General features: G+C 60.3%; 91 protein-coding genes and 1 pseudogene (1 of these 92 running past the window's edge). 61 read left to right on the forward strand and 31 right to left on the reverse strand.

What is annotated here, in order from left to right:
- Positions 1 to 550: 550 nt before the first annotated feature.
- From ACURWW_RS08220 to ACURWW_RS08235, 4 genes are all read right to left on the reverse strand, one after another.
- Entirely contained in the window at positions 551 to 1,135 is a 585-nt protein-coding gene (locus ACURWW_RS08220; protein WP_445616326.1) for a hypothetical protein, read from the reverse strand.
- A 61-nt stretch (positions 1,136 to 1,196) separates the two neighbouring features.
- Positions 1,197 to 1,775: a methyltransferase family protein gene (locus ACURWW_RS08225; RefSeq protein WP_445616327.1), complete on the reverse strand. Its 579-nt coding sequence runs from the start codon at positions 1,773 to 1,775 to the stop codon at positions 1,197 to 1,199.
- Between the two features lie 70 nt (positions 1,776 to 1,845).
- Positions 1,846 to 2,331, reverse strand: a complete 486-nt coding sequence (locus tag ACURWW_RS08230) for a GNAT family N-acetyltransferase (protein ID WP_445616328.1) — start codon at positions 2,329 to 2,331, stop codon at positions 1,846 to 1,848.
- A 39-nt stretch (positions 2,332 to 2,370) separates the two neighbouring features.
- Positions 2,371 to 3,639, reverse strand: a complete 1,269-nt coding sequence (locus tag ACURWW_RS08235; protein WP_445616329.1) for a 6-phosphofructokinase — start codon at positions 3,637 to 3,639, stop codon at positions 2,371 to 2,373.
- Positions 3,640 to 4,322: 683 nt separating this feature from the next.
- Between ACURWW_RS08235 and mpl the strand changes: the two genes are divergently transcribed.
- The 16 genes from mpl (at position 4,323) to ACURWW_RS08315 (ending at position 29,389) form a co-directional block, all read left to right on the forward strand.
- The gene (gene mpl / locus ACURWW_RS08240) at positions 4,323 to 5,693 is read left to right on the forward strand and encodes a UDP-N-acetylmuramate:L-alanyl-gamma-D-glutamyl-meso-diaminopimelate ligase (protein WP_445616330.1); all 1,371 of its coding nucleotides are present in this window, start codon (positions 4,323 to 4,325) and stop codon (positions 5,691 to 5,693) included.
- Positions 5,694 to 5,713: 20 nt separating this feature from the next.
- A complete protein-coding gene (locus ACURWW_RS08245; protein WP_445616331.1) occupies positions 5,714 to 6,340 on the forward strand; it encodes a flavin prenyltransferase UbiX in 627 nt (208 codons plus the stop codon).
- Positions 6,341 to 6,474: 134 nt separating this feature from the next.
- Positions 6,475 to 9,075, forward strand: coding sequence for an efflux RND transporter permease subunit (locus ACURWW_RS08250; protein ID WP_445616332.1), 2,601 nt, complete (start codon positions 6,475 to 6,477; stop codon positions 9,073 to 9,075).
- Positions 9,076 to 9,441: 366 nt separating this feature from the next.
- Complete coding sequence (locus ACURWW_RS08255) at positions 9,442 to 9,939, forward strand: (2Fe-2S)-binding protein (protein WP_445616333.1); 498 nt, start codon at positions 9,442 to 9,444, stop codon at positions 9,937 to 9,939.
- On the forward strand, positions 9,936 to 12,134 hold the full coding sequence (locus tag ACURWW_RS08260; protein WP_445616334.1) for a molybdopterin cofactor-binding domain-containing protein: 2,199 nt from the start codon (positions 9,936 to 9,938) through the stop codon (positions 12,132 to 12,134). Before ACURWW_RS08255 ends, ACURWW_RS08260 begins: the two co-directional genes overlap by 4 nt.
- 29 nt (positions 12,135 to 12,163) lie before the next feature.
- Positions 12,164 to 13,141, forward strand: coding sequence for an XdhC family protein (locus ACURWW_RS08265; protein WP_445616335.1), 978 nt, complete (start codon positions 12,164 to 12,166; stop codon positions 13,139 to 13,141).
- 47 nt (positions 13,142 to 13,188) lie between these two features.
- A complete protein-coding gene (locus tag ACURWW_RS08270; protein WP_445616336.1) occupies positions 13,189 to 13,812 on the forward strand; it encodes a nucleotidyltransferase family protein in 624 nt (207 codons plus the stop codon).
- 163 nt (positions 13,813 to 13,975) lie between these two features.
- Positions 13,976 to 14,308, forward strand: coding sequence for a hypothetical protein (locus ACURWW_RS08275; protein WP_445616337.1), 333 nt, complete (start codon positions 13,976 to 13,978; stop codon positions 14,306 to 14,308).
- A 427-nt stretch (positions 14,309 to 14,735) separates the two neighbouring features.
- A complete protein-coding gene (locus ACURWW_RS08280; protein ID WP_445616338.1) occupies positions 14,736 to 18,293 on the forward strand; it encodes a DUF4175 family protein in 3,558 nt (1,185 codons plus the stop codon).
- A 213-nt stretch (positions 18,294 to 18,506) separates the two neighbouring features.
- On the forward strand, positions 18,507 to 20,801 hold the full coding sequence (locus ACURWW_RS08285) for a hypothetical protein (RefSeq protein WP_445616339.1): 2,295 nt from the start codon (positions 18,507 to 18,509) through the stop codon (positions 20,799 to 20,801).
- A complete protein-coding gene (locus ACURWW_RS08290) occupies positions 20,798 to 21,847 on the forward strand; it encodes a hypothetical protein (RefSeq protein ID WP_445616340.1) in 1,050 nt (349 codons plus the stop codon). Before ACURWW_RS08285 ends, ACURWW_RS08290 begins: the two co-directional genes overlap by 4 nt.
- Positions 21,831 to 24,485 carry a tetratricopeptide repeat protein gene (locus ACURWW_RS08295; protein WP_445616341.1) on the forward strand — a complete coding sequence of 885 codons (2,655 nt, stop codon included), beginning with the start codon at positions 21,831 to 21,833 and terminating at the stop codon, positions 24,483 to 24,485. Before ACURWW_RS08290 ends, ACURWW_RS08295 begins: the two co-directional genes overlap by 17 nt.
- Positions 24,482 to 25,327 carry a DUF4159 domain-containing protein gene (locus ACURWW_RS08300; RefSeq protein WP_445616342.1) on the forward strand — a complete coding sequence of 282 codons (846 nt, stop codon included), beginning with the start codon at positions 24,482 to 24,484 and terminating at the stop codon, positions 25,325 to 25,327. The genes ACURWW_RS08295 and ACURWW_RS08300 overlap by 4 nt, the downstream gene beginning before the upstream one ends.
- A 22-nt stretch (positions 25,328 to 25,349) precedes the next feature.
- Complete coding sequence (locus tag ACURWW_RS08305; protein ID WP_445616343.1) at positions 25,350 to 26,384, forward strand: AAA family ATPase; 1,035 nt, start codon at positions 25,350 to 25,352, stop codon at positions 26,382 to 26,384.
- A gap of 13 nt (positions 26,385 to 26,397) precedes the next feature.
- Complete coding sequence (locus ACURWW_RS08310) at positions 26,398 to 27,291, forward strand: DUF58 domain-containing protein (RefSeq protein WP_445616344.1); 894 nt, start codon at positions 26,398 to 26,400, stop codon at positions 27,289 to 27,291.
- 82 nt (positions 27,292 to 27,373) lie between these two features.
- Positions 27,374 to 29,389, forward strand: coding sequence for a BatA domain-containing protein (locus ACURWW_RS08315; protein WP_445616345.1), 2,016 nt, complete (start codon positions 27,374 to 27,376; stop codon positions 29,387 to 29,389).
- A gap of 20 nt (positions 29,390 to 29,409) precedes the next feature.
- Here the strand turns inward: ACURWW_RS08315 and ACURWW_RS08320 are convergent, their stop codons facing one another.
- Positions 29,410 to 29,919 (reverse strand): MarR family winged helix-turn-helix transcriptional regulator, encoded by a 510-nt coding sequence (locus ACURWW_RS08320; protein ID WP_445616346.1) that lies wholly within the window; start codon positions 29,917 to 29,919, stop codon positions 29,410 to 29,412.
- A 373-nt stretch (positions 29,920 to 30,292) separates the two neighbouring features.
- Between ACURWW_RS08320 and ectA the strand changes: the two genes are divergently transcribed.
- From ectA to ACURWW_RS08375, 11 genes and pseudogenes are all read left to right on the forward strand, one after another.
- A complete protein-coding gene (gene ectA, locus ACURWW_RS08325; RefSeq protein WP_445616347.1) occupies positions 30,293 to 30,802 on the forward strand; it encodes a diaminobutyrate acetyltransferase in 510 nt (169 codons plus the stop codon).
- 39 nt (positions 30,803 to 30,841) lie between these two features.
- Positions 30,842 to 32,128, forward strand: a complete 1,287-nt coding sequence (gene ectB, locus ACURWW_RS08330; protein WP_445616348.1) for a diaminobutyrate--2-oxoglutarate transaminase — start codon at positions 30,842 to 30,844, stop codon at positions 32,126 to 32,128.
- Positions 32,129 to 32,237: 109 nt separating this feature from the next.
- Complete coding sequence (locus ACURWW_RS08335; RefSeq protein WP_445616349.1) at positions 32,238 to 33,689, forward strand: aspartate kinase; 1,452 nt, start codon at positions 32,238 to 32,240, stop codon at positions 33,687 to 33,689.
- Between the two features lie 97 nt (positions 33,690 to 33,786).
- A complete protein-coding gene (locus ACURWW_RS08340; protein WP_445616350.1) occupies positions 33,787 to 35,421 on the forward strand; it encodes a BCCT family transporter in 1,635 nt (544 codons plus the stop codon).
- 262 nt (positions 35,422 to 35,683) lie between these two features.
- A complete protein-coding gene (gene metF / locus ACURWW_RS08345; RefSeq protein WP_445616351.1) occupies positions 35,684 to 36,571 on the forward strand; it encodes a methylenetetrahydrofolate reductase [NAD(P)H] in 888 nt (295 codons plus the stop codon).
- 40 nt (positions 36,572 to 36,611) lie between these two features.
- Positions 36,612 to 40,377: pseudogene (gene metH / locus ACURWW_RS08350) on the forward strand (methionine synthase).
- A 230-nt stretch (positions 40,378 to 40,607) separates the two neighbouring features.
- Complete coding sequence (locus ACURWW_RS08355) at positions 40,608 to 41,084, forward strand: MarR family winged helix-turn-helix transcriptional regulator (RefSeq protein ID WP_445616352.1); 477 nt, start codon at positions 40,608 to 40,610, stop codon at positions 41,082 to 41,084.
- 71 nt (positions 41,085 to 41,155) lie between these two features.
- Positions 41,156 to 41,842: a fumarylacetoacetate hydrolase family protein gene (locus tag ACURWW_RS08360; protein WP_445616353.1), complete on the forward strand. Its 687-nt coding sequence runs from the start codon at positions 41,156 to 41,158 to the stop codon at positions 41,840 to 41,842.
- A gap of 667 nt (positions 41,843 to 42,509) precedes the next feature.
- The gene (locus ACURWW_RS08365) at positions 42,510 to 45,149 is read left to right on the forward strand and encodes an ATP-binding protein (RefSeq protein ID WP_445616354.1); all 2,640 of its coding nucleotides are present in this window, start codon (positions 42,510 to 42,512) and stop codon (positions 45,147 to 45,149) included.
- Positions 45,150 to 45,271: 122 nt separating this feature from the next.
- A complete protein-coding gene (locus ACURWW_RS08370; protein ID WP_445616355.1) occupies positions 45,272 to 46,039 on the forward strand; it encodes an ATP-binding protein in 768 nt (255 codons plus the stop codon).
- Positions 46,040 to 46,415: 376 nt separating this feature from the next.
- The gene (locus tag ACURWW_RS08375) at positions 46,416 to 48,680 is read left to right on the forward strand and encodes a putative bifunctional diguanylate cyclase/phosphodiesterase (RefSeq protein ID WP_445616356.1); all 2,265 of its coding nucleotides are present in this window, start codon (positions 46,416 to 46,418) and stop codon (positions 48,678 to 48,680) included.
- A 33-nt stretch (positions 48,681 to 48,713) separates the two neighbouring features.
- Here the strand turns inward: ACURWW_RS08375 and holA are convergent, their stop codons facing one another.
- The 3 genes from holA to leuS are packed head-to-tail and all read right to left on the reverse strand — an operon-like array spanning position 48,714 to position 52,915.
- The gene (gene holA, locus ACURWW_RS08380; RefSeq protein ID WP_445616357.1) at positions 48,714 to 49,760 is read right to left on the reverse strand and encodes a DNA polymerase III subunit delta; all 1,047 of its coding nucleotides are present in this window, start codon (positions 49,758 to 49,760) and stop codon (positions 48,714 to 48,716) included.
- 12 nt (positions 49,761 to 49,772) lie between these two features.
- Positions 49,773 to 50,309, reverse strand: coding sequence for an LPS-assembly lipoprotein LptE (locus tag ACURWW_RS08385; protein ID WP_445616358.1), 537 nt, complete (start codon positions 50,307 to 50,309; stop codon positions 49,773 to 49,775).
- Entirely contained in the window at positions 50,306 to 52,915 is a 2,610-nt protein-coding gene (leuS, locus tag ACURWW_RS08390) for a leucine--tRNA ligase (protein WP_445616359.1), read from the reverse strand. The genes ACURWW_RS08385 and leuS overlap by 4 nt, the downstream gene beginning before the upstream one ends.
- A gap of 175 nt (positions 52,916 to 53,090) precedes the next feature.
- On the opposite strand from leuS, the gene ACURWW_RS08395 reads away from it, so the two are divergent.
- The 6 genes from ACURWW_RS08395 (at position 53,091) to ACURWW_RS08420 (ending at position 59,742) form a co-directional block, all read left to right on the forward strand.
- Positions 53,091 to 53,552: a zinc ribbon-containing protein gene (locus ACURWW_RS08395; RefSeq protein WP_445616360.1), complete on the forward strand. Its 462-nt coding sequence runs from the start codon at positions 53,091 to 53,093 to the stop codon at positions 53,550 to 53,552.
- A gap of 14 nt (positions 53,553 to 53,566) precedes the next feature.
- Positions 53,567 to 54,517 carry an ABC transporter ATP-binding protein gene (locus ACURWW_RS08400; protein WP_445616361.1) on the forward strand — a complete coding sequence of 317 codons (951 nt, stop codon included), beginning with the start codon at positions 53,567 to 53,569 and terminating at the stop codon, positions 54,515 to 54,517.
- Positions 54,514 to 55,410 (forward strand): ABC transporter permease subunit, encoded by an 897-nt coding sequence (locus ACURWW_RS08405; RefSeq protein ID WP_445616362.1) that lies wholly within the window; start codon positions 54,514 to 54,516, stop codon positions 55,408 to 55,410. The genes ACURWW_RS08400 and ACURWW_RS08405 overlap by 4 nt, the downstream gene beginning before the upstream one ends.
- Positions 55,410 to 56,417: a PDZ domain-containing protein gene (locus ACURWW_RS08410; protein ID WP_458618468.1), complete on the forward strand. Its 1,008-nt coding sequence runs from the start codon at positions 55,410 to 55,412 to the stop codon at positions 56,415 to 56,417. The genes ACURWW_RS08405 and ACURWW_RS08410 overlap by 1 nt, the downstream gene beginning before the upstream one ends.
- Positions 56,418 to 56,497: 80 nt before the next feature.
- Positions 56,498 to 58,069 carry an FG-GAP repeat domain-containing protein gene (locus ACURWW_RS08415; RefSeq protein ID WP_445616364.1) on the forward strand — a complete coding sequence of 524 codons (1,572 nt, stop codon included), beginning with the start codon at positions 56,498 to 56,500 and terminating at the stop codon, positions 58,067 to 58,069.
- Positions 58,066 to 59,742, forward strand: a complete 1,677-nt coding sequence (locus ACURWW_RS08420) for an FG-GAP repeat domain-containing protein (RefSeq protein ID WP_445616365.1) — start codon at positions 58,066 to 58,068, stop codon at positions 59,740 to 59,742. Before ACURWW_RS08415 ends, ACURWW_RS08420 begins: the two co-directional genes overlap by 4 nt.
- A gap of 22 nt (positions 59,743 to 59,764) precedes the next feature.
- Here the strand turns inward: ACURWW_RS08420 and ACURWW_RS08425 are convergent, their stop codons facing one another.
- From ACURWW_RS08425 to ACURWW_RS08435, 3 genes are all read right to left on the reverse strand, one after another.
- A complete protein-coding gene (locus tag ACURWW_RS08425; RefSeq protein ID WP_445616366.1) occupies positions 59,765 to 61,702 on the reverse strand; it encodes a MacB family efflux pump subunit in 1,938 nt (645 codons plus the stop codon).
- 20 nt (positions 61,703 to 61,722) lie between these two features.
- Complete coding sequence (locus tag ACURWW_RS08430; protein ID WP_445616367.1) at positions 61,723 to 62,856, reverse strand: efflux RND transporter periplasmic adaptor subunit; 1,134 nt, start codon at positions 62,854 to 62,856, stop codon at positions 61,723 to 61,725.
- 222 nt (positions 62,857 to 63,078) lie between these two features.
- Positions 63,079 to 63,531 carry a hypothetical protein gene (locus ACURWW_RS08435; protein ID WP_445616368.1) on the reverse strand — a complete coding sequence of 151 codons (453 nt, stop codon included), beginning with the start codon at positions 63,529 to 63,531 and terminating at the stop codon, positions 63,079 to 63,081.
- Between the two features lie 273 nt (positions 63,532 to 63,804).
- On the opposite strand from ACURWW_RS08435, the gene pbpG reads away from it, so the two are divergent.
- Positions 63,805 to 64,752 (forward strand): D-alanyl-D-alanine endopeptidase, encoded by a 948-nt coding sequence (pbpG, locus tag ACURWW_RS08440; RefSeq protein WP_445616369.1) that lies wholly within the window; start codon positions 63,805 to 63,807, stop codon positions 64,750 to 64,752.
- Positions 64,753 to 64,820: 68 nt separating this feature from the next.
- Here the strand turns inward: pbpG and mtgA are convergent, their stop codons facing one another.
- A complete protein-coding gene (mtgA, locus tag ACURWW_RS08445) occupies positions 64,821 to 65,513 on the reverse strand; it encodes a monofunctional biosynthetic peptidoglycan transglycosylase (protein WP_445616370.1) in 693 nt (230 codons plus the stop codon).
- Between the two features lie 173 nt (positions 65,514 to 65,686).
- Between mtgA and ACURWW_RS08450 the strand changes: the two genes are divergently transcribed.
- The 3 genes from ACURWW_RS08450 (at position 65,687) to ACURWW_RS08460 (ending at position 69,197) form a co-directional block, all read left to right on the forward strand.
- Positions 65,687 to 66,055, forward strand: coding sequence for a VOC family protein (locus ACURWW_RS08450; RefSeq protein ID WP_445616371.1), 369 nt, complete (start codon positions 65,687 to 65,689; stop codon positions 66,053 to 66,055).
- Positions 66,056 to 66,068: 13 nt separating this feature from the next.
- A complete protein-coding gene (locus ACURWW_RS08455; protein WP_445616372.1) occupies positions 66,069 to 67,307 on the forward strand; it encodes an MFS transporter in 1,239 nt (412 codons plus the stop codon).
- 90 nt (positions 67,308 to 67,397) lie between these two features.
- Positions 67,398 to 69,197: a carboxylesterase/lipase family protein gene (locus ACURWW_RS08460; protein ID WP_445616373.1), complete on the forward strand. Its 1,800-nt coding sequence runs from the start codon at positions 67,398 to 67,400 to the stop codon at positions 69,195 to 69,197.
- A 65-nt stretch (positions 69,198 to 69,262) separates the two neighbouring features.
- On the opposite strand, the gene ACURWW_RS08465 is transcribed toward ACURWW_RS08460, so the two are convergent.
- The 5 genes from ACURWW_RS08465 to pspA form a co-directional block, all read right to left on the reverse strand.
- Positions 69,263 to 69,484, reverse strand: coding sequence for a hypothetical protein (locus ACURWW_RS08465; protein WP_458618469.1), 222 nt, complete (start codon positions 69,482 to 69,484; stop codon positions 69,263 to 69,265).
- Positions 69,485 to 69,523: 39 nt separating this feature from the next.
- Positions 69,524 to 70,165, reverse strand: coding sequence for a PspC domain-containing protein (locus ACURWW_RS08470; RefSeq protein WP_445616375.1), 642 nt, complete (start codon positions 70,163 to 70,165; stop codon positions 69,524 to 69,526).
- Complete coding sequence (locus tag ACURWW_RS08475; protein ID WP_445616376.1) at positions 70,149 to 70,400, reverse strand: hypothetical protein; 252 nt, start codon at positions 70,398 to 70,400, stop codon at positions 70,149 to 70,151. The genes ACURWW_RS08470 and ACURWW_RS08475 overlap by 17 nt, the downstream gene beginning before the upstream one ends.
- A 153-nt stretch (positions 70,401 to 70,553) precedes the next feature.
- Entirely contained in the window at positions 70,554 to 70,706 is a 153-nt protein-coding gene (locus ACURWW_RS08480; protein WP_445616377.1) for a hypothetical protein, read from the reverse strand.
- A 267-nt stretch (positions 70,707 to 70,973) separates the two neighbouring features.
- Positions 70,974 to 71,663 carry a phage shock protein PspA gene (pspA, locus tag ACURWW_RS08485; protein ID WP_445616378.1) on the reverse strand — a complete coding sequence of 230 codons (690 nt, stop codon included), beginning with the start codon at positions 71,661 to 71,663 and terminating at the stop codon, positions 70,974 to 70,976.
- A gap of 255 nt (positions 71,664 to 71,918) precedes the next feature.
- Between pspA and pspF the strand changes: the two genes are divergently transcribed.
- The 7 genes from pspF to ACURWW_RS08520 all read left to right on the forward strand — a co-directional run bounded on the left by pspF (position 71,919) and on the right by ACURWW_RS08520 (position 80,015).
- Entirely contained in the window at positions 71,919 to 72,947 is a 1,029-nt protein-coding gene (gene pspF / locus ACURWW_RS08490; protein WP_445616379.1) for a phage shock protein operon transcriptional activator, read from the forward strand.
- A 121-nt stretch (positions 72,948 to 73,068) separates the two neighbouring features.
- Entirely contained in the window at positions 73,069 to 75,165 is a 2,097-nt protein-coding gene (locus ACURWW_RS08495) for a TonB-dependent receptor domain-containing protein (RefSeq protein WP_445616380.1), read from the forward strand.
- Positions 75,166 to 75,218: 53 nt separating this feature from the next.
- On the forward strand, positions 75,219 to 76,514 hold the full coding sequence (locus ACURWW_RS08500) for an ATP-binding protein (protein ID WP_445616381.1): 1,296 nt from the start codon (positions 75,219 to 75,221) through the stop codon (positions 76,512 to 76,514).
- Positions 76,501 to 77,046, forward strand: coding sequence for a response regulator transcription factor (locus tag ACURWW_RS08505; protein WP_445616382.1), 546 nt, complete (start codon positions 76,501 to 76,503; stop codon positions 77,044 to 77,046). The genes ACURWW_RS08500 and ACURWW_RS08505 overlap by 14 nt, the downstream gene beginning before the upstream one ends.
- 285 nt (positions 77,047 to 77,331) lie before the next feature.
- Positions 77,332 to 77,703, forward strand: coding sequence for a YidH family protein (locus ACURWW_RS08510; protein WP_445616383.1), 372 nt, complete (start codon positions 77,332 to 77,334; stop codon positions 77,701 to 77,703).
- Between the two features lie 281 nt (positions 77,704 to 77,984).
- On the forward strand, positions 77,985 to 78,389 hold the full coding sequence (locus ACURWW_RS08515; protein ID WP_445616384.1) for a globin: 405 nt from the start codon (positions 77,985 to 77,987) through the stop codon (positions 78,387 to 78,389).
- A gap of 183 nt (positions 78,390 to 78,572) precedes the next feature.
- On the forward strand, positions 78,573 to 80,015 hold the full coding sequence (locus ACURWW_RS08520) for a hypothetical protein (protein WP_445616385.1): 1,443 nt from the start codon (positions 78,573 to 78,575) through the stop codon (positions 80,013 to 80,015).
- Positions 80,016 to 80,097: 82 nt separating this feature from the next.
- Here ACURWW_RS08520 and ACURWW_RS08525 read toward each other — a convergent pair whose 3' ends face one another.
- Positions 80,098 to 80,523, reverse strand: coding sequence for a cupin domain-containing protein (locus tag ACURWW_RS08525; RefSeq protein ID WP_445616386.1), 426 nt, complete (start codon positions 80,521 to 80,523; stop codon positions 80,098 to 80,100).
- 142 nt (positions 80,524 to 80,665) lie between these two features.
- On the opposite strand from ACURWW_RS08525, the gene ACURWW_RS08530 reads away from it, so the two are divergent.
- The 5 genes from ACURWW_RS08530 (at position 80,666) to ACURWW_RS08550 (ending at position 84,875) form a co-directional block, all read left to right on the forward strand.
- Positions 80,666 to 81,040 carry a winged helix-turn-helix transcriptional regulator gene (locus ACURWW_RS08530; protein WP_458618471.1) on the forward strand — a complete coding sequence of 125 codons (375 nt, stop codon included), beginning with the start codon at positions 80,666 to 80,668 and terminating at the stop codon, positions 81,038 to 81,040.
- Positions 81,037 to 81,330: a hypothetical protein gene (locus tag ACURWW_RS08535; RefSeq protein WP_445616388.1), complete on the forward strand. Its 294-nt coding sequence runs from the start codon at positions 81,037 to 81,039 to the stop codon at positions 81,328 to 81,330. Before ACURWW_RS08530 ends, ACURWW_RS08535 begins: the two co-directional genes overlap by 4 nt.
- Positions 81,331 to 81,583: 253 nt before the next feature.
- Entirely contained in the window at positions 81,584 to 82,489 is a 906-nt protein-coding gene (locus ACURWW_RS08540) for an alpha/beta hydrolase (protein ID WP_445616389.1), read from the forward strand.
- Positions 82,490 to 82,737: 248 nt separating this feature from the next.
- Positions 82,738 to 83,529 (forward strand): sulfotransferase family protein, encoded by a 792-nt coding sequence (locus tag ACURWW_RS08545; protein WP_445616390.1) that lies wholly within the window; start codon positions 82,738 to 82,740, stop codon positions 83,527 to 83,529.
- A 155-nt stretch (positions 83,530 to 83,684) separates the two neighbouring features.
- On the forward strand, positions 83,685 to 84,875 hold the full coding sequence (locus ACURWW_RS08550; RefSeq protein WP_445616391.1) for an NnrS family protein: 1,191 nt from the start codon (positions 83,685 to 83,687) through the stop codon (positions 84,873 to 84,875).
- Between the two features lie 29 nt (positions 84,876 to 84,904).
- Here ACURWW_RS08550 and ACURWW_RS08555 read toward each other — a convergent pair whose 3' ends face one another.
- The 4 genes from ACURWW_RS08555 to acnA all read right to left on the reverse strand — a co-directional run bounded on the left by ACURWW_RS08555 (position 84,905) and on the right by acnA (position 91,676).
- The gene (locus ACURWW_RS08555; RefSeq protein ID WP_445616392.1) at positions 84,905 to 85,546 is read right to left on the reverse strand and encodes a TetR/AcrR family transcriptional regulator; all 642 of its coding nucleotides are present in this window, start codon (positions 85,544 to 85,546) and stop codon (positions 84,905 to 84,907) included.
- A 97-nt stretch (positions 85,547 to 85,643) separates the two neighbouring features.
- Positions 85,644 to 87,476 (reverse strand): sensor domain-containing phosphodiesterase, encoded by a 1,833-nt coding sequence (locus ACURWW_RS08560; RefSeq protein ID WP_445616393.1) that lies wholly within the window; start codon positions 87,474 to 87,476, stop codon positions 85,644 to 85,646.
- A 99-nt stretch (positions 87,477 to 87,575) separates the two neighbouring features.
- On the reverse strand, positions 87,576 to 88,961 hold the full coding sequence (gene fumC, locus ACURWW_RS08565; RefSeq protein ID WP_445616394.1) for a class II fumarate hydratase: 1,386 nt from the start codon (positions 88,959 to 88,961) through the stop codon (positions 87,576 to 87,578).
- A 42-nt stretch (positions 88,962 to 89,003) separates the two neighbouring features.
- Positions 89,004 to 91,676 (reverse strand): aconitate hydratase AcnA, encoded by a 2,673-nt coding sequence (acnA, locus tag ACURWW_RS08570; protein ID WP_445616395.1) that lies wholly within the window; start codon positions 91,674 to 91,676, stop codon positions 89,004 to 89,006.
- Positions 91,677 to 92,046: 370 nt separating this feature from the next.
- On the opposite strand from acnA, the gene ACURWW_RS08575 reads away from it, so the two are divergent.
- The 5 genes from ACURWW_RS08575 to ACURWW_RS08595 are packed head-to-tail and all read left to right on the forward strand — an operon-like array spanning position 92,047 to position 97,357.
- Positions 92,047 to 92,190 carry a hypothetical protein gene (locus ACURWW_RS08575; RefSeq protein ID WP_445616396.1) on the forward strand — a complete coding sequence of 48 codons (144 nt, stop codon included), beginning with the start codon at positions 92,047 to 92,049 and terminating at the stop codon, positions 92,188 to 92,190.
- A gap of 15 nt (positions 92,191 to 92,205) precedes the next feature.
- Positions 92,206 to 93,057 carry a c-type cytochrome gene (locus tag ACURWW_RS08580; RefSeq protein ID WP_445616397.1) on the forward strand — a complete coding sequence of 284 codons (852 nt, stop codon included), beginning with the start codon at positions 92,206 to 92,208 and terminating at the stop codon, positions 93,055 to 93,057.
- A 45-nt stretch (positions 93,058 to 93,102) separates the two neighbouring features.
- Positions 93,103 to 94,476: a cbb3-type cytochrome c oxidase subunit I gene (locus ACURWW_RS08585; RefSeq protein WP_458618472.1), complete on the forward strand. Its 1,374-nt coding sequence runs from the start codon at positions 93,103 to 93,105 to the stop codon at positions 94,474 to 94,476.
- Positions 94,473 to 95,288 carry a CbbQ/NirQ/NorQ/GpvN family protein gene (locus ACURWW_RS08590; protein ID WP_445616399.1) on the forward strand — a complete coding sequence of 272 codons (816 nt, stop codon included), beginning with the start codon at positions 94,473 to 94,475 and terminating at the stop codon, positions 95,286 to 95,288. Before ACURWW_RS08585 ends, ACURWW_RS08590 begins: the two co-directional genes overlap by 4 nt.
- 2 nt (positions 95,289 to 95,290) lie before the next feature.
- Positions 95,291 to 97,357: a nitric oxide reductase activation protein NorD gene (locus ACURWW_RS08595; RefSeq protein WP_445616400.1), complete on the forward strand. Its 2,067-nt coding sequence runs from the start codon at positions 95,291 to 95,293 to the stop codon at positions 97,355 to 97,357.
- A 97-nt stretch (positions 97,358 to 97,454) separates the two neighbouring features.
- Here ACURWW_RS08595 and gdhA read toward each other — a convergent pair whose 3' ends face one another.
- From gdhA to ACURWW_RS08620, 5 genes are all read right to left on the reverse strand, one after another.
- Positions 97,455 to 98,801: an NADP-specific glutamate dehydrogenase gene (gene gdhA / locus ACURWW_RS08600; RefSeq protein ID WP_445616401.1), complete on the reverse strand. Its 1,347-nt coding sequence runs from the start codon at positions 98,799 to 98,801 to the stop codon at positions 97,455 to 97,457.
- 147 nt (positions 98,802 to 98,948) lie between these two features.
- Positions 98,949 to 99,611 (reverse strand): TSCPD domain-containing protein, encoded by a 663-nt coding sequence (locus ACURWW_RS08605; RefSeq protein ID WP_445616402.1) that lies wholly within the window; start codon positions 99,609 to 99,611, stop codon positions 98,949 to 98,951.
- Positions 99,612 to 99,650: 39 nt separating this feature from the next.
- On the reverse strand, positions 99,651 to 101,783 hold the full coding sequence (locus ACURWW_RS08610) for an adenosylcobalamin-dependent ribonucleoside-diphosphate reductase (protein WP_445616403.1): 2,133 nt from the start codon (positions 101,781 to 101,783) through the stop codon (positions 99,651 to 99,653).
- A gap of 141 nt (positions 101,784 to 101,924) precedes the next feature.
- Positions 101,925 to 102,383, reverse strand: coding sequence for an azurin (gene azu / locus ACURWW_RS08615; RefSeq protein WP_445616404.1), 459 nt, complete (start codon positions 102,381 to 102,383; stop codon positions 101,925 to 101,927).
- A gap of 101 nt (positions 102,384 to 102,484) precedes the next feature.
- Entirely contained in the window at positions 102,485 to 104,779 is a 2,295-nt protein-coding gene (locus tag ACURWW_RS08620) for a nitric-oxide reductase large subunit (RefSeq protein ID WP_445616405.1), read from the reverse strand.
- Positions 104,780 to 105,183: 404 nt separating this feature from the next.
- On the opposite strand from ACURWW_RS08620, the gene ACURWW_RS08625 reads away from it, so the two are divergent.
- The 6 genes from ACURWW_RS08625 (at position 105,184) to ACURWW_RS08650 (ending at position 110,443) form a co-directional block, all read left to right on the forward strand.
- The gene (locus ACURWW_RS08625) at positions 105,184 to 106,089 is read left to right on the forward strand and encodes a hypothetical protein (RefSeq protein WP_445616406.1); all 906 of its coding nucleotides are present in this window, start codon (positions 105,184 to 105,186) and stop codon (positions 106,087 to 106,089) included.
- Between the two features lie 255 nt (positions 106,090 to 106,344).
- A complete protein-coding gene (locus ACURWW_RS08630) occupies positions 106,345 to 106,740 on the forward strand; it encodes a YbaN family protein (RefSeq protein ID WP_445616407.1) in 396 nt (131 codons plus the stop codon).
- Positions 106,733 to 107,947 (forward strand): NnrS family protein, encoded by a 1,215-nt coding sequence (locus tag ACURWW_RS08635; RefSeq protein ID WP_445616408.1) that lies wholly within the window; start codon positions 106,733 to 106,735, stop codon positions 107,945 to 107,947. The genes ACURWW_RS08630 and ACURWW_RS08635 overlap by 8 nt, the downstream gene beginning before the upstream one ends.
- A gap of 14 nt (positions 107,948 to 107,961) precedes the next feature.
- The gene (locus tag ACURWW_RS08640) at positions 107,962 to 108,438 is read left to right on the forward strand and encodes an RrF2 family transcriptional regulator (RefSeq protein ID WP_445616409.1); all 477 of its coding nucleotides are present in this window, start codon (positions 107,962 to 107,964) and stop codon (positions 108,436 to 108,438) included.
- A 67-nt stretch (positions 108,439 to 108,505) separates the two neighbouring features.
- Positions 108,506 to 109,876, forward strand: coding sequence for a copper-containing nitrite reductase (gene nirK, locus ACURWW_RS08645; RefSeq protein WP_445616410.1), 1,371 nt, complete (start codon positions 108,506 to 108,508; stop codon positions 109,874 to 109,876).
- A gap of 132 nt (positions 109,877 to 110,008) precedes the next feature.
- A complete protein-coding gene (locus ACURWW_RS08650) occupies positions 110,009 to 110,443 on the forward strand; it encodes a DUF488 domain-containing protein (protein WP_445616411.1) in 435 nt (144 codons plus the stop codon).
- Positions 110,444 to 110,958: 515 nt separating this feature from the next.
- Here the strand turns inward: ACURWW_RS08650 and hemN are convergent.
- A complete protein-coding gene (gene hemN / locus ACURWW_RS08655) occupies positions 110,959 to 112,350 on the reverse strand; it encodes an oxygen-independent coproporphyrinogen III oxidase (RefSeq protein ID WP_445616412.1) in 1,392 nt (463 codons plus the stop codon).
- Between the two features lie 335 nt (positions 112,351 to 112,685).
- Between hemN and ACURWW_RS08660 the strand changes: the two genes are divergently transcribed.
- Positions 112,686 to 113,048, forward strand: a complete 363-nt coding sequence (locus ACURWW_RS08660) for a DUF2750 domain-containing protein (protein ID WP_445616413.1) — start codon at positions 112,686 to 112,688, stop codon at positions 113,046 to 113,048.
- Positions 113,049 to 113,127: 79 nt separating this feature from the next.
- On the opposite strand, the gene ACURWW_RS08665 is transcribed toward ACURWW_RS08660, so the two are convergent.
- From ACURWW_RS08665 to ACURWW_RS08675, 3 genes are all read right to left on the reverse strand, one after another.
- Positions 113,128 to 113,643: a peroxiredoxin family protein gene (locus ACURWW_RS08665; protein ID WP_445616414.1), complete on the reverse strand. Its 516-nt coding sequence runs from the start codon at positions 113,641 to 113,643 to the stop codon at positions 113,128 to 113,130.
- A 143-nt stretch (positions 113,644 to 113,786) separates the two neighbouring features.
- On the reverse strand, positions 113,787 to 115,223 hold the full coding sequence (pyk, locus tag ACURWW_RS08670) for a pyruvate kinase (protein ID WP_445616415.1): 1,437 nt from the start codon (positions 115,221 to 115,223) through the stop codon (positions 113,787 to 113,789).
- Positions 115,224 to 115,332: 109 nt separating this feature from the next.
- On the reverse strand, positions 115,333 to 115,343 hold the 3' end of the coding sequence (locus tag ACURWW_RS08675) for a hydroxymethylglutaryl-CoA lyase (RefSeq protein ID WP_445616416.1). The gene runs 913 nt beyond the window's last position; only the last 11 of its 924 coding nucleotides appear in the window; its start codon lies off the right edge, out of view; it ends in the stop codon at positions 115,333 to 115,335.

A 115,343-nucleotide genomic window follows, 5' to 3' on the forward strand; every position in this document is an offset into this window, starting at 1 on the left:
GGGTTACGGCCTGCGGCCTAACCCAACCTACGGAGGTGGAGTGGACTGTAGGTTGGGTTAGCGAAGCGTAACCCAACATTGGGAGCCGGCTGCGGCGAACGGGTCGCTCGCCTTTTGAATGTATGACAGCGGGAGCTTTCGGGGGCAATCTGTTGGGTTACGGCCTACGGCCTAACCCAACCTACGGAGGTGGAGTGAACTGTAGGTTGGGTTAGCGAAGCGTAACCCAACAATGGGGGCCGGTTGCGGCGAACGCGTCGCTCGTCTTTTGAATGTATGACAGCGGGAGCTTTTTGGGGGCAATCTGTTGGGTTACGGCCTGCGGCCTAACCCAACCTACGGAGGTGGAGTGGACTGTAGGTTGGGTTAGCGAAGCGTAACCCAACATCGGGGGCCGGCTGCGGCGAACGGGTCGCTCGTCTTTTGAATGTATGACAGCGGGAGCTTTTTGGGGGCAATCTGTTGGGTTACGGCCTGCGGCCTAACCCAACCTACGGAGGTGGAGTGGACTGTAGGTTGGGTTAGCGAAGCGTAACCCAATTCGGAGTGGCTACTTTCGTTTTTCCAATTCCTTGCGTAATTCCTCGTCCAGTTCTTCCAGAAACTTTTGAATCTCCTGGTTGGCCTTTTCCGTCTGTTCCTGGAGTTCACGGCTGGCAGCCGTGAGTTCGCGGGCCATGGTCTCGCTCAGCTCGCTCCCCAGCTCTCGAAACGCCTCGGCGCTTTCTTCCAGGGCGGCTTCCAGTCCGGTGATGGCGGAGCTGTATACGCTGTCGAAGAAGGCCTGACGGGTGAGCGCGGGTTCCACTTTCCATTCCCCCTCTTCCAGGACGAGCATGGTCTCGGTGTCGAAGGTTGCCGTCTCCTCACCGTCCACCCAATGAATCGTGGTGGCGACCTGGGCGGTTTCCTCCTGGCGCTCGGTGGGGCCGAAGGTCACCCGGCTTTCCGGGCTCGGATGAATCACCGTACTCAGGCTCGGCGAGGAGGAACTGGCAATGGACTGCCGGATGGCTTCCTCGTCGTTGGCGATCACCGCCTGCCAGTACCGGTCCGCCACGCTTTCGGGCGTATTGCGGGCGCAGGCGCTGAGAAGGGCCAGCACCAGCAGCAGGGATACTCGAAGGGGGGACATTGCACTTCCTCGTTGTCGACGGCTTATCTGATTGGCGCCGGTGGTGTTGGTTCAGAGAAGCTCAGAATAAGTAGGGAATAAAGTTTTTGGTGCGCTCACTGTAGTGGCGATAGGCCTCACCGAAGAACTCGAGGTTTTCTCTCTCCTCCGCTTTGGCGGTGAGCCACAAAAACAGCGTGGCCCCGAGGCTCATGGCCAGCCCCGGCAGTTCCGGCCGTTTCAGCCAGGCGCCCCAGGTGAACAGCAACAGTGCACTGTACATCGGGTGGCGGACCCAGCGGAAGATGCCTGACTCCACCAGTGTGGCGGTATTCTCAAAAGCGAAATTCTCGGCGGCCCTGTCGTCCCGTCGTCCGCCGAGGGTGAGGAGCATGTGCACCGCGCCGACCAGCATGCCCAACGCGGTGAAGAGCACGAACCAGGAGGCCAGTTGATGGGGCGCGAACAGCTCGGCCTGCCAATAAGGGAGTGCCGGAATCAGTACCCCGCTGCAGCAGGCGAACGCGAAGAAGCGGTAGAAGCCGTGGCAGCGCGGGTTACCCAGAGCGCGCCGGGAGATCGCGGCCAGCACGAGCACGCAGGCGCACCAGAGGAGGAATTGGGAGAGCGGGGCGTTCGGGTAAAATTCTGCGGTAGGCACAGTGGGAGTCAGCCAGATGAACGTGTTCAGAACCCAAGCATAGCATTTGGGGCGTGGCGGATGTCGGGGGTTATGGGTCCTGCAGACGCAGGTGCTTCTCCATGAAGATGCTGTAAGGGTTGTCCGGGTAGTCTCCATAGGGGCCGCGGGTCCGATAACCCAGGCGTCGATAGAGCGCCACCGCCTCCGGTTGTTCGGTGCCGGTTTCCAGGCGGATGACCGGGAGTTCTTCCTGTAGCGCCAATCCTTCCAGGGCGTCCACCAAGGCCTTGCCCAGCCCTCGTCCTCGAGCCTCATCGGCCACGAACACCCGCTTGATCTCCCCGTAGTTTTCGAGGGGCCCGGACTGCCGCTTGAGGGCGCCAACGCCCATCAGAGCGCCGCCCACAAACGCGCCCAGCAGGGTTGCTTCGGGCCGGGCCAGAGCTTGTGCATCGTCCAGAAAACACAGGTCCGGCGGGTAGCGTCTGAGGAGGTAGTCATCGGCCCGCTGCAGCAGGTCCGCCACGTCCTTCCGGCGGGCATCCAGTACCTCGATGCTCAGGTCTTCAATCACTTCAAACCTTGTGCAGCAAACGTGCGCCCGCCTTCTGCTTCACACCTCGAACGTCGTTTTCAGCTTCTTGGGAGCCATCACCTTTTTCAGACGCGCATACACCGGCAAGCCGTTTTTGTAGGGCGGATAGCTCTCGCTTTCGATCAGGGGGGCCAGGTAGTTCCGGCAGGATTCGGTGATGCCGAAGCCGTCGCGGGTGATGAAGTTGCGGGGCATTTTCTTCTCCACGTTGGCGACTCGTTGCAGCGGCGCCTCTTCGATCTTCCAGCGGTACTTCTTGCCCGGGGCCGATTTGCGAATGATGGCCGGCATCACTGAATTCTTGCCCGACAGGGCCATCTGCACACCGGCCTGACCCACAGCGTAGGCCTGCTCCACGTCGGTGGCGGAGGCGATGTGCCGTGCGGCCCGCTGCAAATAGTCCGCCACAGCCCAGTGGTATTTGTAGCCCAGCTCGTCCTTCACCATCTGGGCCAGGGTTGGTGCAACACCGCCAAGCTGGGTATGGCCGAAGGCGTCCTTGGTGCCGGCGTCAGCGAGGAATTTGCCATTTTTGTCCTGGCAGCCTTCCGAGGCCACAATGGCGCAGTAGCCGAACTTCTTGACGCAGTCGTCCACTTTTTTCAGGAAGGCCTGGCGGTCGAAGGCGATCTCGGGGAAGAGAATGACATGGGGCGCGTCGCCTTTTTCCTGGGCCGCGAGGCCGCCCGCGGCGGCGATCCAGCCGGCATGGCGCCCCATGACTTCCATGACGAATACTTTGGTGGAGGTTGCGCACATGGAGGCCACGTCCAGCCCGGCCTCTTTGATGGAGACGGCGACGTATTTGGCAACGGAGCCGAAGCCGGGGCAGGTGTCGGTGATGGGCAGGTCGTTGTCCACGGTTTTGGGGATGTGGATGGCTTGCAACGGGTAGCCCATTTTTTCCGAGAGCTGGGAGATTTTGAGGCAGGTGTCGGCGGAGTCGCCGCCGCCGTTGTAGAAGAAGTAGCGGATGTTGTGGGCCTGGAAGACTTCGATGAGCCGTTCGTATTCGGCCCGGTTTTCTTCGATGCTTTTCAGTTTGTAGCGGCAGGAGCCGAAGGCGCCGGAGGGGGTGTGTTTGAGGGCGGCGATGGTTTTTGCTGTTTCCTTGCTGGTGTCGATGAGTTCTTCGCGCAGCGCGCCGATGATGCCGTTGTTGCCGGCGTAGACTTTGCCGATCTGCTGTTTGTACTGGCGGGCAGTTTCGATGACCCCGCAGGCGCTGGCGTTGATTACGGCGGTGACACCTCCGGACTGTGCGTAAAAAGCGTTCGGCTTGGCCATCATTTCTCCTGTTGGGGGTGGCTGCTCGGTGGTAAGCGGGGTCGGTGCAATATAGAAGGGGCGCTATGATAGCTAAATCGCCGAGCCAGAGTAACCGTGTGCTCGCGCGGCGCCGCCATTGAAGACTCATGCTCGGCAATTGGGTTCCCGGTTTGACCGTGGTGTGGGATGGAGTCATACACTGTCTCGACGATCCGGGGCCGGTGTTCTCAGGGGGCATTGCTGTGGCTTGGTGCCACCACCCGTGGGAGCTTTGTGTCTCCGTATGTTTGGGGCTTTGTGGCAACGCACGTTTCGGGCTTTGTGCCGTCGCATGTTGGGCTTTGTGCCACCGCACGTTTGGGGCATTGTGCCACCCCCACGTTTGGGGCAGGCCCCGGTGTTTCAAAAACGCGGTGGATACGTCCCTGTAGCTCCCTCGCGTCATCCATGACGCCAGGGTTTTGAAACACCGGGTCCTGCCCCAAACTCCCACCGTGCAATTCGGAGGCGGGGCCACTTCGATCGACCGTCACGTGCGATTATCTGAGTACGGCGGTTCGGGTGGATGTTGCCGAACGGTGGGTTGCCGCGGCTTGCCGTGGCGGTGCACGGAGCTGGTCAAACTGGCGATTGGTCCCAACCCAAGCCGGCGCCCCCGTGCTAAGCTTTGGCCCGCTTTCACGGTCCGGATTCAATCAGCTATGCATATTCACATACTCGGCATTTGCGGCACTTTCATGGGCAGTCTGGCGCAGCTTGCGAAGGCCCAGGGCCATCGGGTGACCGGTGCCGATGCGCACGTGTATCCGCCCATGAGCACGCAGCTGGAGGCGGCGGGAATTGAAATCATCGAGGGCTACGACCCGGTGCAGCTGGATCCGGCACCGGACCTGGTGATCGTGGGCAACGCCATGAGCCGCGGCAACCCGGCGGTGGAGGCGGTGCTGGACCGGGGTATTCCCTATGTGTCGGGCCCGGAGTGGCTGCACGATCACGTCCTGCCGGGTAAGTGGGTGCTGGCGGTGTCCGGTACTCATGGCAAAACCACGACCAGCAGCATGCTTGCCTGGATTCTGGAATACGCGGGCATGCAGCCGGGCTATCTCATTGGCGGTGTGCCCGGCAATTTCGAGCACTCCGCGCGGCTGGGCGAGTCGGTCTTTTTTGTGGTTGAGGCGGACGAGTACGATACGGCGTTTTTCGACAAGCGTTCCAAGTTTGTTCACTATGCGCCGCGCACTCTGGTCATCAATAACCTTGAGTTCGATCACGCGGATATTTTTCCCGATCTCGCAGCCATTCAGACCCAGTTCCACCACCTCATGCGTATTCTGCCGGGCAACGGTCTGGTGCTTTATCCCGCAGGGACGGAGAGCATCGAGCAGGTTCTGGAGCGGGGCTGCTGGTCCCAGCGGCAGGCCCTTTCCATTGACGGTGACGACAACACTCCCTGGCGGGCCACTCGGTTGAGCGCCGATGGGTCCCGGTTCGAGGTGCAATTTGAAGGTGTGAGTGTGGGTGAGGTCGATTGGCAGCAAAGCGGTGATCACAACATCATGAACGGACTCGCGGCCATTGCCGCCGCCCGGCATGTAGGGGTGAAGCCGCAGGTGGCCATTGAGGCGCTGGCCCGCTTCCGCGGAGTGAAGCGGCGCATGGAGCTGCTGGGCGAGCCCGGCGGGGTGCGGGTATTTGACGATTTCGCCCACCACCCGACGGCGATCAAGACGACGCTCGCGGGGCTGCGGGCCCGGGTGGGGAGTCAGAAAATTATTGCCCTGATCGAACCGCGCTCCAACACCATGCGCCTGGGTACTCACAAGGCCAATCTGGCCCGCGCCTGCGAAGACGCGGATCAGGTATTCTGGTACCAGCCGCCCGGCATGGACTGGTCGCTTTCCGATGTGGTGGCCCAGAGTTCGGTGCCGGCGGAGGTGGTCACGGACATTGACGAGCTGATCGCTCGGACTGTTGCGGCAGCGGACGAGGGAACCCAGGTGGTGGTGATGAGCAACGGCGCTTTCGGCGGCATTCATCCACGCCTGATCGCAGCGCTGGAAGCGACTACTTAACGATCCGGCAGGGGAGATTCATGACCGAGAGCTACACGGGTAACTTCTACCGAACCGTCACGCTGGCCATGACCGGTGCTTCCGGCGCCCAGTATGGCCTGCGTTTGCTGGAATGTCTGCTGGCCGCCGATTGCCAGGTGTACATGATGATTTCCCAGGCGGCCCAGACGGTTATTGCCACGGAAACCGAACTGGAGTTGCCGGACTCCCTCCTTGAGCAGCAACGGGTGTTGGCTCGCAGTTACAACGCGGAAGAAGGGCAGCTCCTGCTGCTTGATCGTCAGGACTGGTTTTCTCCCGTGGCTTCAGGCTCCAGTTCCCCGAGCTCCATGGTCATCTGCCCGGCCAGTGGAGGAACCCTGTCGGCCATCGCCTGCGGGGCCAGTAACAACCTGGTGGAGCGCGCTGCTGATGTGGCTCTCAAGGAGCGCCGTCAACTGATCATCGTTCCCCGGGAAATGCCTTATTCGGAAATTCATCTGGAGAACATGCTCAAGCTGACCCGCATGGGCGCAACCATCATGCCCGCCAGCCCGGGCTTCTATCACCAGCCGTCGGCCATCAATGATCTGATCGATTTTGTGGTGGGCAGAATCCTGGATCATCTGGGCATTCAGCAGACCATCATGCCCCGATGGGGTGAGTAACCGGCAATCCGGCAACGCCCCACAAAAAGCGGCTCCCTAGTGACTCGCGCCGAGCGACTGTTTACCATGGTTCGCTTCATTGGCCCTGGCTGGGTGGCCGGGCGTGGTCGAAAAATCAAGAACAGGCGGCGTGCATGTCAGATCGGCTTTCCCACCTCTACGAATCCGTAGTCATTAAACATCCAAAACTGACTGTTGCAGTCGTACTTCTCGCGTTTGCGGTATTGGCCGCGGGTCTGCCCCGAATCAAGGTGGATGCCTCCGCCGACTCCCTGACCCTGGAGCACGACACGGATCTGGATTACAACCGGGAGATCACCGAGCGCTACCAGAGCGGCGACTTTCTGGTCATTACCTATACGCCCGAGAATGAACTGTTCTCGGATGCCTCCCTGAACACACTCCGTTCCCTGCGCGATGACCTGCTGGAGATCGAGGGCATCACCGGCTCTCTCAGCATTCTCGATGTGCCGCTGCTCTACAGCCCGCCCCTGACGCTTTCGGAAATTACCTCCATGGAGGAATTCCGCACTCTCACTACGCCGGGCGTCGACCGCGAACAGGCGATGGAGGAGTATCAGGAAAGTCCGCTGTACCGGGACACTCTGGTCAGCAAGGACGGGCGCACCACCGCGATCCAGCTCAATATCGCGGTGAACAACAAATATCTGGAGCTGGTGCGCGAGCGCGATGCCTTGCGCCTGAAACAGGACCAGGAAGGACTGAGCGAGCAGGAACAGGAGCGCTTGGATGCGGTGGCGGCTGAATTCCGTGCTTACCGCACCGAACTGGCCGAACAGGACCGACAGCGGATTGAGCAGGTTCGGCAGGTAGTGGCCAAGTACCAGGACGAGGCGGAAATCTTCGTCGGCGGCGTCAGCATGATTGCCGCCGACACCATCGCTTTCGTCAAAAGCGATCTGGTGACCTTCGGCACCGCGGTGATCATTTTTATTATCGCCATGCTGGCCATCATCTTCCGCCAGCCCCGCTTCGTTATTCTGCCCTTTGCCACCTGTGTGCTGGTGGTGAGCATGATGCTTGGGTACCTGGGTTGGGTGGACTGGCGGATCACGGTGATCTCCAACAACTTCGTCTCCCTCCTGCTCATCCTCACCCTGGCCCTGAACATCTACATCGTGGTTCGCTATCGGGAACTTCACGCCCGCAACCCAGAGTGGACCCAGCAGCAACTGGTGCTCGAAGCAGCCCGGCAAATGGCCCTGCCCTGCCTGTACACCGTGCTCACCACCCTCGTGGCCTTCGTCTCGCTGGTGGTTAGCGACATCAAACCCGTCATCGATTTCGGCTGGATGATGACCATCGGCCTGAGCCTGGCCTACATCATGACCTTCAGCTTCCTGCCCGCAGCCCTGGTGTTGCTGCCGAAAGGCGAGCCTAAAGAAAAGGTGGACACCTCACGCGCATTCACCGAGCACTTCGCCCGGTTTGCCGAAAAGCGCGGTGGCGTCGTCCTGACCATTGCCGCCCTGGCGGCGGTTGCCGCGGTCGTGGGCATCAGCCGCCTCGACGTGGAAAACCGCCCCATTGACTACTTCCACGAAAGCACTGAAATCTATCAGGGCCTGAGCGTCATCGACCGCCAGTTGGGGGGAACCACCCCGCTCGACATCATCCTGGACGCGCCCCAGGCGGGGCAGGGCACCGCCACCGAAGACGACCCCTTCGCCGAACCGGATGATCCCTTCGGCACAGCCGGTGGCGGCAGCGCCGCGGAAGACCCGTTCGGTGAAGGCAGCGAAGCCGACGATCCTTTTGCCGAAGACGATCCCTTTGGCGACGACCCATTCGCCGACGAAGCTGATGGCTCTCCCGCCGCCAAGCAGAGCTACTGGTTCACCGTCGCCGGCTTGCGCCAGATCGAAGCCCTTCACGACTACCTGGAAAGCCTCCCCGAAGTAGGGCGGGTGCAGTCACTGGCCACCGCCTACAAAGTCGCGCGAGACATCAACGGTGGCCCTCTCAATGACTTCGAGCTGCAAGTGCTGCAAAACCAGCTTCCGGCGGAAATGGACGACCTGTTGGCCTCCTTCCTCTCCTTCGAGGCAAACCAGACCCGCATCAACCTGCGGGTGCAGGAAATCGACTCCGGCCTCGACCGCCAGGCGCTGCCCGAAAAAATCCGCCGCTTTGCAGTCGATGAAGTGGGACTTGCGCCGGAACAGGTTCACTTCACCGGCTTGCTGGTACTGTATAACAACGTTCTGCAGAGTCTGTACTACTCCCAGATCGTCACCCTCGGCACCGTATTTCTGGGCATCATGATCATGTTCATGATTCTGTTCCGAAGCATCCGGCTCTCGGTCGTGGCCATCGTCCCCAACCTCATCGCCGCTGGCGTCGTGCTCGGCAGCATGGGACTGTTCGGCATCTCCCTCGACCTCATGAACATCATGGTGGCCGCCATCACCGTGGGCATGGGGGTGGATAACGCCATCCACTACATCTACCGTTTCAAACAGGAATTCAAGGTCGACGGGGACTACGTGGCCGCCATGCACCGCTCCCACCAATCCATCGGCCGGGCCATGTACTACACCGCCATCACCATCATCATCGGCTTCTCGGTACTGGCCCTGTCCAAGTTCATCCCGTCCATCTACTTCGGCCTGCTCACCAGCCTGGCCATCGCAGCGGCAATCCTCGGGTCCCTGACCCTGCTGCCGAAGCTGATTCTGCTGGTCAAGCCCTTGGGCCCGGGGCGGGAGGCCTGAGGCGGTGTGAGCCGGGCACGATCCAATGCCCGCTTTGAACGGCAGTTCTGTTAACGTGTGGCCACGCCCGCGCAAGCGACCACCGAATTCTGGAGAGTCTGGGATGGAAGTTTGCCGACAGGGGGAGGGGTTTCGAAACCCTCGCGGCATGGATGCCGCGCGGGAGCTACACGGACGTATTCATGCGTTTTCGAAACCCCTCCCCCTGTCGGCAAACGCGCCGCGGCACCACAACCACATGTACGAGAACCAACGCGCCGCGGCACCACAACCACATGTACGAGAAACAACGCGCCTCGGCACCACACTAACGATGCGCGAGAGACGATCAATAATAAAGCGCGAGCGACAAAGAGGGACTAAACGATGATCGGACTGAAAGTAAACGGCGAGGCGGTGACGCTTCCCGACGATGTGGACCCGAACACCCCCCTGCTGTGGGTCCTGCGTGAACGCCTCAATCTCACCGGCTCCAAGTTCGGATGCGGTCAAGGACTCTGCGGCGCCTGCACCGTTCACGTAAACGGAACAGCAACCCGCAGCTGCATCCTTCCGATCGGCCAACTGGCCGGCAAAACCATCACCACCATCGAAGGGCTCGGCGGCGACCACCCCGTCCAGCAAGCCTGGCGCGCCATCGACGTGCCCCAGTGCGGCTACTGCCAGTCCGGGCAAATCATGTCCGCCGCCGCCCTCCTGCAACAACAGCCCCAGCCCAGCGACGACGACATCAACCGCGCCATGGCCGGCAACATCTGCCGCTGCGGAAGCTACCCCCGTATCCGCCGCGCCATCCACCAGGCCGCATCCCTCACCGGCGCTGTTCAGGAATACGACCCCGCAGCAGCAGGAGAAAGCCAATGAAAATTACCCGACGCAAACTGCTGATTGGTGGCGGCCTCCTTGGCGGCGGCCTGATTCTCGGTTTCAGCCTGGCCGGCGACAAACCCGTGCCCCAGACCGCCCCCGGCAGCTTCCAGCCCAACGCCTGGCTCCAGATCACACCCGATGGCAAGGTCATCTTCCAACTCGACAAGGCCGAAATGGGCCAGGGAGTCTACACAGGCCTCACCACCCTTATGGGCGAAGCCCTGGACTTCGACCCCTCCCGGATTCAGGTTGAAATGGCCGGCGTCCACTCCGCCTACAACAACCCCGCCATGCGCATGCAAGTCACTGGCGGCAGCACCAGCCTCACCACCGCATGGCAGCCCCTCCAGGAGGCCGGCGCCAGCGCCCGCCGCATGCTCATGCAGGCCGCGGCCCAACAAATGAACGTACCACTGGACGACCTCACCACCGACGACGGAGTGGTTGTTTACTCCGCCTCTGGCAGGCGACTGTCCTACGGCGAACTGGCCGATGCTGCCAAAACCCAGCCGCTGCCGGACAATGCGCCGCTCAAGGCTCCCGGGGACTACAAATGGATCGGCAAATCCCTGCCCCGATTCGACACTCCCGCCAAGGTGGACGGCACCGCCCGATTCGGCGTGGACGTCACACTGCCGGGCATGAAAGTGGCGGTGGTGATCCGCTGCCCCCAGTTTGGCGGAACCCTGCAGAGCTTCGATGCCAGCCGAGCCCTGGAAATGCCCGGCGTGCAGAAGGTGTTCGCCATCCACAATGGCGTCGCTGTGGTCGCGGACGGCTACTGGCAAGCCCGGCAGGCGGCTTCGCAGGTGGGCGTGGAGTGGAATCCCGGGCCTCTGGATGGCCTGAGTTCCGCCGATATCCGCCGTAACCAGGAACAGGCCCTCGACTCCGCGGAAACCATCGTCGAGGCCCTGGCCGAAGGCGACGCGGACGGGGCCTGGGAGCAGGCGGGACAGACCGCCAACACCCTGGAGGCCATCTATGCCGCACCCTACCTCCACCACAGCACCATGGAGCCCCAGAATTGCACCGCCTGGGCGAAAGGGGACCATTGCGAAATCTGGGCGCCCTCCCAGGCGCCGGGGTTTGTGCAGGCGCTGGCGGCGCAATTCGGCGGCTTTGATCCGGACAAGATCACGGTCCATACCACCCTGATGGGTGGAGGCTTCGGGCGGCGGGCCATGACCGACTTCGCTGGCGAGGCCGCGGCAATTGCGAGTCAGATGCCCGACGTGCCGGTCAAGCTCATCTGGTCCCGCGAAGACGACATGCAGCACGACTTCTACCGGCCGGCCACCGTTCACCGCTTGCGTGCGGTACTGGACGAAGAGGGAACCCCGGTGGCCTGGCGGCACCGGCTGGTATCCGCCAGCATTACCAAGGGCATGGCCGTAACTCTGGTCTCTTCCTACTTGCCCGCCTGGCTCCCCGAGGCCATGGCCCGCGGGATTGGCCGCTTTGCGGGCAACGCCACCGCCGGGCGCGATACCGCGATGGCGGAAGGGGCGGAGGTCCCCTACGCGGTGGCCAACAAGAAGGTGGACGTGGCCCTCTATGATCCGGGTATTCCGCTGGGTTACTGGCGCTCCGTGGGGCATTCTCACAACGCGTTTGTGGTGGAGAGCTTCATCGACGAGCTGGCCCACGCGGCCGGTCAGGACCCGGTGGCCTACCGCCGACGCTACCTCCAGAATCATCCCCGCCATCTGGGCGTACTCGAGGCGGTGACCCGCGCTGCGGATTGGGACACACCCGCACCCGGGCGCTGGCGAGGCGTAGCGGTGCACGAGTCCTTCAGTTCCTACGCGGCGCAGGTGGTGGAGGTCTCCCGGTCCGATTCGGGCTATCGCATCGAGCGCGTCGTCTGTGCCGTGGATTGCGGTCGGATGGTGAATCCGGGTATTGTGGAAGAGCAGGTGGAAAGCGGCATCCTCTATGGCCTGAGTGCCGCCCTGAAGCCAGCTCTGAACATAGAGAATGGCGCCGTGGTGCAGAGCAATTTCCACGATCTACCTGTGCTGCGGATGGACGAAACGCCGGAGATCGAGGTTGTTCTGGTGCCGAGCGATGAACATCCCACCGGCATTGGGGAAATTGCGGTGCCGCCCATCGCCCCGGCCCTGGCCAACGCTTTGTTCCAGGCCAGCGGCGAGCGTCAGCGAGAGTTGCCCCTGAAGCTGGCGTGAATCTGACAGGAACTGCCGGAAATTGTTTGATGTACAGTCTGGATCTGGAAGTTTTTCCACAACTGATTGAATGGCTGGAGCGTGGCATTCCAGCCTGGTTGTGTACCGTCACCAGCACCTGGGGCTCCGCCCCCCGGGACGTGGGCTCGCTCATGGCCTGCAATGCAGAGGGGCAGCAATGCGGCTCCCTCTCCGGCGGCTGCATCGAAGAAGACCTTCTGGAAAAAATCACCCGCGGCGAGGTGTCCAGCCGCGCCCCCCAGCACTTGCTCTACGGCGCGACCCGGGAAGAGGCCGAACGCCTGCAATTGCCCTGCGGCGGTACCCTGGGCGTTTTGCTCGAACCTCTCGCCGGCGCCGACGATCTGGCCTGGCTCAAGACCGTTCAACAGCACATTGAAAAACGCGAATGCATTACCCGCGCAGTGGATTATGTGGAAGGGACGAGCGAGTTGAAGCCGGGCGGATTCGGGGGGCAGTTTGCCTTCTCCCGGGAAGACGCGAAACCGCTTTCCCTGCGTCAGGTATACGGTCCGCAATACCACCTCTTCCTGGTGGGAATCAGCGAAGTGAGCCGCGCCCTGGCCACCTTTGCCCTGCTGATGGATTACCGGGTCACCGTCTGCGATCCGCGCCCGGAGCAGGTCGCCAACTGGGACGTGGACGATGCGCGGGTGATCCGGGCCATGCCCGATGATGCGGTCGGCAAGTACGCGAACGACTCGCGTTCCGCGGTTCTGGCGCTCACCCACGATCCGCGCATCGACGACATGGGGCTGATGGAAGCGTTCAACACGGAAGCCTTCTACATCGGGGCCATGGGTTCGAAGCGCACCTCCGATAAACGCAGGCAGCGATTGAAACTGCTGGACATTACCGAGGGCGATCTGCAACGATTGCATGCACCGATTGGCCTGGACATCGGCAGCAAAACCCCCGCGGAAATCGCCATTGCCATTCTGGCGGAACTGACCAGGGTCCGCGCCGCAACTCGCGATACAGAATAACCATAACAATTGCATTACAGGCAGGTAGACATTTGGGATCGTCCACCTTGGATTTCTCGGCAAATCTGGGCCTTGCGGGAATCATTCTCGCCGCAGGCCGTTCCAGCCGTTTTGGCAGCGACAAGCGACTGGCCCCCTTCGGGCAGCTTACCCTGCTGACTCACTCCATTTCCCTTTGCCATTCTTTCTGCAGCCATCTGCTGGTGGTTACGCGTCCCTCCGATCGCAATCGTAAAACGGAACTGCTCGGCTCATGGCGGCATGACGACGGCGTTGAACAGTTCTGCGCTCCTGAGGCGGAGCAGGGCATGGGGCGCAGTCTTGCGAATGGCGTGATGCGTCTGATCGAGTACGAAAACGCGAGAAAGGGTCGCTTCACGGGCGTTCTGGTCATGCTGGCGGATCTGCCTCACCTGTCACCCACCACCATTGAGAAAGTCGTGGCGGCTGGTTCCGTAGACAACATCGCGCTTCCCTGTTACCTATGGCAAGGCGAAAAACGCCTTGGCCATCCCGTTGTTTTCGGTCGTCGCTGGTTTGACGAACTGGGGACCCTGCAAGGTGATCGCGGGGGCAAAACCATTATCAGCGCGAACAGCCAGGCCGTGGTTGAAGTGGAGGTGAACGACGCCGGCATATTGCAGGACGTGGATCGGGCGGAAGATCTTTGAACTGGAGCGGAGTTCACTTGAAAGGTTCGGAACCGTCGGGAGTCCGGGGCAGGCGTTTGTGAAAACATCCGGAGGGGTTATGGGAAAAGGGTTTTCAGTTGTGTTCGAAAACGACGGGCAAGGACTGTTGTTTACCGGACGAGGCGTGCTTTCCGGAGAACAAATGATTGAAAACACTCCCACTACTTACTCGCCCGAAGTGTTGCAAAGATTACGCTACCAGATTGTCGATCTGCGCGGAGTGGAGCGCATGGATATTTCCTGCGAGCAGATGCAGCACCTTGCGCAAATGGATCGAAGTGTAGCGGAGGCCAATGCGGCGATGCGCGTGGCCATTGTAGCTGCCCACGATATCACCATTGCCCTCGGCCGCATTTACAGCGCCTACGCACAAAGCCCGAAGCTGGAGACGCGCGTGTTCACCACAATGGAGGAGGCCCGAACCTGGGTTCGTGATGCGTCTTCCGGCGATTCCCCCGAAGCGAACGCCAGGTAACAACCCTTCCTCAGACCGCTCCGATTACCGGGCGACGCCCGGGGCCGGAGAATCATATTGAACTGATCCATAGGGCCAAAGTCCCAGAACAGGGGCCGCATGAGCAGTCTCCGTTGCCGATGTAAAAATGTGTAAAACGCAACAGGGCTCCCCGAAGTGTGAAACCTTGTGTTTATAATCGGGACGGAAGATCTTTGGAGAACCAGGTTCCATTGAGCAGTCTCAAGGTTCTTCGAGTCCAAGGGTTCAAGGAGCACAGAGGTTCAAGGAGCACAGACGCCCCGCTCCCGGTTGGCGTTCAACTTGCATCGCTCCGGCCCCGCGGGATGTCTCCACCCGCTGAGAGTCGGAACGGAAGGCGGCAGAGTCTCGGCGCGTCTCCGTTATACAGCCGCAGCGGTCACGCACACAGATCGGTACCGAGGCCATGTCCCAATCTGCAACGGAATCAATTCGTGAGCGGCTGGAGTACCTGCGCCGCCGTCAGAATCTCAGCGTCGGCCTGACCCTCCTCGCTCGCTGGCTTATCACCATCGCGGCGCTGTTCGCACTGGGTGCCGCGCTGGGCTGGCTGCTGGGGCTTGGAACCACCGGCTGGCGCGCGATCTTCATCGCCTGGACCTTCGCTACCTTCTGCATCACCACCTTCTTCGTGTGGCGCGTGGGTTCGCGCTGGCAGGACAGTCGCCGCTTCGTGCACCAGGTGGAGCAGCAGCTCCCCGAACTGGAACAGCGGCTGATCACCTCCGTCGAATTCGAGACCCTGAAAACGTCCGGCGTTTCGCGCCAACTGCTCGACCGCCTCCTGGCTGACGCCCAGGCTCGTGTCGACGCTCAGCCTTTCCGGGAAGCCGTTTCCCTCCGGCCAGCCGCCCGGGCCCTCTCCGTTGCGGCAGTCGCGATCATCGGGCTCGCGTTCGCCCTGGTTCTCTCCGACGCTTTTCTGGAGGCCAGTCGTCAACTGGCGTGGCCGTGGCGTGTGGCACCCGCCGACGACGCCCGGGCGCTGCCGGTGGCGGTGACGGTGGACCCGGGCGATGTGTCCATGCAGCGCGGCGATGACCTCACCATCGTAGCCACTCTCGATAACGCCACCAGCGATCAGCTACTGCTGTACGTGCAGGACGATCGTTTGAACTGGCGCCAAATCAGCATGCCACCGGACTCACCGACGCCTGGTGACGACGCTGTCGCCGTCGGCGACGCCAGCGTGTTTGCCGCCCAGCTCGATCAGCTGACCCGGGATCTTGTTTACTACGTGGAATATCGCCAGAGCGGGGAGGTGGTGCGCTCGCCCCAGTTCCGGGTCACGCTGTTTGACCTGCCCCGGGTTGAGGGCCTGGAGCTTACCTACGATTTTCCCGAATACACTGGGCTGAAGGCCAAGGTCGAAAACCCGGGCGGCGATGTGGTCGCACCGGAAGGCACCACGATCACAGTTGCCGCTACGCTCAACAAGGCGGTGTCCCAGGCGCGCCTGGTGTTTGACGATGGCGAGAGCATTGCCCTCACTCTGGACGACAAGCGGGCGCAGGGCAGCTTTAAGGTCACCCAGGATGACAACTACCGCATTGAACTGGTCGATGCGAAAGACTACCGCAACAGGAGTCCATCCGAATACTACGTTCGCGCGATTGAGGACCGGCCGCCGGAAATCTCCCTGCGCACTCCCGGGCGAGATCAGCGCGTGATGCCGCTCGAAGAAGTGGTGTTCGAGGTCAAGGCGGAGGATGACTACGGTCTCTCCCAGTTCGAGCTGAACTACAGCGTGGTGGGCGTCGGGGAAAAGACCATCAACTTCCTCGAGCAGGCCGAGGGCGCCGGCCAGAACAAGACTGTGTCGGGCAACACTCTGGTGTACCTGGAGGATCTCAAAGTCCGGCCCGGCGACATCATCAGCTATTCAATTGCGGTGCGGGACAACAATGGTGTGCACGGACCCAGACAGGTGATCTCGGACATCTACTTTCTGGAAGTCATACCGACCGACCATGAATTCAGCCGCGCCCGTTCCGGCGGGGGCGGCGGTGGCGGCGGGGGCGGTGGCGACAGCACCGCCCTGGTCAAAACCCAGAAGGACGTGATCGCCGCCACCTGGAAGCTGCGCAACAGGGAGCACCAGACCGATGAGAAAACCTTCGCGGAAGATGGGCAGATCATTCGCGACTCCCAGGCGGAGGTGGCCCAGCGCGCGCAGATGTCCATTAATCGCCTGACTGAACGCGGCAGCTTCGCGGACGAGAACTACCAGAATGCGGTTACGGCGCTACGCCAGGCGATCAAGGAAATGGAAGCGGCCGTAACCAGTCTCGATCAGTTGGCTCTGGCCGAGGCGCTGGAATCCGAGCAACGTGCGTTGCAGGCGGTTCTGCAGGCGGAAGCCCAGGTGAACAAGACCGAAGTGGCACTGAATCGCAGTCAGGGCGGCGGTGCCGGCGGCCCCGGGCAGGAGCGTGAGGATCTGCGCGAGCTGTTCGAAATGGAAATGGGTGAGCTGGAAAACCGCTACGAACTCCCGCAGCAGCAAGCGGGCCAGCCTGAGCAGGCGCAGAACGAAACCCTCGACAAACTCAAGGAGCTGGCGCGGCGCCAGGAGCGTCTTACCCGCTCCCAACGGGACCTGGCGCGCCGTCAGGAACAGATGGACGAAGAGCAGCGCCGGCGGCAACTGGAAAAACTCCGTCGTGAGCAGGAAGAGCTGCGCCGTCAACTCGCCGACTTGTCGCGCTCCATGCAGCAGCAATCCGACCAGCAAAGCCAGGCGAATCAAAGCAGCGGGGGACAGAGCGGGCAGCAGCAATCCGGGCGGAATCAGCAACAACAGCAGGCCCAACAGCAAACGGACCTACAGCGGGCGCTCGAACAAATGCAGGAAGCCGCCGAAAGTGAATCGCCCAGCACGGCCGCGGCCAAAAGCCAGAAAGCCCTCGACCGTTTACGGCAGCAGGCCGAGCAGATGGACGCTGGTTCCAAACGCTCCCTGGCTCAGTTGCAGGAGTCGGCCAAGGAACGCAGTGAGGAAATCCTGCAGCAGCAACGGCAGCTGCGCCGAATGGTGGAGGAGCGCAGCCGCGAGGAAAGCCTCAGCAACACCCGATCCCAGACCGCCCGTTCCGGCGCCGCCGACGACCTGCTCCAGCAACAGTCGCAGATACGCCAGGGGCTCGATCAACTCGGGCGGGATCTGCGGGATATAGCAACCCGCGCGGGTGAGGACGATCCCCGCGAGGTTCAGGAAGCTCACGACCTGTCCCGCGCGCTGCGGCCAATCCGGGAGAAGATGGACACCAGTAAACAGATTCTTGATCGCGGCATGCTGAACCTGAGCCTGAAGCTCGAGACGGATATCGAAGGCCAACTGAGTGATCTGCAGCGACGGATACAGGGACTGGGAGACGGCCCGGGGGTACCGGGCAGCGATGAACAGAGCGAACAGGTGGCAAATCAGCTGCGGGAGTTGCGCGAAGAGTTGCAGAAACTTCAGCAACAGCTTGGCGGCCAATCCGGCGAGGTTGAGCAACCGGATCAGCTCGCCGAACGACAGGGCGAACGCAGTGGCGCCGGCGGGGCTGAACAAAGCGAGCGCGGCGACCAGAACGATAACGCCCCCGACGATCAAGGCCGTCAGGCAAGCCGCAGCGAAATGGAGCGCTCCCTGGAGCGCAGCCGGGATCTGGCTCGCGGCCTGGCGCAAATGGGCCTGGGCGGGCAAACCTGGGCTGGCAGCGCCCGCTCCATCCGGACCCGGTTGACCCAGCAGGGGCTGGATGAATTTCTCGGTCGGCCTGAACTCCTGCAGGCACTGCTCGAGCCGGTTATCGAACTGGAAAACCAGTTGCGCGTGCAGGCGGAGTTGAATCAGATCGACAACAAGCTGTATTCGGCGCTGGAAGAGGAGATTCCCGAGCAGTACCGAAAGCTGGTGGAAGAGTACTATCGGGTGCTTTCCGAAAGCAAAAACAGCGGCGGCGATAACGCTCCCTGATTGCCGAAGTTTCACGGGGCTGAGTTTTCGATCGCGCTGCAAATTCCATAAACCCTACAGAGCGGGTCCGCTGGGCGGGCAGTTGGAAACAGGCCGACCAGCCGAACAGGAATCGCCCGCGCCTCTTCCGGCACCTACTCGAAAGGTGCAGGGTGAGGCGCGGGACGCCCAAAAATACTAAACAGCCGAACGGTAAATGGTTTGTCACAAGCAATGTCACTGATCCAAAACCACTATCTGCAGGCGATTGCCGATGGGAACTTCTCGTTCGGCATTTCCCTCGGCGTGGCTGGACTGCTCGCTGCAGCCCTGCTGTTGTTGGCGGTTGCGTTGCTATCGTACCGGAAAACCACCCGGCCCCTGTCCCGTTCCTGGAAAACTCTGCTGGTGTCGTTGCGCTATGCCAGCTTGTTGCTGCTCGGGTTCCTGCTGCTGGAGCCGGGCGTGTTGATTTCGGAAGTCACACCCCAGGAGACCTACCTGGCGGTGCTGGTGGACGACTCCCAGAGCATGGGCATCCGCGATCGCGCCCAAACTCCGTCGCGCCATGAACAAAGCGTGGAGCTTCTCTACGGTCGGGAGAACATCGTTGAACGCCTCGGCGAGAAGTTTCAGGTGCGCACCTATCGTTTTTCCGAGATGGCTCAACGGCTGGACGGACCGGAGGCGCTCAGCCAGGCGGGCACGCGCTCGGCCCTCGCCACGGCGGTCAATCAGGTGGCCAATGAACTCGCCAGCTTCCCGCTGGCGGGCATGGTTGTGGTGAGCGACGGTGCTGACAACGGCGATGGGGATCCGCTGGAATCCGTGAAAGCCCTGGCGGAGAAAAGCATTCCCGTGTATTCGGTGGCCGTTGGTGCACCGGAAATCGAAAAAGACCTCAGCATCCACAATGTGAATGCCGCCAAATCCCTGCTGCAGGATTCCGTGTACCAGGTGCAGGTCATTCTGACTCAGCGCGGTTACCAGGGGCAGCGCGCCCGCCTGAGTATCGCCAGCGAGGGCCAGGTCGTGGCCGAGCAAACCGTGACACTCGCCGGGGACGGGGAATCACGCCGCTACACACTTGAGCTGAAGCCCCGCGAAGAGCGCATAGTGGTGTACAACATCAGCGTGGAGGAGAAGCCGGGCGAGATCATCGGTCAGAACAATCACCACCGCTTCTTTGTCGACAACCGCCGCAAGAAGCCTCTGGATGTGCTCTACGTTGAAGGGCAACCGCGCAACGAGTACAAGTTCATCCGTCGCGCCGTGAAGGACGACCGTTCGCTGCGCCTTGCCACCTACCTGCAGACCGGCCCGCGCAAGTTCCTGCGTCAGGGAATCAAATCGCCCCAGGAGTTGAGCGATGGTTTTCCACGTGCTGCCGATGATCTGTTTGCCTACGAAGCAGTGATTCTCGGGAACGTGGATCGAAGCCTTTTCAATGATGGTCAGCTACAGCTCCTCCAGGACTTTGCCGCCAGGCGGGGCGGAGGTCTCATGGTTGTGGGCGGACTCAACGAGGCCTTCGTGGATTCGCCTTTGGCAGACGCACTGCCGGTGGAGGTGATCTATGAGTCGCGACTGCCATCGTTCCTCCAGGGTGGACCACGCCGGGGCGAACATCCCACCGGCGCCGAGTACCATCCCCGCTTGACCCGGGACGGCTGGTTCTCTCCCATTCTGCGCCTGGACTCCGGCGACCGGAAGAACCGGGAACTATGGCAAAAAATGCCCGGGCTGCAGGGGCTTTATGTGTCCGGCCGGGCCAAGCCCGGTGCCACCGTGCTGATGGAACATCCCACACTCTCCTACCGGAGCGCGGCGCTGCCGGTGTTGAGCATTCAACGATACGGCGCCGGTCGCAGCATGGTGCTGGCCACGGCCAGTTCCTGGCGCTGGCAGATGATGATGCCCCATGAGGACGAATCCCACGAACGTATCTGGCGGCAGATGCTGCGTTGGCTCGCTTCAGAGTCCCAGCAGCGCCTCACCACAACGCTCGACCGGGAACACTACAACACCGGCGACCAGGTTCAGGTCAGCGCAAAGCTGCTGGGCCCGGATTTCGAGCCGGATAACAACGGCATCCTCTGGCTCCAGGTCACCGATCCACAGGGCGAGGTAGAAGAGCTGCCCATGGACTGGCAGCTGGAAAAAGAGGGTACCTACACCCAGTCCTTTACCGCGGAGCAGGCGGGTGTCTACGACTTGCAGGTCAAGGTGCCGAGCGAACTGGACAGTGAATTGCAGGCTCAATCGCCGCTGCTGGTAACTGCCTCCCGACGGGAGTTCACTGAAGCGGGAATGGACGCGGGGCTGATGCGGCGATTGGCCACCAGCACCAATGGTCGCTTCTATACCGCCGATACGGTGCATCAGCTGGTCGACGATGTGACCTTCGCGCCCAATGCCTACTCGAAGCTGGAGATGCATTCGTTGTGGGATCAGCCGATTTTCCTGGTATTGCTTGTGCTGTTGGTCTCGCTGGAATGGTTTATTCGACGATATAAGGGTTTGTCATGATTGGCTCGCGCCTGAAAGCGATTGCGGAGCAATGCATGCGCCCGGCTCGGGCGCTCGCAGTTCTGATGGTCATTGCCGCGGTCGCCGCGGTTGCGGATGAAGGGGAGCATTTTCTCAACGCGCCGGGGGCTCAGAAGTACGCCCTGATTCTGGTGGGCGCTGCCGTGGATGAGGAGCGAGCCGGTCAGTTTGGTGAGTGGGCTCTGGCTCTGCGCAAAAGTTTGAATGATGAATTCGGGTATCCGGGCGACCACCTGACCTTGCTGGTGGGAGGAGCGGAAGAGAACGATTTCAATATGGACGGGCCTGCCCGCGCGGAAAGCATCCGGCGGGCCTTTGCCCGCCTGGCCGGGCAGGTGGAGCCCGGCGACCAGCTCAACGTGTTTCTGATTGGCCACGGTACCGGCCGGGGCGATCAGGCCAAATTCAATATCGTCGGCCCTGACCTGACGGGGCCCCAGTTCGCTGAACTGCTGGACACAATCAAAACTCCGAACATCGTGGTGGTGAATACCACCAGCGCCAGCGCGGACTTCAGCAAGGCGCTTGCTGCCAATGGCCGGGTTATCGTGTCTGCCACCCGTTCCCCCGCTGAGCGGTTCGATACCGTGTTCCCGGGCTTTTTCGTGGAGGCATTGCAGGACCACGCGGCGGACCGCGACAAGAACCGGCGCGTTTCCATTCTGGAAGCGTTCAACTACGCAAAAGCACGGGTGGACGAGTACTTCAGAGAACGGGGTACTCTGCCCTCCGAACACGCGACCCTCGACGATAATGGTGACGGCGTCTTCAGCACCCGCCCGGACTCCGTGGGTGACGGCCGGCTGGCCGAGATCGCCTACCTGGATGCAGTGTCCGCGAGCACCACCACATTATCCCCGGAGGCGGCCCGGTTGCGAAGTCACATGAGCAACCTGGAGCGGGATATCTTCCTCTTGCGCGCCAGCAAGTCCGAGCTTGATGAGACGGAATACTGGACGCGCCTGGAACCGCTGCTGATTGAACTGGCAAAAACCACGAGTGAATTCGATGAACTGTCGCAGTAGACTGAAAGTTGCTACAGCCCTGGTGCTTTGTCTCGTCGGGCCGAGCCTCGCGCAGGGTGTCCTGGCGGCAACTCTTAAGGAAGCCGACGGGCTTTTCATGCAAGGGCAGTACGAGCAGGCGGCGGAGCTGTACCAGGACGTGCCGGCGGACGAGCGGGTTGAGGGAATTGTGCGGGCAAGTCGCAGTTACGCGATGGTGGGCGATTACGATCGCGCCCTTGCGGTTTGCCGCGAAGCACTGCAAAACCTGAATTCCGCCGCGCCGGTGGCAACCCAGCTGGCAGAAGTGCTGTTCGCGACCGGGCAGGGAGATGAAGCACTGGACGTGCTGGAGACGGTGGTGGACCGGCAGGATCCCCCTCTGCGCGCCCTGGTCCGCTATGGTGAATATCTGCAGTACCGGGGCCAGCGGGAGGACGCGGGCGCTTACTTTGCTGCGGCGCTGGCGGCCAACGGGACGGGTGCTGACCTCAGCTCCGAAGAGCTCGGCGTGCTGGCGCGGGCTCACTGGCTCAGGGGCAATTACAAAGACGCTAACGACCTGTTCCGTCGCGCCACCCGGATGGACCGCAACAACCTGGAGGCCCAGGTGTGGTGGGGTGAACTGTTTGCGGAAAAGTTCAACGAAGCCGAAGCCATCCAATCCTATCGTACGGTTCTGCAGGCCAACCGCAACTATGTTCCGGCCGTGGTCGGTTACGCTCGCGTCAGTCGGGACCGGCAGTTCCTGGAGCAGGCTCTCTATACCAACCCGCGCTCCGCCGAGGCGTTCGTTGTCTACGCGGAACTGGCCCTGCAGAAAAACCAGTTCAACGAGGCCAAAAGCTATCTGAACGCGGCCCTGCCCATCAACCCCGAATCCCTCGAAGTGATTACACCGCTTGCGGGAATTGCCAAGCTCCATGACCGCGACGAGGAGTTCGAGAAGTGGCGCAAGCGGGCCCAGGCGATTCGCCCCAACGACGGTGCGTTCTACACCCGCATCTCGGAGATGTACGCCCACGACTACCGTTTCCGGGAAGCGGTGGAATTCGCGCGCAAAGCGGTGGAGGTGCAACCGGACCACTGGCAGGCGTACACGGTGTTGGGCACCAACCTGGCGCGTATGGGCCGTGAGGACGAAGGACGCAAACATCTCGAGTTCGCGTTCGAGAAAGACCCCTACAATATCTGGACCTCCAACATTCTCAAGGTCTTCGATACCCTCGACGAGTTCGTGACTCTCAGCAGCGAACACTTCCAGGTCAAGATGAACCGGCAGGACGCACTGATCCTCTGGCCGTACATGGAGACTCTGCTCGAAGAGGCCTGGGACACGATGGTGGAGAAGTACGGCTTTACTCCCGAAACACCCGTATTGATCGAAGTGTTCGACAAGCGGGAAGACTTTGCGGTGCGTTCAGTGGGGCTCCCGGATTTGGGTCCGCTCGTGGGGATCTGCTTCGGGAATCTGATCACCCTCATTTCACCGGACGCGCTGACCGCCAACTGGCAGGAGATTGTCTGGCACGAGTTCGTCCACGTAATCACTTTGCAGATGACGCAGAACCGCATACCCCGCTGGCTTTCCGAGGGTATCTCCGTGTATGAAGAGTTTCAGGGCCGCCCTGAATGGGGGCGCCACCAGGACCTGGACATCGTGCGCGCTCTGAACGAGGGGAAGGTGCTTCCGGTCGAGCGCATGGACGATGCCTTTCTCGAAGCCCGTTCCGACGATGATCTCAGCCTTGCCTATCTGCAGTCCTATCTGGTGGTGGAGTACGTGGTGGCGGAGCACGGCTTTGCAGGCCTGAAGAAACTGATCAAGGGTTACGACAGCCACGCTTCCACGGAAGAGATCATCACCCGGGTATTCTCGCAGGATCTCGGCAGTTTCAACCAAGGGTTCTCCACCTGGCTGCAGAACCGGGTGGCCGAGACCGATGTTTTTGTTCACACAGAGGACAGTGCCGACGAAGGTGCCGGCCACGGCCACGGTGTGCGGAACAATCCCTCGGCAATGCTTGCCGAGCTGTACAACAACGAATCCATCAAGGCGCACATGCAGGACCGGATCAGCAAAGAGCCCCGCGACTTTCAGGCCCAACTTCAACTGGGCATCGTATTGTTCAAGGAAAAGAATTACCGGCTCGCGGAGAAGCATTTGCTGGAGGCCAAAAAGATTCTTCCTCATTACACCGGTTACCCCAGCCCGCCTCAGGTGCTCACCCAGCTTTACCAGGAGCAAGGCAAGGAGGACAAGTACTGGGAAGAAATGAAGTTCATGAGCAAGTATCACCAGCACGACGAAGAGACGCCCCTGAAACTGGCCAAGCGGGCGCGGGAACAGGGTCGCCTTGACGAAGCGGAGTACTACCTGGAGCGGGCCCTTGCCGTCGACCCCTACCAGGTCGCGGTGCACCGGGAGTATGCGCAGCTGGCAGATGCACAGCAAAATCATGAGGCGAGCATCCGCGAATACGAGATCATCAGCCAACTCGATCAGACGGACCCGGTCAGTGCCTATACCCGTCTGGCGGAAGCCTATTTGCGGGGTGGACGGATTTCGGACGCCAGGCAGAACAGCCTGTACGCGCTTGAAATCGCGCCGACCTATCGGCCGGCTCAGAAAGTCTTGCTGGAGGCCTTGCAGGAATGAAGTTCGCGCGCGGTACTCTGATTCGATTCGCTGCAGGGCTGGTGCTGGCCATGTTCCTCGGGCCCGCGCCGGCCCAGGCGCAGTTCGGCGGAGAACCCTTCATCGATCGTGAGGAGTACCCGGAGGACGATCGTCCGGGAGATCCGGAATTCACCTTCGTACGGGGCAAGTACTCCAATTACGGCGGCCAGGGCGCCGGACCCGGACGGGGCTGGTGGGAAACGGACTTCGAGGACTCCGATCGCAACTTCCTGCGCGGTGTGCGCCGCTACACCAATCTGGATGCAAACAGTCACGGCTACAAAGCGGTGGAGCTGACAGATCCGGAGCTTTTTGAGCACAGCTTTCTGTATATCAACATGAAGCGTATTCCCATTAATGTGTCGGGAAGCGGACCCAACTTTTCTCCGGAAGAAGCCGGCGCCCTGCGGGAGTTCATGTTGCGGGGCGGCTTCGTCATGGTGGACGACTTCTGGGGGGAACAGCATTGGGACGACTTTCTGGTGGAACTGGCCAAGATATTCCCGGACCGGGATCTGACGCGGCTGGACATCGACCATCCTCTCTTCCACAGCTTTTTCGATGTGAAGGAAATTCTCCAGGTGCCGGGGCGCTCCGTCACCTGGAACTACAACAGCGGTTTTTATCTGGATGATCCGGACTTTCCCCCTTCGGTACACGCGGTTCTCGACGATGATGGCCGCGTCATGATGGTGGCCAACTTCAACACCGACCTGGGAGACGGCTGGGAGCACACCTTCTACGAACCTTATCCAACACGCTATGTGAACGAAGCCTACAAGCTGGGAATCAACTACATCATCTATTCGCTGAGCCACTAGCCCACGCAACTGGAGCCGAACTATGTCCTACATGAACAAGCCTGATTTTGGCCGCGACGAAGGGATCAGTGACGACCACCTGACCCTGGTCAATCGCATGAAAGAGGGCCGCGATCAATTGCTGGCCGAGTTGCAGAAGGTGATCGTGGGCCAGCAAGGGGTGGTGGACCAGCTACTGATCGCCTTGTTTTCCGGCGGACACTGCCTGATCTCCGGCGTGCCCGGTCTGGCGAAAACACTTTTGATCAAGACAGTGGCCGATGTTCTCAAACTCGACTTCAGGCGCATCCAGTTCACGCCGGACCTGATGCCGGCGGACGTGGTCGGGACGGAAATCGTGCAGGAGGAAGGCGGCCAACGGCGTATGAAATTCGTGAAGGGGCCCATCTTCACCAACATCCTCCTGGCGGACGAGATTAACCGCACGCCACCGAAAACCCAGTCCGCGTTGCTGGAAGCCATGGAAGAGCGCCAGGTAACGGCGGCCGGTGTGACCCATCCCATGGCTCAACCGTTTTTTGTGCTGGCCACCCAGAACCCCATTGAGCTGGAGGGCACCTACCCGCTGCCCGAAGCTCAACTGGACCGGTTTATGTTCAAGCTGATGATCGGCTATCTCCCGGAGGAGGAAGAGATGCAGGTGGTCAGCAACACCACGCAAAAGCACGAGGTGGAGTTCACCCATCCATTAACGGGCCAGGATATTCTGGATTTTCAGCAGGTGGCGCGACAGGTTCCGGCAGCGGAGTCGGTGGTGCGCTACGCGGTGCGTCTGGTGGGTTCCAGCCGGCCTCAGAACGAGAATGCGCCGGATTTCATCAAGGACTGGGTGAGTTGGGGCGCCGGCCTGCGGGCGTCGCAGAATCTGATTCTTGCGGGCAAGGTACGGGCACTTCTGTTGGGCCGGTACAACGTCTCCTACGGTGATATTCAGGCGCTGGCCGAACCGGTCCTGCGCCACCGCATATTGCTGAACTTCCACGCGGAAGCCGAGCGCATCCCGGTGGAGGAGGTCATCAGGCGGCTGGTAGAAGCCGTGCCCGTTCCCAATAGCTGAAGCGGACAAGCTCGTGACTTCGAGTGCTAATTTTATCGACCCCGGCGTCCTCGCCAGTCTGGACAATCTGGAGCTGCGCGCGCGCATCGCGGTGGAAGGTTTTCTAAGCGGTCTGCATCGCAGCCCCCACCGGGGATTCAGCGTGGAATTCACCGATTACCGCCACTACAACCAGGGCGATGACATCCGGCACATTGACTGGAAGCTGTACGGGCGTTCGGACAAGCTCTATATCAAGCAGTTCGAGGATGAGACCAACTCCCGCTGCACGATCCTGCTCGATAGCAGCGCCTCCATGTCGTACGGATCGGCGGAGCTCAGCAAGCTGGAATACGCCCGCACCCTTGCAGCCGCCCTGGCATATTTTGTTATGCGGCAGAAGGACGCCGTCGGGCTGATCACGTTTTCCGACAAAGTGAACCACGTTCTGCCAACACGCTATCGTCAGGGCCACCTGATGCAGATCCTCCGCACCCTGGTGGAGTTGAAGGCCGCGGACAAAACCGACCCGGTGAAACCCCTGTCCGATCTTGCGGCCAACCTGCGCGCCCGGAGCTTCGTCGTCCTGATCAGCGACCTGCTCGAGGGCGAGGAGGAAAGCATCAAACTGCTGCAGCAGATGCGAGCCATGGGGCACGAGGTTATCGTCTTCCATGTGATGGACAATGCGGAACTGAATTTCCCGTTCCAGGAGGCCTCGGAATTTGTAGATCTTGAAACCGAAGCGACGTTGCTGACCTCGCCCGGTGCAATTCGTGAGGATTACCTGGACGCGGTGGCGGAATACCGCGAATACTGCCGCAGGCAGTGTCAGTCCCACGGAGTGGATTATTGTCTGCTCAATACCAGCGAGCCCCTGGACAAAGCTCTTGCGGCCTACCTGACGCGTAGAGGCAGAACAGGATGATCCGATTATTCTATAGCGGCGGCAGAAATCCCGGACCGGGATTTCCGGCCAATCGCCCGTGGATACGAATGGGTGGAATAGCATGTCGTTTCTGACCCCTGTCTTCCTGTTTGGCTTGTTGGCGGCCGCCATACCGATTGCTATTCACCTGATTCGGCGGGACAAACCGCCCAGGATCGTCTTCAGTACGCTGCGTTTTTTCCAGCGGACCTCGCGCAAGCAATTCTTTTTTCAAAAAATGCAGCAGTGGCTTTTGCTTCTACTGCGAACCCTGGCAGTCGTGCTGCTGGTCCTGGCCTTCGCACGGCCCTTCTTTGGTCAATCGATATCGAACTGGGCGGAGCTGGCGCCGCGCTCGGTTGCAGTTCTGGTGGATACATCCATGAGCATGGGCTATGGAGACTACCTGGAGCGGGCCAGGAATGCGGCGCGCAATGCATTGGCCGAGCTGAACCCCGGCGATGAGGCCGCCGTGATCTTTTTTTCCGATACGCCAAAGGCAATTCACGGACCCACGAGCGATTTCAGCACATTGCAGGCGGCGATTGACGGACTCGAAGCGCCGGCCTTTGAGAAGACGCGGTATTTTCCCGCATTGCGGGCAGCGGACGAGCTCCTCTCGGGCAGCCGCTTTGAGGATCAGGCGGTGGTTCTTATCTCCGACTTCCAGAACAGCGGAATGACAGGCTTGGACCCGAACTGGAAGCTGCGGCCCGGGGTGACACTGACGACGGAGAGCATCGCAGACAGGGAGAGCAGAAATCTGGCGATCACCGGCCTGAAATCGCCCCCCTACCTTCGGGGCGGCGACGTGGAGGACGAGCTCTACATCCGGGTACGCAGTCTTGGCAGCGTGCGCCAGGAACAGGCGGAGCTGGCGGTAACGATCGACAACAAGGAGCTATGGCGAAAGCGCATCGAGCTGGAAGACCAGTCGGAAACAGTAGTGAAGGTGCCTGTCAGCTTCTCGGGCGAGGGGTCCCACGTGGGGCGGGTTACTGTGAAGGATGAACACTTTTCGCTGGACAACGATTACTGGTTCACAGCCGACGTAGTACCCAGAATTCCTGTCCTGACGGTCAACGGCGACCCTTCTGGAAACTGGTTTGAGGACGAAGCCCACTGGTTTGGGCTGGCAGTCAGCGGCGCTGAAGATTCGCCCTTTTCACTCACCATAGTCGAACAGCAGACACTGGATGCGCCGCGGCTCCAGGATCATCGGGTTGTGGCCCTGCTGAACACGGGCCGCATTACGGCGACCCAGGTTCGGGAGTTGGAGGGTTTCGTTCGCGAGGGCGGCAGCTTGCTGATCGCCCCGGGGAATCGGGTGCAAGCGGCTGCATTCAATCGACTGCTGGCCCGGCTCAGTCCCGCTCAATTGGTGCAGCGGGGCGATCTGACCGGCGACGACTACCTGTTGATCGCCGAGGTGAACAGCCGTCATCCGGTTCTGCGTCCCATTCAGGTGGATTGGGGAGTGCGTTTTACCGGTTACTGGCAGCTAAAGCCGGCGGACAACACGGAAGTACTCATGCGCTTCGATAACGGCGATCCGGCCATGGTGGAGCATTCAGTGGGTGAGGGCCGGGTCCTTCTGCTTGCCTCGAGCCTGGACCTGGAATGGAATAATCTCCCGCTGCAGGGCATGTACCTGCCTTTCATTCACGAAAGCCTCAAATATCTGGCCAACACCCCGGAGAAAAAGCCGTTCTATCTGGTGGGTGAGCAGCTGCCTCCGACCGCCACGCCGGCCGGCAAGCTGCGCAGCCCCCAGGGCGATTCCCTGGCACTGGGGGAAGGGGATGGGGGCTTCCTGCTCCGGGAGCCGGGGATATACAGCCACCGGGACGAGGGGGCCACCACTTACTATGCGGTAAATCGCCCGCTGGAAGAGTCCGACCTTGCGACGTTCGCGCCCGCCGCTCTTGTGGATCAGGTACTGAACCCCGAGACCGGACCTGTTCAGAGCAGCGAAGTCCGCAATCAGCTCATGAAGCTGGAGCTGGAAAAGCCCCAGCGCCTGTGGTGGTGGCTGCTGCTCGTGGTTGCGCTGTTGCTGCTGAGTGAAGGGCTTCTCGCGAATCGTACCTATCGCTGAGCCGCCGCAGCGAATGGCGGTCAGCGGATCTTGTTGGGTTGCCCGGGTTTCGCGCTGTCCTGACGATCCAGGTCACCCACGTCCAGAAAGGGCGATGCATCGATCTTTTCCGCGTCCATCATGTGGGCGACCCGCTGCAGCGCAGAGAGGATCATGTTCTGTTCCCAGTCGGGAAGGTTCTGAAATCGTTCGATGAAGTGGGCTTGCAGCGGCGTGGGGGCCTTGTCCAGCATCTGCTCCCCGCCCGGTGTCAGATAGGCGTAGACCTTGCGCTTGTCCTGTTGCGACCGCTGGCGGTAGACGAGCTCGCGCCTTTCCAGGCGGTCGAGAATACTTGTTACGGTCGCCTGGCTCAGGTTGATGCCCTTCGCCAGCTCCCCAATGGTCACTTCTCCCCGTTCCCGGACAGCCTGCAGCAGCAACAGTTGCGGTGCGGTCAGCCCGGCCGTTTTCACCAGGTGTTTGGAGTGGAGGTCTGCCGCGCGAATGATGCGGCGCAAGGTAATCAACACGTTTTCAATACTATCCATTGGTTTCCACACAGGATCGATCGGTCTGAAGCGACATTATCCCACGGCCTGCGGAATAGTGGCCCGCGGTCATGGTCTTAACGCTCACTCTGCGAGCAGGTTGCGCCCCCCGGGTTCTGACAGTCCGACCGGGGCGTGAGTTGAATCTTAGCCGCCGACTGGGTAATATAACCGGAATATTTAGTGTACTAAAGATTTCGGCGCCGTCAAAAGCGTCTGTCACGGGCTCTCTGGATTTCGCAGGTGGTTTGGTAAGGGCAAACCGCTTGAAATTGCGACTTCTTCACCGTATTTGGCTGGAGAAAGTGCTAAAAGAAATCCATTGAGAACTAAATAATCCAACCGAAAAGAGGACATTTGCCCCTTAATCGTTATGCAGTCAAACACTTCAGAAGTCGAACTGCGTATTCCCACCGCCACAGATGGGCCCGCTTTATCAAAGCTGGTTAGCCTTTGCCCCCCCTTGGATGAAAACTCCCGCTATTGCAACCTGCTGCAGGTCAGTCACTTCGCCGACACCGCCGTAGTCGCGGACCTCGACGGCGAGCTGGTCGGTGCCATTACCGGCTATCTGCGTCCCGGACATCCGGACACCCTGTTTATCTGGCAGGTGGCAGTGCTCTCCAAGATGCGCGGGCAGCGCCTGGCGAAACGTATGGTCATGCACCTGTTGCAACGACCCCAGTGTGCGGATGTGCGCTACATCGAAACAACTGTTACACCCGACAATAAAGCATCGTGGGGCCTGTTCGAAGGCATCGCCCGCGACCTCAATGCTCCTCTGAACAAGTCCGTCCTGTTCGAAAGGAATGCCCACTTCGCGGGCGCGCACGACGACGAAATGCTGTGCCGCATCGGACCGTTCACGACTCCTTCCAGCTGACGAATCAGACTAGACGAATCCAACTTATACGAGACGACTATGAAAATTTTTGACGAGATTGAATCGGAAGTGCAGAGCTATGCCCGTTCGTTCCCCCGCCTGTTCAACAAAGCGCAGGGGGAACTCATGTTCGACGAGGCCGGTAACCGTTACCTGGACTTTCTTGCGGGCGCGGGCACCCTGAACTACGGCCACAATAATCCGATTTTCAAAGAGAAGTTGCTGGAGTATATCCACAACGACGGAATCACACACGGGCTGGATCTGCATACCTCGGCCAAGCAGGATTTTCTGGAAACCTTCAACGAGAAGATCCTCAAGCCCCGCGAGCTGGAATACATGGTTCAGTTCACGGGCCCCACGGGCACCAATGCGGTGGAAGCGGCCATCAAGATCGCCCGTAACGTAAAGGGCCGCGAAAACATCATCTCTTTCACTAACGGCTTCCATGGCGTGACCATCGGATCGCTCGCGGCGACGGGCAACTCTCACCACCGCGGCGCCGCCGGCGTCAGCCTGGCGGGTGTGAGCCGAATGCCCTACGACGGTTATCTTGGCGAGGACATCGACACTACCGCTTACCTGGACAAAGTGCTGAGCGATTCCAGCAGCGGGATCGATCTGCCGGCGGCGGTCATCGTGGAAACCGTACAGGGCGAAGGGGGAATCAACGCAGCGTCTTTCGAATGGCTGCGCAACCTTCAGGAAGTGTGCCGACGACATGACGTTCTGCTGATTGTCGATGATATCCAGGCGGGTTGCGGCCGAACCGGAACCTATTTCAGCTTTGAAGAAGCGAAGATCTACCCGGACATCGTGACCTTGTCCAAATCCCTCGGCGGTTACGGTCTGCCGTTTGCCGTTGTGCTGATGCGTCCGGAGCTGGACCAGTGGCAACCGGGAGAGCACAACGGTACTTTCCGGGGTAACAACTTCGCATTCGTTACAGCGACCGCGGCGATCAACACGTACTGGTCGGATGACAAACTGTCGACCGAAGTGAAGCGCAAGGGTGAATACATTGCCGAGCGCCTGCAGAAGATTGTGGACACCTACGGTGAGGGCAACTTCACCTGTCGCGGACGAGGCATGTTCCAGGGCTTGAATTGCGTAAGCGGTGAACTTGCGGAAAAGATCACCAAGTCAGCATTCAAGCGTAATCTCATCATTGAGACCAGCGGTGCCGAGAACCACGTGGTGAAATGTCTCTGTTCATTGTTGATCAGCGACGAGAACCTCAAAAGCGGCCTGGACATTCTGGAGAAGAGTGTGGCCGAGGTGGTTGCCGGGGTGGACGAGATTCCCGAGGAAAAAACCTATTTCTAAGCCCCGCCTGTGTCTGCGTACATCACCATCTACGCGTAAAGGGGCCGGGCAACACGCCCGGTCCCCAGTTTCTCAGCAAGCAGTCAACTCAGCAATCAAAGCGAAGGTTATGACTCAACAGCAAAATCATACGGTAGAAAAAATCGGCGGCACATCCATGAGCGATTATGCCGCCGTGCGTGACAATATCATCCTGCGTGGGGACAACAGTGCGGACCTCTACAACCGCATCTTTGTGGTCTCGGCCTACGGTGGCATCACCAACATGCTGCTCGAGCACAAAAAGACCGGCGCGCCCGGTGTGTTTGCCCTGTTCGCCAGCGGGGAAGAAGAGAACGACGACTGGCGTCTGGCTCTGGATGACGTGCGCGCGACCATGGAGGAAATCAACGCCTCCATCTTCAGCGACAAGCAGCTGTTGGCAGACGCCAATGCCTTCATTGGCGAACGCCTGGATGAAACAGAGCGCTGCCTGTCCGACCTCCAGCGCATCTGTCAGCATGGTCATTTTGCCCTGCAAGCCCACCTGGATACCGTGCGTGAAATGCTGTCCAGCATCGGCGAGGCACACAGTGCCTGGAATACGGCGCAACTGCTGAAGCAGGACAACATCAATGCCTGTTTCGTGGACCTGACGGGCTGGAAGTCCGAAACGCCCCTCAGCCTTGACGAGCGGATCACGGAAGCTTTCCGCGGGATTGACCTGGAAACACAAATGCCTGTCGCCACCGGCTATGCGCATACGGAGGTGGGCCTCATGTCCGTCTTCGACCGGGGCTACAGTGAAATGACGTTCAGCCGCATCGCGGTGCTCACAGGTGCGCGGGAGGCCATCATCCACAAGGAGTACCACCTCAGCAGCGCGGACCCGAAGCTGGTGGGAGAAGACAATGCCGTGCCGATCGGCCGCACCAACTATGATGTGGCCGACCAGCTCGCCAATCTCGGAATGGAGGCCATCCACCCCCGTGCGGCCAAGGGCTTGCGGGAGAACGAGATCCCGCTGCGGGTGAAGAACACCTTCGAGCCCGACCATCAGGGCACACTGGTGACAGTGGATTACGTCAGCGAAACGCCATGTGTCGAGATCATCGCTGGCCGCAAGGGCATTTATGCGATCGAATGCCACGACCAGAACATGATCGGTGATGTGGCCAGTTATGACCGGGAGCTGTTGGCCGAAGTCAGCCGCTTCAAAGGCCACGTGGTGACCAAGGACCTCAATGCCAATACCATCACCCACTACCTGGGTGCCAACCTGAAGCGGATCAAGCGCATTCGCCAGAACATCGAAGAGAAGTTTCCGGAGGCGAATATCCAGGTGCGGAAGGTTGCGCTGGTGTCCGTGATCGGCAGCGACATGAAGGTTCCTGGTATGCTGTCCAAGACAGTGGGCGCCCTGGCCAAGGCCAATATCAGCATTCTGGCCATGCACCAGTCCATGCGTCAGGTGGATATGCAATTCGTTGTGGACGAGAATGATTACGAAGGTGCGGTAAAGAGCCTGCATTCGGCTCTGGTGGAAGTCCACGATCACGGCGAGGCGATCTGCGCAGCCTGATCCGACGGAGCCCTTGCAATGCGCTCCAACTGATTCTAATAATCACAGATAATTACAGGCGGCCCCTGCGGCCGTCGTCTTTGCTTCGAGGGGACCGATGTTCGATCAAATGGCCCGGCGCCTTGGCCTCAGTGCCAATCCCGCCGTATTCTTCACCGCCGCCGGGCTGGCGGTGCTTTTCGTCGCCCTTGCGATTCCTTTCAATGAGGAATTCGCGGCCTTCTTTGGTGCTACGACGGACTTTACGGTTACCTACTTCGGCTGGTTCTACATCCTCAGCGTGACTGGCCTGCTTCTGTTCCTCATCTGGGTCGCGCTCAGCCGCTACGGCAACATCCGGCTGAGCAAGGACCACGAAGAGCCGGAGTATGGGACGCTGACCTGGTTCGCCATGCTTTTCGCCGCCGGAATCGGGACCATTCTCATGTTCTGGGGTGTGGCCGAGCCCATGTCCCACTTTGCCAACCCACCGCTGGAAGGTGTCGCGCCGGGCTCGGCGGAGGCCGGCGAACTGGCCATGGCGATCGCCCTTTATCACTTTGGTCTGCATACCTGGACCATCTTTACCCTGCCAGCGCTGGCCATCGGCTACTTTGCCTACCGCCAGGGCCTGCCCATGCGAATCAGCAGTGTGTTCTACACGGTACTGGGGGACCGGATCTATGGTCCCATCGGCTGGGCCATCGACATCATCGCCTTGCTGGGTACCGTGTTTGGTGTCGCGGTATCGGTTGGCCTCGGCACGCTGCAAATGAACAGCGGTTTGCACTACCTGTTCGACGTGCCGGTCAATGCAGCGATCCAGATCGTAATCGTCGCCGTCATCACGGTCGTGGCGACCGCGTCGGTCGCGTTGGGGCTCGACCGCGGAATCAAACGGCTCTCCGAGATCAACATTCTGCTTGCACTTGCGATCCTGCTCTTCGTATGGGTTGCAGGTCCCACATTATTTCTCACATCGGGTACGGTTCAGAACATCGGCACCTACGTTCAGAATCTGCCGTGGCTCGCCTTCTGGACGGAAACCTACCAGGGCACACACTGGCAGCGGAGTTGGACCGTGTTCTACTGGGCGTGGACCATTTCCTGGGCGCCGTACGTGGGCATCTTTATCGCGCGGATTTCCAAGGGGCGCACCATCCGCCAGTTTGTAGGGGGAGCCCTGGGCGCGCCCTTGCTGTTCACTGTGCTCTGGTTCTCCATTTTCGGTCTGGCTGCAATCGACCTCGAACTGAATCAGGGTGCGGCTATAGCGGCGCAGGTGCAGGACGATGTGTCGGTTGCGCTGTATACGTTTCTGGAGGAGTTTCCGCTCGCAACGGTGACCACCGCGCTCAGCTTGATCATTATCGTGGTTTTCATCGTTACTTCGGCTGACTCGGCCGCGCTGGTGGTGGACCTGCTATCGCGCCGAGTGGATCAGCCCAGCAAGACCGGGCAGCGGGTGTTCTGGACCATCCTGCTCGGCATCATGGCCGGAACTCTTTTGCTGGGGGGCGGCCTGGATGCCTTGCAGAACGTGATCACAACGCTCGGTTTCCCTTTCTGCGTACTGCTGGTCTTCATGGCCGTGGCGTTGACGCGGGCGTTGCATGCCGATTATCTCGGCTACTCCATGCGCGACCTGGCCGCCGGCAAGACGCCGCACCTCGATCCGATGGGTGCAGATCCCGCCGATGCCCCGGGGGATGACCCCAGGATCGACCCGCCGAAGAAGGCTTCCGGAGAGTAATCACCGCAGCCCGCCGGACCGGGGCCAGTCGGCGCCCGGTCCAATTTACCAGCCCATTTTCCAACCGCTGTTGCAAACGCTCTCGGATCAGGCCGGAGCCGTTGGCGCGGCTCCCGCCCATTGAATTCCGACCGGCAACTCGCTAAGCTGCCCGCTTGGGCGGTATCCCAATAATCCTCTTTAAAAAATAGATGTGGGATAAATCCCACAACGACCTCAGCCCACGTTTGAGGCGCAGCTAACGCCAAGGAGCGAGAAGTTAATGAGTGGTGAATCCACACGCAAAAGCCGGCATATCAACAAGCGGGAACTGTCTATTTCATTCGAGTTTTTTCCCCCGAAAACGGAAAAGATGGAAACCACATTGTGGGACTCGATTCGCCGCCTTGCTCCGCTCCAGCCGGATTTCATCTCCGTCACCTACGGGGCCGGTGGTTCCACACGGGAGCGCACCCATTCAACGGTAACGCGGGTCATTCACGAAACCAGTTTGAAACCTGCCGCGCATCTGACCTGCGTGGGCGCAACCCGGGAAGATGTGGATGACGTGATTCGCGGCTACTGGGAAGCGGGTGTCCGCCACATCGTCGCCCTGCGTGGTGACGCACCGGAAGGTGCCGGGCAGCGTTATCAGCCCCATCCCGGCGGCTATCAGAGCAGCGTCGAGTTGATCGAAGGCATCAAGCGGATTGGTGACTTCGAGGTGTCGGTTTCAGCATACCCGGAGAAGCATCCGGACAGCCCGACCGAGGCTGCGGACCTGGACATGCTTCAGGCAAAGGTGGACGCGGGTGCAACGCGCGCCATTACCCAGTTCTTCTTCGATAACGAGCAATTTTACCGGTATCTCGATAAGGTGCGCGCCCGGGGCATCGACGTGCCCATCCGCCCGGGCATCGTCCCCTTCAATGCCCAGGTGGCGAAGTTCGCGGCAGCCTGCGGGGCGTCGGTTCCGGACTGGTTCGCCCAGCGCTTTGAAGGCCTGGAGAATGACCCGGAGACAGCCAAGCTGGTGTCCGCAGCCACAGTGGTGGAACAGGTCATGGACCTGGTGGATCATGGGATTACCGACTTTCATTTCTATACTCTGAACCGGGCCGACCTGGTTTACGCCATTTGCCACATGCTGGGCCTTCGGGCGCAGGTGTGATCGCGGACGCAACTCAGAATATCTGCCACGAGATTGAATCATGAACAGAGAACAGCGTATCGCCGCTCTGAAAGAAGCGGCAGAGGAACGGATCATCATCCTGGACGGCGGCAAAGGCACCATGGTGCAAAGCTACAAGCTGTCCGAAGCCGATTACCGGGGGGAGCGTTTTGCCGACTGGCATCTGGACGTCAAGGGCAACAATGATCTGTTGGTTCTGACCCGACCGGATGTGATCACGACAATCAACAATGCCTACCTGGCTGCGGGCGCGGACATCATCGAAACCGACACATTCAGCAGTACCCGCATCGCCATGGCCGACTACGAAATGGAAGACCTGGCTTACGAACTGAACGTGGAGGGTGCGCGCATCGCCCGCAAGATCGCCGATGACTGGACGGAGAAAACCCCGGACAAACCGCGACTGGTGGCGGGCTCCATCGGGCCGACCAATCGCACCGCTTCCATCTCACCGGATGTGAACAACCCGGGCTTTCGCGCCGTCACCTTTGATGAGCTGGTCACCGCCTATGCGGAGCAGGTGCGGGGCCTAATCGAAGGCGGCGCTGACATCATTCTTATTGAAACCATCTTTGACACCCTCAACGCCAAAGCAGCCGGCTTTGCCGCAAGGCAGGTGTTCAGAGAGACGGGTATCGAGTTGCCCCTGATGATATCGGGCACCATTACCGACATGTCGGGCCGCAATCTTTCGGGGCAGACTCCAGAGGCGTTCTGGTACTCGGTGCGCCACCTCAAGCCGTTTGCGGTGGGCTTCAACTGCTCCTTCGGCGCCGACCAGCTTCGCCCCGCCATTCAGGATATCGACGCGGTCGCCGACACCTACATCAGCGTCTACCCGAACGCGGGCCTGCCTAACGAAATGGGCGAGTACGACCAGTGTGCCGAAGAGATGGCCGGCAAACTGGAAGCCTGGGCGCGTGACGGCTTGATCAATATGGTGGGGGGCTGCTGCGGCTCCACCCCCCAGCACATCGAAGCGGTCGCCAAAGCTGTGGCGCCCTTTGCGCCGCGAAAAATCCCGGAAGTCCCGGTAAAAACGCGTCTGTCGGGACTTGAGCCATTCGTGTTCGGAGCGTGAGACCCCCGCGTCCAATAACACCAACTTAACAAGAGAACCATTCCCAATGTCCAACAACGCCGCACAATCGTTCATCAACGTCGGAGAGCGCACCAACGTTACGGGTTCGGCGCGCTTTCGCAAGCTGATCGAGGCCGACGACTACACCACTGCCGTGGAGGTGGCCCGCCAGCAGGTGGAGAACGGCGCCCAGGTTATCGATGTGAACATGGATGAGGGCATGCTGGACAGTGAGAAGGCCATGGTGACCTTTCTCAATCTGCTGGCAGCCGAGCCGGACATCGCCCGTGTGCCGGTGATGATCGACTCGTCCAAGTGGCATGTGATCGAAGCCGGACTCAAGTGTGTGCAGGGCAAGGCCATCGTCAACTCCATCTCCCTGAAGGAAGGCGAGGAGCAGTTCTTCGAGCAGGCCCGTCTGGTTCGCGACTACGGCGCCGCTGTGGTTGTGATGGCTTTTGACGAAAACGGCCAGGCGGATACGGAAGACCGAAAGGTGGAAATCTGTACCCGTGCCTACCGGCTGCTGAGTGAACAGATCGGATTCCCGCCGGAAGATATTATTTTCGATCCGAACGTTTTTGCCGTAGCCACCGGGATCGAAGAGCACAACAATTACGCACTTGATTTCATCAACGCCACACGCCGCATCAAGCAAAGCCTGCCTCACGTTCATATCTCCGGCGGCATCTCCAACCTGTCCTTCTCCTTCCGCGGAAACAACTATGTCCGCGAGGCCATGCACTCGGTGTTCCTGTATCACGCCATCAAGGCGGGCATGGACATGGGTATCGTCAACGCCGGTGCGCTGCTGGTTTACGACGACATCGAAGCGGACCTGCGTGAACTGGTCGAGGACGTAATCCTCAATCGCCGGGAAGACGCCACCGACCGGTTGCTGGAAGCGGCAGAGGCCTATCGCTCCCAGACCACCGCCACCAAAGAGCAGGACCTGTCCTGGCGGGAGAAGGACGTTCAGGACCGCATCACACATGCCCTGGTTCACGGCATTGACCAGTTCATCGTGGAGGATACGGAGGAAGCTCGCCAGCGGGCCGATCGCCCCCTTCACGTGATCGAAGGTCCGCTCATGGACGGCATGAATGTGGTGGGCGACCTGTTCGGGGAAGGGAAGATGTTTCTCCCGCAGGTGGTGAAGTCGGCCCGGGTGATGAAGAAGGCCGTGGCCCATCTGATGCCCTACATGGAGGAAGAGAAGGTTCGCATGGGGCTGGCTGACGCGCCCGCCGCGGGCAAGGTGGTGATGGCTACCGTAAAAGGGGACGTGCATGACATCGGCAAGAACATCGTCGGGGTGGTGCTGCAGTGCAACAACTATGAAGTGATCGATCTCGGCGTCATGGTCCCTGCCCAGAAAATTCTCGAGACGGCCATTGAGCAAAAGGCTGACGTGATCGGCCTCTCGGGTCTGATTACGCCCAGCCTCGATGAAATGGTTAACGTTGCCCGGGAAATGCAGCGCCAGGACTTCAAGGTTCCGCTGCTGATTGGGGGCGCCACCACGAGCCAGATCCATACGGCGGTGAAGATCAACCCGCACTATGGCAACGACCAGGCCATTTACGTAAAGGACGCGAGCCGCGCCGTAGGTGTGGTTTCCAAACTCCTGTCGGAAGACGCGGACGCGTTCAAGCGCGAAACCCGCGAGGCCTACGAGAAGCTCGCCGATGAGCACGCCCGTGGCCGTGGGCAGCGTAACAATCTGTCGCTGATCGACGCGCGCGCCAATGGTCCCCATTTTGAGTGGGACAAGTACGAGCCTCCGGTTCCCCGCGAGTTGGGCTTGCAGGTCTACAATAATCTGGACCTCAACCTTCTGGTGGAGCGCATCGATTGGACCCCGTTCTTTGCCACCTGGGGCATCGCGGGCAAGTATCCGCGTATCTTCAACGATGCGAAAAAGGGCGAAGCGGCAAAATCCCTCTACGCAGACGCGCAAAAGATGCTGGAGCAGCTGGTGGCGGAGAAGTGGCTCACCGCCAGTGGTGTGGCGGGAATCTGGCCGGCCAACTCTCAGGGCGACGACATTCTGGTGTATGGTGATGAAGACCGCGAGCAGGTTGTGGCCCGTTTCTACACCCTTCGCCAGCAAACCCGACGGCCCGCCGGTAAAGCCAACCTGGCGCTGTCGGACTACATTGCCCCGGTGGACTCGGGGCGGCGCGACTATATCGGCGGCTTTGCGGTCACCGCGGGGCTGGGGGAGGAGGAGAAAGCAGCCTTCTTTGACAGCTGCAACGATGACTACGCAAAGATCATGGTCACTGCATTGGCGGACCGGCTCGCGGAAGCCTTTGCCGAATACCTGCACGAGAAGGTCCGCAAGGAAATCTGGGGCTTCGCATCAGCCGAAAGCCTCAGCAATCAGGACCTGATCGCCGAGAAGTACCAGGGCATCCGCCCCGCACCGGGTTATCCGTCGCAACCGGACCACACCGAAAAGGGCACATTGTTCCAGCTCCTGGACGCCGAAAACCGAACCGGGATCAAGCTCACCGAGAGCTTCGCTATGTGGCCCGGCGCTTCCGTGTCCGGTCTGTACTTCTCCCATCCGGAATCCCAGTACTTCGGCCTTGGCAAAATCGACCGCGACCAGCTCGCCGACTATGCCGAGCGCAAGGGCTGGGACCTGGAAACCGCGGAGCGCTGGCTCGGCCCCAACCTCAATAGCGGCGTTTAAGGGGGCGGGCGCGCCAGAAGCCGGACGGACGGCCCGGTGCCATTCGGGCCGACGGATTGACCGGTCGGTGCGGTCCGCCCTTCGCGGGATTACCCGTCCAGGTGAAGATCGCGAATAGTTGCGGTACTATCGGAGGCCGCCGTCGCAAGCAGTCGAGTGACCGCCGGGCCCTGGCCCGACCGCCACCCAGAGCAGGCCTCCTTTTAAGAATAAAAATGGGACCGCTTCCGATGTCTATACACGACGACCTCCTCGAGATGGAGCCCGAAGTTCGCACCGATCACCTGCGGCTGGGCATCCTGGACGACATGATCAGCTATCAACTGCGCAGAGCCCAGTTGCGGGTTTTCCACAGTTTTACCGAGCACCTGGAAGACGCCAAAGTCACCCCCGGCCAGCTGGCGCTGCTGATCAAGATCAGCAACAATCCCGCAATCAGCCAGACCGCCCTTGCGCGGGCCAATGGGATCGAACGCTCGACACTCGGCGAGATTGTGGACCGCTTCGAAAAGCGTGGCTGGGTTGTACGGCGCAAACACAGTACCGACCGCCGGGCCTATGCATTGCACCTGACAACCGAAGGGGCCCTGCTGGTAGACGCGCTGGTGCCCTCGGTCATGGACCACGAAACCGAGTTGACCCGCGGTTGGCCTGAGGGAGACCGGTCCACGCTATTGCGCCTTCTGCGTCGCCTGGCAGCACCCTGAGCGGGTGGACGCCGGACCTCCCAGGGCGGTCAACATCCATTGCGCGATTGCGCGCCCCACAGGACCATACAATGCGTTATGTTTTTGATCCTCCTGTACGCCCCTCGGTTGGCGTGCAGGGCCTGGAAGCCCGGTTTCCGGTTCATCGAATCTATTGTGTGGGCCGCAACTATGCGGCTCACGCGCGGGAGATGGGCCAGGATCCAGAGCGGGATCCACCGTTCTTTTTCACCAAGCCGGCCGACGCGATTGTCACTGATTACCACTCCGCACCCTATCCGCCCAAGTGCGCGGATCTTCATCACGAGGTGGAACTGGTGGTGGCCATCGGCCGTGGCGGACAGGACATCGCGGTGGAGTCCGCTGAGCAGCACATCTACGGCTACGGCGTCGGCGTCGACCTGACCCGCCGTGACCTGCAAACGGCGGCGCGAAAAAAAGGGCAGCCCTGGGACGCCTCCAAAGGCTTCGACAGTTCCGCGCCTGTATCGCGTATCACGCCGGTGGAGGTATGTGGACACCTGCGCACCGGAACGATAGCCCTTGCGGTCAATGGAGAGACCCGCCAGAAAGCGGATATCGGGGATCTGATCTGGTCAGTTCCGGAGGTTATCGCGCAGCTCTCCGGTCTGTTCCAGTTACAGCCCGGGGACCTGATTTTTACCGGAACTCCAGCCGGCGTTGCCGCTCTGAAACCTGGCGATCGAGTGGAAGCGCGGATTGACGGGCTCCAGGACTTGAGAGTAACTATCAGCTAGCAGCGCTTTTTGAACTTAAGCTCAACCCAGGGAATAAAAAGGCTCGCGCGACGTTCCAAAAAGCCATTAGCGCGCGGTGACGCAGCCATTAGCGCGAGGCGACCAAAAGCCATTAGCGGCCATCGATAGAGCATCCAATAGCAGCAACCGATTAGCGATTATCCGCCACAGGGATTGCTGCCATCGGTCGAACAGGCTCATTGCGACTGTCATCGATGGTTGCCACGCCGGTGCAGGACGGATCGGTTAGGTTCTTTGGGTTGAACCGAGACCGCTGCATAGAGCCTCACAGTCTTAGCCGCGAATGGATCTAATGCGAAGCTAGTATTCCAATTTTCCTTAAAAGAGCTTAAATTTTTTCGGGAGTCGCACGTACTGAATCAATCGCAGACATCTCAGTGTAGCTCAGGCGGCACCGGCCCCAACGAAACGGTTGTAAAAGCACAGCTCAGCATGCATGCTGATGGGCAACAATAATAATCACTACCTCCTGTCGCTAAGAGCGGCAGGTAATTTGGGCGACATCATTTCCACGCATCGCCATTCTCGAAGCACGACTGAACGCGATTCAGGTGCGAAGGCAGCTGTACTTATCTCACAATAACTCTTTGCTGCGCGAGGACCGTGTGTCCTTGCCCGCGAAGACGCGGGATGGGAGAGAAACGCCATGTCAGGCCCCTCTGCGAGTTATAGAGGAAGTTCCGATACGGATTCCGGTCGTAGCGCTGCCGCAAGTGACAACGGCAGCTATCGCGCCAGCTTGCCGCAATCCGAAGCGGAAGGCGAACCCGGGCCGGCTTTTCAACAGTCGGCAGAGACCCTCGAAGCGGTCAGCGACCAACTGAGCCGAAACCTGCGCGAGCTGGCGCAGACCTACCTCCGGCTCGAAGGCGTTGTCGGTGGCGCGGAAGCGAGCCTGATGTTCGTGGGCCTGGATCTGCAACTGCAACGTTTTACCGACAGGCTTGCCCACCTTCTTTCTCTGAGCGATGAGGACCGGGGCCGGCCGCTGGCCGACCTGGCCGGAAAGCTGAATTTTCCAGACCTCGAAGCCTGCGCGAAGGAGGTGCTGACAACCGGGATCGCCAGGGAGCAGGAGGTCCAGATAACCACGGACGGGTGGTATCTTTTGAAAATGCACCCGGACATGAGCATGGGCGATGCCCCTGTCGGCCTTACCATCAGTGTCACGGATATCAGCCACGCGAAGCGGACGGAACCGCCCACCACACGTGCCCAGCGCTATGCGGAGAAGATTTTCGACACCTTGCAGGAGCCGGTCATTCTGCTTGCCGCAAACCTTGAGGTGGTATCCGCCAACCCCGCTTTCTACCGCATCTTCCAGTTGCAGCCGCACCAAACCCAGGGGAAACCCATCTACGAACTGGGTGATGGCCAGTGGGATTTTGCGCTGCTGCGCGATCTGCTGGAGCGGGTTCTTCCGAACAACGAAAGTTTCGAGGGCTTCGAACTCACCCACACCTTCCCGGGCATTGGGGAACGAACGTTGCTCCTCAACTTCTGCCGTCTGGACGAGGAGCAGCTCATACTGCTGACTGCCCACGATGTGACACTGCATCGGCAGATCGAGCGGTTGCGCCAGCGGGAAAGCTCACTCCTTGAGGAGGTTGACGTTCGACGTCGGCTTCAGGAGATGGCCGCTGCGGTGCTTCAATCCGGAACGATGGACGAAATGTTTCAGTTCACCCTGGATGCGGCGAGCGAGATATCCGGGGCTGACTTCTGCGTTCTTCAAGTGGTCGGTGACGATGCCGAGCTGGAACTGGCGGCGCAGACCGGGCTACCTGAAGACCAGCTGCGCGAGTTCCTTGATCTGGCTTCGGACAGTGACATCGTTTCCTTTCGCGCCTTCCACGAGCGACACAGAGTCATGGTTGAGGATCTGGCGGACAGTGACCTCGAGAAGCTGTACTCGCTGGCGCGGCAAATGGGCGTGCGGGCGATCCAGTCCACCCCGCTGGTTGGGCGAAGCGGCAAACTCCTCGGCGTTCTTTCCTCCCTCTATCGTCAGCCCCGGTATTTCTCTGTGCGCGATGAGTACCTGCTGGATTTGCTGGCTCTGGAGATTGCCGATCTCTGTGAATGGGTCAAGACAGAGAAGCGACTGCGGCAAAGCGAAACACGCTTGCGTGCCCAGTCCGAGCAACTCCTTGCCAACGATCGACAGAAGAACCAGTTCCTCGGCTTGCTCGGCCACGAACTGCGCAATCCACTGACCGTCATGCGTAACGCGCTCCAGACCCTTGTGGCCGAAGAGCAGGCTCATGCCGAGGAGCCGAAGATCAGCGAAGCACTGGCGCTTCTTGAGCGGCAGAGTCGTCACATGACACACCTGGTCAATGATCTGCTGGATATTACTCGCATCAACAATGGCAAGGTGGTCCTGAAAAGGGAGCGGGTTTCGCTGCCCCGCTGCCTCGAAGAAGTGATTGCAGCCCACCGGAGCACTCTCGCGGTCAGGGAACTGCACTACACGGTGGAAGGGCCGCGAGAGCCGATCTTTCTCGATGCGGACTCCGCTCGTCTGTTCCAGGTCCTGGACAACCTGCTCACCAACTCCATCAAGTTCACCCAGCCAGGCGGGCACATTCGATTGGCGATGACGCGTGAGGGAGCGGAAGCGATAATCAGAATCAAGGACACGGGCATCGGCATTCCGCCCGAATCTCTCGACAGTCTTTTCGATCCGTTTACCCAGGTTGACAACAATCTGGCCTGTCACGGCCTGGGCCTTGGCCTCAGTCTCGTGAAAAGCCTCGTAGACCTCCACGGGGGGGAAATCACTGCGTACAGCGAAGGTGAAGATCAGGGCAGCGAGTTTGTGATTCACTGGCCCTTGCACAAACAGCAAAGTGAACCGGAGGCGGACGCGGCACCCCCGATCTTGCGCGCCATGGACGCCACGCAAAGTTTGCGGATACTGGTAGTGGACGACATCGCCGATATCGCGGACTCGTTTGCCAGGGTGCTGGAAGCCGGCGGGCACGAAGTTCTGGTGGCCTACGACGCGGAGCAGGGGCTTCGCCTCGCGAAGGAGTGCCGGCCCTCGGTGGCGTTTCTTGATTTGATCATGCCGGAAACCGACGGCTACCAGTTGGCCCGCCAGCTTCGCGAACATTTTTCGCCGGATGAGCTGACGCTGGTTGTGGTGAGCGGTTACGGCCAGGGTGAGCACCTGGAAAAAAGTCGTCGGGCGGGTGTCGATCACCACCTGCTCAAGCCCATCGAGGTTCAGCAGGTTTATTCGATACTGGAGTCGCTGCCGCCCCGCCGGGAAGACGCCTGACGGCTATTTCTGATGGGGGCGCATTCGCCATCTTTCCGCTCGCTCGATAGAGCAATGCATTCCTTAAGGCTCACGGTTCTGGCACAATCCCGGCGGTCGATTGTAGCTGTCCGGGAGACGATGTGACTATTGATTGGAGACAAACACCTGCCGCCATCTGGCGCGCCCGGCGCGCAAGCCTGCGCCCTGTAAGGGACCTGGATCCTATCCGGCTTGATCAGTTGCTCGGCATCGACGCGCAGAAAGAGCGGATTGTCCATAACACCGAGAGATTTCTGCGGGGCCAGAGCGCCAACAATGCGCTTCTCTGGGGCTCGCGGGGTACCGGGAAGTCGAGCCTGGTGAAAGCCTTGCTCAACCGCTATTTCGAGGAAGGCTTGCGGATCATCGAGGTGGACAAGGACGATCTGGTGGACCTTCCCGAGATTGTCGACGAAATACGGGAACTGTCCCAACGCTTTGTAATCTTCTGCGACGATCTGTCGTTCTCGGAAGGGGAGAACAGTTACAAGGCCATGAAAAGTGTTCTCGAGGGTTCGATCGAACGGCCGCCCGAGAACGTCGTCATCTACGCAACTTCCAACCGTCGGCACCTGATGCCAGAATCCCGCGGCGACAACAACGTGACCGAGATTGTGGCGGGTGAGTTGCATTACGGCGATGCCGTCGAGGAAAAACTGTCACTGGCCGATCGGTTCGGGCTTTGGCTGTCCTTCTATCCAATCAACTGGGAGGAGTACTTTCAGTTGGTGGACAGCTATTTCGAGGACTATTCCGGCGACAGAAAGTCACTCCACGAGGCAGCACGTCAGTTCGCCTTGTTGCGGGCAAGCCATAGTGGCCGCACGGCCAAGCAGTTTTATCTGAGTCGGAAGGGCGAGCAGTTGTAGGCCCTCCTGAGCCCCGTTTTCCCGCCAACACCGATCCCCATCTGTCGGTACTCGCTGTGCAGGCTGTTCCCCGGCGGCAAAAGATTGGATGTGACTCATACATTCAGGTAATATTGAGCGCCATCAAGGGGAGCTGCCGCAGTCCGTTTTGTGCCCGTGGTTTTGCCTCACGCCGCCTGAAGGGAGTCTCCTGTGCGGGGACTTGCTCGAAGGAGACACTCGAAAGAATGCGTCGGGCGGGAGCCGCACCCGAATCGCTCCCAGGTCGCTCGTCGTAGTGTCGGTGCATGGAGGCGACTGAAAAGGAAGATTTCCCGGCTCAGCGACCGGGGCAGTATTGGCACGTCCGCGACAGGATAGTGAAACAGATTTCGATATGCAGAAAAGTCTGGCCGCGGCCGAGCTCATCAATACCTTCCAGGAACTTTTTACCGACCTTGAGCACGAGCAGGTCGTCGAGCGCCTGCTCCGCCTGGTGATGGCGGATTCCCGCATCTCCCGTGCAGTTCTCCTCATCCCTCATGAAGATCAGATTCGAATCGAAGCCGTCGCGCAGTCATCGGCAAAGGCTGTTCTGCCGCGCGTCAACTTCACCAAACTGCAAAACATTCCTCACGACCTGATTCGCCAGTCGATAGACAGCGGCCAATCCATGACCGCGGTGGCGCAGGGCGTGGCACAGCCCTGTGCGGCTGGGACTGCCTCGATTCACTTGCACCCTGTAGCGATACTTGGTGAAGTGGTCGCGCTTTACTACCTTGAATCGGGCAGGGGTTCGGACATTCTTGCTGCCACTGTGGGAGCGCTGGCGCCTGTGTGGACGTTCAGCGCGTACCTGTTTCGCAATGCGCAGGAGTTACGCCGGTATCAGCGGCAAAGCGAAGAGTACAGCCGCGCAGAGCAGGCTTTATGGGCCAGCGACCTGTTTCTCCACTCCATGCTGAACAGCTCGCCCGCACTGATTTCGATAAAGGATCTGAACGGGAACGTAATGCTCGCCAGCGATCATTACAAAGAGCTTGCGGAGTTGAGCGAGGCAAGCGGTCGCAGCGATGTTTTTGACATATATCCCATGGAGATTGCCCAATCCCTGTGGGATAGCGATTTTGAATCCAGCAAGGCTGCGCAGGTCATCGAGTCTGAACTGGAAGTTCGCCACAAGGATGGAACACTGCACACCTACCTGATGCTGAAATTTCCCTTGCGGGACGAAGAGGGCCAGATCTTCAGTGTTTGCAGCATCTGCACGGATATCACCGAGCGGAAGATGGCGGAGGATGCAGTACGCGAGCAGCAGTCTCGCCTGAACTTCATGGCCTTCCACGACGTTCTGACAGGGCTTCCCAATCGCTCCTTATTTTATGATCGGCTCAACCACGGCTTGTGCCGGGCGCAGCGCAACGGTGGCAAGCTTGCGTTGATGATGATTGACGTGGACCGTTTCAAAAGCGTCAACGACACCCTGGGGCGGAATGCGGGCGATCAGTTTCTGAAGGCTGTCGCGCGCAAGGTGGCAGGCACATTGCGCAAAATGGACACGGTCGCCCGAATCGGGGGTGACGAGTTCATCGTGATTCTCGAGGGAATCAAGGACGTCGCCGACGCGCGGCAGGTTGCCAACAAGCTGTTGCGACAACTTGCACAACCGAGTGTTATCGACAATGAGATGGTTCAGACGTCCGCAAGCATTGGTATCAGCGTTTTCCCTCAGGATGGCAACGCTGCGGATGAACTGTTGAAACGCGCCGACATTGCCATGCACAAAGCCAAGGAGAGCGGCAAGAACAACTATCTTTACTATACCGAAGGAATGGACTCGTCGGCGGTTAAGTTCCTCGTGGTGGAAAAAGATCTTCGCACCGCCATCGAGGAGGGCCAGCTTTGTCTGTATTACCAGCCGCAGGTGGACTTGCAAACCGGTGATCTGGTTGGCGTGGAAGCACTGGTGCGCTGGAACCACCCGGAACGGGGCCTGATTGCGCCGTCCCATTTCATTCCACTGGCAGAGGAAACCGGCCTGATCGTTCCCTTGGGCGAATGGTTGTTGCGCGAGGCCGGTGCACAGCAAAAGCGCTGGATGGAATCGGGAAAGTACGTGGGCAAGATCGCCGTTAATCTGTCACCCCGGCAACTCAGGCAGCGCAATTTTGTAGAACGCCTCGGGGAGATACTGGAAGAAATTGATCTGCCGCCTAAATACCTGGAGCTGGAGATCACCGAGACCTCCGCGATGGAGCATGCGGGTGAAACCGTGAGCATGCTCACACAGCTCAATCAGATGGGGCTGTCGCTCGCCATCGACGACTTCGGAACCGGCTACTCTTCTCTCGCCTACCTCAAGCGTTTTCCCATTCAGAAGCTGAAAATCGATCGCAGCTTCATTCACGACATTCACACGGATCAGAACGACGCTTCCATCGCCAACTCGATCATCGGTCTTGCCCACAACATGCAACTGAATGTTGTGGCTGAAGGCGTTGAGAATGAGCTCCAGGCGAGCTGGCTGCGCAAGCGGGGCTGCGATCAGGCGCAGGGTTATCTCTATGCGCAGCCCATCCCGCCAGAGAAACTGGAGCGCTTTTTCACATCGGGAGTGGCGTCTTTCAAGGAGCGGCAGGTGGAGCCGGAGCTGCCCTTCTAGCCGATTGTCGACCGTGGCCGGTTAACCCGCTAATCAGGATTTCAGGGCCAGGGTTTCGGTTGGGCGGGTGAGCGGGAAAACGCCCGACAGATTCAAGACGATCTCCAGGCAACCCTCCCAGGGGTCAGAGTCATGCATTCCCTTCGTCGCCCGGTCCACCTGGCCCGCCTTGCGCAGGAGCAGGTTGAGTTGTGCGGGCTTCAGACGCGCAAGCGCATTCTTTACTAAAGGTTGGCGCTTGTCCCAGACGCCGTATTGGCGTGCGACGCTCTGGAACGGTTTGCCTGCCGCCACCGCTTCGCTCAGTTGCAGCAAGGTGCGCAGCTCCCGACTCAGCGCCCAGAGTACCGCCAGGACTTCCGTTCCCTCGGATTTCAGGCCGTTGAGGGTTTTTACCGCACCGCGAGCATCCCCGTGCAGGGCCTTGTCCACCAGACTGTAAACGTCGTAGCGGGCACTGTCCGCTACCGCGTGGGCCATGGTGCCGGCGTCCACGCGGCCCTCATCGGCAAGCAATTTGAGTTTTTCCAGCTCCTGGGCGGCGGCCAGAAGGTTGCCTTCCACTCGCGAGGCGAGAATATCCACCGCTTCGTCGCTCACTTGGATCTCCAGGCGTTTGGCACGCTCGCGAATCCAGCGGGGTAGTTGCCCTGGGTTGACGGGCCAGACGGGAATAAAACGACCCGCGCCTTCGACAGTCTTGAACCACTTGGCGCTTTGTACGTTGCGTTCGAATTTGGGAGCAACGATCAGGAGGAGGTTGTCGGCGGGTGGGGCGCCGGCGTATTCCACCAAAGCTTTGCGGCCCTTGTCGGAAAGTTTTCCGGTCAGGCGAACCTCGATGATTTTGCGGCTTCCGAACAGGGACAGGCTCTGCCCGGAGTGGTGGAGCTGATTCCAGTCGAAGTTGTAATCGGCGTGGTACAGCTCCCTCTCGTCGAAGCCCTGCTCCCGCGCCGCCTGGCGGATCCGGTCGCAGCACTCCTGCACCACCAGGTGTTCATCGCCGCTGACTACATAGATGGGGGCGAGGCCTTTGTTCAGGTCGCCGGTCAGCTGTTCGATTGAGAGCTTGGCCATTGAGTTATCTGACTACGGGGCTTCTGTGGCCGGTGCGGGCGCCTTGGCTGATGGATCACCCACATCCAGGAACCGCAGCCGGCGAATAATCTGCTGGGCCGTTTCGCGGCGCATCTCCTCCTGGATCAGCCGCTCCTCTTCCTCCTTTCCGAGCACGTTGTCCTGGTCGTACTCGTAGGAGCGGATCAGGGAGATTCGATCAGCGGGAAGCAGGGTGTTGCCCTGGCCGTCTTCAATGCTGAACTCCGTTTCGGCGATCAGCTCATATTCGGTCACCAGGGTGTTGTCTCCGACCGCAACCACGCGGCGCTCCTCATCGTAAGCAAGGAGGTTGATGACCAGCTGCGCCGCGCTCTCCTGCTCTGCAACCGTGACATTGTTGGCGGTCAGCAGGTCCCGCAAGCTGCTGGCCAGGCGCTGGCTGTCACCGCCCTCGTTCACATACAGCGTTTCCAGGCCGGCAGGCATCGCCACCGTCCCGCGCAGGCGCCAGCCGCAGGCGCTGACCAGGGCCAGCGCGAGAACGATAACAAGGGCCCTGCGCATCATCGGGGCTTCACAACGATGTTGACCAGCTTGCCAGGCACCGCGATCACTTTCACGACCTCCATGCCCTCCAGGTACTTCTGCACCCGGGAGTCGGCCTTCGCTGCGGCTTCCATGGCCGCCTTGTCCGCATCCGCCGGTACATCCAGTTGGGCGCGTACCTTGCCGTTCACCTGGGCGGCGATCTGGATCTCGGACCGGGCCAGAGCGGCTTCATCCACCTGCGGCCAGAGGGCGTCGATGATCGCACCTGCCTCCCCCATGTAGTGCCAGAGCTTGTGACTGATGTGGGGCACGATGGGCGCAAGCAACTGGATCGCGGCGAGCAACGCTTCGCGCTCCACCCCCAGATTGGCCGGCGTGGAGCGGTCCGCGAGGCGGTTGACCTCGTTGAGCAGCTCCATCACCGCGGCGATGGCGGTGTTGAAGGTTTGCCGGCGACCGAAATCGTCGCTTACCTTGGCGATGGTCTCGTGGGTTTTGCGGCGCAGGTCGACCTGTTGCTTGTCCAGCGAGCCCGGGTCAAAGGGGCCGGGAGTTCCGGCTTCCAGGTGGCCGTGCACCGTCTTCCACAGCTTGCGCAGGAAGCGGTAGCTGCCTTCCACGGCACTGTCGGTCCACTCCAGACTCTGGTCCGGCGGTGAGGTGAACATGGTGTACAGGCGCACCGTGTCCGCTCCGAACTTCTCCACGATCTCCTGGGGATCGATGCCATTGTTCTTGGACTTGGACATCTTCACGGTGCCGCCGATGTGCAACTCCTCGCCACTGGCCCGGTGTACCGCCTTGATCACCTTGCCCTTGCTGTCCTTCTCGAAATCCACATCCTTGGGGTTGATCCATTCCCGGGTGCCGTTTTCGTTCAGGCGATAGAACGAATGGGCCAGGACCATGCCCTGACAAAGCAGGCGTTTGAAGGGCTCGTCGCAGCTCACCAAGCCCTCGTCGCGCATCAGCTTGTGGAAGAAGCGGGCGTAAAGGAGGTGGAGGATGGCGTGCTCGATGCCCCCGACGTACTGGTCCACTGGCAGCCAGTAATCCGCCGCGGCCTTGTCCAGCATGCCTTCCGTGTACTGGGGGCAGGTGAAGCGGGCGTAATACCAGGAGGACTCCATAAAGGTGTCGAAGGTGTCGGTTTCCCGCACTGCGGGCTGGCCGTTGATCTCGGTCTGTCGCCAGCCCTCATCTTTTTTGATCGGTGACTGGACACCGTCCATGACCACGTCTTCGGGCAGCAGCACCGGCAGGCGGTCCGCCGGGACGGGAATCTCCTGACCATCGTTCAGATAGAGCATGGGAATGGGTGCGCCCCAGTAGCGCTGACGGGAGACGCCCCAGTCCCGAAGACGGTAGTTAGTGGTCACTTTTCCGCGCCCGTCGGCTTCCAGCCGCCGGGCAATCGCATCAAACGCCTTCTTGAAGTTCAGGCCGTCGAACTCACCGGAATTGATCAGCACGCCTTTCTCCACGAAGGCTTCCCTGTCCAGGTCGCACTGCTCCTTGCTGCCGGGCCCGGGCGCCACCACCTGTTCGATGGGCAGGTCGTACTGCCTGGCGAACTCCCAGTCCCGCTGGTCGTGGGCGGGCACGGCCATTACCGCGCCGGAGCCGTATTCCATGAGGACGTAGTTGGCGATCCAGATCGGTATCTCGCGGCCGGTAATGGGATGGCGGGCGCGCAGGCCGGTGTCCATGCCCTTCTTGTCGAGCACGGCCATGCTGGCCTCAGAGACGGACTGAGCCTTGCAATCCTGGACGAAAGCAGCCAGCTCCGGGTTGCCTTCTGCTGCGGCCAGGGCGAGGGGATGCTCGGCCGCCAGACACATGTAAGTGACGCCCATCAGCGTATCGGGGCGGGTGGTATAGACCTCGACCCGGTCCATGCCCGCGGCAGGCGCCGTCAGGTCGAAGCCCAACTCGACGCCCCGGCTCTTGCCGATCCAGTTGCGCTGCATGGTTTTCACCTGCTCGGGCCAGCCTTCCAGCTGGTCCAGATCCCGCAACAGCTCATCGGCGTAAGCCGTGATCTTGATGAACCACTGGGGAATCTCCTTGCGCTCCACTTCGTGATCACAGCGCCAGCAGCGCCCGTCCACGACCTGCTCGTTGGCAAGGACCGTCTGGTCGTTAGGGCACCAGTTCACGGGCGAGACCTTCTTGTAGGCCAGCCCTTTTTCGTACAGACGGGTGAAGAACCACTGCTCCCAGCGGTAGTAGTCCGGTTTGCTGGTGGCAAACTCCCGGCTCCAGTCGAGGCCGAAACCAAGGGCCTTGAGCTGGTTGCGCATGTAATCGGTGTTGGAATAGGTCCAGGCCGCGGGTGCCGCCTTGTTCTGGATGGCCGCGTTTTCCGCGGGCAGGCCGAAGGCGTCCCAACCCATGGGATGCAGAACATTCTTGCCCAGCATGCGCTGGTAGCGGGCAATCACGTCGGTAATGGTATAGTTGCGCACATGCCCCATGTGCAGCCGGCCGCTGGGGTAGGGGAACATGGACAGGCAATAGAACTTCTCCTTGCCCGGATCCTCCTTTACCTCGAAGCTCTTGTGCGTTTCCCAGTATTGCTGGGCTTCGGCATCGACCTGGGAGGGTTGGTAAAGCTCTTCCATCGTGTGACCTTGCGTAAGCTTGCAGAGTGCGGGACGCGCCCGTGGGAGTATCGCCACCCGGGATCGGCCGCGCGGCCTGCGGGTATTGATCAAAAGAAACGAAAGTCCGACATTATACTCAAACGACCACGGGTTTGTGGCGTGTTCCCGGCAGATCCCAGCACAGGAGTTTCCGATGACCGACCCCGACGATTACGAAAAGCCGCCGGAGGAAAAAAATCCCCTGGAGAAGCTGCGGGACAGCTTCCGCCAGGAGATGGAGGAACTGGCCAAGCTGGAACTGGACGTGGAGGAACTCGCCGAGCGCCGGGCCGCGCTGCTGCGCGCCTATATCCGCGACGATATCCACGGCATCCGCACTTTCTGGAAGGACTTACAGGGAGAGGTACACACTTTGGAAGATTTTGTATTCCAGTGGCTCATGCGCGCGGCCAACCCCACGCCCGTTGACTGGGTCAAGCTCGATCAGTACCTGGAGCATGGCGAGAACCGGCTGATGGCGGGGGAGACGGCCACCGATGTGGAGCTGGTGTGTGTGGGTTGCGGCCGCATCCGCCTGGTGGAGGGGACCGCCAAAGTCAAACCCTGCAGCCGCTGCGGCGCCGAGTTGTACGAAGTGCGTCAGAAGCGGCACTAGTGGGGGCCGCTCCCATGACGCCGCTGATTATTCGCGACCTTCGCAAAACCTTTGGCCGGCATGCGGTCCTGCGCGGGGTGGATCTGCAGATGGAAGCGGGCACCGTTCTGGGCCTGGTAGGCCTCAATGGTGCCGGCAAGACCACCACCCTGCAGTGCATGCTCGGATTGCTCCCCTTCGACGGCGGCGAAGTCTCGGTTTTCGGCCTTCCGCCCGCCGCTCTCTATCGCAGCGGCGGCCGGGTGGCGGTGGTGTTCGACGAACCCTGCCTCCATCCACACCTCACCGTGGCACAGACCCTCGAACATGCCCGCCTGCTCACCGGCGCCGATCGCAGCGAGCTGCCGCGACTGGAAGTACTGCTCGGCATCGAGCGCTATCACCACGTCCGGCTGCGGGACCTGTCCCTTGGCAACCGCCGCCGCTGCTCCATCGCCCAGGCCCTGGTGGGCGAGCCTTCCCTGATCATTCTGGACGAGCCATTCAACGGCCTCGATGCCGGTGGCGTGGACGATCTGCTGGCGCTTATCCGCAAGCTCAACCGGGAGCGGGGAATTTCCTTTCTGCTCGCCAGTCACCAGCTCTCGTATCTGGAGCGAATCTGCTCCCACATGGCCATTCTGCACCAGGGCCGGATTGCCCTTGCTGACCGGATGGACCGGTTGCTTGCGGCCAAAACCACCCGGGTGAATCTGCTGGTATCAGAGCCCGGGCCCGCCCGCGAGCATCTGGGAGCCTTACGCGGAGTCCGCTGGCTTGAAGAGGAGAGCGGACGGGAAGGTGAACACTACCGCATCACCTGCGAACTGCAGGACCTGGGGGTTGCGGACCTCAACCGGTCGCTGGTCGGTGCGGGCATTGATGTGTTCGGCCTGCAACCCCACCGTCAATCGCTGGATGCACTGTTCCGGCGTATCACTGGCGCAGACAGCGAAGCCGGGACTCCGGCGGGGGCGGCTGCATGACCTCGCCGCCCCTCAGCAACCCGGCTCTCGACAGCGAGTTGACCGGCACTCCCCGGGCGCGCAAGGCCGGGGGCTTTCGCACCGCCCTGGCTGCGGAAGCATTCGTGGCGCGACACAGCCTCAGTCCCTGGCTCCTGGCGTTCATTCCCGCCGCGGCGGTTGCTTTCCGGCTGCTGCTGGTCAAGGTGGCCGGCGCCGCCCCACTGGAAGGCGAGGATGGCGCCGCGTCCGGCTACGGTTACATGGTGGACGGGTTCGCCACGGGTCTCACGCTTCTGTACCTGGTCTTCATCGCCTACGCCGCTCACAGCTTTGCAGTGGATCGGGACCACGGTGTACTGCGGCATTTGGTGATTCGCAGTGTCAGTCGCCGCAACCTGGTGGCCGCCAAGCTGGTCTTCCTGCATTTGCTGGCACTGCTTTCCGTAGCCGGGGTTCTGCTTGCCGCCTACCTGCTCAGTCGGGGGTTGTGGGAACTGGGTCCCGTGGTGGAGGACGGCTTCGAGATCATCAGTGTGGAGCTTATCCACGAAGAAATCGCCATGGGTCTGCGGCTCGCATTGCTGCCTCTTCCCGCCTGTCTGGCCCTGGGGGTGCTCATTTCCGTACTTGCGCGCTCCGCAACCCAGGCGGTCGCCATCGCAGTGGGGGTCACTCTGGCGCTTGATATCTTCAAAAATGTGCTGGGCAGCGGGGCCCACTTCATTTACGCCACTTTTCAACCGTCGCTGATCGATCAGTCCTACCTCAGTGAAGTGGCGCGCATTGTTCGCGGGTACTCCGATGTGCTTGTGGATCCGGCGGTTCACCAACTGAATATCTGGGTCCCACTTCCGCAGGCTGTTGCGTTTGCGCTGCTGGCGGTGCTGGTCGTGGGCAGGAGAAAGCTCTGATGGAAAGACAAAGACCGTGGATGGACGGACAAAGATCGTGGTTTGCGAGCGCAGCCCTCTGTACCGGGTGGTGCGTACTATTGCTGACAGGCTGCGTAAGCACCGAGCCCATGAGCAACGCCCCCCACATCAACCTGTCGCCTGAGCAAATGGATTTTGCCAGCGGGGACGCAGGTGCGCTGGACTTCGGTCTGGACCTCAGCCCCAACGAGAGTGACTCCCTGGAGAATCTGACCGTACTCCCGGGTTTGCGGGTTCGTGGCGTCCGCTCCGGCAGCCCCGCCGACCGCGCGGGGCTGCGCTCCGGTGACGTTCTGTTGTCGGTGGACGGAGTGGCCACCAACGAAGTGGATGCCCTGGCCAGTATTGCGTCGGCGAGCGAGAGCGAAGAGTTTCCCGTGGAGGCACGCCGCGGCACCACGGTTTTCAAAACCACAATGTCGCGCCCCGGGCGGCGACTGGTTGCCACTCCCGAAGCATTGTACCGGGCGGACCCGCTGCGCAGTCGCGCCGGCTATCGCACGGAACTGCTGGCAACTGCCGGGGGCGCACAGCAAACGGTGGCGCGGGTCCAGACTCTGTTTCCGGCAAGTCCTCTGAACGCCGCTGGCGTGCAGGTGGGAGACGTGATTGTTGCCCTGGACGGCGAGCCGGTCCAGAGCGCCCAGGGACTGGTGAACGCCTTGAGCCGCCGTAAACTCGGCGAGAGCGTGAACCTGACTCTGATTGCCAAGTCAGAGCCAGAGGCGGGACCCAGGGATCTTCGGCTGCGGCTCTGGAAGCCGGAGCGAAGACTCAGCGCATTTTCTCTCTGGCCCCTGTTCACCTATGAGTCATCCCTTGACCCGGAGCAGGTGGAGTTCCAATTGGTGGACCTGATACTCTTTCCACTGTTTTCCTACGAGCGCGACGAAGGAGAGAAAACCTACCGGCTGCTCGGCCTGTTCAAGTTCGGTACAGGTTATGGCGAGTTGCTGGAGGAATCACCGACCGCCGCTGCGCCATAGATTGGAGTTTCCCCCAGGGGCCGGGCTCCGGGCCATTCGTCGCCATCACAATTATTAGAATACGCCGTAAAGGATTGCGCATGAAAAAAAACGCGCTATGCGCCCTCTGTCTGCTGTTGGCGCCGCCGCTCCTGGCCGCTCCGCAATACGTGGCCTCGGTCATCGAACCCGCACAGGAAATTCGCTCCCGCGCCTTTGGTGATCTGGACGGAGATGGCCGCCAGGATCTGCTGCTCCAGGTGTGGAGCAACCAGCGCGGCCGTGAAATTCTGGTCTACCGGCAAGGCGAGGAGGGCCAGTATCCCGGCTCGCCGTCCCAGTCCATCGAAATCAAGCGTGACATCATCGCTTTCGCGCTGGCCGATCTGCGTGACGAGCCGGGAGAAGAGCTCCTGTTCTTTACCCGCAACGGTGCGTACAGCTTTTCCAGTCACAAGAAGTCTTACGCGGGCAATCTGAAGAAGCTGTTCGACTGGGAGCTTGTGAACACGGTTCCAGAAACAAAATCCCTCGGTTTCCTGGGTCGTCTCCGCGATTACAACGGCGACGGCTTTGTGGATCTCCTGCTGCCGGGGCGCGAACGCTACGCACTCTTTCGCGGGGATGAAAACGGCGGATTCGGCCAGGCGCAGCTGTTCCCCAAACCCTACCGCGACCCGCGCCGCGACGCCCAGGCACGTCCCGACGTGCAGGTTACTGCTGACAACGGCCTCAGCATCGTCGTGGAAACTCCCAGCGTTTTTGCCGGATTGTTCCCGGATCGTTCCGAAGAGGACGAATTCAGTCGCCGCACTCTGGGCCGTTTCGGCAGTCGTCACTACATCATGGACCTGCAGCGCTGGCTCGCCGCGGTTCACCCGGCGCGCCTGAACGGCGACGAGTTGCAGGACTTTGTCTTCATTGACCATTCCCAAGAGGATGAGGACGCGGAGCGACGGTTCAACGGAGTGATTCAGAGCGCCGAGGGTGTGAAGGACGAAGCTGACTGGCAGCAGAACCTGAAAGGCTCCGGCCAGGTCATTGTCGCCGACTTCAATGGCGATCAGCAGGACGATATCTTGAGTGTGGAGACTCGGGGCAACAACCAGGCCTCCCTCATGTTCTTCGCAAATCAGGGCGGCGCATTTGATTTCAAAAAGCCGGATCAGGTAATGCGCTTCTCCGGCTACGAGGTGGAGCCCACGTTGCAGGACCTTAACGGTGACGGGCACCCGGAACTGATCGTCAGCTACTACAGCCTTGCCGCCATGGACGCCATCCGCAGCGGCAGCATGGTGCGGACCACTTTGATCTACAAGGGCCCGGGTGCATCCGGCGATGGCGAGGGCGCCCGCCTGTTCGATCGTCGACCCGACGTAAAAATCGAGGACAAATTTTCTGCCCAGAGCGTCAAGGGTCTCACCGAACGCCCCCATTTTTCTGCTGATGTGGACGGCGACGGCCGGGTGGAAATGACCGCCCTGGATGATGATGGCGCCCTGATCGCGAGCGCTATCTCGGACGACTTGCAGATTGCCGATGAGCCCATGTGGCGTTTTGTTCCACTGCACCTGATTCAGTCCATTTTCCCCCAGCAACTGAATGCAGACGAATCCACAGATCTCCTGCTCACCCATCAAAACGCCGTTACGGTGCTGGTGTCCCGTCCATGAATAATCAGCGAGCCATAACCCGCTTCAGCACTTTTGTTCTCAGCTTTTCCCTGGCGGCCCTGACCCAGGCGGACGGCGGCCTGTCGAACTACCAGCGTGTTCCCTTCGAGTTGAACGGAGTCAGCGACCGCATCATTCCAGCGGACATGAACGGCGATGGACTGGTGGACCTGCTCACGGCGGACGGGAGCATCCTGTCCCTGTACCTTCAGCGTCCGGGCCAATCCCCTTTCGACTTCGCCAACCCCGACGCACGCCTGGAACTGCCGGGGAATGCAACCGGCTGGGGACTGGATCAGGAGCGTTTGCTGGCGCTGGTGGAGGGCAGAAAGCTTCTGTCCTGGACCGTGTCCGAAGATGGTTTTGGCGAGCCGGACACCGAGCTCGACGCCCTCTCGGGCTTCCTGCCTTCCGGTGCCTATCCGCTGGACTTCGTGCGTGACATCAATGGGGATGGCCGGGCCGACATCATTGTGCCGGGCCCCAATGAATTACAGCTCTACTTGCAGAACCCGGCCGGTGGCTACGAGGGCCCCGTCCATGTCCAATCCCGGATCATGAACTACTCCCGCCTGCTTCCGGGTGCTTATCTGGATAGCCGTGTCGGCCAGAGTGTGCGGATTCCCCAACTGCAGATTCGCGATGTAAACAACGACCAGCGACCGGACCTTGTGACCAGCAGCGAAGAACGGATCGACGTCTTTCTCGCCAGCGACAAGGGCAGCTTCGCGTCGGTGGCCAGCTACTCCGTGAATCTGCAGGAATTGTCCGAGCGCGTCGGCGAAGTGGATTTTGACCGGGTGGATTTCGGCAACCTCAGTGGCCTGCTTGCCCATACCTATGACGTTCAGCTGGAGGATGTGGACGGGGACGGTATAGAAGACCTGCTGATCCGCGAAGGGGGCAAGCTCACCGTGTTTGCCGGCGCGCCGGAGGGGATGAACATGGAACAACCCCGGCAGGTTCTCAAATCCGGGGGCAACGTGTTGGGCACCTTCGTGCGGGACGAAGACGAGGATGGGCTGGGCGACCTGTGGCTGTCGCGCATCGAGGATATCTCCCTGGCCAATCTTTTTCTGTGGCTCGCGGTGTCCGGCAGTGTGGACATCGAGACCTTCATCTACCGCAACGAGGGCAAACGCTTCGCCAGCCGGCCGCACCGGAAGATTACGGTCAGTGTGAAATTTCCGCCGATCCTGCGCAGTGCGGATCTGGTCAGTGCCGCGGTTGATCCCGACCAGAATAGCGACGTTCCCCGCAGCGCCCGTGCGCAACTGGATGCCCCCGACTCGGCGCAGGAACTCGCGGTCCTGCGCCGCAATGCGGTGGCCATTTTCATGAATGCAATCCGCGGTGGAGAGAGCGACGCGGTCCTCGGCCTGGCCGATTACAGCCGCAGCAAGAATCGCTACGTGCTTGACCTCGGCAAGGCCCTGGAAAATACCGGGCGGGGAATGAGCGGGGATCTGCAGAAGGTCAGTGGGCGCGAAGCGGACTTCGAAATCTCCTACCTGGTGAAGACGGTCAAAGACGGCGAGAAAGAGGAAGCCCCGGAGTTGTCCACCATGGACCTGGTCTCCTGGGAGCTCAATGGCGACGGGCGGCACGACTTTTTTGTGCTGACGGAGCGAAACGACAATCAGGTGCGCGGAGTCATGCTGCTGTCCAGGTGATCGGGAAAGGCCGAAGGGATTCTCACTCGGCGGCCAGTGCTGCCACCGGGTCCATGTTGGCGGCTTTGCGTGCGGGCAAAAAGCCGAACAGCAAGCCGGTAAAAAATGCCGAGGAAAACGCGAGCAGAGCCGGTGCGAGAGTGAACGCCACCCGGGTTCCCAGCCCCTGCGCCACCAGACCCGCGCCCACACCCACCAGTACACCCACCGCCCCGCCAATGCCGCATACGACCAGCGCTTCGGTGTTGAACTGCAGCAGAATGTTGGCGCGCCGAGCCCCGGTTGCCATGCGCACCCCGATTTCCCGGGTTCGTTCCGTAACATTCACCAGCATGATATTCATCACGCCGATCCCGCCCACCAGCAGGGAAATTGCGGCCACGGAGCCGAGCAGCACAGTCAGGGTGTTCTGGGTCGCGGTGGCGGTTTCCATAATGGTGGCCGTGTTGCGCACCTGGAAGTCCTGCACACCGTGTCGTGCGGTGGTGAGCGAGGTGATACTGCGTTCCAGGTGGTCGATGTTTCCATCGCCACTGGCCTTCACCCGGATAATGTTCAGATAGCGCCTGCCGAACACGCGGATGAACCCTGTGGAAAGCGGCACCAGCGCGACATTGTCCTGGTCCGAGCCGAAGGCGTTGGCTCCCTTGGCCGCCAGCACGCCCACCACTTCGAAGGGAATATTCCCCACCAGCACGTAATGGCCCACGGGGTTCTCCCCGTCCGGGAACAGGTTCCTGGCCACCGTGTCCCCGAGAACCACCACCGGCGCGTAACTGTTTACGTCGTTCTGGTTGATGAAGGTGCCCCGGGCCATGGTCCAATCCTGGACTTGCTGATAGTCAGGCCAGACTCCCGTGACGCTGGTCTGATAATCCTGATTGCCGAAGCGCACCGTCGCGCCAGAGCTGCGCTCGGGGGATACGGCAAGCACGCCGGGCAGTTCCCGGATTGCTTGCGCATCGTCGTGCACCAGTGTGGCCAGATCGCCGCTGGGCCGGGACCCGGGAGCGCCGGGTCGGATCATCAGCAGGTTGGTGCCCAGGGATTCGATCCGTTCCATCACGTCCTGCTTGCTGCCGTTGCCGATGGCGAGCATGGCCACCACGGCCGCTACGCCGATCACTACCCCTAGCAAGGTGAGCATGCTGCGAAACCCGTTGGCCCGCAGGGAGCGCAGAGCCATTTTGACCGCTTCGGTGAGGTCCGGCAGAAAACGGCTGCCACGGGGCGCGGCCCGGGTGGGCGCTGGCCGGGGCGCCGCCTCGCGGCCTGGCGCGGGGCCGGAGTCGCTCACGATCTGCCCGTCCCTGATCTGCACGATCCGTTCAGCGGTTGCTGCCACCTGCGAGTCGTGGGTAATGAGGAGTACGGTGCGCCCGTCCCGGTGCAGTTCCCTGAGCAGATCCAGCACTTCCCGGCCGCTGTTGCTGTCGAGGGCTCCGGTGGGTTCGTCGGCGAGGATCACCTCGCCATCGTTCATCAGCGCCCGGGCAATCGAGACCCGCTGCTGCTGGCCGCCGGAGAGTTGGTTGGGTCGACTGCTGCCGCGATCGCCCAGGCCCAGGCGGGCGAGAAGCTGCGTGGCCCGCTCGGCCCGTTCCTGCTTCCCCCGGCCTGCGTAGATCGCCGGCAGTTCCACGTTTTCCGCTGCGGCCACGGAGCTGATGAGGTTGTAGCGCTGGAACACGAAACCGAAGGTGTCCCGGCGCAGGGCCGCCAGCGCGTCCGAGTCCATGGCGGAAACGTCCCTGCCCCTGACGCGATACTGACCGGACGAAGGGCGGTCAAGACAACCCAGGATGTTCATCAACGTGGACTTGCCGGAGCCGGATTGGCCGACAATGGCCACGAACTCTCCCGGGTAAACCTGGAGGCTTACACCATCAAGGGCGCGCAGCTCGTTGCTACCGCTGCGGTATACGCGGTGCACGTCGTCCAGGTGCAGTAATGGAGCCATCGGGTTGCTATCGCCACTCATCAAAGGCGCGCGCCCACGGAGGGACGGCCGCCCGGCTCCGGCCCTGCGGAATGGGGTCCGACAATCAGCTTCTCACCCACTGCAAGACCGTCCAGCACCTGCACCTGGCTGCGGTTTGCGAGCCCGACCCGGACGCTCCTCAGTTCGGGGCCATCGGGCGTGAGCACCTGGGCCGTGTAGCCCTCGGCACTTCCGGGAGACTTGTGGACCGTCGAGAAGGGGGCGAGCACCGCGTCTTCCACTCTGTCCAGAACGAAGAAGACCTGCACCGTCATGTCCCGCATGAGGATCTGCTCGCGGTTGTCCACGTCGATGAGGACGTAGTACAGAACAACGTCGTTGACGATCTGGGGGGTGGGCTGAATCTGCCGGACTTCGCCGTGCCAGCGGCGATCGGGCGTGCCGAGGGTGGTGAACCAGGCGGGCATGCCCACCTTCAGCCGCACCACGTCCGCTTCGGACACCTCCGCCCACACGGTCATGGTATCCAGGTCGGCCACGGTGACGATCTCCGGCGCGGTCTGGGATGCGTTGACGGTCTGGCCCTCCACGGAACTCTCGGAAACCACGGTTCCACTCATGGGAGCATAGATCTTCGTATATCCGAGGTTGGTAATGTCGCCACTGAGGGCGGATTCGGCGGCTTTGATCTCCGCCTGGAGTGAACGGACCTGGGCCTCGGCCACCTTGAGGGACGCTTCGCTTTCGTCCAGGGTCTGGGCGCTGACCGAATGGCTTGCCGACAGACGCCGGTTGCGCTCGAGCTGGGCGCGGGCCAGTTGAACCTGAGCTTCCCGTTCGGCGAGGTGGGCTTTCAAGCGCTCCAGATTCGCTTCGCTGGACTGCACCCGCGACTCGTACACCCGCGGGTCGATCTCCGCCAGCAACTGTCCCTTCTCCACCCGGTCTCCGATCTCCACGTGAACCCGGGTGAGCTGCCCGGAAACCTGAGCGCCCACGTTCACATGATCCCGGGGCCGCAGGGCGCCCAGGGCAGTGACGGTCTTTTCCAGATCGCCGCGTTCCACAGGGACCGTTTGATACACGGCCTCCGTGTCCGGGGACATCAGGGCGACGGCGACTCCGCCAAGGGCCACAACGACCACGGCAAGAGCAATGGCAAAGGGTTTCATGCTGCGTTTCATTCGGGACAGGGGCTTGGGGGTGGACCGTTGGCTCGGGGGTGGACTGTTACCTGGTGCAAGTCTGAATCATGGGTGCGACCTGTGCCGCAAATTTCCGGGCGGTGTGATGAAGCTCACGCAACACGTGCGATATGCGCCCCGGCAGGCGGCGCGCGATGGCTTTGCCTGTTCACTGCCACCTGATCGCGCGCCCGACCCCCGGAGCAGCGATTATTGAAAAGAGGGGAAGCGGTCCGCCGCGTGCTGGCGATGGCACTCCACGCAGGCGTCGAGCATTTGCTTGAAGATTCTCTGCTGCTGCTCCTTGTCACCGCCGCGTGCGGCCTCCGCGAGACTGGCGCTCAGTTCGTGGAAATTTTCGTCCTTCTCCAGGAATGCCGGTGAAGCGGCCTTGTGCAAGGCCTCGCGCTGGGCGCCAGTCATCTGCTGGGCAAGGATGAAGCTGTCATGGATGGCCTGAGCCTCCTTGGCGACGGTCGCGTCTTCCCCCCGCACCAGGGCGCCGACGATGGTTTCCGTGGCCTGCAGCACGGCCACCATCTCCTGAATGAGCAGGGCGCGCAGATCCGAGGGCAGGCGGGAGCCGATGTCCTCGGGCTCCTTGTCCGCAGCATGGGTCGTGAATGTCAGCAAGACCAGGGCGAGAGCCAGGGCGGTTTTCATGATCATCTCCTTCTGGGTTGTGTGGTAAGCCCGGTTGCAGGGTCTGTTCCGATTCGGGCCTGACGCAATCAGTCCCGGTCCCTTTGCAGTCATGCCAGATCATTCGCCTTCCCTGATCCGGTCAGCCTGCTTCCCGTTTATCGTTCCACCTTTGCGTTGGCGCACATTGCCGACTATCCTTGCCACGCGCCAATCAGCTGAGCTGGAGACAGCGTGCTCAACTGCTACACTGAATTGTACCGATCAAGAACTCCAACGACACTTCTGTTCCCTGTGACCAAATCCATCCCGCTCTTTCGTGCCGCCGCCCTTTGTTCTGCGTTTATCATTGCGACCCTGCAAGTCAGTCCGGCTGCGGCGGCCAATCCGGTTCTGCAGACGCCCATCCCCGGACCGTACGCCGAGCTCGATACCAGCCGGGTGACGCTTGGCTCCGTCAAGGCGGCCGTATTTGACCCCGCGTCCGGGAGCATGGTGTACAGCAAGAACGCGGACGTGCCGGCTCCCATTGCCTCTATCACGAAGGTGATGACCGCCATGGTGGTTCTGGATAGCGGTCAGCCCCTGGACGAGATGCTGACCATCCGCAAGGCCGTGCGGGACTCCCGCAATAACGGCTACTCGCGCATGCGCATCGGCTCCAAATTGAGCCGCGGCGATCTGATGCGGATCATGCTCATGGCCTCGGAAAACCTGGCGGCCTACAATCTGGCCGACCATTACGACGGTGGTTTTGATGCCTTCGTGGATGCCATGAACAATAAGGCGAAGGCCCTTGGCATGGGCAGCAGTCACTTCCAGGACGCCAGTGGTCTCTCGGTCAAGAACGTTTCCACGGCGTCCGACCTGGTAAAGATGCTGACGGCGGCGGATGAGTATCAACTCATACGCGAATATTCCACTACGCCGGGTTACACCGCCCGTTTTGAAAACCCGCGCTACAACCTGCGCTATGGCAACACCAATCGACTGGTGCACCGCAGCAGTTGGGACATCGACCTGAGCAAGACGGGCTATCTCAATGAAGCGGGTCGCTGCCTGGTAATGATGACCCGCATTGACGGGCGCGAGGTGGCCATGGTGTTGCTGGACTCTTTCGGCAAGCTGACGCCCATTGGCGATGCCGGCCGAATCCGCCGCTGGCTCACCACCGGCTCCAGCGGCGCCGTAGCTGGCGCGGCCCTGACCTACGAGCGCACCAAGAGCGCCAGTTACCGATAGCAGTCCGTCGAACGAGAGTTTTCAACAGCTTGCCAGTTCTGCCCAAGTGCACGGTTGCGCGCGAGCTCTCAGAAGCGCCCGCGGAGTAGCGCCATATGCTCCAGGATCCACGCCTGGCGTTCCTGCACATAGGGGCTGGGCGCGCTGGCCTGCATGCGGTGGGGGTTGGGCAGCACCGCGGCCAGGAGGGCGGCTTCTTCCGGGGTAAGCTGGCTGGCGGGTTTGCGAAAATGGGCCTGACTGGCGGCGGCCACTCCGTACACGCGGGGGCCGAACTCCACGATATTCAGATACACCTCCAGGATTCGCTCCTTCGACCAAAGCACTTCCATCAGCAGGGTAAACCAGGCTTCCAGAGCTTTGCGGGTATAACTGCGTCCGTTCCAGAGAAACAGGTTCTTCGCGGTTTGTTGGGTGATCGTGCTTGCGCCCCGCAAGCGGCCCCCGGCGCTGCTTTCCATCAGTGCTTTTTGCAATTGATCGAAATCGAAGCCCCAGTGCATGAAAAAGCGCTGATCTTCGGCCGCAATCACGGCCCGCAGCATTTCCGGTGAGATGTCTCTCAGCGGGGTCCACTGGAAGGAATGTATGGCCTCGCTTGGATCCTCCCACTGCCGCTGCACGATGATTCCCGCCGTAGGCGGCGCCACCCAGCGCAGCGCCAGCACCGAGAGGAAGCTGGCCAGCGCAAACACCGCCACTGAACCCAGCAATATGTGAAGCAGGCGGGCGGATGTTTTCGGGCGAATGCGGTGTTTCATGGGCCTCTCTGATTCCCCGGGAGTCAATGCGTTCAGCAGGCGCATTCTTTATATCGTTTTGCAGCTTGTTGTGCAGTGCACCGGGCCCCATTTTCCTGCGCCCGGGGCGCGCCTTCGGGGGTGCGTGTTAGAATGCCCGCCACCTCCGCCCAACCTACCCAGGGGACCATTCCATGATCGGCTACATTACCCTCGGCACCAACGACAGAGAAAAAGCCAACGCGTTCTATGATCAGCTGTTCGCGTTGATGGGAGCCCAGCGCGTGCTGGAGTTGGAAAAACTGACCTTCTGGGGCCGGTCACGCAAGGAGCCTGTTGTGGCCGTCGGTACCCCCTACGACGAACAGGCCGCCACCCACGGCAACGGCAGCATGGTTTCCCTCACGGTTGCCAGCAAGGCCCAGGTGGATGACGTATACCGCAAAGCCCTGGAACTGGGCGGCGCCGATGAAGGGGAGCCGGGCAACCGGACTGAGGACTTCTACGGGGCCTATTTCAGGGATCTGGATAACAACAAGATTTGCGTATTCTGCATGGTCTGACTGAACGCCCGCCATGACTGAATCGCGCCGGTTTTACGGCTGGATCATCGTTGCTGTTGCCTTCTTCGTTGATTTCATTGCCGTCGGCTTCTTCTTCTACAGCTACGCGGTCTTCCTGCTTCCCATCGCCGAGGAGCTGGGCGGTGGTTCCCGTCTCGCCGCCAACGGGGGCCTGGCGCTGGTGCATTTCGTGGCCGGCTGCCTGGGGCCCTTTGTTGGCAACGCACTGGACCGATATCCAATCAAGCGCATCATGACCCTCGGAGCCTGCATGAGTGCCGCGGGTTTCTTCGCGCTGTCCCTCGTGCAGAACATGGTGCAGTTCTACCTGGCCCTGCTATGCCTCACCGCGGTGGGCACGGCCACCATGGGCCAGCTTGCCACCGCGAAACTGGTGTCCAACTGGTTTATCGCCAAGCGCGGGACCGCGCTGGGCATCGCCACCATGGGGGTGTCCCTGTCCGGCGCCATCATGCCCTTTGTGACCACCTGGCTCATAGATGCCTTCGGTTGGCGCGGCGCGTTCGAGATTTTCTCTCTATTGACCCTGGTGCTGGTCGTGCCCATGGTGCTGCTCTACGTTGTGAACGACCCCGAGCAGATCGGGCAGGAGCCGGACGGACGACGCCGCCTGCCGGTGCCCGACCAGCCCAGGGTGCCGCCACCGCAGCCCACCTCGGGGGATATCCTGCGGATGCCCACGTTCTGGGCCATCACACTCGCCTTTGGTGCCCTGTTCACGACTCTTGGCGCAACCCTCACCAACACCATCGCCCTGGCCAGGGACCTGGGTTTTGCGGGTTACTGGGCGGCGGCCATTCTGCCCATCGGCGCCCTGGCCGGGGTGGCGGGCAAGGTCTACTTCGGTGTGTTGTCCGACCGGGTGGATATTCGGCTCGCCATCGTGCTGACTGTGGCGACCCAGGGTACGGGCATTGCCATGCTGATTTTCGTTGAGCAATACTGGCTGCTGGCCCTTGCCTCGGCTATCTTCGGCTTTGGTATGGGGGGCGCGGTTCCCTTGCATGCTGCCGCCGTGGCCAGCTTCTTCGGGCGCCGGGGCTTCGGCAAGATGATGGGATTGATGCGGGCCACTATGCTACCGTTGCAACTCCTGGGGATGCCGCTGGCGGGTTGGGCCTATGATGCGACCGGTACCTACGACACGGCATTCGGGTTTTTCATTGGCCTTCTTGTGGCTGCCGGTCTGATCGCCTGGTTCATGTTTCCCCGCGAGCGAACCGCGGAATAGAGCCGTCAACTCCTTCGAGCCAGCCCCTCCCCGTCATATCCCGCCGGCAGATTGCGCCCGGGCCGGGTTTTTTCGCAGAGGAACAACAGAATGAAACGGTTTTGGACGCGCCTTTGTACCTTCACGGTTATCTTCCCGCTGCTGAGCGCATGCTCCCAGGACGGTGGTATTACCGGCGAGGCAGAGCAGGCCGCACCCATTGATCCCACTCGCCGGATCATTCGTCAGGGCACTTTGACCGGTGTGGTGCAGGGGAACGGCAGCCTGGCCTGGCTCGGCATTCCCTATGCGAAGCCGCCGGTGGGCGAACTGCGCTGGAAGCTCCCACAAGCGCCGGAAACCTGGAAAACGCCCTTTACCGCCAACCGGAATATCCAACCCTGTCCCCAGTTTGTTTCCAACCTGAGTGCCGGCATCGAGGACGCGGATGGTGACGGAGTGGTGGGCAGCGAAGATTGCCTCTACCTCAGCGTTTATGCGCCGAGCGATTCGTCGCCTGACGATAAGCTGCCGGTGATGTACTGGATTTACGGCGGGGGCAACAACAGCGGCTATGCGGGCGACTACAACGGCGCGAACCTGGCGGAATCCGAGAATGTGGTGGTCGTTGCGGTCAACTACCGCCTGGGCAGCCTCGGCTGGTTCCTCCACCCAGCCATCCTCCCGGCGGATGCGAAGGGAGCGGAGGCGTCCGGCAACTGGAGCACCGTGGACACCATCCGTGGCCTGGAGTGGGTGCGGGACAACATCGCCGCATTCGGGGGTGATGCTGACAACGTCACCATCTTCGGCGAATCCGCGGGAGGGGCCAACGTGCTCAGTCTGGTGACCTCACCCATGGCCGAAGGTCTGTTCCACAAGGCCATTGTGGAGAGCGGGGGGCTCGGCACCGTGCCCATAGCCCAGGGCGTCAACTTTGCCGATGAGAAACCCGCGGGGCACATGCACAGCTCCCGGGAGATCATCAACAAGATCCTGGTACGCGATGGGCGCGCTGCCGACCGTGAGGAGGCGAAGCAACTGCAGCAGGCCATGAGCGATGCGGAAATTCGTGAACTGCTTTACGCCCAGTCCGCGCCGGAATTTCTCAAACTCTACAATCCCGAGGCCGCCCGCAACTATCCTGCGCCCAAAAAATTCCGGGACGGTACGGTATTTTCCACCCAGCCGCCCATGGAGCAACTCGCCTCGGGCGACTACAACCAGGTGCCCATCATTCTTGGTACCAATCGTGACGAGCGCCGGATCTACATGTACCGGGATCCGCGCTGGGTGTCCGTGCTGAAAAGCGACCCGCAAGAATACATCCGCGCCGCCAAATATCCCTCCGACGCCTGGAAGCTTCGCGGCGTGGACGGCCTGGCCCGGCTGATGGCCCCGGTGCAGGGCGATTCCGTTTACGCCTATCGGTTTGACTGGGACGAAGCGGCCACCTACCAGGGGACGGACCTGTCTCTCGCCATTGGCGCCGGTCACTCGGTGGAGATGGCGTTTGTGTTCGGGGACTGGGATGTGGGATTTGTACCCGGGGAGATCCTGTACGATCCCTCCCGCAACGAGAGCCGCGACGCGCTCTCAGGCAGCATGATGTCCTACTGGGCCAATTTCGCCTATACCGGCGAGCCGGGCCAGGGCCGCGACGGAAGCGAGCCCGAGTGGCAGCCCTGGAGCAACGGCGCAGGGGCGCCGAAGATGATGATCCTCGACACGGACCAGGATGGCGGAATCCGCATGTCTTCTGACGAGGTCACCGCCGCGAGTATCAAAGCCGAGTTTCTGCGGGAGGAATTCTCCACCTCCGAGAACCGCTGCTCCACCTACGCAGCCACTTTCGGGCGCATGGGGGAATTCGATCGCGAGGAATACGCGAGTCTGGGGTGCGAGCAATAATCGCATTCTGAACACGAAAACGGCCTGCATCTGCAGGCCGTTTTCGTGTTCGGGTCGTCGGGGGGTCAGAGGTTGTCGATTTCTTCCCGCACCCGGTAGCCCTTGTCCGTAACTATTCGTTCCAGCGTCGCCAGGCGCGTGCGTATCTGTTCGAGTTCGTCTTTAAGGTTCCCGCTGAATTCCTTCTCCGCTTTCAGCTTCATTTCAAACATGCGCATGCGGTAGCGCATGTACCGGCCCCCATAGATGAAGCCGAAGATTACGATCAAAATCAGAACTGCTCTCAAGCCGGGGTCCATCGCGTCGCTCCCTTCCTAATGTGATTGCTACATTCTGTTGAGTTCGCTGTGCAGCTTGAAGCGCTTGGAGGTAATGGTCGCTTCCAGGCGGCGCAATTTATCCTCCAGTTCCGTGAACTGCTTGCTGCAATCGCGGATGTCCCGCTTCTCCACCGGTCGTTTGCTTTTGGCAGCGTTTGCATAGGCCGCGTACCGGTCCGAAGGTCGGGCTGCGGCAGCGGGGCTGTATTCCGGCTCCTTGTCCATGATCAGCGCCGCCACGATGTACACAAGGATCGCAAAGGGACCGAAGAACAAGGAGCCAACAAAGGCAAGGCGGATCCAGAAGGGGCTGGTCTCGAAGTATTCGGCCAGACCCGCGCAGACGCCGGCAATCTTCTTGTTCCTGCGGCTCTTGTAGAGCCGTTTGCTGTAATCCACTTGCTTGAGGTGGCGGCAGACCCGGTTGTCCGCGAGACCGCTGGCGATCTCACCGGCCGGTCGGTCGCTCAGGCAGAAGTAGAGCAGCGCGTAGACGGCAATGGTGAGCGGCCAGAAGAACGTGGCAATAACAAAGGCGACCCGAACCAGGAAGGTGCTGACACCGAAGTAGTCCGCCAGTCCGGCGCAGACACCGCCGATCATGCCGTCCTTCCGATTCAGGTGAAGGTGTTTATCGGTCCCGTTCATGGTCCTCTCTCCAGTCAGGTACTTCAGCGTCGAGGATGGCTTCCAGAGTGGTGATGCGCTCCGCCATGTTCTCCGCGATGGTGGTCAGACGCTGCAGCTCCTCCCGCTCGTTGTCGGAAATGTCGCGCTGGCTGGCGCGGTACCGGGCCTTGAGAACGCCGGCCCAGATGGCCACGAGGGGGATGCTGAAAACCATCACCACTGCGACCAGGCCTGTAAAATCACCCACATCCATTATTGAAGCCTTACTCTGTTATTGAGGATTGTTGCCGGGCGCTCGCCATTTTGGGAGCTTGCCCGGACGTTTGCAAGCGAGGCAGGGTGCGCAGAAGCGGTCGCGAGAGATCGTCTGCCAGCCTGCCGGATCCGCCCGGTGAGAGGCGGAGCATTATATGCCAACCAGGTTGCGAGTGGCCGCCATGTAGCCGGGAGTGCCGATTACAACCAGCATGGTCACGACGATGGTGGACAATACCGCAGAGGCGGCGATTTCAAAACAGTAACGTACTTTGGCGCGTTGTGTATGGCTGATCAGTTTCATGTTCTTAGCTCCTTGTATGAGAGAAGTGTTCAAGTTGTGGGTTCGGAACAGCTCACCCAAATCCAGTGTTGGTTGCGAAACCTGAGTTCAAGCCAGGTAGCCTGGCTCACGTCCCCTGTGTTCCGGCAAAGCCGGTGTGTGTCCTGCCCCATTTCAATGCTGCTGCCTTCGAGGGCCGCGAGTCCCAGGAGACACAGTGACCCGGTTAGCAGCACGCCAGGTAGATAGTCCGTAACGGGTCCCATTGCATCGCTCCCTATGGCGCCGTTATTCAGCGTCGTCGGCCGGCTCTTTTTTTCCGCCGCCCTTGACCCTGGCTTTCAGAGCTTCCAGCTCCTTGTCGATGCGATCCTGCATTTCCAGTTCTTCAAATTGCCCATGCAGCCCCGGTCGACCGATGTTGTCCGCTTCGATCTGGCTCTCCATCTGCTCGATGCGCTGCTCGAAGTAGTCGAGCTTGCCCACCGCGGCGTCGTAGGTACGGTCGTTGAGCTTCTGGTTGACCGAAACCCGGGACTGGGTGGCGCGGGTACGCATGGTGATGACCTTCTGTCGCGCCTTGGCATCGTTCAGCTTCTGTTGGAGCTGCTCGATTTCGTCACTCAAGCGTTCCAGTGTTTCGTTCAGCTTGTGCAGGTCCTGTCCGATTACTTCGATCAGGTCCAGCACGGTGGACTTCTCCACGAGGGCCGCCTTGGCGAGATCATCCCGATCCTTGCTCAGTGCCAGTTCGGCTTTGTGCTGCCAGTCTTCCGCTTGCTTTTGCAGGCGTTCGTTGCGGCGCAGCAGTTCCTTCTTTTCGGCCAGGAGCTTGGCGGAGTTGGTGCGTACCTCCACCAGGGTTTCCTCCATCTCCTGAATCACCAGGCGAATCATCTTTTCCGGGTTCTCCGCCGAATCCAGCAAGGCGTTGATGTTGGCGTTAATGATGTCGCTGATTCTTGAAAATATGCCCATGGTTCACCTCTGATTCCTGTTGTGCGGCAAAGCCGGGCTTCGCCAGGGTTGGACGGAAGTTGTTTATATCTGTGCATCAACATTCCGCGTCCACGCCACTTATTGCGACGGGCGTGCCAACTTTGCTCATCATTTTTAAGTATTTGATTTATAGGCGAAAATATCAGTTCTGGCGTGAAGGTCATTAAATGGAGGCTTGGTCAAAAACGCTAAGAAGTGGTTTAATGGACCAATTTCAGGCAAAGGAGACCACGAGTGGCCGCGGATCGAAACGACAGAATGCTGGGCGAATCCTCCCGCATTCTGGAGGTACAGGAGCAGGTGTCCCGCATAGCGCCCTTGCGCAAGCCGGTGCTGATCGTGGGAGAGCGGGGCACGGGCAAGGAGCTGGTGGCAGCGCGGGTTCACTTTTTGTCCGAACGCTGGGGCCAGCCGTTTCTGAAGCTCAACTGCGCCGCGATCAGCGATTCCCTGCTGGATTCGGAGTTGTTCGGCCACGAAGCGGGGGCATTCAGCGGTGCGGTTCGACAGCACAAGGGCTACTTCGAGCGCGCCGACGGGGGAACCTTGTTCCTCGATGAGCTGGCCACCACCTCGGCCCAGGTGCAGGAGAAGATCCTGCGCGTCATCGAGTACGGCGAACTCCTGCGGGTGGGCGGCGACCGCCTGGTGGAGGTGGATGTAAGGCTGGTGGCCGCCACCAACGGCGACCTGCCGGCCATGGCCGCGGCCGGAAAATTCCGCAGCGATCTGCTGGACCGCCTGGCCTTCGACGTCATTACCCTGCCGCCCCTTCGGGAGCGCAGGGAGGACATCATGCTGCTGGCGGAATTCTTCGCCCTGGGCATGGTGAAGGAAATGGAGCGGGAGTACTTCCCCGGCTTCAGCCCTCGGGCCGCGGCGCAGTTGCAGGCCTTCGACTGGCCGGGCAATGTGCGAGAGCTGAAAAATGTCGTGGAGCGGGCGGTTTATCGCACCGCCGACCCGGACCAGCCCATCGACCAGATCGTGTTTGATCCCTTCGAGTCGCCTTTCCGCCTCCGGGAGTCTGTGGAGTCCGCCCCCGAGCCACCGCAGCCGGCCAGCGAGGCAACGCCTGAAACGGACACACTGCAGGTGTTCACCGCGGCCAACGTGGATTTCAAAACTCACATCCAGGCCCGGGAAGTGGACCTGATCAGGCGCGCCTACGCGCATTGCCAGTTCAATCAGCGCAAGACCGCCGAGTTTCTGGGGCTGACCTATGACCAATTGAGGGGATATCTGCGCAAATACGAGTTGTGACGACGCTGCGTCGGGGCGCAAATTCCCTGCGCCGAGGGGGATGCGACAATTTGTCGCATCCCCAAACCCAACTGCGGGAACTATCATCAATCTGCAATTCACCGATTTGGATAGAGTTCCCATGAAAAAGAAGCTGTGCAGGGTTTTTCCCGCAGCGGTCTGCCTCGCGGCGCCGCTGGCCGGGGCGGATCAGACCATTGACGAGATCGTGATCATCGGCGAGTCCCAGTTGGTCGAGCACAGTGTGACGCTGGAAGGGGACGCGCTTCGGGTCGCCAACACCGGGGATTTTCTCAAGTGGGTGCCGGGCGCGAACCTGAACCGGAACGGGCCGCTGACGGCTTTGCCCCAGTACCGGGGCGCTAGTGGCGATCGCATCGCTGTGATGGTCGATGGCATGCCCATGATGGCCGGCGGCCCCAATCAGATGGATGCTCCGCTCTCCACTGTTCCCGGCGCCAACCTGAAAACCCTTTCAGTGAGTCGCGGCATTGCGTCGGTCAGCGCGGGCCAGCAGACCCTGGGCGGGCACGTGTCCGTCACCAGTCAGCAGGGATACTTCACCGACGAGCAGGAGTTCACCAGCCATTTGCGGGTGAACTCCCAGTACAACAGCAACGGCTCCGGCCAGCATTCCAGCGCCCTCGGCTTTGTGGCCAACGACGCCCACAAGCTGGGTGCGGCCTACAGCGTTCAGGATGGCGACGACAGTGAAGTCGGCGGTGGCGAAACCCTGCCCAACAGCTTCTTCGACCGCACGCGCAGCAGCGCATTTTATGGCTACCAAGGTGAAAACGCCGGCATCCATCTGGATGTGAATCGCATCCGGACCGAGCAAACCGGCACAGCCTCCCTGCCCATGGACATCGGCTACATCGACAGTGACGGCATGCATCTGGAGGCCTACCGGATGCTGGGGGAGTGGGAGCTGAGCGTCGGTCTTGGCCGTCAGGACATCGAGCACGTGATGGGCAACTTCACCGATCGGCCCGCGCCGCGAATGCCCAACGGCATGCCCATGCTGCGCGAAACCTTCGCGGTCGGCGATCACGATCATGCCAGGCTCAGCCTCTCGGGCCCCATGGCCAGCGGGACCTTGACCGTGGGCAGCGACTACTCGCTGATGGCGCACGACGCTTACACCCGGGCTCCCAATAATCCAGATCTGTTCCTGCACAATTTCAGTAATGTGGAGAACCGAATCGAGGGCTATTTCGCTGAGTGGGTTCAGACGGGTGATGTTCTCTCATGGGAATTGGGGGCGCGCCTCAATCGCGTCAGCGCGGACGCCGACCCGGTGAGTGTGGCCGGCGTATCGCCCATGATGGCGATGAACATGATGCCCCTGGCCATGGCCTTCAATCAGGCGGACCGCGAGTTTGATGAAAACAACGTGGACCTGGTCGCCAAGGCGGCCTATGCGCTGAGCACCGACCTGGATCTCACGCTGGGCCTCGCTCGTAAAACCCGGGCGCCCAGTTATCAGGAGCTCTATCTCTGGGCACCCCTCCAGGCTACCGGCGGGCTGGCGGACGGTCGCAACTACGTGGGCAACCTGAACCTGGAAGGCGAAGAAGCCGATGAGATCAACCTGGGCCTGGAGCGCCGCAGCGATGGGTTGAACCTTTCATTTCAGGTGTTTTATCGCAAAGTGGACAATTTCATTCAGGGCACCCGGGAGATCAACTCTCTACTGTTGAGCCAGATTCAGGCCCTCTCCAACTCGAACAACGGCTTTGATGCACTGCAGTTCAACAACGTGGACGCGGAGCTTTACGGCGCGGACCTGGGCTACCACGGGACCTTTCTCGATGACCGTTTTTACTACCAGGGCACGCTGAGCTATGTACGCGGCAAGCGCGAGGACCAGTCAGACAACCTCTATCGCATCGCGCCGCTGAACCATAGCCTGACCGTGGGCGGCTACTTCGGGGACTGGGACCTGAGCCTGACCTCCGAGATCAGCGCCAAACAGGACAAGGTATCCCGGTTCAACGACGAGCAACCCACTCCCGGATTCGGTTTGCTGCACTTCAACGCCCGCTGGGAATACAGCGAACAGTTGCAGTTTGTGGCCGGCGTGGACAACCTGTTCGACAAGGAATATCAACTGCACCTCAATGGCTACAACCGGGTGAGTGGCGCCGACGTCGCCGTCGGTGAACGCCTCCCGGGGCTGGGCAGGAATCTGCGCCTGGGTGTAAGCTACCAGTTTTAACCGTTGTGCCAGCCCTTCCGGCAGCGCACAGCGCTGCCGATTTTTTTCTGCCCATGCCTGAAAGCTTCCCGGGGATTGCCGCCCCTCGCGAAAACCTCCGCCGCCTGCTGATTATTCGCTGGGTGCTGGTGCTTTGCCTGCTGGCGGGGAGCGCATTCGCGTATTGGGGCTTTTCCCTTTCTCTGCCGTATCGGTCGGTCAGTGCCGTATTGCTGGCCATCGTCCTTTTCAACCTCGCCACTGAGTGGCGTTTGCGCAAACGCTGGCCTGTAACACACCAGGAATTCTTCCTGCAGATTCTGCTGGATATCGTCGGCGTTACCGTGCTGTTTTATCACTCGGGCGGGGCAAGCAACCCCTTTGTGTTCTACTACCTCGTCCCGTTGAGTATTTCGGCCGCCACATTGCCCTGGCGATTCACCTGGGCGCTCGCGCTGCTGTCGGTAGTCAGCTACACCCTGCTGTTGTTCTACAACGTGCCCATTCCCGGTATCAGCCCCGTGGCGGGCGAGCATGTTCACGGGCAGGAGACGGCTTCGCCGCTCAACCCGCACATTCTGGGAATGTGGTTCAATTTCATCATCAGTGCGGGGCTGATCACTTTTTTCGTGGTAACGATGTCCAACGCCCTCAAGTCCCAGCAACAGCAGCTTAATGAGTACCGGGAGGAAAACCTGCGGGACGAACAAGTGCTGGCGGTCGCGACTCTCGCCGCAGGTACGGCCCACGAACTGGGTAGCCCGCTGACCACCATGAAACTGTTGATCAACGAGATGGCCCACGACTATGCAGGCAATGAGGCGCTGGACAGCGATCTGCGGGTGCTCACCAGGCAAGTGGATCTGTGCAGCAACACTCTTCAGGATCTGGCACGCCGCGCCGAGGTCAATCGCGCCAGCTCGGTGCGCGCCTGCTCCGTTGGCGAATACTGCCAGCACCTCATCGAGCGCTGGCAGTTGCTCCGCCCTGACGTTCGCGCCGAAGTGTCGATCCAGGAGCAGGCGCGGGATCGCCAGGTTGCCTTTCACTCCACGGTGGAGCAGGCCATCATCAATCTGCTCAACAATGCCGCCGACGCGGCGAGTGAAAAGGTACAGGTCAACATGGGCTGGAATTCGACGGACTTCCGCGTGGAAATCATCGACGACGGCCCGGGCATTCCGGCAGCGGTCAAACAGCAACTGGGTCAGTCCTTTGTGACCACCAAGGGCAAGGGGCTTGGCCTGGGACTATTCTTGTCCAATGCGACGTTGTCCCGTTATGGGGGCCGCATGATTCTGCAGGACAACCGGCCCACGGGCACCAAACTCACGATCAGTCTGCCGATTACCTACCATGAACAAGCCTGAAAGGGATCGCTACCTGGTGGTGGACGATGACGAAGCGCTCACCGCCATCTTGGCCCGTGCGCTGCGCCGTCGCGGCTTTACAGCGGACGTGGCTCACACCGCCGAGGCGGCCATCGCCGCTTGTCGCGCCCAGCCGCCGCACCGCGTCGTGCTCGACCTAAAACTGGCGGAATCATCGGGACTGCAATTGATCCCCCGCCTTCTGGAGATTCTGCCCGAGCTGGAGATCGTCATGCTCACGGGCTACTCCAGCATTGCCACCGCGGTGGAAGCCATCAAGCTGGGCGCCGCCAATTATCTGTGTAAACCCGCCGACGCGGACGACATTCTCAACGCATTCTCCCCCGAGCCCCATCACGAGCACACCTCCATGGAGGAGCTCCATCCGCCCTCCGTGGATCGCCTGGAATGGGAGCACATCCAGCGGGTGCTACAGGAGCACGATGGCAACATCTCGGCGACCGCAAGAACCCTCGGCATGCATCGCCGAACCCTGCAACGAAAGCTGAGCAAGCGCCCCGTCAAGCGGTAGGGACCTCTGATCAATTGAATCAGAGCGTCCGTGGCACTCCGATACCCGCAGGGGGCTGTGTCGCCGGAATGTGGAGTGGCAGCGCCAGGGTTTGCCACCCACTTCCCATGGCTGTAAACCTGTGGATGCTGGTCAACTCCTCCGGAGCTCGGGTGTGCCCTCGACGCGAGAGCATGATGCATGCGAATGATGGCGGCCCACCCCCTGCGGTCCGCCGGAGGATTCTTCTTCACCAGCCGGCTGGTGTAGTATGGCTCCGCAACCACAGCTCGGGAGCCACACTTCATGCCAGACACCAAAGATCCTCGCGTCCTCTTTGCGGCTGAACGCACGTTGCTCGCCTGGAATCGCACCAGTCTCGCGCTGATCGCGTTTGGCTTCCTGGTGGAACGTTCCGGCCTGCTCATGGCCGCTGTGTCCGGTCGCGAGATGGACAGTGGCAGCGTTCGACTCAGCTTCTGGTTGGGATTTGGGTTCCTTGCGATCGGGGTGTTTGCAGCGGTTCTTTCTTCCCGTCAGTATCTCCGTCTTCTCACGACACTTGGGCCCGAGGATTTCCCCGACAATTACGCGCCGCGCTGGGGTGTTGTAATCAATATTCTTGTTGCCGTGCTGGGGGCAATCATGGCGGTGGGATTCTACTTCCTCCGCCCTTGAGAGTAACTCACGAGTGTGCGGTCCTGACCGACCTCGCGCAGTAGCGGTTCAGGGAAATAATCTGGTTTGCAAGCAACGGCTGCGTTAAGATGCGCGCGTTTGTTGGGGCCCGGTTATTGAACTAACCAGAGCTGAAGACTTGCCTGGTTTCCGGATTGTCACCTTCGCATCTGCAGTTCCGTTTTCCCCTCCCTCGTCTGCTATTCCATTTGTTTTTCCACGGCCGTCGCCCGGCGGTCGACCCGTGTGAGAGGTACGAGATGTTTGGAAAAAAGAAAACAGTGTCTGACAGTTATGACGATCTTCATCAAAGCTACGGACGATGCATGAATAACGGGCGGTTTATCGAGCGTTTTTATGAGATCTTCCTCGCCAGCCACCCCGAGATTCGACTGGCGTTCGCTCACACGGATTTCGATCGCCAGCGGCGTCTGCTGCGGCGAACCCTGACCAATGCCATCATGTATGCGGCGGGCAGTGAAGTGGTCAAGCAAGAGGTGAACCGGATGGCGATGGTACACAGTCAGCGTGGTCATGCTCCGGTCCAGCCGCGCCTGTATACCTATTGGGTCGATAGCCTGATTCAGACAATCCGTGAATTCGACCCGGAACTCACTCCCCCGTTGGAAGCACGCTGGCGACTGGCCATGGGCTGCGTCATCGACCACTTCAGCCGCAATTACTGATCCCGCTTCTTCCCGCAATTACCTGCTGATTGCGATTGCACTTTTTTACACTTGAAGTCTGGCGTTTCTCCGTGAGTGATCTACGCCACGGCGGACGTCACAAAGCGCTTGAGCGGGGTTTGAGAAGAACTTACACTCAGACGTTTAGACGCTCCAGGTTCCACGCTTATAAGGATAATGACCATGCTCACAAAACGCGAACACGGCCAGGTCCAACCCGGCATCAAGTGGGGTCCGTTTACCATGCGGGTTCCTTTCATTCACTTGCGCCTGGCTTTCCCTGAAATGCTTCAGGGGATCGCCGTTGCGGGCGCCACCGGTCTGGCTCTGGTTCCCTACTTCATGTCCATCCTCGGTCTGTCCTTCGAGGAAGCCGTGACCATGGCCATGTTCCACAACATCCTCATTTCCCTGTCCTGGTTCATGTTCGGCGATCCCTACGCGCCGGGCTGGCTGACTCCCGCGATTCCCTTCGTGATCACCTTCATCATGTCGGCGCCCTATGCGGGAGATCCAACCTTGCAGTTCCAGGCGATGACCGCGCTATCGCTCAACTTTGCGGGGATTCTCATCCTGCTGGGGATAACGGGGCTCGGGGCGAAACTGGTCAAATCGGTGCCTGCCGTGTTCAAGGGGGGCATCATCCTGGGCGCCGCCATTGCGGCCTTCATTCGTGTTACCACGGAGGGGGATTCGGCAAACGTCTTCCAGCAGGCGCCCATCGCGGGGACCCTCGGGGTCGCCCTGTGTGTGTTGCTGGCATTTTCCAAGCCCATGCAGGAAATGGCCGCCGGCTCCAAACTCCTCGCCAAGGTCATCAGTTACGGCTTGCTGCCGGGCTTCCTGCTGGCAGGTGTTGTGGGCTGGGTAACCGGAGAAATCTCCTGGAACATCCGCTGGGAAGTTCTTGATGTGGCCGGCAACGCCGCCTCCCTATGGCAGAAGGCCTCACCACTGGTGATTGGCTGGCCGTCTCTGGACACCTTTTTGTCCGCGCTGCCTCTTGCGCTGATTACCTACGTGCTCTTCTTTGGTGACGTGGTCACCGGCGACGAGATGATCGAGCATGCACAAGCCGATCGCCCGGACGAGAAGCTGGAGACAAACAGCACCCGCGCCCACCTGGCAACCGGTTTGCGAAACGCGATTATGGGCGTGATCGCGCCGTTCTTTACTACCCAGGGTGTGCTCTGGACGGGGATCCAGGTAGTGCTGCTGAAGCGCTGGACCTCGGTGGATCGGGACAAGGTTGACTCCTTCTACGACATCCTCGGCAGTTTCTACGTGTTTGGTCTGCCGATTCTGTTCGTGCTCCTCCCCATCGTGACCTTGCTGCAGCCATTGTTGCCGGTGGCACTGGCGGTAACGCTGATTCTGACCGGCTTCGCCTGCGCCATGCTCGCACTGTCCCTGGTGAAGGATGCCACGGAGCGCGGGGCAATGGTGGTGACCGCCATGGCTTTCGCCCTGCTGGAACCCTGGCTGGGGTTGATCATCGGCGTCGTCACTGTTGCGACTCTGGTGGGCCCCAAGGTCTTCCTCCCGGATCACGAAGTGGAGGACTTCGGTCCGATAACGGCCCACAAAAAGCCTGAAGCGCCGCAGCCTGCGTCCGAGGAAGTCTGAGTCCGCTTTCCGGGTCAGCCGGGAAGGATTCAAAACCATAAAAACCGCGGCTCTGAGCCGCGGTTTTTTTGTATGCGGACTTCTACCAGGCTACCGGTGTGTCCACCAGTTCTCCGTCCTCGATACCGTGACATTCCAGTGAGTTTTCCCGGGCCTGAATGACCACGTACACCAACGGCTCCGCGCCGTTGTTGCGCCAGGTGCGGACGCCCCGAGGGGCGATGCGCAAACAGCTACCCTCAGTGACGGGGACGCGCTCAGAGTCCACCAGAAATTCTCCTTTTCCGCTCAGGACCAGGTACAACTCTTCATGGAGCCGATGGCGATGGGAGAACGGAACAGCAGTGTCCGGCGGCAGCACATTGAGCGACACCTCCATTCCGCTGAGGCTCAGCCTGTCTCCGAGAAACAGTTTGCCGGGGGCCGGTTTGGCAAGAGCAGGGTGCTTGAAGGACCAGCGGCTCCACTGCTCAAGGGGGCCGGCTTCAAAGTGCTCGAAATTTGTCATGGAATGCTCCTTTTCTGTTGAGGGTGGGCCGATAGCCTCGGCTCCTGACAAACGGAACCCAGGTCGACCAGCTTCTAACTTGCAAGACAAAAGTTAAAGTAGTCCCTTGTTAATTGCAAGTCAGATCTCTACACTCGCCTGCATGACGCACTCCCGACGCTCTGACTGCCCACTCGCCTGCACGCTCGACCTTGTTGGCGACCGCTGGACCCTCCTGGTTCTGCGGGACCTGTTCCTGGGCAAGCACCGTTATGAAGAGTTTCTCGGGTCGCCGGAAAATATCTCCACCAACGTCCTGGCGGACCGACTCAAGCGGCTTGAGGCGCTGGGAATGCTGGAAAGGCGACCTTATGGAAATCATCGCAAGCGCATGCACTATTCCCTGACCGAACGGGGCAGGAGCCTGGGCCCGGTTTTGCAGGCAATTGTTGAGTGGGGTCTCGAAAATCTAGCGGGTACCGAGCGCTTTCCCGCCTGGCACGTTCAGTCCCCCGAACTGGAGGAGGACCATCAATGACAGCAAAAATACTCGTGCCCGCCTGCCGTTTTCTGGCCGGCGCAGCAACGGCGCTGGTGCTGGCCGGCTGCCAGGCGACAGCTCCCGGCGGAAGCGCGAGCCGAGCCTTTCAGGCCTGTGAGGAGCCGCGCCCGGAGTTTTGCACCTACCAGTACGATCCGGTGTGCGCCACAAAGCAGGAGCCCAACGGCGAAACCGAGTGGATTGTCTACGGCAACGCGTGTACCGCTTGCGCCGATCCCGAGGTGGTCGGGTACAAGGCGAAAGCCGGGGAATGCAAAAGCGACTGAACCAGAACTGATTGGCCAATGCATCAGGCGGTTCGTAGCCATCCAGAGCCGGGAATTCTTCTCGGCTCTTTCTGTGTGTACTATCCTTCAGATAAATCCTGTTGGCCCAGATGGCCGAGTCTGAGCTTTCCTGAGTCTTACATTAATGCCTATCCGCTTCTGCACACGTTTATTCATTGTTTTGATAGCCATGGCTGCCGCGGGCGGCTGCGCTCCCACGCCAGAGGGGAGCGGCGAGACAACCCGTGAGGCTGTGCTTCAGGATAGCCAGTTTGTGGCCGGAGACGGCGCGGTACTGCCGGTGCGAGTCTGGAACTCGAGAACCATCGAACCGGCCGCCGTCGTCGTTGCGCTGCACGGCTTCAACGATTATTCACACGCGTTCGCCGAGGTCGCCGAACACTGGGCGAAGGAATATCGCATTTACACCTACGCCTACGATCAGCGGGGGTTTGGCAACACCGCCCAACCCGGCACATGGGCGGGAACCGAAACCTACGTGCGGGATCTGCGGGAGTTCACTGCGGCGATGCGCAAGCGGTTTCCCGGTGTGCCGCTCTACGTTCTGGGTGAAAGCATGGGGGGAGCGGTAGCCATGGTGGCATTTGCCTCGGACACGCCGCCCGATGCGGACGGTGTCATCCTGTCCGCACCTGCAGTGTGGGCCCGGGAAACCATGCCCTGGTACCAACGAGCGGCATTGTTCATCGGTGCGCACACCATCCCCTGGGCGAGTTTTACCGGGAAAGGACTCGGCGTGGTGGCTTCGGACAATAATGAAATGCTGATCGGGCTGGGACAGGACCCAAAGGTTATCAAGGACACCCGGGTCGCAGCCATTTATGGTCTCACCAATCTCATGGATGCGGCGCTGGAGAGCGCCGGGCACCTGCCGCCAAGTTCGCTCATACTCATCGGTGAACTGGACGAGATCGTTCCCAACTACGCCTCCGCCACACTGTTGCAGCGCCAGATCCAGTCCGACGCCGGGGAACCTCGAGTTGCCATCTACGATGAGGGCTACCACATGCTGCTGCGCGATTTGCAGCGTCGGGTGGTGTGGGAGGACGTGGCCACCTGGATTCTTTCGCCGGACAGGCCGCTGCCGTCGGGAGCTGACGGGAAGGATCTGCAAGCGTGGATGAGCCAGAACCAGTAGCTTGATCTTCACCGTCGCTTGCATTGCCGAGGTCGTGATTGCCGGCGGTCACCGGGCAGTAAAGGAGCAATCGTTATTGTTGTGGTTGGGTAAACCTGCCGCGCAGTATTGTAGAGTCTGTGTTGAGTTGCAGCGACAAACGCCCGCAAAGCAGGAAGCCGATCACATTATCGAGCTTGGGCGGAACGCTTTGAAATGGGTAAAGGTCGAAGCGGAACAGGAAATGTTTGTTTCACGGATGAACTGCAATGTCGATGTTTTCGAAAGCACGGAAGCTGTCTCTCATCGCCTCCAACCCCCATCTTGTCACATGCCAGACCCGGTATTTGTTCATACTCAGCCATATGCGGAGCCGCTCGACAGTGATCTCCCATGTGCTCGGCAGCAACCCGGAAATCTGCGGCTACAGTGAACTTCATCAGCCCTATCGCGGCAGGCTCGACCTTCTCAGGATGCGCGCGGCCTTGTACGAGGATACGCACTGCCGATTGAGTGGGAAATATCTGCTCGACAAGATTCTTCACAACCACCTGGTGATCTCCGCCGAGGTTCTGGCGCTAGCCGAACCCAGCGTCATCTTTCTGTTGCGGGATGCCGAAAGCACTCTCAAGAGCATCATCAACATGGGGCAGCGAACGGGGGTGGAGTGGTATCGGGATCCCCAGCGGGCGGCAGATTATTACTGCCGAAGACTCGCCGCTCTTGAGGAATACGCCACCAAGCTGCAGGGAAACTACCTGTTCGTGGATGCCGAAGAACTGGTGGATGACACGGACCAGGTGCTCGCGCACATCAGCGACTGGCTGCAACTGCAGCACCCTCTGAACCGGAACTACGAACACTTTCGCAATACCGGAAAACGCCACTACGGTGATTCCTCGGACAACATCAAGTCGGGTGTCATCCAGCGAACACAGGGACATCCGGCCGTATCGCTGCCGCCCGATGTGCTGGCAAAGGCCAGCGCCGCCTATGAACGATGCAGGAAACAGTTGCTCGCACGTGATCGCCGTCCGCTGACGATGCAGCGCAGCGCCTGATCCCCCTCACTTCTGGTGTCCGGTATGGCGTGTTCTCCCCTGACCGGAAGCTCTGCTACCATGTCTGTTGCGCAGGTCGTACGGCCTGCCGTATCAGTTTTCGGTGGTGTGGGCGATCCTCAAGCGGATTGTTCTGGCGGTTCGGAGGACCTAGGATGGAGAAACCAATTCCTGATCACGGCGCGGGGCCGGGACGGGCTCTGTTCGCGCTTGGATTTCGGCCGTTTTTTCTCGGGGCCGGACTGTTCGCGATACTGTCGATTGCGCTGTGGCTGGGAGTGTACCTGTTCCGGTTCCAGTTTCCTCTCCAATCCATCAGCAGTTTCCAGTGGCACGCCCATGAGATGATCTACGGTTACGCGGCCGCTGTGATAGCAGGGTTTCTGTTGACTGCCGTTCGAAACTGGACGGGCCTGCAAACGCTGAAGGGCCCGGGGCTCGCCGCGCTGTTTCTGCTCTGGTGCGTCGCACGGCTCCTTTTCGGTCTCGGTCAGGTCCTATGGGCGGGACTGTTCGACCTGCTGTTCTTCGTGCTTCTCGTGGCGGCCGTGACCCGGCCGATTGCGGCGAGCGGCCAATGGAGGCAGATGTCCGTGATATCCAAGCTCATGCTGCTCGGCCTGGGCAATCTGATCTTCTATCTGGGTGTGCTGGGTATTCTCGATCAGGGAGCCTTCTGGGCCATCTACGGCGGACTCTATATTGTCCTGGGATTGATTCTGACCATGGGCCGCCGCGTCATACCCGCATTCACTGAAAGCGGGCTTGGGGGCACCGTGCGGCTGCGTAACTCGCGCTGGCTCGACATGAGCAGCCTGCTCTTCTTCTTCGGTTTTTTCATTTCTGAAATGATCGGGAGGACGCCGGCGCTCTCCGCCTGGCTGGCACTGGGCGTGGCCCTGGCGAATGGTTTGCGACTGCTGGGTTGGCATACGCCGGCCATGTGGAGGAAATCTCTGCTGTGGAGCCTGCACCTGTCCTTCTGGCTGATCGCGCTGGGCTTTCTGCTTTTCGCATTGAGCGTATTTGCCGGGGTGTCCCGCTATCTGGCCATTCACGCCATGGCCTTTGGCGGAATCGGTTTGATCACCCTGAGCATGATGTGTCGGGTCAGCCTCGGGCACACCGGGCGCGGCGTGAACAATCCGCCGCGAGTGCTCACTGTGGCTTTCGTTGCGCTGCTCGTAGGAGTGGTCTTTCGTGTGGTCCTGCCGATGTTCGTGCCGGAATCCTACACCTTGTGGATCGCCCTCTCGGCGCTATGCTGGGTGCTGGCCTTCGCCATCTTCGTGGCTGTTTACCTGCCGATCCTTACGCGCCCGCGAGTCGATGGACAACCCGGGTGAGTTTTGTGGGCAGCGCGCCGCACAGCCTGCTAGTCCCGCTCCGCAAGTCGCACGGCCTCAAAAATGCCCACGGCGTTGGCTGACACAGTCTCCGTGGGCGTATTGAACTCGTCCAGTGTCCACTGGATCGCGATCTGCAGCAGGGCTCCTACCAGGCCGGTACTGACAACCCGTCGCGCCGCTGAATCCGCCGTCGGTCCGCCCGCGAATACGCCGAGATCGGGGTGCTCAACAAGTGCCGCCATTTTGCGCACCGCGGCGCGATAGCGGGCGTCCACCTCCGGACTGACGCCAAGTATTTCAAACATGAGAATACGGCCGCGGCGCGGGTCTTCGCGAATATGATCGAAGAACGCCCTGACGAAACCATGCAAGCGTGCCCCGGTGGCCGCGGGAGCATTCGCCACCGCAGTGGTCAGCCGTGCCTCGAACGATTCCGTAAGGCTTGCGTAGACCGCCAGCAAAAGTGCTTCGCGATTCCCGAAAGACTCATAGAAGTAGCGTTCCGTAAGACCGGCCTGATCGCAAACCATCTTGACAGAGCAGTTGCGATATCCGCGAGTACCGAATAATTCCACACCCGCCTCGATCAGGGCTGCGCGCCGGATCGCCTTGCGCTGTTCCAGGCCGCCGCGAGACGTCTTCTTTGCGGATGGGCGAGCTGAGCTCATAGTGTCCGAACCCCCTGAGTGGCTGCGCCGGCGAGTTGCCGGAAAGCGGAGATACTAACACGGAGTGAGAGAGGCGACCGCGGCGTTTGTCGCGTGGCTAGAAGAGCGGATGCCCCCACAGGCGCGGGATATCATCCGCTTCTACAGGTTTGGACAGACAGAAACCCTGTGCGTAGCGACAGTTCGTTCTCTGGAGGAATTCCAGCTGTTCCCGCGTCTCGACGCCTTCCGCCACGGTCGTCAAATCAAGCGCGTCCGCAACACCGAGAATAGCGAGCGTCAGCGTGGCCTGTCGGCGGTTCTGTGGCAGCCCCGCGATGAACGAGCGGTCGACCTTGAGCCCGCTTACCGGGATGCGACTGAGATAGCCGAGCGCGGAATAGCCGGTGCCGAAGTCGTCCACGTTGACGCGCACCGATGCCAGCCGCAAGGTTCGGATATTGTCAAAGATATTTGGATCATCGCCGGCGATGGCGTACTCCGTAAGTTCGATACTCAGCATGGACCCATGAATGGAGCTTTGCTCCAGGCGATGCAGCAGGCGGCTTGCGAAGTCCGCTTGTTCCAGTTCCCGGGTGGAGACGTTGAGGGCAAAGGGGATGTCATTTCCGACGCTTTGCCACCGCAGACACTGGGTACAGGCCAGATCCTGAATGCCGTCCCCCAGCTGATGAATGAGACCATTTTCCTCGCAGATCCGAATCAGCTGGCAGGTATCGCGGGTGCTCAGCTCCGAGTCATCCCAGCGGATCAGAGCCTCGACGTAAGCAGTGGTGCGGCTCCGAAGGCTGACCACGGGCTGGTAAACCAGGTGAAAACGTCGCTCATCAATGGCCTTGCGCAACATCGATTCCACGGCGAGCCGTTCCGCTTCTCCCAGGGCTTCATTCTCGTTGAATACGGCCACGCTCTGACGGAGATCCTCCCCAGGAGCTCGCAATGCCGCCGATGCGCGCTCAAGAAGGTCGGCGGGACTACGGCCGTGGTCGGGGAAGCTGCTGCCTCCGGCGCGAATCTCAAGGTGAATGTCTTCGTTCTCCAGGTTGAAGGGACGCCTCAACAGGGTGCGTGCGGCGGACAGGAAGGCCTCCAGCGCATCCTTCTCGGCGGGAAAGGCGACCACAAACTCGTCGGCCTGCACGTGGGCAACGAATCCGTCCGGAGGGCAGCAGGCGATCAGTCGATCCCCGACTTCGTGAAGAAGACTGTCCCCGATCTGCGTTCCGAAGGCCTGATTGATCAGCCGCAGGCGGGATACACTGAACAGTACAAGAGGAACCTGTAATGCCCGCTCCCGCGCCTGCTCCAGCATCGAATCCAGCCGGCGGATAAAGAGGCGACGATTGGGAAGCCAGGTGAGCGGATCGAAAAATGCCGAGTGCTCTATCGATTGCCGCAGACTCTCCAGTTCGTAGGTGGCGTTGATGTCGCTCTCAAGCAGTTCGGCGAACTTGAGCAGGCGCTGCTGTTCGCGGCGGCCGAATTCCCGGGTTCGGTAATCGATAAGGCACAGGGTTCCAAGCGGATGACCGTTACTGCTCCGAATTACAGCACCCGCGTAAAAACGAATATGCGGCGGGCCGGTCACAAGGGGGTTGTTGGCGAAGCGAGAGTCCGCGCGGGCGTCGGGGATCACCATGATCTCCTTGTAGGTGATCGCGTGGGCGCAAAAAGAAATATCCCGTTTCACCTCACTCGCTTCGAAGCCGTAGGCTGACTTGAACCATTCTTTGTCCTGATCAACGAAGCTGACCAGCACCACGGGGAAGCCGAAAATTTCCGCGATAAGGCTGGTGTAATGATCCAGACGGGATTCAGAAGCCTCGTTCAGGGCGCAGAGCCTGTGCAGGTCGTCAAGCCGCTCGTGCTCTTCGAGGTCGCCGGTCAATGGTTCCGAAGAGTCTGATGCTGTCGTGTGGCGGGGCTCCATGTGAGTTCCTCATGGGCTGGCCTGCACCCAGCAGTGGGCGTCCTGCGCCGGGGGGCCTGCCTGGCTGTGTAGGTACGAGCAGACCGTTTATCGGTACGCTCAAGGGCTTAGCATGGCCTTCGGATCCATCAGCCGGTCAAACTCCTCTCCAGTGAGCAGCTCAAGCTGCAGTACCGCCTGTTTAAGATTCAGGTTGTGTTCGAAGGCCAGTTTCGCCGCTTTAGCAGCGTTGTCGTAACCGATGCAGGGCGTCAGGGCCGTCACCAGCATCAGGGTGCTTTCCATGTAGTGAGACAGCCTCTCCTCATTGGCCTCGACTCCCAGGAGACAGTTGTCGGTGAAGCTCCGAACAGCGTCATTCAACAGGGTTATAGACTGCAGAAGGTTGTAGATGATCACCGGCTTGTACACATTGAGCTGAAAATGTCCCTGGCTGTTGGCGAAACTCACGGTTGTGTCATTACCGAACACCTGAGCCGCAACCATGGTCAGGGCTTCTATCTGCGTCGGGTTCACCTTGCCGGGCATGATGGAACTGCCCGGCTCGTTGCTGGGCAGCTGAATTTCGTTCAGACCGCAGCGCGGACCGCTCGCCATGTATCGCAGGTCGTTGCCGACCTTGAGCAATTCGGTAGCCAGCAGTTTGAGACCTCCGTGCAGAGCGGCGAGGGCTCCGTGGGAGGCGAGCGCGGCAAACTTGTTCGGAGCGGTGGTGAACGGCAGTCCTGTAATCTTCGCAATCTCAGCCGCGACGGCGGTCGCCCAGCGCGGGTGTGTGTTCAAGCCCGTACCCACAGCGCTGCCGCCGATGGCCAGGGGGTAAACGGCTGCCAGGCCAGTCTCGATACCTTCGCGAGCGAAGCGGATCTGTTCGCCATAGGCCGCAAATTCCTGGCCGAGGGTCACCGGAGTGGCGTCCATCATGTGGGTCCGGCCGGATTTGAGCAAGTCCCGGAACTGGTTCGCCTTCTCGTCGAGACCCGCGATCAGGGCATCCACAGTGGGCAACAGTCTTCCGGTGACTGCCTGCGCCACCGTCACATGCATGGCCGTGGGAAAGGTATCGTTCGAGGATTGGGACATGTTCACGTGATCGTTGGGATGCACGGGAGCCATGCTGCCCCGCTTGGAGCCGGAAAGCTCGTTGGCCCGGTTGGCGATCACCTCATTGAGATTCATATTGGTCTGGGTGCCGCTGCCGGTCTGCCAGACCACCAGAGGGAAGTGTGAATCGTGTTGGCCGGCGATCACCTCATCGCAGGCCGCAACGATGTAGCCGCACCGGGGTTCATCCAGCTTGCCGAGCTTTTGGTTGGTCAGCGCGGCTGCTTTCTTGACCTGGGCATAGGCGTGGATGAACTCGGGGCCGAACTGCTGGCCGCCGATCCTGAAGTTCTGCAGGGAGCGCTGGGTTTGCGCCCCCCACAAGGCATCGGCTGGCACCTCTACGGTGCCGAGGGAATCTCGTTCCTGCCGACTTTTCATGGGCGACCCCATATTGAAAGTGCTTGCGAAACGGGCCTGCTGCTAGCTGCCGGTCAGCTGTTGAAGTACGTACTGCAAAATGCCACCGGCCTTGTAGTAGCTGAACTCGTCAGCGGTGTCGATGCGGCTGCGCAACTCGCAAAGCTCGGTGGCTCCATCGGGGCGCTCGATCTTCATGCGCACATGGGCGCCCGGTTTCAGCTCCGAAACGCCGTTGATGGTAATGATCTCATCTCCGGTCAACTTGAGGCTATGACGGTTCTTGCCTTCGATAAATTGCAGCGGCAACACGCCCATGCCGATCAGGTTGGAACGGTGGATGCGCTCGAAGCTTTCCGCGATGACAGCACGCACACCCAGCAGGCGTGTGCCCTTTGCGGCCCAATCGCGACTGGACCCCGTGCCGTATTCCTTGCCGGCAATCACCACCAGGGGAGTCTGGTCCTTCTGGTATGCCATTGCCGCATCGTAGATGGACATCTCCTCACCATCGGGCAAGTACTTCGTATATCCCCCTTCCACCCCGGGGACCATTTCGTTGCGAATCCGCACATTGGCAAAGGTGCCGCGCATCATCACCTCGTGGTTACCCCGGCGGGACCCATAGGAGTTGAAGTCCCGTTTTGCCACCCCGTGGTCCATCAGGTACCGGCCGGCGGGGCTGGTTTCCGCAATCGCTCCCGCGGGCGAGATGTGGTCGGTGGTTATGGAGTCCCCGAGTAGCGCGAGGATTCGCGCGTTCTGAACGTCGTCCAGCTGACGGTTACCCCCTTCAACGTCTTCCACAAAGAAGGGCGGATTCTGAATGTAGGTGGAATCCCGGTTCCAGGGATAGGTTTTGCTCGGCGTGACCTGGATGCTTTTCCAGATGTCGTCTCCGGAGAACACGTCGGCGTACTCGCGGGTAAACATCTCGCTGTTCACGACCGCGATGGCATCACTGATTTCCTTATTGCTGGGCCAGATATCCTTCAGGTAGATTTTCTCTCCATTGCCATTTTCCCCAATAGGGTCCGTGTTCAGGTTGATTCGTGTGGTTCCGGCGAGGGCAAACACCACCACAAGGGGTGGCGATGCCAACCAGTTGGCCCGCACTTTCTGGTGGATCCGACCCTCGAAGTTGCGGTTCCCGGACAACACGGAACAGACGGTAAGATCGCCGTCATCGATTGCGCTGTCGATTTCCTCGGGAAGCGGGCCGGAATTACCGATGCAGGTGGTACAGCCATAGCCCACCAGGTTGAAGCCCAGTTGATCCAGGAAACCCTGGTAACCCGCCTTGTCGAGATAATCGGTAACGACTTTGGACCCCGGTGCAAGGGAGGTTTTCACCCAGGGCTTGCGCACCAGTCCTTTCTCGACCGCCTTCTTCGCAACCAGGCCCGCAGCAAGCATCACCGCCGGGTTCGAGGTGTTGGTGCAGGATGTGATCGCCGCGATCACCACGTCGCCATCCGAAAGAGTGTAGTCCTTGCCCGGTACGGGAACGGTTGATTCCTTGTTGTCGCCGGTACTGCGAATGGTTTCTTCGATAGCGTCCCGGAGCCCCGTGAGTGGGACGCGATCCTGCGGTCGCCTGGGGCCGGCCACACTCGGCACCACGGTATTGAGGTCCAGTTCCAGCGTGCTGCTGTACTGGGCAACCACGCTGTCGTCGCGCCACATGCCCTGGGTCTTTGCATATTCTTCCACCAGCTTGATGGTGTGTTCATCGCGGCCCGACAGCTTCAGGTAAGTCAGCGTTTCCTGGTCCACGGGGAAGAATCCGCAGGTAGCGCCGTACTCAGGTGCCATGTTGCCGATGGTGGCGCGATCGGCCAGCGGCAGGTCGTTGAGTCCCGGCCCGAAGAATTCTACAAATTTGCCGACCACTCCGTGCTTGCGGAGCATCTCCACCACGGTCAGAACCAGGTCAGTCGCAGTGACCCCCTCATTAAGGCTGCCACTCAGTTTAAAGCCCACCACTTCGGGAATCAGCATGGAGACCGGCTGACCCAGCATGGCGGCTTCCGCTTCGATACCGCCCACACCCCAGCCGAGAACCCCGAGGCCGTTGATCATGGTCGTGTGGCTGTCGGTGCCTACCAGCGTATCGGGGAACGCATACAACTCGCTGTTCACCTCGTTGTGCCACACGACCTTGCCGAGATATTCCAGGTTCACCTGGTGGCAGATTCCGGTACCCGGGGGCACCACGCGAAAATTGTCGAAGGCCGACTGACCCCAACGGAGAAACTGGTACCGCTCTCCGTTGCGCTCCATCTCGATCGCCACGTTGTCGCGGTAAGCGGAATTGGACCCAAAGCGGTCGACCATCACTGAATGATCGATTACCAGGTCCACAGGGCTCAGCGGATTGATCAGTGCCGGATCCTTGCCCAGTTTGTCTACGGCGTCGCGCATGGCGGCCAGATCCACTACGGCGGGCACGCCGGTAAAATCCTGCATCAGAACGCGCGCGGGCCGGAAGGCGATTTCATGCTCAGGGCGACCTTCCTGGGTACTGGCGATCAAGGCGCTGACGTCGTCCACCGTCACAGTCTGCCCATCTTCGAAACGCAGAAGGTTCTCAAGCAGCACTTTCAGGGAATAGGGCAGCTTGGCGACATCGCCGTGCCCCTGCTCGATCAGCTTTTTAAGGCTGAAGTAATGGTAGGTTCTGTTATCGATTTGCAGTTGTGAGCGGGTGCCAAGGGAATCGTTGCCGAGTTTCATAAATCCTTATCTCCCATTCTTCTGTGCAGGTCTCGTGTCGGGGCATCTCCTGTCCCGCCACGCACGGGTACGTCAGAACCCAAGGATTGTGAACCAAAACCCGGAGCTAAACAATGTGCGCCCGCCGCGTGCGACCTGTTCCGATGCATGCAGCGTCCGATGCATACAGCCGGCCAGATTGAACACTGTGACCCAACCAAATCCGTTGCGGGTCGCTAAAGAAGCCGCAGGTGCTTGTCACATGACCGCCATCCACTGCGGCGAACACAACATATGCAGCGTCGCACACCACGGCTTGGAGGAGTCCCCCGACTTGAACAAATGTCTGGCGCATCAGTCCCACTGCTGAGTTCAACTCAGCGGAGGCCCTATGGAAGGAAGAAATATGCGACGGCAGGCCCGATATTTTCTGCCGTTTCGGGTGTTCAGTTTTATTGTTCTGCTTCTGATGGGTGTGGCCATTCTCTACGCAGGTGGCATTTCCATCTACCACTGGAATGGCATCGGGGTGTAAAGGAGCTGAACTATCATGACCAATCGACAGGCGCGCATTTTTGCGATTGCATCCACTGGCATATTTACGCTGATTTTTCTCGTGCTGACGCTGGACAGTCACCGCCAGTTTCCCGAGTTGACTCACTCACAGAACATAACGCCCCAGGTCACCAGCGGCATGGACGTGTGGCACAAATACAACTGTATCAACTGCCACACGCTCTTTGGCGAGGGGGCTTACTATGCCCCGGACCTGACCAAAATCACCAAACTGCGGGGCGACGCCTACCTGCAGGCCTACATGCGCGATCCCTCGCAATTCTATGATGAGCAGACCCACCGCCGGTTAATGCCGACCCAGGATCTCGCGGAGCAGGAAATCACTGACCTGATTGCCTTTCTCGACTGGGTCAGCGAAGTGGACAACCAGGACTGGCCGCCGCGTCCGATTCTGGTGACAGGCAGTTACGTTCCCGGAGCGGACACATTGAGCTCCAGTCCCGCGACCAACGGCGGCGCACCGCCCGGCGTAACGCCGGTGGACGCCGAAGACGACCCGAGGGCCAAGGGGCAGAACCTGTTCCGCACCGTCACTCCCGCCTGCAACGCCTGCCATTCAACGGCGCCTGGAGCCAACATGGCCGGCCCGACGCTGGCGGGGCTCGCGACCCGCGCGGCTCAGATCATCGAATCCGACGAATACGAAGGGGAAGCCGAGGACGTGGAGGGGTACATCCGAGAGGCCATCGTGAACCCCAGTGCTCACCTGGTTGAGGGCGCCATGTACTCCGCCAATGGCGTGTCCTTCATGCCCACCGGATACGAGAACAATCTGACCGGGGAACAACTGGATCAACTCGTCGCCTACCTCAGCTCGCTGGAATGATGAACGGCGGCGAGACCTTCGCCGCCGGCAATAGGGAGAGAAATGATGCGTTACAAATCCCAGTCGGTCGCCTACTGGTACTTTGCCGTTGCTGTAGTGCTCTTTGGCCTGCAACTGGTGTTCGGACTGCTGTCCGCTTCCAAATATCTCGGCCCCGATCCGCTGCTCTACGTCCTGCCCTTTGATGTAACAAAAGTCATTCACACCAATTTGTTAATTGTCTGGGTACTCACAGGTTTCATGGGTGCCACCTACTGGATGATCCCGGACGAGTCGCGCACTGAACTGCACAGCGTGAAGCTGGCCTATGTGCAACTGATTTTGTGGGTGTTGATGGGCGTGACTGCGATCATCGGTTACCTGTTTCGCTACGGCACGGGCAACAAATTGCTGGAGCAGCCTCTGCCTCACAAGATCGTTATCGTCATCTGCATGCTGATCTTCCTCTACAACATCGGCATGACCATCAGGAAATCAGGTCGCTTTACCACCACCGAGGGGGTTCTGGTGTTGGGCCTGGTCAGCTCCGCCGTACTCTTCTTTCCCGCCCTGCTCCATTACGAGAATTACACCGTGTCCATCTTCTATCGCTGGTGGACCATCCATCTCTGGGTGGAAGGGGTCTGGATGATGATCATGGGCGGCTTTCTCGCCTACCTGTTGATCCGCCTTTCCGGCGCGGACCGGGAGGTAATGGAAAAGTGGCTCTACGTGATCGTGGGCCTGGTATTCATCGCGGGCATTCTCGGAACGGCGCACCACTATTACTGGGTCGGCGTGCCTACGTACTGGCTGCCCCTCGGCGGCTTTTTCAGCGCGCTTGAACCGGCCGCTCTGGTTGGCATGGCCGCCTACGCCTATTCAGCCATGCGTCGTTCGGGCATGAGCCATCCGAACACGCTGGCATTGCACTGGACTGTGGGCAGTGCCGTTTTTGCACTGTTCGGCGCAGGCTTGCTGGGCCTGGCGCATACCTGGCCCGCGGTGAACAAGTGGACCCATGGCACGCTTGTTACCGCCATGCATGGCCATGCTGCGTTTTACGGAGCCTACGCCATGATTGTGCTGGCCATGATCACCTATGCGCTGCCGTCGCTTACCCATCGCAAGGTGGGCGAGGGCAACACCCTGGGTTATTGGGCGTTCTGGCTGCAGTTGTCCGGCATGTTCGGCATGACCCTCTCCTTTGCCACGGCGGGGATCGGGCAGGTTTATCTGGAGCGCATCATGGGCATGGGGTATCTGGATGCGCAACTGAAGATTCAGGTGCACTTTCTGATGCTGGTGGCAACCGCATCCATGTTTACCATCGGGGTAGCCTTGTTCATCTACGACTTCTTCCGCTGTGCGCCACGCCTCGACGTTACCGCGGATGCGGGCATGGGAACGCAAACCCAGGCGGGTATGGGCAACTCATGATTGATGAACTGCAACTGGCGACATCGGAGTCGGATACGGAGCCTCCCTTCTATCTTCCAGCCGGTAATGAGCTGGAAATCTTCCACCAATGTCATGCCCGGCAGCTGGCCGTGCTTCTCAAGGGACCCACCGGCTGCGGCAAGACGAGACTGGTGGAATACATGGCCTGGCGACTGGGCAGGCCACTGATTACCGTGGCCTGCCACGATGACCTTACCGCCAGTGATCTGGTGGGGCGCTTCCTGGTCCGCCACGATGGCACAGTCTGGCAGGATGGCCCGCTCACCCGGGCGGTGCGCGAGGGCGCGATTTGTTACCTGGATGAGGTGGTGGAAGCGCGTCAGGACACGATTGTGATCCTGCACGCACTCACCGACCATCGCCGCCTGCTGCCCCTCGACAAAACTGGCGAACTGCTGGAAGCGGCGCCGGGGTTCCAACTGGTCGTTTCCTACAACCCCGGCTATCAACGCATGCTCAAGGATCTGAAGCCCAGTACCCGTCAGCGGTTTGTGGCGCTGGAGCTGGATTTTCCGCCCCCGCCGCAGGAGGCGGCTATCGTGGCCCGCGAGAGTGGCGCCAACGATGCAACCGCCCGGGCCCTGGTCGACCTGGCCGAGCGCCTCCGGGCGCTACGGGACCGAGGCCTGGCGGAGGCTCCCAGTACCCGCCTGCTGATCGCCACCGCCAGTCTGGCCACAGCCGGCATCCCCATTCGCGAAGCATGCTACGCGGGCCTTGTTGCTCCCCTGGCTGACGACCACTCCCTGGTAACCGCCATGCGGGACCTGGTAGACGCCAGCTTCGTCTAACCATGGCCGAAGCGGAAGAGCTCCTCAGCGACGCAGCCCGGCACGCAACGGTGTTCATCCGGGAACTGTGGCGGCGCCAGCGCCCGCCCGGAACCCGGTCGCCGGCCCCGGCGTTGCGGGATTTCAGGGAGCGGCTGGACCTGCTGATCAGCGCCACCTGGGGACAGAGCTATCCGCTCCGACCCGCCCAGCCGCCCGCCCGGGCCACTCTGTTGTCCATCCTCTTTCGCTGCGATCGCAAACCTCGCCGCACCGGCCCGGTTCCGGCAACCGATGGTCGCAATATCTGGCTGCCGCCGACAGTGGATGCCGGTGATCAGTCCGAAGCGGCATCCCTTTATCGCGCCATGGCACTGCAGCAGGTGGTGCGGGCCCGGCGCGGCAGTGCCGAGGGTTCTGCAGGGCTGTCGCCCCTTGGGGCGGATCTGTATCTATTGCTTGAAGCCCGGGCGGCGGAGCGCGAATTGATCGGGCAACTGCCGGGACTGGCGGCCAGTCTGCAAGGACTGCGGATCAGGGCGGCGCGACAACGCCCTGCGGTGGCGAGTTTTCCTCCGCTTCGGCAACCCCTTGAACGGCTGTACCAGCAGTTGTTACAGGAGCCGTTGCTTCCTGAGTCAGGCTTACCTGAGCCATGTGGCACCGTAGACCGGGTTTTGCCTCTGACTGCCTCGCCGGAAGAGTCCCGAAGGGTAAGCGAGCGCTTGCTTGCCGCCATGCTGCCGGACTGCGGTCGCGCGGCGCAGCTTGGACCATCGCCCTTGCTCAAAGACTGCTGGACCGGCGAACTGCGCTCCGTCGGTCCCCAGGCGCTCGCCTGGGATTGCGCTCCCGACGAGGACGCGCCCCCGGGGGAAGCCGCACCGCCGCGCAGCGCGCGTCTGAACCGGCGGCCCGAAGTCCGCGAATCACGACCCGGGGAGGAAGACTCTGATTCCGAGGCGCCCTGGATGATTCAACTGGACGAGCCCCACCCGCACGCGGAAGACCCCATGGGCTTGCAGCGCCCCACGGACCGGGACCAGGAGGACAGTGCGGAGCAGTACGGGGATCTGGTGTCCGAGCTGGCGCAGGCCCGCCTGATCTCCAGTCCCGGGCGGCCCCGGGAGGTGCTCCTCGCGGACGACCCCCCGGACGCCCGCGCCCGCCGGGAACTGCGGGCCCGAATCCGGGAGGGCCGGGGCATCGCCTATCCGGAGTGGGATTATCGTCGGGAAGCCTACCGGGAAGAGGGCGCGGTGGTGCGGTTACTCACGCCGGACCGAGGCTCCCGGGAGTGGGTTGAGGCGACTCTGGAGCAACATCGGGCCATGCTGGGCGAGATCCGCCGCCGCTTTGAGATGCTGCGAGCGAAGCCGGCCTGGGAGCGAAAGCGGCCGGACGGCGAGGAAATCGACATCGACGGCTATACCGAGGCTCGCGCGGATTTCCTGGCCGGCGGCAGCCTGGGAGAGGGCTTTTATTGCAGCCGCCGCCAGGCCGACCGCAATCTCGCCATCACCCTGCTGGTTGATGTCAGCGGCTCCACCGATAGCTGGGTCGCCGCCAACCGGCGCATCATCGATGTGGAGCGGGAAGCGTTACTGCTGGTGAGCGAGGCACTGGAGGGGCTCGGTGAGCCCTGGTCCGTGTTGACGTTCTCGGGCGAGGGGCCTCAAGCCGTCACCGTGCGGTGCATCAAGGGGTTCGGGGAGCCCTATCGCCAGGAGGTTTCGCGACGCATCAGCGCCCTGGAACCGGAGCACTACACCCGGGCCGGGGCCGCAATCCGCCACGCCAGCGTCGAGCTCATGAAAAAGCCGGCGGCTCACCGCCTGCTTTTGCTTTTGTCCGATGGAAAACCCAATGACCGGGACGATTACGAGGGACGCTACGGGGTGGAAGATATGGCCCAGGCCGTGAAAGAGGCGAGACTCCAGGGTATTCACCCCTTCTGCCTGACCATCGATCGCCAGGCGGCGGCCTATCTGCCCAGGATATTCGGTGCCGGGCACTACGCCTTGCTGCCTGAGCCGGAACGCCTGCCTGTGGCTTTGCTGGACTGGATGCGGCGACTGGTGAGCCACTGAACTCCCGTGAGCACGCCGTCCATTGCCGGCGGATCAGGCCGGCGGATCAGGCCGGCGGATCGGCATCTGAACCCGCCGCGATCCTCAGTGGCTCGCCTCAGATCACACCCAGTGCAATCATGGCTTCCGCAACGCGCCGGAAGCCCACAATGTTGGCGCCTACAACGTAATTGCCTTTCATCCCGTATTCCTGCGACATCTGATAACAATCGTCATGAATGGCGCCCATGATCTGTTGCAGGCGTCTCTCGGTGTGCTCGAAAGTCCATGCATCGCGGCTGGCGTTCTGCTGCATCTCCAGCGCCGAAGTAGCCACTCCGCCGGCGTTGGCGGCCTTGCCCGGGCCGTAGGCGATGCCGGCATCCTGAAAGATTTTTACTCCCTCCGGACGGGTCGGCATGTTGGCGCCTTCGCTGATCGCGATGCAACCGTTCTTCACCAGTGTTTCGGCGGATGCGCCATCCAGTTCGTTCTGTGTGGCGCAGGGGAGGGCGATCTCACAGGGCACGTCCCAGATGTTGCCCTTCGGCAGGAACTCCGCTTGTTTGTGCTCATCCGTGTAGTGACGAATGCGTTTGCGTTCCACCTCTTTCAGGCGCTTGACCGTGTCGAGATCGATCCCGTTCTTGTCCACGATAACTCCGCCCGAGTCGGAACAGGCGATGACCTTGGCACCCAGGGTTTGCAGCTTTTCCATTGCGTAAATGGCCACATTGCCGGAGCCGGATACGACACAGGTCTTGCCGTCCAGACTTTCACCTCGCGCGCGCAGCATCTCCTGAGCAAAGAAGACGGTTCCGTAGCCGGTCGCTTCCTTGCGAACCAGCGCGCCGCCCCATTCCGGACGCTTGCCGGTAAGTACGCCTGATTCGTAGCGATTGGTGATGCGCTTGTACTGGCCGAACAGGTAGCCAATCTCCCGTGAGCCCACACCGATGTCTCCCGCCGGAACGTCGGTCATTTCACCGATGTGGCGATACAGTTCGGTCATGAAGCTCTGACAAAAGCGCATCACTTCCGCATCGCTCTTGCCCTTGGGGTCGAAGTCGGAGCCGCCCTTGGCGCCGCCGATCGGCAGGCCAGACAGAGCGTTCTTGAAGGTCTGTTCAAAACCCAGGAATTTGATGGTGCCGAGGAACACTGACGGGTGAAAACGCAGACCGCCCTTGTAGGGGCCAAGCGCACTGTTGAAGCCCACCCGGAAGCCGCGATTGATTTGCACCTCACCACTGTCGTCGACCCAGGGCACCCGGAAAATAATCTGTCGTTCCGGCTCGCAGATGCGCTCAATGATTTTGTGCTCAGCGTATTCCGGGTGCTTCTTCAGGACGGGGCCAAGCGTTTCGATAACTTCCTTGACCGCCTGATGAAATTCCAATTCACCCGGGTTTCGAGCAATGACTTGCTCAAAGATCTCATTGATTCGTGTGTTTACGTCACTCATAGTCACTCCTGTAGAGCCCGGTTTTTAGGCGAAAAGTGCGACATCTTAGTGGTTTTTTGCACCAAGTTGTAGCAGCTGCGCCAAGTTAGTGCCTTCCGTGGGCGCAAAGAAACGCAATGGTCGTGAGCGAAGCAGCCCGTTCCGCCGTCACCCGCACTTGGAATTTCCGCAGCTCAGACAAGTCTTGCAGCCATCCATTAGAATGACCGCCTTGGTGTGGCACTTCAGGCACAACTCGGCGCTGGAGGGATAGTCGTCACCGGATGTGATCAGATCATGCCGCGCGTCGTACTCGCGACGTTTCTCCGCGAGAACCGATTTTTGAACGTCGCTGAGCTCCTCGGTTTTCAGCAGGCCGATTGCCTTCAAGTGGGTCTCGATCGTATCCCCGATCTCCGCTACCAACGAGGGCATGAATCGTCCGCCGGTTTTGAAATAGCCGCCTTGTGGGTCGAACACAGCTTTCAGTTCTTCGGCCAGAAAGGTAACGTCGCCGCCCTTGCGGAAAACCGCCGATATTACCCGCGTGAGCGCCACCACCCACTGGAAATGCTCCATGTTCTTGGAGTTGATGAATATCTCGAAGGGCCGGCGCAATTCGTGGTGGGTTCCCGGGTTCAGCACCACATCGTTGATGGTGATATACAAGGCGTGCTCCGATAATGGAGTTTTTACCTTATACGTCGTGCCCTGCAGGACTTCCGGTCGTTCCAGTTTCTCGTGCATTTGCTCGATGACGAAATCTTCAATCCCATCCGTTTTTTTCACAGTCGCACTGATGATGGGTTGTTCAATAACTGCAGTTGTCATGATCTGTATCCTCCAGGAGCAGTCTTCGTGAACTGCCGTCTAGAATTTTCCGTAGTACCCTTCTCTTATGGCGTCGTACAGGTTGGCCGCAGTATGCAATTCGCCGTCGTACTCCACCGTCTCGTCGCCGCGAAGCTCGATCTTCTGGCCGTCTTCCAGTTCGAACACATAGATGGTGTTCTCCAGGTCCTGCCGCTTCACCAGAACACCCTGGAAAGCTTCCGGGTTGAAGCGAAAAGTGGTGCAGCCTTTCAAGCCCTTCGAATGAGCGTAGAGATAGATGTCCTTGAAGGTTTCATAGGAAATATCGGTTGGCACATTGATGGTCTTGGAAATGGATGAATCGATCCATTTCTGGGCAGCCGCCTGCACGTCCACGTGTTGTTCCGGCGTAACCTGATCACTGGTTACGAAATAATCCGGAAGACTTTGGCTGCTGCCGTCCAAATCCGGTTCATGGCCCGGTTCCTGGAGCGCGCGGTAACGCAGCAGCTCATAGGAATATACATCGACCCGTTCTTTGGTTTTGCGACCGGTGCGAATAATGTTGCGCGAATAGTGGTGGGCAAAACTCGGTTCGATGCCGTTACTGGCGTTGTTGGCGAGCGACAGGGAAATGGTACCGGTGGGCGCAATGGAACTGTGGTGCGTGAAGCGGCAGCCATGTTCGGCAATCTGATTGACCAGCTCGGGATCTTCCTCGGACAGCTGCATCATGTAGCGGCTGTATCGGGCCATCAGCTCGCGGCCGGTTGCCCTGTCCCCCACCTTGTAACGTTGGCCCAACGCGGGCCTTTGCGTGAGCATGAGGGGTGTCACTTCAAACTCTTCGTTGAACAGCGGTGCCGGGCCTTTCTCCTTTGCAAGTTTAACGCCTTCTCGCCACCCGGTAAGGGCCAGTTCCTTGCTGAGCTGTTCGGTGAAGGCTATCGACGCGGGACTTCCGTACGGAATCCGCAGCATCGTGAGGGCCGAGCCAAGACCGAGAAAACCCATGCCGTGCCGGCGCTTGCGATATATTTCGTCCCGTTGTTGTTGCAGGGCGAGGCCGTTGATCTCCACCACGTTGTCCAGCATTCGCGTGAAGGTGGCCACCAGACGCCGATACTTGTCCCAGTCGAAATGGGCTGAGGAGTTGAATGGTTCATTGATGAAGCTGGTGAGATTGACCGATCCCAGCAGACAGCTTCCGTATGGTGGCAGGGGTTGCTCGCCGCAGGGGTTGGTGGCGCGGATGGTTTCGCAGAACCAGTTGTTGTTCCACTCGTTGACGCGGTCCACCAGAATGAACCCGGGTTCCGCAAAGTTGAAGGTGGAGCGCATGATCTGATCCCACAACTGGCGAGCCGGCACCCGCTTGTAGACGCGGCAGGCCACTTCCCCTTTTGAGTTGCGCAGATACAGACCATCCAGATGGTCCAGGCGGCGATATTCAAGGTCCGGGTCTTCGCCGTCCTGCCGTTCCAGGTCCCGTTGCATGACCGGGAAGGAAAGCGCCCACATGGCGTCCTCTTTGACGGCGTGAATAAACTCATCGGTAATCAGCAGCGAAAGGTTGAACTGCCGCAGTCGACCAGGCTCGCGCTTTGCGCGAATGAACTCCATCACGTCCGGGTGATGAATGTCGAAGGTGGCCATCTGCGCGCCGCGGCGCCCTCCGGCAGAGGAGATGGTGAAACACATCTTATCGAACACGTCCATGAACGAGAGCGGACCGGAGGTATGAGCCCCCGCTCCCGCCACGAAAGCCCCGCGCGGTCGCAAGGTCGAAAATTCGTAGCCGATTCCACAACCGGCCTTCAGCGTGAGCCCCGCTTCCAGGTTTTTTTCGAGAATGCCGCGCATTGAATCCTCGATGGTGCCGGATACGGTGCAATTGATCGTGGATGTCGAAGGCTTGTATTTCAGGGCGCCGGCATTGGAAATGATGCGCCCGGCGGGAATGGCGCCGTTGTGTAATGCCCATAGAAATTCTTTCTTCCAGTGGGCTTTGCGTTTTGGTTCCAGGTCAGCCAGGCTTCCGGCCACCCGCTCCCAGGTGTCAGCCACGGTTGCATCGATATTTCGCGCGCCCTCTTTAAGGCGGTATTTTTTATCCCAGATGTCGTAAGCGGCTTCCTGTAACGGAACCTCGACAGGGCCGCTTCTCGGGTCCGCGACTGGCGGTTGCATATGGATCTCCTGCTGTTGCCCCAATCAAAAAGTGTGGTGTTTGTACCAGGCCGCGTCGGGCCTGGCAGGCCGTGCGCACAGAATTGCAACAACCTGCCAGTCCGGTGGGCTCAGGGAGCGCCCGATCCCACCGGTGGTCCGCTACTTCAGGGTCACAGTGCCCTGCATGAGGGAGGAGTGGCCGGGGAAGGAGCAGAAAAACATGTAGTCGTTGCCCTGTTCCAGTTTGTCCACTGCGAAGGTCACCGATGTTTTTTCGCCGCCACCGATAATCTCCGTCGCGGCAATTACCCGCTCGTCGTTGGGTTTGAGATAGTTGTTCTCAAGGCCCGCAGCGATTCCGTCCTGAGCGATGCCCTGTAGGTCTTCCGCCTTGCTCAACACCCAGTTATGGCCCATGGCTGTTTTGTCCAGTTGGCCGCTATGAGTCAGGTTGACTGTGAACTCGTCGCAGCCGGAATCTATTTCTATGGCCTTCGTGTCGTACTGAATGGCATCGTTACTGTCCACTGTGATTTCGCACTCCTGAGCGAAGGCCAGACTCGCAAAGGCGGAAAGGCCGAAAATTGCGGCGGCTCGAAGAAGGGTTCCTGATTTCATATCCAATCTCCTTTGGGTTGAAAAAATGATGCAAGAAGCGCAGTTCTTTGGCTTGGGGCGGGCCGGATAGTTTCTCCGGCTCCTCCCCTGGTTGCACTGGCTCAGGCATCGAGAGTGACGGGGCCTTCGGTCGCGCGGGCTGGTTGTGCAAGCTCACCCGGTGCACTGAAGAAGACGCCCTTGACCACCTGCCAACTCACCGCCAGCGCACCGACGATGAAGACCACGTCGCCAAAGGTGCGGATCCAGCGCAGGGTTTCCATCAGGCTCTGCTGCATGAAGTGCTCGCTGCGCGCATACCAGAGTCCTTCAGAGGCACTGGCGGCAAACTGAATGAGACCGATGGGCAGCAGGCTGGTGAAGATCATCAGGACGAGCCCGGCATTGAGCCACCAGAACCCGGTCTTCATCAGGCGCTCGTCAAAGACCAGTTGCGGGCGGATGTAACGGAGCACCAGCAGGGTGAAGCCCAGCGCGAGGAAGCCGTACACCCCGAACAGTGCGGCGTGAGCGTGCACCGGCGTGGTGTTGAGGCCCTGGATGTAGTACAGGGAGATGGGCGGGTTGATCATGAAGCCGAACACCCCAGCACCGAGCATGTTCCAGAAGGCGACGGCCACGAAGAAGATCAGAGGCCATTTGATTCGCTGCATCCAGACGGCGCGGTTTTTCAGGCGCCAGTTTTCCCAGGCTTCATAGCCCAGCACGACCAGGGGAACCACTTCCAGGGCGCTGAAGGTGGCGCCGACCGCCATCACCGGGGTGGTTGTGCCGGAGAAATAGAGGTGATGGAAGGTGCCCGGGATGCCGCCCAGCATGAACAGTGAGGCGGAAGCGAGGCTGGCGCCAGTGGCGATTCTGCGGGACACCAGACCCATGCTGCAGAAGATGAATGCCAGTGCCGTGGTGGCGAAGACTTCAAAGAACCCCTCCACCCACAGGTGCACGATCCACCACCGCCAGTATTCCATCACGGACAGATGGGTGCGCTCACCATAGAAGAAGCCCGCGCCGTAGAACAAACCGATTGCTACTACGGAGGCGGTCAGCAGTGCCAGCAGGTTCTTGTCACCGGGCTGGCGCAGGGCAGGTACGATGGCGCGCAGCATCAGCACGAGCCAGAAGGCGATGCCCAGGAACTTGCCAATCTGCCAGAGGCGTCCAAGGTCCACATATTCATAGCCCTGGTGGCCGAGCCAGAAGTTGAGATTAGTGGGCATGATCTGGGCGATCGCCAGGTAATTGCCGATGAATGAACCGGCAACCACAACCACGAGGGCCCAGAACAGAACGTCCACTCCCAGCTTCTGGTATTTGGGATCCTTGCCGCCATTGATAATCGGCGCAAGGAACAGGCCCGCGGCCAGAAAGCCGGTGGCGATCCAGAAAAGGGCCGACTGGATATGCCAGGTGCGGGTCAGGCTGTAGGGAAACCACTGACTCACATCAATCCCGTAGAACTCCTGCCCCTCCACGGTGTAATGGGCCGTGAAGCCGCCCAGGAACACCTGGAAGGTGAACAGGGCGACCACGAGAAACAGATACTTGCCCAGTGCACGCTGGGACGGCGTGAGGTTGACCAGCGAGATCGGATCGCGCGCGGGTGCAGCGGGTTCCTGTTCATCCTCCTTGCGGAGAAAGGCCCAGGCCCAGATGAGTCCGCCCACACCAGCGATGAGCAACACCACGCTGATCACCGACCACATGATGTTCTCCCCGGTGGGCCGGTTATCGATCAGCGGCTCATGAGGCCAGTTGTTGGTATAGGTTGCTGCGCTGTCCGGCCGTTCGGTGGCGGCGGCCCAGGCGGTCCAGAAGAAGAACTCCGCCATGCGCGCGCGACGTTCGGCGTCCGGCAGAGTGTTTTCCTTCATTGCGTAGCTTTCGCGAGTGCCCTGCAACTCGGCGGCATCGCTGAACAGACGGCTGTAGTAATCCGCGGTTTGTGCCATGGCCTGTGCGCGGCGCTCGGACACGACCAGTGTGCCCGTGTCGTGATCGTAGTCGTTGCCGCGGTAGGCGGTTTTCAACTCGTGACGCAGGGCGGCCTGGTCGCGGCCATTCAGTTCGTCATAGGAGCGCCCATATTGATCCACGGCCGCCAGATCCAGCCAGGTGACCAGTTCCCGGTGCAGCCAATCCGCCGTCCAGTCGGGGGCCTGGTAGGCGCCGTGGCCCCAGATGGAACCCAACTGCATACCACCCACGGACTGCCAGGCCGTCTGGCCGTCGAGAATGCTCTCCCGGGTCATGAGTGTTGTGCCGTCTTCGGTGACGACTGCGTCAGGGATGGGTGGAGCCTTGCGGTAAACCTCCGTGCCAAAGAATCCGAGGATTCCAAAGGTGACGGCGACTACTGCGATCAGCAGCCACCAGAGTTTGCGGTACTCAGCCATGGGTTGTCTCCTTGTGCTGGCCGTCGATGTAATGAAAAGGAAATCGTTGCGAAACGTGGCATGCGATGGCGCCGGGTACGGCGTCGATGGCGGGGTCGAGGGTGTTCATGTCTGCTCTCCGGCGGATGTCGAAAGCGCTGCCTGCGAGGCAGTTGTGCAGTTCAGCTAAGATGCAGTCTAAATGCATCTTTCAATGATGTAAAATAAATGCATGTTTAATTCTGCTGTAGTTGATCGAAGTCACGTCACCTCTTTCGCCAACCTGCTTGACAGGGGAGGGGAGCTAACCAACCATGGGCCGAGGGCAGTTCGGGCACGAAACGGAAGGACATCCGTCGTCGCCCACCCGGATTCCGCGTAGCACGCTTTTTTCGATGACGACAACGTTTGATAAGGAGATCAACGTGGCGAGCATCCCCAACGAAGCACTCTTTTATATCCCCCAACGAGATCTGGCCGTTCGAGACCTGCTTGAAGTTCTCTACGATCGGCCGTCCCAATCCGTGGTCAACAAAAGCCTGATCGTGAATCCCCATCTGCATGGAGATTGGATTCGCGCCGGGCAATTGGTCATTGTGACCCCTGTGGAGCCGGGTCCCTGTGCGCTCTGGGAGCGGCAAATGGCATTGGCAGCAGCCCACGTGGACCGGCAACTGGACAAGCTCCACCCCCGCGAGCGTGCCACTGTGGCCACCCATTACGCGTTGCTGAGCAATCTCGCGTCGCTGGAATCAGCGACCGCGTGGAAAAACCCGCATTTCATGCTTCTAAAGCAGCAGATCGAGCGCGCGGTGGACCCCCGTCAACGGTCCGGGGGACTGGCACGCCGCCAGCGGTCCATGGAGATCGGGGCCGCGATCGACGGCCTGCTGGCACGCCGGCTGTTCGACCCCCGGGCATCGGCCGCTCGCATCAAGGCCCGCATGAATGTGCGCGCCGACGCGGCCGTCCATCAGTGGAAGACCCAGGTGGGGCAGGCCAAAAACCTGGAGACCTTCAAGCGCCATTACGCGCGGATCATCGCAGGAGCAAAACAGCTGACCCATTTCGGCCAGGTCTCCCTGGCTCTCAATGTGGAGCCCGCGGGTCCACAGCTCGGGCACTCGCCTGTTGCCGCACCCGCAGGTAACAGCCAAAGCTTCGGGGCCCTGGGCGACCGAGCGCGTGCCTGTCACCTGGTGTTCCGCATGCAATGGGGCCACGCCGGCCAGCTGTGGTGCGGAATCGCCTGCCCCCGCGCCACTCTGGGTGGTTCCTCCAGGGACACGGGCGGACTGATTTACAACCAGTTGCATCGCGTGCCCGCCTGAGTTCCCCGGCTGCAGGAAAGCGGCAGAATTGCCGCTTTTCCTGCCCCTCTTAACCTATCCCGGCATCCTTTAGCGCCACGAGGTGTGAACAGCTTCGGTCACCCCGTGCAGCTGCCTCGCGCAGGTTCACCAGATCCTTCAGCAACGATTTTGTTAATCCAGATCAAAGAAGTGTTACTAAAGATGCGGGAAAAATGCATCTTATGGGCTAGACTGTTGATGTGAAAGTATTTCCCACACACAGGGAGCCCCGAAATGTCTGACAAATTCCGCGCCGGTCGCCTCCCGTGGCTATGCCTCGCCTGGGGCAGCCTCGGACTTGGAGCGGCCGGAGTAGTGCTGCCACTGCTCCCCACTACCCCTTTCGTCCTGCTCGCCGCCTGGGCGGCTCCCAAAGCCTCTCCAAACCTGGGAGTCTGGCTCGAAGCCCATCCGCGTTTCGGCGCGCTGCTCACCGACTGGCGTCGGGAGCGCGCGGTACCGCGCCGCGCAAAACTGGCCGCGATAGCGCTGATGAGCCTGAGCTGGTTGCTTCTCTGGATGCTCGACACTGCCCCGGTGGCCCTCGGGTTCATCGCTCTGGCATTTGCGTGCGTAAGCACTTACTTGTGGACTCGTCCCCTTCCTGAAAGAGAGCGTTCCTGTGCCTGAACAAATACTCAAGCTGGCCGCTGCCGGCGAGCGTCGCCTGCCGAGTCTGTTGGCCCATCCTTTCCGCCCCTTTTTCGTCATGGTCGGCGTTTACGGTGTACTGGTGGTCCTGGCCTGGATGGCCTTTCTGTTTGGCGGTTGGCCGCTGCCCATCGGCTGGTCCCCGCTCCAGTGGCATGCTCACGAGATGCTTTACGGACTGGTCCCGGCCGCTATCGCGGGTTTCCTGCTGACCGCCATGACCAACTGGACCGGTGCGAAACCTCTCCAGGGGGGTGCGCTGCTCGCCATGCTGTTGCTCTGGGCCGCCGGCCGGGCCGTCATGTGGTTTGCGGGCTGGCTGCCCGGTTGGCTGGTGGCGGCAGTGGATCTCGCCTTCCTGCCGGTCCTTGCGGTTTACGTGGCGAGCGTTTTGATTCGACATCGCAACCGCCGCAACCTGATTCTGGTGGCTGTATTGACTCTGTTGTTCAGCGGCAACCTGCTGATGCAACTGGGGCTCGTAAGCGGATCGACCGGGCTGCTGGCCCGTGGCCAGCAGCTGGGGTTCGATCTGATCACGGTTTTGATGGTGGTGATCGGAGGCCGAATCATTCCGGCCTTCAGCGGCAACTGGCTGCGAGCCCAGGGTGACGATCCGGCAGCGATCAGGACCTGGCCTGTGCTGGAACGCGCGGCCCTGGGAAGTGTTGCGCTGCTGGTGGTGCTGGACGCATTCGCGGTCGGCCCCCAATGGATTGGCACCGCGACCCTGCTTGCGGCCGCACTTCACGCACTGCGCCTGTTCGGCTGGTCCGGCTGGCGAGTCCTACGCGAACCGCTGTTGTGGATTCTCCATCTGGCGTACTTGTGGATTGTGCTCGCCCTGTTGCTGCGCGGACTGTCGGCTTTCGTCGACGCCGTTCCTGCCTCGCTGTGGCAGCACGCTCTTGGGCTCGGCGGAATTGCCACTCTGATACTGGGGGTCATGACCCGGGTGGCCGTAGGGCATACCGGTCGGCCGCTGCAGCTGCCGCGATCCGGTCTGTTGATTTATCTCGCAATTTTTGCGGCCACTTTGCTTCGCCTGATCGCGGCCGTGGGCTGGATTGATTACCGGGTGGGCGTGCTCGCGGCAGCACTGTTCTGGGTTCTCGCATTCAGCCTCTTTCTGGCCCTTTACGTTCCGATCCTGGCTGCACCCCGGCCCGATGGACGACCCGGTTGAAGGAGAAGTAGACCATGCGGATTACACGGTACACCGACTATGCCCTGCGCGTGATGATGTATGTGGGTTTGAAAGACCCGGAACTCGCCACTATTCGCGAGATCGCAAACAGTTACGACATTTCAAGAAACCACCTGATGAAAGTTGTACAAGAGCTGAACAACCGCGGCTACCTGGTGGCGACTCGCGGTAAGAACGGCGGTCTGCGTCTGAAGGACCTTCCCGAGAACATCAACGTTGGGAGACTGGTGCGGGACATGGAGCAGGATTCTGAACTGGTGGAATGCTTTGGGTGCTCCTCATCCTGCGTTATTACGCCGGCCTGTGAGTTGAAAGGAATCTTTGCGCGGGCGATGGACGCATTCTTTCATGCCCTGGATCAGTACACACTGGCGGACCTGCTGCCCACCGCCATGCAGCCCCAACTGCTCGAACTTTTGAACGTCCTTACAGTGGACGCAACCGGAAAAAGCAAGTCGGAGGACCCCTGAAAAACCGATATAAACAGCACCTAACACACAGCAAACCGCAGAGAGCATTACCTACAGGAGAATCTCCATGAAACAGCTTCTCGCAGCCCTCACCGCGTCTTTATGCTTTATCGTGGGCATGGCGAACGCACAACAGCTTAGCAGTGATGTCGAGTATCGACCGGATGTGACATTTACACTGCGCACGGACATTGCCGATGGGAAGTTGGTGTTCATTAGCGAATCCGGCTCCACAAAAGGTGAAGTGAACCCGGACCTGCGCGTGCCCGAAGGCGCGGTGGTTCAGATCAACATTGTCAACCAGGATGGTGCGGTGCACGACATCGCGATACCGGAGTTTGGCGTAAAATCCCAGCAGGTCATTGGCCGCGGCGCTGCCACGGCGGTTGTATTCCGGGCCAACAAAAGTGGCGAGTTCGAATATCTGTGTACGCTGCCCGGACACAAGGCGGCGGGGATGTTTGGAGCGCTGATCGTCGGCGAGCCACAATCGGCGCAGGCCAGTGATCTTCCCGATGTGTCCATGGACCCTACCAATGTCGGTGAGCCCGTGGGCAAGCGCAAGCCTCGCAATCTGACCGTTGATCTTGAAACGACCGAGATTGAAGCCACGCTCGGGGACGGCAGCACCTACAAGTACTGGACCTTCAACAATACTGTTCCCGGTCCCTTCGTTCGTGCGCGCGAGGGCGACACCGTTACCATCAACATGACCAACGCCAAGGACAGCCTGCACATCCACTCCATTGATTTGCACGCAGTGACTGGACCCGGCGGCGGCGCGGCTGTAACCCAGGCTGCACCCGGTCAGACCAAAAGTTTTACCTTCAAAACATTACAGCCGGGGCTCTACGTCTACCATTGCGCAACTCCCATGGTGGCCCAGCACATCACCAACGGGATGTACGGCATGATCCTGGTGGAACCGGAAGGCGGACTGGCTCCGGTCGATCGGGAGTTCTATGTCATGCAGGGGGAGTTGTACACAGCAGAGCGTCACGGATCTCGCGGTCTTCATGAGTTCTCCCTGGACAAGCTGCTGGCCGAAACGCCGGAGCACATGATGTTCAATGGAACCATGGCTGCCCTGACCACCACCTACCCCATGGAAGCGGAGGTGGGCGAAACCGTGCGCATCTTCTTCGGCGTGGGCGGCCCCAACCTGTCTTCCAGCTTCCATGTAATTGGCGAGATCTTTGATCGGGTTTATGATCAGGCATCCTTGACCAGTCCTCCTCTGACTGATGTCCAGACGACTCTTGTTCCGCCCGGCGGCGCGACAATGGTCGAGTTCAAGGTGGAGTACCCCGGACGCTACACGGTTGTGGATCACGCTCTGACGAGAGTGGAGAAGGGGCTGGCGGGTGTGTTGACGGTGAAAGGCAAGGCAGACTCCAAGATTTTTCACTCCAAGGAGAAAGTCGACGCCAATCATTGATCCCGTCGGATTGGGTCGGGTTTTTGCCTGACCCAGCCCTCGGTACTACAAGGCTACAATGGAGGTTGGGCTGGGCCGCGAGGCCTGGCCCAACCGTTTTGCTTTTTGCGGATGACACGAAGGGAGATGTCGGTGAGCTACGATATTCGATTCAAGCGCGTCTACGAGGCTGCGGCAAAAGCCGATGGCGCCCGCGTGTTGGTGGATCGCCTGTGGCCGCGGGGCAAGCGCAAGGAGGAGTTGGCGCTGACCCATTGGTACAGGGACGCGGCGCCGTCGAGGGATTTACGCCGGGCGTGGCACCAGGGGGATCTGGACGAACGCACGTTTGCGCGCAGATATCGCAAGGAGCTGGATCACAATGTGGAAGCACTGATCCCGCTGATGCGCTATGTTCGCAAAGGTCGGCTTACGCTGCTGACTGCGGCGCGGGATCCACGACACTCCCACTTGCCGGTTCTGCAGGAAGCTCTGGAAGCGGAGCTGGACCGGGAGGACTGCGAGGCAGATGGGCGGGACCCCAGTTCGCCCGTGTGTTATGAAGGGCGGGTACATGGCCGGAAGTAAATTTTGTTTGGGGTACTGGATCAGTGGGTGCGGCTGTCAGAAAGCTGCGTGAAGGCTTATGCCAGGCAGCGATCCGGCACTCACGCCTGGGACACGCCGTAAATACGTCCCTGTAGGCTCGGACGCGGCATCCATGCCGCGTACGGTCCCAGGCATGAGCGCCGGATCACTGCCGCATCGCTCAGTGCCGATTGAAAGATTTTCACTAGCGAGATCCGAGCATCGGGTAATCCGTGGCTCTGCCCCGAATCGGTTTGTTTTTTCCGCCCGTAGGCACCCAATTCTCAGCAGCAATCCGGTCCTGGCTCCGGTTACCGTACGCGGCATGGATGCCGCGTCCGAGCCCCCAGGGATGGGTTCACGGCGTGTCACCGGAGCCAGGACCGGATTGCGGCCTGGCACCACACCAATCACTACGACACCACACCAATCACTACGACACCACACCAATCACCACGGCACCGCACCAAAACGCCACGACCCCAATCCAAACACCACCTGGCCCAGGCTCCCCGTCAAATTATGCGCGAATAACGGATCTGATTGTTCGCCTTGAGGTAGGCGTCGAAGACCATGCAAATGCGTCGGATCAGTAAGCGTCCCGAGTTATGCACGCGAATGCCCTCATCGTTCAGGCTGATCAGTCCGTCCTCCACCATGGGCGCAAGCTGCGCGAGTTCGTCTTCGAAGTGTTCGCGCGCCCGGACGGGGAACTGCCGCTCTACATCCGCAAAATCCAACCGGAAATGGCAGATCAACTGATTGATCACGTATTGGCGCAGATTGTCTTCCTCGCTCAACACAAACCCCCGGTGGAAAGGTCTCTGATCCCCGTCGATCCGTTGCTGATAACGGTTCAGCTCCTTTTCGTTCTGGACATAGGTTCCGCCGAAAGCACTGATGGCCGACACGCCGAAGGCCACCAGGTCGCACTCACCATGGGTGGAATATCCCTGGAAGTTGCGTTGTAACCGACCTTCCTGTTGAGCCCGGACCAGGCTGTCTTCGGGTTTGGCGAAATGGTCCATTCCGATGTAAACATAGCCGGCCTCCTGCAGGCGCTCGATCGCCATGTGGAGCAACTCCATCTTGGCCTGCGGAGAAGGAATGTCCGCCTCATTGATCAGACGCTGGCTTTTGAACAGGTGTGGCATGTGGGCGTAGTTGAACAGCGACAGCCGGTCCGGTGAAAGCTCGATCACCTGTTCCAGAGTGGTACCTACACTTTCGAGAGTTTGCAGGGGCAGGCCATAAATCAGATCCATACTGATGGAAGAGTAGTCTTGCGTACGCAACGCCTTCACCAGCGCACTGACTTCCTCAACACTGTTGTATCGGTTCACCGCCTTCTGCACGCGCGGATCAAAATCCTGCACGCCCATGCTGACACGATTGAACCCCAAGGTACGCAGATGTCCCATTGTGCTGGCTGCGACGCGCCCCGGGTGTATTTCGATCGAGTATTCGCCGCTGTCGTCATCCAGCAGATCGAAATGCCGACCCGTGGCTTCCATCAGCCAGGTCATCTCCTCATCGCTGATGAAGGTGGGGGTGCCGCCGCCCCAATGGAGCTGGGTCACGGGTTTGCGGGTGTCAAACAACTCCGCCTGCATGGCCATCTCCTTGTCCAGCCGACGCAGATAGGGCATGGCCCGCTCTTTATTATGGGTCACGACCTTGTTGCAGCCGCAGTAAAAACACAGGGTGTCACAGAATGGCAGGTGGAAATAGAGCGACAGGGGAGAGTCCGTGGCGTTGCTGCGGGCAATCGCGGTCCGCAACTGCTCCTCGGAAAAGTCATCACTGAACTGCGGTGCAGTGGGATAGGAGGTGTAGCGGGGGCCGGTAAGATCATAACGACCCAGCAAAACTGGATCCCACGCAAGGGATTCGGAAAAAAGCGACATAAGGAACTTCTTCTAGTGGGCCCCGCAGGGCCGGGGATGGAGGCCGGAGAATGCGTGTGAGAAACTCCGAGGTATAAGGTAAAGTAGCAACCAGGCGCTGGTCGGGCATTGATTTCGATCAAGGCCAGTGGCCTTTGCGAAGGTGTTTTCAGGATCGGCTAAAGTGGGCCCTGCGGGTCACTGGCCCACGTGTTTGCGGCGCGTGTCCGCGAAAGTGTTGAGGACGGGTCTCCGGTATCCGGTTCGCCCTCCGGTTCGGAATTTGTCGACAACTTGCTGGGCGGCACAGCTGCGAATATCCCTCGCCTTCTATTGGTATATATGCGGACAGAACTATGGAACCACTAAGCAACGATTTCGAGGAAAACTACGCACGGTTTATCGCCGAAGCCCTTGACTGTGGCTGTATATGGGGGCTGGAGGGACCGGAAGGCTGGGCGCTTTGTCCCTCTGAAAAATATGGCAAGACCGACGTAATGCCGTTCTGGTCGCAGCCGGAATTTGCTCAGGTCCATTGCCGGGACGAGTGGGCGGAGTATCAGGTGGTGCCGGTCTCACTGGAAGAGTTTCTGGAGGACTGGTTGCAGGGCATGCACGACGATGTATATCTGGTGGGCGTGAACTGGACGGAAGATCTGGAAGGGCCGGAAGTGGAGCCCCTGGACCTGCTGAAGGATATCGAAGACGAGCTGACTTGAGCGGGAGCTACTTACGCGTGGACGGATCCATCGATTCGAAGCATCAAACCGGCGCCGGTAACGCCCGGAAGTTCGCTCTTTATTCTGTCATCTGCTGCAGGGCGGCCTTGACTGCCCGATGCACCTCCTGCGCGGTGCTGTCCTTGCGGCGTACATAGCGAAGCGTTTTGTCCCCATCGACTAGAAAGACAGCAGGCGCTCCCCGGACGCCGTAGCGTTTTGCGACCAGGTCGCCGTTCAGGAACACCGGAAAATCGTAACTCCTGCTCCTCAGATACTCCATCGGGTCACCATCTTCCCAGATGTTGAGCGCATATACGCGCAGGTCCTCTTCACTGTAGGTTTCCCGCAATTGGTCGATTGCGTTCATCAACTCCGGACAGCCGCGGCACCAGGTGGCCCAGAACACCAGGACTGCCGGTTGCCCGGCGCTGTGTTCGTAGAAGGAAATGTCCTTCCCCTCGATTGCGGTGAGAATCCAGTCGGGCGCCTGATCGCCGGTCTGAACCTTCGGCGCAGCCTGGCCAGAGAGCGCGTAGAGCCCAAGCAGTAGGACTACCACCAGCCAGATGTGGCGATTTCCGGGTGTGTGCATGGTGAAACGAACCTTGCGGGTGAAGCCGGCGCGGGCACGGGATCCGTGCTGCTGAGAGGATAATTGTAGACGATGGTTCCCCGTGGCGAGCTGTGTTCACGGTGCCGAACACAGCTCGCCGCATGGTTCTGTTCGAGCTGAGGTCAGTCCGGTGCGCTGTCGGAGGGCTCGTCCACCTTTGCGTCCTGCAGCGGTCGCAATTGGATGGCGTCCACCCCGGCGCCGTTGATAATGTCGGAAACCACCACGACCTTGTCGTTTTCGTTGTAGCCCTGGGTGTTGCGCAGAATAGCAAAGGCCTTGTTCAGGGTTTTCTCCGGCACACTGGAAAAATGAATGCGAAAGCAGGCACAGTTGCGATTCAGAGCAAGCTGCCGCCGTGTGCGACTGTCGTTGGTGAAGGCCAGGATCGGCGTGTTGGGGTGGCAATTGGTCAGGTAGTTCGCCATCAGACCGCGGCGGGTGATCACCACGATCCCCACAGCCCCGAGGCTGTCCGCCAGCTCGGCGGCGGCACAGGCAATGTGTTGCTTGTCCGTATCCCTGATCAGCTTGCGCGTGAACTTCAGGCTCGGATGTTGCTCCGAGGCGCGACCGATCTGGTCGAGGTACTGCACGCATTTGACCGGGTACTTGCCGATGGAGGTTTCGCCGGACAGCATGATGGCGTCCGCGCCTTCGTAAACGGCATTCGCCACGTCGGTCACCTCGGCGCGGGTGGGAATGGGGTTGTTGATCATGGACTCCAGCATGTGGGTCGCCACGATGACGCGTTTGCCCATCTCTGCGCAGCGGCGGACGATGTCGCGCTGAATGTTGGGTAGATCCTGGATGTGAACTTCCACGCCCAGGTCACCACGGGCGACCATGATCCCGTCCGCTTCGCGAATGATCTCCTCGATGTTGCGAACCCCTTCCTGATCCTCGATCTTGGCGATCACTTTGATCTTGTTGGCCTTCTCCCCGAGCAATTCCCGAAGCTGCCGGATATCCGCGGCTTCCCGCACAAACGACAAGGCAATGTAATCCACTTCCTGCTTGATGCCGAACTCGATGTCCGCCCGATCCTTTTCGGTAATGGCCGGAAGGTTGACACGGATGCCCGGCAGGTTGACGTGGCGCTTGCTCTTCAATATTCCGCCGTCGATGACGCGACAGCGCATGAGCCGTTCTTCCTTGCTGAGAACCTCCAGATTGATCAGACCGTTGTCCACGGTGATGCGATCACCCACGCCCAGGTCAGTAATCAGGTCGTCATAATTGATCGGGATCGAGGTCTCTTCCACGTTCTCCACGCCGCGCGCGACGATGGAAATAACGTCGCCGGAGCGCAGATTGAGATCATTGCTCAGGTTTCCGGTGCGGATTTCCGGGCCCTGTGTATCCAGCAGAATCGGAATGGTGTGGGCAACTTTCTTGTTCAGGGTGCGGATGGCTTTCATCACCTTCAGGTGCGATTCGTGATCGCCGTGGGACATATTCAGTCTCACGACGTTCATGCCTGCGCGATGAAGTTCTTCAAGCCGGTTGTAGCTGTCGGTGGCGGGGCCGATGGTGCAGATGATCTTGGTTTTTCGCATGGAGGGCTGTACTGCCTTGTCAGTATTGAAAGTCCGGGATGCGCGCACCATGGAACGGTGGCGCCCCGTCCGTTTGCTCAAGAAGTGTAAACCCTTTGCGCGCCTCTCGCTACGATGCGC

Source organism: Gilvimarinus sp. F26214L (assembly GCF_054401055.1).

Excerpts from the sequence above, each read along its gene's own strand:
- ACURWW_RS08260 (WP_445616334.1), top strand. The coding sequence starts at position 9,936 with ATGAAAATTACCCGACGCAAACTGCTGATTGGTGGCGGCCTCCTTGGC.
- ACURWW_RS08305 (WP_445616343.1), top strand. The coding sequence starts at position 25,350 with ATGTCCTACATGAACAAGCCTGATTTTGGCCGCGACGAAGGGATCAGT.
- ACURWW_RS08430 (WP_445616367.1), bottom strand. The coding sequence starts at position 62,856 with ATGAAACCCTTTGCCATTGCTCTTGCCGTGGTCGTTGTGGCCCTTGGC.
- ACURWW_RS08405 (WP_445616362.1), top strand. The coding sequence starts at position 54,514 with ATGACCTCGCCGCCCCTCAGCAACCCGGCTCTCGACAGCGAGTTGACC.
- nirK (WP_445616410.1), top strand. The coding sequence starts at position 108,506 with ATGAAACAGCTTCTCGCAGCCCTCACCGCGTCTTTATGCTTTATCGTG.
- ACURWW_RS08590 (WP_445616399.1), top strand. The coding sequence starts at position 94,473 with ATGATTGATGAACTGCAACTGGCGACATCGGAGTCGGATACGGAGCCT.
- pyk (WP_445616415.1), bottom strand. The coding sequence starts at position 115,223 with ATGCGAAAAACCAAGATCATCTGCACCATCGGCCCCGCCACCGACAGC.
- ACURWW_RS08475 (WP_445616376.1), bottom strand. The coding sequence starts at position 70,400 with ATGGATGTGGGTGATTTTACAGGCCTGGTCGCAGTGGTGATGGTTTTC.
- ACURWW_RS08560 (WP_445616393.1), bottom strand. The coding sequence starts at position 87,476 with ATGGAGCCCCGCCACACGACAGCATCAGACTCTTCGGAACCATTGACC.
- ACURWW_RS08410 (WP_458618468.1), top strand. The coding sequence starts at position 55,410 with ATGGAAAGACAAAGACCGTGGATGGACGGACAAAGATCGTGGTTTGCG.
- ACURWW_RS08320 (WP_445616346.1), bottom strand. The coding sequence starts at position 29,919 with ATGGATAGTATTGAAAACGTGTTGATTACCTTGCGCCGCATCATTCGC.
- ACURWW_RS08365 (WP_445616354.1), top strand. The coding sequence starts at position 42,510 with ATGTCAGGCCCCTCTGCGAGTTATAGAGGAAGTTCCGATACGGATTCC.
- ACURWW_RS08425 (WP_445616366.1), bottom strand. The coding sequence starts at position 61,702 with ATGGCTCCATTACTGCACCTGGACGACGTGCACCGCGTATACCGCAGC.
- ACURWW_RS08355 (WP_445616352.1), top strand. The coding sequence starts at position 40,608 with ATGTCTATACACGACGACCTCCTCGAGATGGAGCCCGAAGTTCGCACC.
- ACURWW_RS08275 (WP_445616337.1), top strand. The coding sequence starts at position 13,976 with ATGATTGAAAACACTCCCACTACTTACTCGCCCGAAGTGTTGCAAAGA.
- ACURWW_RS08575 (WP_445616396.1), top strand. The coding sequence starts at position 92,047 with ATGGAAGGAAGAAATATGCGACGGCAGGCCCGATATTTTCTGCCGTTT.
- ACURWW_RS08580 (WP_445616397.1), top strand. The coding sequence starts at position 92,206 with ATGACCAATCGACAGGCGCGCATTTTTGCGATTGCATCCACTGGCATA.
- ACURWW_RS08660 (WP_445616413.1), top strand. The coding sequence starts at position 112,686 with ATGGAACCACTAAGCAACGATTTCGAGGAAAACTACGCACGGTTTATC.
- ACURWW_RS08315 (WP_445616345.1), top strand. The coding sequence starts at position 27,374 with ATGTCGTTTCTGACCCCTGTCTTCCTGTTTGGCTTGTTGGCGGCCGCC.
- ACURWW_RS08385 (WP_445616358.1), bottom strand. The coding sequence starts at position 50,309 with ATGATGCGCAGGGCCCTTGTTATCGTTCTCGCGCTGGCCCTGGTCAGC.
- holA (WP_445616357.1), bottom strand. The coding sequence starts at position 49,760 with ATGGCCAAGCTCTCAATCGAACAGCTGACCGGCGACCTGAACAAAGGC.
- ACURWW_RS08470 (WP_445616375.1), bottom strand. The coding sequence starts at position 70,165 with ATGAACGGGACCGATAAACACCTTCACCTGAATCGGAAGGACGGCATG.
- ACURWW_RS08610 (WP_445616403.1), bottom strand. The coding sequence starts at position 101,783 with ATGCAACCGCCAGTCGCGGACCCGAGAAGCGGCCCTGTCGAGGTTCCG.
- ACURWW_RS08435 (WP_445616368.1), bottom strand. The coding sequence starts at position 63,531 with ATGAAAACCGCCCTGGCTCTCGCCCTGGTCTTGCTGACATTCACGACC.
- mpl (WP_445616330.1), top strand. The coding sequence starts at position 4,323 with ATGCATATTCACATACTCGGCATTTGCGGCACTTTCATGGGCAGTCTG.
- ACURWW_RS08450 (WP_445616371.1), top strand. The coding sequence starts at position 65,687 with ATGATCGGCTACATTACCCTCGGCACCAACGACAGAGAAAAAGCCAAC.
- ACURWW_RS08265 (WP_445616335.1), top strand. The coding sequence starts at position 12,164 with ATGTACAGTCTGGATCTGGAAGTTTTTCCACAACTGATTGAATGGCTG.
- ACURWW_RS08545 (WP_445616390.1), top strand. The coding sequence starts at position 82,738 with ATGTCGATGTTTTCGAAAGCACGGAAGCTGTCTCTCATCGCCTCCAAC.
- ACURWW_RS08555 (WP_445616392.1), bottom strand. The coding sequence starts at position 85,546 with ATGAGCTCAGCTCGCCCATCCGCAAAGAAGACGTCTCGCGGCGGCCTG.
- ACURWW_RS08595 (WP_445616400.1), top strand. The coding sequence starts at position 95,291 with ATGGCCGAAGCGGAAGAGCTCCTCAGCGACGCAGCCCGGCACGCAACG.
- ACURWW_RS08620 (WP_445616405.1), bottom strand. The coding sequence starts at position 104,779 with ATGGCTGAGTACCGCAAACTCTGGTGGCTGCTGATCGCAGTAGTCGCC.
- ACURWW_RS08335 (WP_445616349.1), top strand. The coding sequence starts at position 32,238 with ATGACTCAACAGCAAAATCATACGGTAGAAAAAATCGGCGGCACATCC.
- ACURWW_RS08300 (WP_445616342.1), top strand. The coding sequence starts at position 24,482 with ATGAAGTTCGCGCGCGGTACTCTGATTCGATTCGCTGCAGGGCTGGTG.
- ACURWW_RS08520 (WP_445616385.1), top strand. The coding sequence starts at position 78,573 with ATGCTCACAAAACGCGAACACGGCCAGGTCCAACCCGGCATCAAGTGG.
- ACURWW_RS08505 (WP_445616382.1), top strand. The coding sequence starts at position 76,501 with ATGAACAAGCCTGAAAGGGATCGCTACCTGGTGGTGGACGATGACGAA.
- mtgA (WP_445616370.1), bottom strand. The coding sequence starts at position 65,513 with ATGAAACACCGCATTCGCCCGAAAACATCCGCCCGCCTGCTTCACATA.
- ACURWW_RS08290 (WP_445616340.1), top strand. The coding sequence starts at position 20,798 with ATGATTGGCTCGCGCCTGAAAGCGATTGCGGAGCAATGCATGCGCCCG.
- leuS (WP_445616359.1), bottom strand. The coding sequence starts at position 52,915 with ATGGAAGAGCTTTACCAACCCTCCCAGGTCGATGCCGAAGCCCAGCAA.
- pspA (WP_445616378.1), bottom strand. The coding sequence starts at position 71,663 with ATGGGCATATTTTCAAGAATCAGCGACATCATTAACGCCAACATCAAC.
- ACURWW_RS08285 (WP_445616339.1), top strand. The coding sequence starts at position 18,507 with ATGTCACTGATCCAAAACCACTATCTGCAGGCGATTGCCGATGGGAAC.
- metF (WP_445616351.1), top strand. The coding sequence starts at position 35,684 with ATGAGTGGTGAATCCACACGCAAAAGCCGGCATATCAACAAGCGGGAA.
- ACURWW_RS08550 (WP_445616391.1), top strand. The coding sequence starts at position 83,685 with ATGGAGAAACCAATTCCTGATCACGGCGCGGGGCCGGGACGGGCTCTG.
- ACURWW_RS08640 (WP_445616409.1), top strand. The coding sequence starts at position 107,962 with ATGCGGATTACACGGTACACCGACTATGCCCTGCGCGTGATGATGTAT.
- ACURWW_RS08585 (WP_458618472.1), top strand. The coding sequence starts at position 93,103 with ATGCGTTACAAATCCCAGTCGGTCGCCTACTGGTACTTTGCCGTTGCT.
- ACURWW_RS08500 (WP_445616381.1), top strand. The coding sequence starts at position 75,219 with ATGCCTGAAAGCTTCCCGGGGATTGCCGCCCCTCGCGAAAACCTCCGC.
- ACURWW_RS08295 (WP_445616341.1), top strand. The coding sequence starts at position 21,831 with ATGAACTGTCGCAGTAGACTGAAAGTTGCTACAGCCCTGGTGCTTTGT.
- ACURWW_RS08340 (WP_445616350.1), top strand. The coding sequence starts at position 33,787 with ATGTTCGATCAAATGGCCCGGCGCCTTGGCCTCAGTGCCAATCCCGCC.
- ACURWW_RS08245 (WP_445616331.1), top strand. The coding sequence starts at position 5,714 with ATGACCGAGAGCTACACGGGTAACTTCTACCGAACCGTCACGCTGGCC.
- ACURWW_RS08250 (WP_445616332.1), top strand. The coding sequence starts at position 6,475 with ATGTCAGATCGGCTTTCCCACCTCTACGAATCCGTAGTCATTAAACAT.
- ACURWW_RS08630 (WP_445616407.1), top strand. The coding sequence starts at position 106,345 with ATGTCTGACAAATTCCGCGCCGGTCGCCTCCCGTGGCTATGCCTCGCC.
- ACURWW_RS08220 (WP_445616326.1), bottom strand. The coding sequence starts at position 1,135 with ATGTCCCCCCTTCGAGTATCCCTGCTGCTGGTGCTGGCCCTTCTCAGC.
- ACURWW_RS08280 (WP_445616338.1), top strand. The coding sequence starts at position 14,736 with ATGTCCCAATCTGCAACGGAATCAATTCGTGAGCGGCTGGAGTACCTG.
- ACURWW_RS08395 (WP_445616360.1), top strand. The coding sequence starts at position 53,091 with ATGACCGACCCCGACGATTACGAAAAGCCGCCGGAGGAAAAAAATCCC.
- ACURWW_RS08455 (WP_445616372.1), top strand. The coding sequence starts at position 66,069 with ATGACTGAATCGCGCCGGTTTTACGGCTGGATCATCGTTGCTGTTGCC.
- ACURWW_RS08525 (WP_445616386.1), bottom strand. The coding sequence starts at position 80,523 with ATGACAAATTTCGAGCACTTTGAAGCCGGCCCCCTTGAGCAGTGGAGC.
- ACURWW_RS08510 (WP_445616383.1), top strand. The coding sequence starts at position 77,332 with ATGCCAGACACCAAAGATCCTCGCGTCCTCTTTGCGGCTGAACGCACG.
- ACURWW_RS08605 (WP_445616402.1), bottom strand. The coding sequence starts at position 99,611 with ATGACAACTGCAGTTATTGAACAACCCATCATCAGTGCGACTGTGAAA.
- ACURWW_RS08360 (WP_445616353.1), top strand. The coding sequence starts at position 41,156 with ATGCGTTATGTTTTTGATCCTCCTGTACGCCCCTCGGTTGGCGTGCAG.
- ACURWW_RS08535 (WP_445616388.1), top strand. The coding sequence starts at position 81,037 with ATGACAGCAAAAATACTCGTGCCCGCCTGCCGTTTTCTGGCCGGCGCA.
- azu (WP_445616404.1), bottom strand. The coding sequence starts at position 102,383 with ATGAAATCAGGAACCCTTCTTCGAGCCGCCGCAATTTTCGGCCTTTCC.
- ectB (WP_445616348.1), top strand. The coding sequence starts at position 30,842 with ATGAAAATTTTTGACGAGATTGAATCGGAAGTGCAGAGCTATGCCCGT.
- ectA (WP_445616347.1), top strand. The coding sequence starts at position 30,293 with ATGCAGTCAAACACTTCAGAAGTCGAACTGCGTATTCCCACCGCCACA.
- acnA (WP_445616395.1), bottom strand. The coding sequence starts at position 91,676 with ATGAAACTCGGCAACGATTCCCTTGGCACCCGCTCACAACTGCAAATC.
- hemN (WP_445616412.1), bottom strand. The coding sequence starts at position 112,350 with ATGTCGCTTTTTTCCGAATCCCTTGCGTGGGATCCAGTTTTGCTGGGT.
- ACURWW_RS08420 (WP_445616365.1), top strand. The coding sequence starts at position 58,066 with ATGAATAATCAGCGAGCCATAACCCGCTTCAGCACTTTTGTTCTCAGC.
- ACURWW_RS08480 (WP_445616377.1), bottom strand. The coding sequence starts at position 70,706 with ATGAAACTGATCAGCCATACACAACGCGCCAAAGTACGTTACTGTTTT.
- ACURWW_RS08665 (WP_445616414.1), bottom strand. The coding sequence starts at position 113,643 with ATGCACACACCCGGAAATCGCCACATCTGGCTGGTGGTAGTCCTACTG.
- ACURWW_RS08400 (WP_445616361.1), top strand. The coding sequence starts at position 53,567 with ATGACGCCGCTGATTATTCGCGACCTTCGCAAAACCTTTGGCCGGCAT.
- ACURWW_RS08255 (WP_445616333.1), top strand. The coding sequence starts at position 9,442 with ATGATCGGACTGAAAGTAAACGGCGAGGCGGTGACGCTTCCCGACGAT.
- ACURWW_RS08415 (WP_445616364.1), top strand. The coding sequence starts at position 56,498 with ATGAAAAAAAACGCGCTATGCGCCCTCTGTCTGCTGTTGGCGCCGCCG.
- fumC (WP_445616394.1), bottom strand. The coding sequence starts at position 88,961 with ATGAAAAGTCGGCAGGAACGAGATTCCCTCGGCACCGTAGAGGTGCCA.
- ACURWW_RS08375 (WP_445616356.1), top strand. The coding sequence starts at position 46,416 with ATGCAGAAAAGTCTGGCCGCGGCCGAGCTCATCAATACCTTCCAGGAA.
- gdhA (WP_445616401.1), bottom strand. The coding sequence starts at position 98,801 with ATGAGTGACGTAAACACACGAATCAATGAGATCTTTGAGCAAGTCATT.
- ACURWW_RS08460 (WP_445616373.1), top strand. The coding sequence starts at position 67,398 with ATGAAACGGTTTTGGACGCGCCTTTGTACCTTCACGGTTATCTTCCCG.
- ACURWW_RS08530 (WP_458618471.1), top strand. The coding sequence starts at position 80,666 with ATGACGCACTCCCGACGCTCTGACTGCCCACTCGCCTGCACGCTCGAC.
- ACURWW_RS08495 (WP_445616380.1), top strand. The coding sequence starts at position 73,069 with ATGAAAAAGAAGCTGTGCAGGGTTTTTCCCGCAGCGGTCTGCCTCGCG.
- ACURWW_RS08235 (WP_445616329.1), bottom strand. The coding sequence starts at position 3,639 with ATGGCCAAGCCGAACGCTTTTTACGCACAGTCCGGAGGTGTCACCGCC.